Below are 115,343 nucleotides of genomic sequence, written 5' to 3'. Positions count from 1 at the left end.
CCAGTGTGGAAATCAATGAAGATCGATGGGTGGCGCACGTGGAACGTAGCGAAGATCAACAACAAACGTGGAAAGCCTATCCTATAGCCCATGATTCCAAGATGAATGTGATTCAACCTAGTATTGTGCAGCATGCCGATGGCCGCTTGCAGGTACTTTGCCGTAGTAAGGAAGGTGTGGTGGCAACGGCTTGGTCGAGCGATGGGGGCAAAGGCTGGTCGCCACTTGAAAAAACCGATTTAATCAATCCCAATTCTGGCACGGACGCTATCCGTGTGGGCAATCACTTCTATATTGTCTACAATCCGGCGCTGCCCGGTAAGGACTGGTGGGAGGGACGTGCAAAACTACGCTTGGCCAGATCAGCGGATGGTATGCACTGGACAGATGTGCTGCAGCTAGAGGACCAGGAAAAAGGAGAGTTCAGCTACCCTACGATCATGCAGGATTCGAGAGGACTGATACATATTGTATATACGCACGATCGCAAGAACATCAAGCATGTTGTGATGGAGGAATAGTGCGCAATGTGGGCTAGGTTTTGGGGCCAGTGGCTTTCAGCTTGTATCTAAGAATTGGATCATACAGTCGCGGTTGGTTGCGCGATCTTTTCGGGATTTGCCAAGATTTTATTTTTTAATTTTTATTTTTGACTTTTTAATCCCTACCTTTGCAGGCAATTCATTAAATTTTTAACGCTTTAATATTATTCAAGAGATGTATTTAAGTAAAGAGTACAAAGCTGATATCTTCGCAGAATTTGCGGGAGCAGCAGCAAACACGGGTTCTGCAGAAGGCCAAGTCGCTTTATTCACTAAAAGAATCGCTCACTTAACGGAGCATTTGAAAAAAAACAGAAAAGATTTTAATACGCAACGTTCCCTACAAATGTTGGTCGGTAAACGTCGTTCATTATTAGCTTACCTGTACAAAAAAGATATCAACCGTTACCGTGCTATTATCAAGGCATTAGGTTTACGTGATATCATCAAATAAGCTTTTAACAGTGCACAAGGAAAACCACTTACCCAACGTAGGTGGTTTTTTTGTGCGAAGTGCGGTAGCTTGATATCCGGAACCTACTTCTTGGTACACTGGGGCGCAGCAGCTTTCCTGTCCTACAGTTTTTTCACATGCTACGGTGATAAGTGTAAATTTTATTTAACTTTGTATGATTTTTAAAGGTCTATAAATAAGAGGATATACGTAAAAGATGTAACGTATGTCGAAATGAATTACAAATGAGTTATAACGAAAAAAAAGTTTCGATCGACTTGGGCAACGGACTAGCCCCGATCGAGTTATCTACCGGTAAGTTGGCTAAGCAAGCGGATGGATCAGTGGTGTTAAAACAAGGCAACACCATGCTATTGGCTACCGTAGTCTCTGCACGTGAAGCAAAGCCAGGGGTTGATTTTCTCCCACTATCTGTCGACTACCAAGAGAAGTATGCTTCTACAGGACGTATCCCAGGTGGTTTCTTACGTAGAGAGGCACGTTTATCAGATTATGAAGTCTTAATTTCCCGTTTGGTAGATAGGGCGTTACGTCCATTATTTCCGGAAACCTATCACGCAGATACACAGGTGATGATTTCCTTGATCTCTGCTGACAAAGATATTATGCCTGATGCTTTGGCTGGTTTGGCGGCATCGGCTGCATTGGCTGTTTCGGATATCCCTTTCAATGGGCCGATCTCTGAGGTGCGTGTTGCGAAGATCGATGGTCAATTGGTCATCAACCCAACATTGTCCCAATTGGAACAAGCTAGTCTAGAGTATATCGTTGCAGGTTCGTCGCAGGACATTGTGATGGTAGAAGGCGAGTCGAAAGAGATTTCTGAAGCAGAAATGGTCGAAGCAATTGCCTTTGCCCACGATGCGATTAAGAAACAAGTAGCGGCCCAGGTAGAGCTTGCAAACTTGGTAGGCGCCGGCGAAAAGCGTGAGTTTAACCATGAACCGTCGAATTTGGAACTGCGAGATGCTGTTTTTGCCGCAACCTACGATCAAGTTTATGCGATAGCAAAATCAGGATCTACAAAACACGAACGTACGGAGAAATTTGCGGAAATCGGCAAAGCATTCTTCGAAACACTAGGCGAGGAGATCGATGAAGAGACGGCTTTCTTGGCAAAAAAATATTACCATGATGTACAGTACGATGCTGTTCGTAATTTGGTGTTGGATGAAGGTATCCGTCTGGATGGTCGTGATGTCCGTACCGTACGTCCGATTTGGTCTGAGGTAGATTATTTGCCTGCAGCGCACGGTTCGGCTGTGTTCACCCGTGGAGAAACACAATCGTTGACTTCGGTGACCTTAGGTGCAAAAGACGATGAGCAGATGATCGACGGTGCTTTTATACACGGTTACAACAAATTTATTTTGCACTACAATTTTCCGGCGTTCTCTACAGGTGAGGTAAGACCTAACCGTGGTCCTGGTCGTCGTGAAGTTGGTCACGGTAACTTGGCTATGCGCTCTTTGAAGCAAGTGCTTCCCGAAGGAACGGACAATCCGTACACCATCCGCGTGGTCTCTGATATTTTGGAGTCTAATGGCTCTTCGTCTATGGCAACCGTATGTGCGGGTACATTGGCTTTGTTGGATGCCGGTGTAAAATTGAAAGCCCCCGTTTCTGGTATCGCAATGGGCTTGATCACGGACGAGAAAAGTGGCAAGTACTCCATTTTATCGGATATATTAGGTGATGAAGATCACTTGGGCGATATGGACTTTAAAGTTACTGGTACAGAGAAAGGTATCGTTGCTTGTCAAATGGACTTGAAGATCAATGGCTTGAAGTGGGAAGTGTTGACACAAGCATTGGACCAAGCGAAGGAAGCCCGTTTACACATCTTGAACGAGATGAAGAAAACAATTGATGCACCTCGTGAAGATTATAAACCACATGCGCCGCGTATCATCTCGATGACTATCGATAAAGAATTTATCGGAGCGGTAATCGGGCCAGGTGGTAAGATCATTCAAGAAATGCAGCGTGAGACCGGTTCGACCATTTCGATCGAAGAAATCGATGGCAAAGGTATTGTTCAGGTGTTTGCTGACAACAAAGCTGCTATCGACGCGGCAGTTTCCCGTATACGGGCGATTGTAGCTAAGCCAGAGATCGGTGAGATCTACGAAGGTAAAGTCAAATCGATTATGCCATTTGGTGCTTTCGTTGAGATCATGCCGGGCAAAGACGGTCTATTGCATATTTCGGAAATCGATTGGTCGCGTTTAGAAACCATGGACGGGGTTTTCAAAGAAGGAGATATGGTTAGCGTAAAATTGTTGGATATCGATAAGCAAGGTAAAATGAAGCTTTCTCGTAAGGTTTTGTTGCCTCGCCCTCCACGTGAAGACAAACCAAAACAAGAAAAACCTGCAAACGACGCACCGAAAGTGTAGGTTAGCTAGATATAACTTAAAAGCTGCATCTATGGTGTAGCTTTTTTTGTGGAAAATAGCTTCGTATACATCATATTTGTATGAGACTATATTTTTTCTTTTTGCTTTTCGTGCTGTCGTCGCCCGTGTTTTCACAAAAAGTCGAAGATATACAATCATTGACTGTTCTTCTTGCGAAGGGTTTGCCGGATACATTGCAGCTAAATCATCATGAGCAGACCCAGTTTACTCTTTCCGCAGAGGGCGTGCCGATGTTCAAATTTGAACATGCGTTGAACAATTACGTTATCGCCTCGTTGTTAGCCAATAATCATTTGTTCACTCATGGGAAATGTTACGGGCTTTACTTATTTGTTGACCCAATAACATCGCGGCGAATGTTAAATCTTAGCGAAGAGTCTTGTGAAAAATTGTTTGTTACGTCTTTTGTAAATGTGACGGTAGAGCGAGGGTTTCATGCTTTCGGCGATTCTTTACTTAAAGATTGGAGTGCTGTTATCCATAATACGGATCTATTCAGCAACGGACAGCCCAAGCAGGTCGATATCTTTGTAAATAAATCGGGTGTGGCGACTTTCGTCGGTGACAGTCTGTTGGTTCAGCATTTACATGCCGCGCTTAAGCCCTCTTGGAGACCAGGGATCTATTACGGGGCGCCGGTAAATAATGTCCAGACGTTGCATGTCTTTTCGTTGAATTCCTTAGAAAAAGATTTTATTCAGTATGGGAAATTAGCATTCGTTTTAAGCGAGCGGTTTGATGACAAATTTTTAAAATTCGATTGGAATTGGTTAGGTGAGATAGATCAAAATAAACATACCGCCGTGTCATTTTTATATGACCCAGCTCGCGGACGGATTACTGAACCCGTAATACATACAGATAAATATGGAAACGCTAAGCGGATGATAAACTGGATTAATGCCAATTATGAACTGATAGCAGGTGATTTTTTTTCAAAGTTTAGTTGGCCAAGTCGCTATCTATTTTATACGGACTAAAAGTTTGAAAAGGTGATGAAATAAAAAACGCTGTCAATCTGACAGCGCTTTTTATTTTACAGGCTTTGTTGTTACAACATAATCACCGATTCTATCTTCGAGACACTTTTGTAATGATCAATCACGTCTTCTGCGGTGTTGACAAAAGTTTCGACAGTAATGGATTTGTATTTTCCTCCTGAAGATTCCTTCTCGGCAAACTTTGTACTGGGGTGTATGAAAATTGACTTCACCTCATCAAGCTTTTCCGCATCCGCTTTGACGATAAACTTAAACGTATACATACTGGGAAATTGCTCCACCGTGTTCAACTTTACACGAAAGTTATCGTAAAAGTCCGTTTGGTTGCTGCCTTCATTATCCGGCATGTCTTGGATGTTCAATTTGCTAAAATCACTCATTTATAGTTCTCCTTCGCCCATTATGCTTCAATAATTGTACCTAATATAGCATCTGCCTTTTTGTCGGACTGCGTTTAGTTTTCCATGGATGTCGGCCAGCTAGATCGCTTTTTCCCGAATTTCTTGTTGGGTTTATCCGTCATCTCAAATACCAGTTCCCCACCAAGCAACATGTCTTGATGGCTGATGTACACTTTGTTGTAGGCTTTTCCGTTTAACTTTGCAGATTTGATGTATACATTCTTCGCGCTATTGTTTCGCGCTACGATGGTAAACGTTTTTCCGCTCGGCATAGCAATGCTGGCCTTGTCCAAGCTTGGGCTTCCAAATACATATTCACCGCCAACGGGTGATGCCGGATATAAGCCCATCATCGACCAAACGGCCCAAGCACTCATTTGCCCGGCGTCTTCATTCCCGGCATAGCCGTCGGGGCGGTCGTGGTACATAGAATCTACAATGTGCCGAATTTTTTCTTGGGTTTTCCAAGCCTCGCCGATGTAAGCATACATGTATGCAATATGATGGCTTGGTTCGTTGCCGTGCGCATACTGTCCGATAAAACCGCTGGCATCTGGCGATTGATTTTCTCCTGTCATGTGTGATGGCGCTTTGAACAGCGTGTCCAACATCATACTTAAACCATTTTTCTTGGGAAACAATTTTGCTAAACCTCGGACATCGTGGGGTACAAAGAAGGAATGCTGCCAAGCGTTGCCCTCGATGTATTGACTTTTATCGAAGTCGTGTTCGGAATAAAAAGGATCGAATGGTTCGACAAATTTTCCATTTTTATATTTGGCCCGCATAAATCCAGTTTGCGGATCGAAATGGTTGATATAGCTCTTCGCTCGTTTGCTGAATAACTTGTAATCTTCTTCTTTGCCCAGTTTCTTTGCGACCAGCGCAATGCAGTAATCGTCAAAAGCATATTCTAACGTTTTGGTGACGCTTCCGCCATTGACATCCTGTGGCACGTAGCCGTACTCGATGTAAGCTGGCACTTCGCGTATTTCTTGGAATGCGCTGTTCCGCATGGCTTGGTAAGCCCGCTCGGGGTCTACTCCCGGCCAATTTTTCAATACCGCATCTGCCAATACCGGTACGGAATGGTATCCAGTCATCGTGTTTGTTTCAAAAGTGCTGAGATCCCAAACCGGAAGAAGCCCGTTCTCGTCGTGAAAGGCCAACAGGCTGTTAAGGATGTCCGTGTACCGTTCCGGTTGGGTAATCGTGAATAGCGGTTTAAGGGCGCGGAAGGTATCCCACATGGAAAAAAATGTATAACGCTGTCCACCGTTAGGCATACGGTGCAAATCGCCTTTTGCATTTTTGTACATGCCGTCCTCATCGGAATACAAGGTAGGCGCAACAGCCGTGTGGTACAATGCAGAATAGAAAATGGTTTTCAGGCGCTCGTCATCGCTTTCGACCCTGATTTTTCCCAATTCTTTTTCCCATTTCGCCCCGGCTTGCGCCTTTATCCCATCAAAGTCCCAATGAGGGATCTCATTCAGCGCAGTCAAAGCGTTGGCCTCACTGGTCATAGAAAGTGCCACCTTTAGCTGTATACTGCGGCTCTCTGCGAAGGTCAACTGGGCGCTTACGGCCTTTTTGGAACCTTTTGTTCCGTCATTTACGATTGTCGTGTTTTGTTGATTTGCTCCTTTCGGTTCGCCATTAAAAAGGCATTCCTTTATAGGTTTTGCAGTGCGCATGGCAAAGTATACCCGTTGTCTGTTGGCCCAGCCTTGCGAGTAACGTTTTCCAACAAGTGTACTATCGTTGATTATACGGATCTCGGTTTCCAGTGGCTTGTCCCAATTATATGTATGATCCAAATCAAGCCGTATGGTGGGCGTTTTTGTTCCCTCGGGAAAGCCATATTGATGGAAACCTACACGTTCCGTGCTTGTAAGCTCGGCGCGAATCCCATTTTCGAGCTTCACCTTGTAATATCCAGGCTGCGCCTTCTCATCCGTCCGCGAAAACTTGACCCGTGTATCTATATTCGAGGACCTTACCGGTGCTGGCATCGGCATAACTGCGATATCAAGCCAATCGCCAATGCCTGTGCCGCTCAAATGCATATGACTAAATGCCGCGATGCTGTCCGACGAGATGTGGTAACCGCTTACCCAATCCCATCCGCCCTTACCATTGTCGGGGCTTAGCTGTACCATCGAAAAGGGTACAGTAGCGCCTGGGTAGGTATGGCCGTGTCCTCCCGTGCCAATCCATAAGTTGACATGTTCGCTGAATTTCGTTGTCTGTGCTTCTAGACTGCCGGGGAGTAGTGCAAGCGCTAGCAGTCCAAGTGATATGTTCTTTTTTTGTATCATGCAATATTGTTTGCTAAATTTTAACCTCCGGTATGTTTTGCGCAATTCTGACAAGAATAAGTCAAAAAATATACATTACACCAGCCTGGTTTTAGAGGGTATAATAATACAAAAAAACTGTTAAGGAAAATAAAACCTTTTAGCAAAATATTTCTTTAGCAGATTCCGGCTTTTGCTAAATATATTTAGTAGTTTGGTAAACAGAAATAGAAACACATAAACCGATCTATGAAAAAAAGAGTGTTGATTAGCGATATCGCGAAAGCTTTGGGTATTTCTGTAACGACAGTTTCCTTTATATTGAATGATAAGGCGAAGGAAAAACGTATTAGCGAGGCTTTGACCAAGAGGGTATTGGACTATGTGAATAAAGTGGGCTATAAACCCAATCAACTTGCAAAAAGTTTGCGCACAGGGCAAACAAAGATTCTAGGGCTTTTGGTGGAAGACATTGCCAATCCTTTTTTTTCTAACGTCGCCAAGCATATCGAAAGACGCGCTTACGAAAGCGGTTACCATATTATCTATTGTAGTATGGACAATGACGAGCATAAAGCAAAAGAATTGATACAACTTTTTATCGATCGGCAGGTGGACGGATTTATCATTACGCCTTCAGAAGGGCTGGAAGATACGATATCCCATATCAAGCAGAGCAACATCCCTTTGGTGCTGTTCGACCGTTTTGTACCGTCTGTAGAAACGAATTATGTGGTTTCTGACAATCGCCGTGGTTCTTATGAAGCGACCAAACATTTGTTGGAAGCCGATAATAGGCGAATAGGTCTTGTATCCCTCTACTCTAACCAGACGCAAATGCGCGACCGCTTGGATGGCTATATGGAAGCTATGGACGAATTTCGGATGCAGTCCTTTATCAAAAAGTTGAATTTGGAAACTACAGAGGAGGAGTCGCATGAACAGATTATCGAATTTGTGGTGGATAATAAATTGGATGCAGTGCTCTTTGCAACAAATTATCTAGCTGTAAACGGCTTGAAAGCATTGAAAGCACATCATGCTAAACTGCCTAAGATGGTAGCGTTTGATGAGCACACGCTCTTCAAGTTGCATGATCCGTCCATTACCGTGGTGTCTCAAAATATCGAAGAATTAACCCGCGCACTTATTCAGACGCTTATAGCGGAAATAGAGGGCAAGCTAAAAGAAGTACGGCAGCTGACCATTCCCTGTCAACTGCTCATACGGGAGTCTTCTACTGCTTCGCAGGAATAAACTTCATGGAAAGCGAATTCACGCAATGGCGCGTGTTTTTTGCAGTAAAGCGCTCTCCTTCAAAAACGTGTCCTAGATGTGCGCCGCATTTCGCGCATAATATTTCCACACGTCTGCCGTCCGCATCTGTCTCGTGCTTCACAGCACCTTTGATTTCATCGTCAAAGCTTGGCCATCCGCAATGTGATTCAAATTTGTCTTTGGAAAGGTATAGCGGTGCGTCACAGCGTTTGCATACATAGGTGCCTTCTGCCTTGTTGTCCAATAATTCGCCGGTAAAAGGACGTTCCGTACCTTTATGCACGATAATATATTCCTCCTCTGCTGTTAATTTGTTGTATTTCGTGGTATCAGCCATGTCTGTAAAAATATTTGTTTCTTTTTCAGCGGGTGAAGAGCCTATTGTTTGCCCGCAAGACAAACAAATGACGGCTACAACGACCAAGTAAAATGTGGATCTGTACATACCTACTAAGTTCGTGAAAAACCGGAACATCTTTGTTACCTGTGTGTCAAGAATTCTCGCTGGCGAATTCCCTTATTTTCGTATACGCTCGCCGCAGACAATACCCCCAAAAACACCCTTTAAGGAGCGTTTTAGCTATTTATTTAGAATGGTTTTAAATTGATAATTTGCGTCATTAAATTGTCAGTGATTGCTTAAATAGTTATACTTTTGTGCATTGTTTGGAGGGTTTAGACCATTTAGACGACGTGTTTTAAAAGTTTTATATCATAAATAAATAGTATAAGGTGCTAAATATGAGAAATATCTCATCCGTATTGGGAAAACTTGCGAAGACGATGTCAATTAGTTTGATGTTGTTATTCGCCGTTACAATGTCGCATGCGCAAGACGTTAAAGAGGGTCAGACGCTTTTCAAGTCTAAATGTACAACTTGTCACAGCGTGACGAAAAAAGTGGTTGGTCCTGCTTTGGCTGGTATGACCCAACGACATGATGAAGAGTGGTTGGTGAAGTGGATTCGTAACTCGCAAGCTATGGTAGCTGCTGGCGATCCGACGGCGGTAAAGCTTTTTGAAGAGAATAATAATTTGGTGATGACTGCCTTCACCGATTTATCTGACGATCAAATCAAAAACATTATCGCGTACGTAGAGGATGAAGAAGCAAAAGCTGCCCAAGCTCCTGCTGGGGGTTCTGCTGAGGCTGGTGCTGCGCAATCAGACGATGCCAATACTTTCATGATTGTTGGTTTAATAGCGATTGTCGTATTGGCTGTTGTGATCATTATTGTTTTGAACCGTGTTATTCGCACCTTAGAGAAGGTGATTGCGAACAACCAAGCAGCTATTGAGGCGGCTCAAGCGCGGAACGAAATGATAACCGAGAGTCGTTTCGCAAAGTTTGCGCAGGCATTTGTAAAAAATAAAAAATTGGTAGGTTTCACCGTGTTGATGCTTGTTGCGTTCTTGGCGGTTGCTGGATGGAATACTTTGTGGAACGTTGGTGTTCACCAAGGGTACGAGCCGGTGCAGCCCATCAAGTTCTCGCACCAGATTCATGCGGGTGTAAACCAAATTGAGTGTCAATATTGTCACGGAGGTGCTTTTAAATCAAAAAATGCGTCGATACCGTCGGCAAACGTTTGTATGAACTGCCACAATACGGTGACCGCATCCGATCATTATGACGGAGAGCTTTCGCCAGAGATTGCTAAGATCTACAGAGCGGTGGATTACAACCCTGATACACGCGAATACGGAAACAATCCCAAGCCGATCCAATGGGTTAGGGTACACAACCTGCCTGACTTCGCTTATTTCAATCACTCGCAGCACGTCGTTGTGGCTGGTGTTGAATGTCAAACTTGTCATGGTCCAGTAGAAACAATGGAAGAGATTTACCAATACTCTCCTTTAACGATGAAATGGTGTATTGACTGTCACAGGACGACAGAGGTTAATACCGATAACGCTTATTACGATCAGTTGATCGAAGCACATGAGAAGTTGAAGAAAGGTGAGAAAATGACGGCCGCGATGATTGGCGGACTGGAATGCGGTAAGTGCCACTATTAATAATTAGAAAGAAAATACGCAATCTTTAATATAAAGCTTAAATGGATAGCAACAAAAAATATTGGAAAGGTTTGGAAGAATTGCAGCAAACACCCGCTTTTGTCAACAACAGCAAAGGTGAATTTGCCGAGCCTATTCCTGTAGAAGATGTATTGAACGAAGCTGGATTGAGCACAAAGACACCACGTCGCGACTTCTTGAAAGCTTTGGGATTTGGTTTGGGCGCGGTAACATTGGCTGCGTGTAACCGTACACCGGTTCATAAAGCGGTGCCTTATGTGATCAAACCAGAAGAAATAACCCCGGGTATACCGAATTTTTATGCTTCATCATTCAACGGACAAAGTGTGTTGATACGGACACGTGAAGGGCGTCCTATTTTGGTAGAAGCAAATCCGAATGCTGTTGGCTTGGTGCAGGGTACCGAATCCGGAACCGTCTCATCGGTCTTGGATCTGTATGACATGACCAACAAATTGCAAAATCCACAGATTGGCGGAAAAGACGTTGACTGGAGCAAGCTGGATACTACCGTTAAACAAGCCTTGGTAAAAGCCAATAATGCTAACAAACAAATCGCGCTTGTTTCCAGAACGATTAACAGTCCTTCGACGTTGCAAGCTATCGCTAAGTTTAAGGAATCGTTTCCCACAACCAATCTCATTCAGTTCGATCCTATTTCTTATAGTGGCATTCGCAAAGCCAACGAACAAAGTTTTGGCCGTGCGGTTGTTCCTGCGTATAACTTTGAGAATGCGTTGGTCGTTTTATCCGTAGGTGCCGACTTTTTAGGTACGTGGTTGGATGGCGAAGAGCATACGCAGGATTATATCAAGAACAGGAATTACAAATCGTTAGAAGGTGGCAAAATGTCTCGGCATATCCAATTCGAAGCGGGTATGAGCATGACTGGTACGAATGCTGATGTGCGGATTGCTGTAAAGCCGTCTGAAGAAGGTGCGGTATTGATTTCCTTATATAACGAAGTTACGGGCTCGTCGTTGCCAGGTGCATTGACCGGTAACCCACGTGCTGCTACTGCCGTTAAATTGGCTGCGCAGGAATTGTTGAAAAACAAAGGACAAGCGGTTGTGGTGGCTGGGGCCAACAATGTGGATATCCAACTTTTGACCAATGCCATCAACGCGGCCATCGGAGCCTACGGTTCGGTAATCGACTTGGATAATTTCTCGAAAAAGTACCAAGGCTCGGAAGAGTCATTTGGGACGTTTTTGGCTGACGCATCAGCAGGTAGAGTAGGCGCGGTCATGTTCCTCAACTCGAACCCTTTATATGATTATGCGAATGCGCAAGTGGTGAAAGATGCCCTCGCAAAGATTGATTTCACCTTATCTTTTGCAGACCGTGCTGATGAAACTGCTTCCGAACTGGACGCTATCGCGCCGACAAGCAATTATCTAGAATCTTGGGGGGACGAATCCTCGCGGGAAGGATACTATACGATTGTACAGCCAACGATCAATCCTGTTTTTAATACCCGTCAGGCAGAGCAAAGCTTGTTGGTTTGGTCAGGAAATATCATCAATATCTTTGATTTTGTGAAAAATGTGTGGGAAACACAGATTTTAGCAGGTGGCACAAAGAAATGGAAGGATGTCTTGCAAACAGGTTTCGAATACAAAGGTAAGTTGGGTGCAAAGGCTTACGCCTTTACAGGCAACGTGCAAGGTGCGGCATCGAACATTCAGGCGTATGCGCAATCACTAGCTGGGGAGGGCTTTGAATTAGCACTTTATGAATCCCCTGCTATCCGTGACGGACGTTTTGCCAACAATGCGTTTTTGCAAGAGTTGCCCGATCCGGTATCTAAAGTGACATGGGATAACTATGTAGCTTTAAATCCGAAAGATATGGAAGCGTTGGGATTGGGTGAAAATAGTGTTGTAGCGGTAGAGGGAAATAACTATTCGGTAGAGCTTCCTGTGCTGGCACAGCCGGGCCAGGCTTTGGGTACAGCTTCTATAGCTGTGGGCTATGGCCGAACCAAAGTAGGTAAAGCTGGTAACAACGTGGGTGCAAATGCTTATCCATTTGCGACCGTGAAAAATGGCGCAATACAAACAACGGCTAAGGTGAAACTGTCGAAAGTATCCCGTACCTACGAACTTGCGCAAACACAGACTCACCATACGATCGAAGGCAGAAATATCATCCGCGAAACTACATTCGCTAAATACTTGAAAAACCCGGCTTCAGAGTCCGGTCGTTTTGCGGATTCTCATAAATCCTACGATTTATGGAATAAGTTCGAATCGCCAGGACACAAATGGGTTATGGCGGTAGACCTAAACGCTTGTACAGGTTGTGGTGCTTGTATTGTGGCCTGTAACATCGAGAATAATATTCCGGTGGTAGGGCGTGATGAGGTTCGTCGCCGTCGCGAGATGCATTGGTTACGTATCGATCGTTATTACACGATAGAAGAAGATGGCGTAGATTATACGAAGGAAGACGACATTGCAAAGTTGAATGATTTCCAAAATGTGAAGGTCGTTCACCAACCGATGATGTGCCAGCACTGTGACCATGCGCCATGCGAAACCGTATGTCCTGTATTGGCAACCGTACACTCTTCGGAAGGATTGAACCATATGGCTTACAACCGTTGTTTCGGTACGCGTTACTGCGCGAATAACTGTCCATATAAAGTGCGTCGTTTTAACTGGTTCAACTATTGGAATGATTCACGTTTTGATAACTATCTGAACAATGAGTTTACACAATTGGTATTGAATCCAGATGTCACCACCCGTTCACGGGGGGTAATGGAGAAATGTTCGATGTGTATCCAACGTATCCAAGCGGGTAAACTTCAAGCTAAGATCGAAAGTCGTCCATTGAAAGATGGCGAAATTAAACTCGCTTGTGCCGCAGTTTGTAGTGCAAATGCGCTGATCTTTGGAGACGCGAACGATCCGAACTCGGAAGTATCCAAAGCTTTACGCAGCGAGCGTATCTACTACGTTTTGGAGGAGATCAATGTTCAACCGAACATTGGCTACATGACGAAAGTTAGAAACACATTTGAAGCGTAATTTTATTTAATCTGAAATAAAGCAATTATGTCATCGCATAACGAATCAATATTAAGAGAACCATTAGTAACCGGCAAGAACATCACTTATGCAAAAGTGACTGATGACATCTTGTTACCGGTTGAAAATAAACCGAATAAAGCATGGTGGATTGGTTTCACTGTTGCTGTCCTAGGTGCCATGTTATGGGTCGTGAGTGTTGGATATACATTTTGGACAGGTATCGGCGCTTGGGGTCTGAATAAGACGGTAGGCTGGGCATGGGATATCACCGACTTTGTTTGGTGGGTAGGTATTGGTCACGCCGGAACGTTAATTTCTGCCGTACTGTTATTATTCCGCCAAAACTGGCGAAATTCCATCAACCGCTCTGCCGAGGCGATGACAATCTTCGCCGTCATCTGTGCGGCGACATATGTGGTTGCGCACATGGGACGCCCTTGGTTAGCTTACTGGATTTTCCCGCTGCCAAACCAATTTGGTTCCCTTTGGGTAAACTTCAACTCGCCACTGGTGTGGGATGCCTTCGCGATCTCGACGTACTTTACCGTATCCTTGGTATTTTGGTACTGTGGTCTTTTACCCGATATCGCTTCGGTACGTGACCGAGCTACGGGTTTGAAACAGAAAATATACGGAGCGTTGTCTTTCGGGTGGAATGGTTCTGTAAAAACATGGCAACGGTTTGAGATCGTATCGTTGATCTTGGCTGGTATCTCCACGCCGCTTGTACTTTCCGTGCACACGATTGTATCCATGGACTTTGCAACATCTGTCATTCCAGGTTGGCACACCACGATCTTTCCTCCGTATTTTGTTGCGGGTGCGATCTTTTCTGGGTTTGCTATGGTGCAGACCCTGCTGTTGATCCTTCGTAAGGTCATGAATTTTGAAGATTACATCACGATGTTCCACATCGAGTCCATGAATAAAATTATTATGACGACAGGCTCGATAGTTGGTATCGCGTACCTAACAGAGCTTTTTGTTGCTTGGTATTCGGGCTCTGAATATGAGATGTATGCTTTTGCTAATCGTGTTGCAGGGCCTTATGCTTGGGCCTACTGGGCCATGATGACCTGTAACGTGATCTCACCGCAATTGTTTTGGTTCAAGAAAATCCGTACCAGTATTCCTATATCATGGATTTTATCAATCGTGGTGAATATTGGAATGTGGTTTGAGCGTTTCGTGATCATCGTGACATCGTTGCACCGTGATTATCTACCATCCTCATGGGCGATGTTTTATCCAACATGGACAGACGTGGGTATCTTCGTAGGATCGATTGGCTTATTCTTTACCTTGTTCCTGTTGTTCTTACGTTTCTTACCAGGTATAGCCATAGCGGAGGTGAAATTATTGTTGAAATCTGCTTCCCTGCAACAAAAAACTAAGTTGGCGCAGGAAGGGGCTTTCCCTGCCGAGCAGGTTGAACATTTCGCCAACTCGCTGGATAAATACGATTCCGTAACACAAGAGGATATTAACGCATTAAAACAAAAATAACAGCAATGAGCAATACAAAATATATATTAGGTAGTTTTGCTGATCCCGATGATATGATGCACGGTATTGATAAATTGCAAACCAACAATATCAGCATATACGATTGTTTCACGCCTATGCCTATCCACGGAATAGAAGCTAAATTGGGTGTAAAGCCATCTCGTTTACCTATTGCAGCGTTTTGTTTCGGTGCATTGGGTACCTGCTTGGGTTTTAGCTTATTGTATTATACAATGGCGCACGATTGGCCAATGAACATAGGCGGAAAGCCGTCGTTACCATTGCCAAACTTTGTCCCGGTTACATTTGAAGTGACGATTTTGCTATGTGCCCTTGGTATGGTGGCTACATTCTTTTTCCGCAACCATTTGTTTCCTGGTCGTGCACCTCGTGTGATGGACTTGAGAGCTTCGGATGATCGTTTTATTATTGCGGTGGATGCTCGTGAAAATACAGATCACGCTTTGGTTGAATCATTATTGAAAGATGCTGGCGCGGTTGAGGTTAAATACAATGACAGAAAATATGTTAGCTATGAATAAGAAGAGTTTTCTTGGATCTGTATGTGCTGCATTAGCTTTGGCTGCAGTAATTTCCAGCTGCGGCGATGGAAAGACACGTAGTACGGGATGGGAATTCTCCAGAAATATGTACGATCCGATTGCATTCAATCCGGATCAGCCAAACGAAAATTTTAAGAACGGGATTACGGCGCAGTTGCCGCCCACGGGTACCAACCCTATTGGTTTTGAACGCTTCGAGTTTGCAAATTCGCTGGAAGAGTATGAACGTGCAGGCCGCGAACTACAAAGTCCGTTAGCCGTAACAAAAGAGAACCTTGCGAAAGGGGATGCTTTGTTTCATACATATTGCGCGGTATGTCATGGCAAGGAAGGTAAAGGAGATGGACCAATCACGAAGGAGAGATCTGTGACGGATTCGCGTGGAACACGTTCTTTAGAGACGTTTCCGCCTCCGCCCTCTTATCAGCAGTCGGATGCAGCATCATCATCCCGCGGAGGTTTGATGAGCGAGCTGAGCGACGGAAAAATCTATCATACGATTTATTATGGTCATAACTCGATGGGGTCTCATGCCTCCCAATTGTCGCCAGAAGAGCGTTGGCAGGTGGTCATGTATGTACACGAATTACAAAAAAAATAATCTAACATCAATATAGTAAATGGGAACTCACAATCATCATCACGATTATAATTTCAGCGAAAGATTTCAATTTGCTGGTATCGCTAAGATAACCAGTATTGTTGGCGTCGCTGTCGGTGTTATAGCCATTGTTATCGGCCTCATGTCAAGTGACCATATTATGGTTGAACGTACGTACGCAAACCTATTATTGATGGGTTATTATTTTACATGTGTATGTGCCGCTGGTGCATTTTTTGTCGCACTTCAGATGGTCACACAATCTGGTTGGTCTGCAGGTTTGCTCCGTATCCCTCAAGCAATGGCAGGTGTGCTACCGATAGCAGCCATTATATTATTGGTCATCGTTGGCTTGGGGTTAACATCACATAATCTTTATCATCACTGGAACGCTGAAGGTCTTACTGATCCTAACAGCCCAGCTTACGATAAGTTGGTCGCTGGAAAATCTGCGTTTTTGAATGTCCCTGGCTTTCTGATCCGTCAGATCCTGTTTATGGGGTCATATAGTATTTTTGCTTTTATATTGACGAAGCTATCCTATAAGGAGGATTTGGAGGGTGGTTTGAACTCGTATAAAAAGAGCTTCAAGCTGTCTGCCATCTTTTTGGTGATCTTTGGATTCACCACACCAATTTGGTCGTTCGACACGATCATGTCTTTAGAAGCACATTGGTTTTCTACGATGTTTGGATGGTACAATTTCGCAGCAATGTGGGTTAGCGGTATCGCAGCAATCGTAGTCATCATTATTTTGGTGAAAAAAGCCGGCTATTTGGCATGGGTTAATGAAAACCACTTGCATGATCTGGGTAAATTGATGTTCGGATTTTCGATATTCTGGACGTATGTTTGGTTTGCGCAATTTATGTTGATTTGGTATTCGAATATGCCAGAAGAGACGGTTTATTTCTACAAGAGATGGGAGCCGGAATATAAACCTTGGTTTTGGTTAAGCATTATCATTAACTTTGTAGCTCCTTTGTTGCTGTTGGTTGACAGGGATGCAAAACGTAAGAATGGAATGATGTTGTTTGTCGCGATCCTACTTTTATGTGGCCACTGGTTGGATTACTACATCATGATTATGCCAGGCACCGTGGAGTCGCACCGTGGATTTGGGTTCATTGAAATTGGAACGGCTATTGGCTTCGTTGGGTTATTTACTTTCTTGGTGATGAGCAAATTAAGCAAGCATCCTTTGGCTCCAAAAAATCATCCATTTATGGAGGAAAGTTTACATCATCAAATATAGGTTCTGGTTCGAGCATAAAACGTTTAAACGTCTTAATAAGAAATGAAATTCAAAATTAATAACAGATTCAAAGCCGTGTTGGGATGCTTACTAGCCGTAGGATTATTGTTCTCTACACCTAGTTTTGCGCTTCAGCAAGATTCAACGGCACAAGATACTACGGTTTCGGCAACGGTTGATACAGCTGCCGCTGCTGACACGGCTGCTGCTAGTACGCCAATGGCAACGGACTCGGTCGAGGCAAGCTCCGCGACAGGTTCAACAGCATCTGCTGCTGCAGCGGCTCCAGCACCGGAGAAGCAGATTGATCCGCAGGTTTATAAAAACATGACCTACTACATCCTGCTGTTTTTATTTATATGTACGGTAGTTGCCGCTCTAGGTAAGGTGTTGTCCATCTATGAACTGACAACAAAGATGAACGGCAAATATAATCCATTTGCGAACAATACCTTTCAATCCGTTTTGTTCATTGTGTTCTTGGTAGCTTTTTTGGCCATGGTATACTACGGTTACGCGGTATGGGGAAGTTGGGCTTGGCGTGATGCCGTTACTGAGCACGGTGCTAAAATCGATACGATGTTCATCATCACGACGGTGATCATTACGGTGGTGTTGGTCCTTGTCCACTTGTTGTTATTGACTTTCCCGTACATCTATCGGATGCGGGCGAAAACCAAAGCATATTACTACCCGCATAACGATACCATCGAAAAAATATGGACCATTGTACCAGCTATCGTATTGACTGTATTGGTGCTGTTCGGTTTTTTCACTTGGCGTTCTATTACGAATGTTCCCGAAGACTTACAGAAATCTGCGTTGCAGGTAGAGGTATTGGGTGAGCAGTTTCAATGGCAGGTACGTTACCCAGGTGCAGACGGCATTATCGGCAAGCGTAACTACAAAATGACGACTCCGACCAATTCGTATGGTATAGATTTCAACGATAAAAACGCGTGGGACGATATACAGGCTTCGGATATCGTACTTCCAGTTAATAAATCCGTGCGTTTTCATATCATCTCTAAAGATATTATCCACTCGTTCTACATTCCAGATTTTCGCGTGCAGATTAACGCTGTACCGGGGATGACAAACTACTTCCAGTTTACACCGACCGTAACTACGGAAGAAATGCGTGAACGCATGAATGATCCAAAATACGATTATGTCATGTTATGTAACAAGATCTGTGGTTCTGGTCACTTCAATATGCAAAAGAAAGTAGTTGTGGTAACAGAAGATGAGTACAGAGCGTGGTTAAGTACGCAAAACAAATACTTTACTGAAGATTTGCAAAAGGAGTTTGCCACAGTAGAATCCAAAGATTCTGAGGGACTTACCACAGCTTCACTAAATTAACGGAAATAAGAAATTATTAAAAGAATATGTCAAGTACAGTTATATCGCACGGCGCAGCTCATCATGATGCACATGATCATCATCATGAAACATTCTTAACTAAATACATATTTAGTCAAGATCATAAGATGATCGCGAAGCAGTTTTTGATTACCGGTATCGTGATGGCGGTTTTCGCTATGGTGCTTTCAATTTTATTCCGTATCCAGCTAGCATGGCCAGAGAAGGATTTCCCGATCTTAGAGGTGTTTCTAGGAAAATGGGCTGAAGGAGGAAGGATGAAACCGGAGTTTTTCTTATCATTGGTTACTATTCATGGTACAATGATGGTTTTCTTTGTATTGACAGCTGGTCTATCCGGTACGTTCAGTAACCTATTGATTCCCTATCAGTTGGGCGCACGAGATATGGCCTCGCCGCTGATGAATATGTTGTCCTACTGGTTTTTCTTTGTAGCCTGTGTGGTCATGGTCGCTTCTTTCTTTGTTGAGAGTGGACCGGCTGCGGCAGGTTGGACGATCTACCCACCATTATCGGCCGTGCCGACGTCTATACCGGGATCCGGGCTGGGCATGACGCTTTGGTTGGTGAGCATGACCTTATTCATCGCCTCGCAGGTATTGGGTGGTGTTAACTATGTGAGTACCGTACTAAACATGCGTACAAAGGGTATGGATCTTTGGAAGATGCCGTTGACAATTTGGGCATTTTTCTTGACGGCAATTGTGGGACTATTATCGTTCCCTGTTCTTGTCTCGGCAGTTGTTCTGCTGTTTTTCGATCGTTCGGTCGGTACGTCGTTCTATCTTTCGGACTTAGTGGTTCAAGGACAAATTCTGCCGAATGAAGGTGGCTCGCCAATTTTATTCCAACACTTGTTCTGGTTCTTGGGGCACCCTGAGGTCTACATTGTCGTTATGCCAGCGTTAGGCCTTACGTCAGAGGTTATTTCCACCAACTCGCGTAAACCAATCTTTGGTTACCATGCGATGGTTTATTCATTGGTCGGTATTACTGTACTTTCGTTTATCGTTTGGGGACACCACATGTTCGTAACGGGTATGAACCCATTCTTGGGCGGTGTGTTTATGATTACGACGTTGATCATTGCGGTTCCTTCGGCGGTAAAAGCATTCAATTATATTGCTACATTATGGCGAGGAAATATACGTTTTACGCCAGCGATGATGTTCGCAATCGGTATGGTTTCTTTCTTTGTGTCTGGTGGTTTAACCGGCCTTTACCTCGGTAATGCTGCCTTGGACATCAACCTACACGATACGTATTTTGTCGTTGCCCACTTCCACTTGGTCATGGGTTCTGCATCAATCTTTGGTATGCTTTGTGGGGTTTACCACTGGTATCCTAAGATGTTCGGTCGTATGATGGACACCAAATTGGGTTACTTCCATTTTTGGTTGACGTTTATTGGCGCATACTTGGTATTCTTCCCGATGCACTTTATGGGGATTGATGGCGTGCCTCGTCGTTACTACGCATTTACCGCATTCCCTTTTATGGAGAAATGGGTATCCGTTAATATGTTGATCACATGGGCCGCTATTATCGCAGGTCTAGCGCAGGTGGCATTCTTGTGGAACTTTTTTAGCTCAATTTGGAGAGGCAAGAAAGCTACACAAAACCCTTGGAACGCCAATACATTAGAGTGGACGACACCAGTAGAACATATTCACGGAAACTGGCCGGGAGAAATCCCTACCGTGCACCGTTGGCCTTATGATTACAGCAAGCCGGGCCACGATACGGATTTTATTCCGCAAGACGTTCCGTTTTCTGAAACGATGAGCTCGAACCTTCCGCATGATTTTGAAGGTAACGAGGAAGCTGTTCGCATTCAGAATGAATGGAACAGAGCTAATAATAGAGAAATCATAGAAGGGTAGGTTTTACCTACCTCTTCTTTGGCATAGATAAAGTAGAAGAAAGAGGGTTTCATGTATCCGCGTGCAGAAAGACGATTTATCAGGACAAATAAGATAACGATTATCGTCTTGTTTTTGGTGATCGCGGCGGGAGGGATTGTCAGAAGTACGGGTTCTGGAATGGGATGTCCGGATTGGCCCAAATGTTTTAATCGCATTGTTCCGCCGACGGATGTTACCCAGCTCCCGCAGGGATATGAACAGCAATATATCGATGGACGTGCTAAGAAAAATCAACGATTTGCGAAGATTGTCGAATTTTTTGGATATGCGGAGATGGCAGATAAAATCCGTCACGATGAGTCGATATTGAAGCATGAGTCGTTCAACGCCGCGAAGACCTGGACCGAATACGTGAATCGATTGGTAGGGGTAGCTGCTGGCTTTTGCCTGCTGTTCACAGCTGTTTTTTCTTTTACCTACCTGAAAACAAAGCCATCTATTGTAGGATGGAGCGTTCTGAATGTTTTTGTCGTCGTCGTGCAGGCTTGGCTAGGTTCCATCGTGGTATCCACCAATTTAATGCCTTGGATTATTACCGTTCATATGTTATTAGCCCTGCTGATCGTGGCTATTAGTATATATACGTTTTATCAGGCGACAACCTTTAGAAACAAAGCGATCTTGAGTGGCCAATCTGTTGGTTTTATTAAAGGCATCGCTGTATTAACCTTGGTGTTAACGGTGGTGCAGGTGGTTTTTGGAACGGAAGTTCGTGAGACCATCGATCACCTAAACGATCAAGGGGTGGATCGCAAAAGTTGGGTCGCCGAATTGGGAAAACCTTACTTCGTTCACCGCGTGTTGGCTTACACGTCGCTGGGACTAACAGTTTTTTTGTTTTTCTTAGTTAAGAATAAGTTTAGTTCATTGACATTGCAAAGTAAGTATGCTTGGATAGTGCTCATTTTGGTAGCTATACAGATGGCATCCGGGATTACATTGGCAAGGTTCGCCGTTCCGGCATTCGCACAAACGACACATTTAGTGGTGGCGAGTTTGTTTTTTGGAGCGCAGTATTATTTGATGCTATTAATGACAAAATTAAAACGATAGTTTGTGCAAAGTTGCAGACATTTGGTGCACCGAATCAAACGGTTTACATCTATTAGCATAACGTATTCATGAAGGAGTTCATTTCTGATTTCAATAAATTAATTAAACTTCGGCTAACGTTGACCGTTGTTTTTTCGGCATCTATCTCTTTTCTAATAGGCGCGAAACAACAGGGCGATATCATATGGCTGAACTGGTTGATTCTGACCATCGGAGGCTTTTTGGTAACAGGATCCGCTAATGGCTTTAATGAAATTATCGAGCGCGATTTGGATAAATTGATGAAGAGAACAGCAGATAGGCCATTGCCTGCTGGGAGGATGACTACAGGACAAGCATTGGTATTAAGCGTTTTTATGGGCATATTTGGTACATTGTTGCTTGTTCGCTTAAACTTTTTGGCGGGTCTCTTGTCTGTATTTTCTATTATCCTTTATGCGTTTGTGTATACGCCACTGAAGCAGAAATCGCCTATTGCAGTCTTCGTTGGAGCTTTCCCTGGTGCATTACCGCCTTTGATTGGCTACTATGCCGCGTTTCAAGCCGCTGGTTTCGGCTTTGCGTATGCTGCAGTAAGTGAGGCCGCAATTGTGATCACGCCGTGGATTTTATTCCTGATTCAGTTTTTCTGGCAATTTCCCCATTTTTGGGCTATTGCTTGGGTTGCCGATGAAGATTATAAAAATGCGGGATTCAGACTTTTGCCAACCAAGCAAAAAGATGCAACGACAGCTTGGATGATCTTTATCTCGGCTGTTCTGATGATTCCGGTTGGTTTTTTGCCTCTTTACTACGGTTTCGGTGGATGGATATTCACGACCGTTGCGTTGCTGGGCGCGCTGCTGTTTGCCTACTATGGTTATCAACATGCCCTGCAAAAAACGGATAAAACCGCAAAGAAGGTAATGTTCACGTCGTTTTTTTATTTGCCATTGACCCAATTAGTCTTATTGTTTGATTTTATTCCTTTTCAGTAATGGATACTACAGAATATAATACGGAAGAACTGCTTCAATCTCGAAAAGCCAAAAAGTTCAATCTTTGGCTCGGTATGATTGGTATGTTCATGATGTTTGCAGCCTTGTCTAGTGGATTTATCGTGTATACAGCGAGCGGGGTAGATAAAGGGATCAAAACAATATTGCCGGTTGCATTCACCTACAGTACGGTTGTGCTACTTGTGAGTAGTTTGACCTTGCACTTTGCCTACCAAGCGGTGAAAGCCGAGAAGTTCGCCAAGCAGCGTCTGTTTTTATTGCTGACCATGGTATTGGGATTGGTGTTCTTCGCCATCCAACTACACGCCTGGCATGTTTTTGCTGGACGAGGTATTTACTTTGTTAATAATAATGCTTCGCAATCTTTTATTTATGTTTTTACTGGATTGCACTTGGCACATATTATCGCGGGCTTGATCGTATTGGTTCGTTGTTATTTGGGAGCGCTAAAGCCGATCCCTTTTCCCGACAACCAATTCCGCATGAATTTAGCCATTATATTTTGGCATTTTCTCGATCTTTTATGGATTTATATTTATGTTTTCTTACTTTTGAATCAATAATAGTAAAAAATGAGTACAACAACTGTATCGCAATTAGATAAGGTAAAAGACGGCCCTTGGAGCGGTGGTAAGTCGCCTTGGAACTTAGAGTATGGAAAAATCATGATGTGGTTTTTCTTGGTATCGGATGCTTTTACATTTTCGGCCTTTCTACTCTACTACGGCGCGCAAAAGTTCGCACAACCGACATGGATTGACGCGGATAAGATTTTTCAATCGGTACCGGGAATAGTTGAACATGGTCAACCGTTAGTGTTTGTTGGTATCATGACATTTATCCTGATCATGTCATCGGTGACGATGGTGTTGGCGGTAGATGCCGGACATAGAAACCAAAAGCATGAAGTCGTTAAATGGATGCTTTGGACGATATTAGGTGGTCTTTGTTTCGTCGGCTGTCAGGCAATTGAATGGACACACTTGCACCACGAAGGTTTTTGGTTCGGTAGAAACCCAGCAACAGGTCTAGAAGGAGAAGCCGTAGCGCAGGCCTTGGCCCCTTATTTTTCGAAAGAAATTTCCTATACAGCGGCTTTACAGTTCTCTAACCTCTTTTTTACCATCACCGGTTTTCACGGATTTCACGTATCGATAGGTATTCTGTTGAACATCATTATCCTCTCTATGACATTGAACAATACGTTTGAAAAGCGCGGTACGTATTTGATGGTAGAGAAAGTCGGTCTATATTGGCACTTTGTAGATTTGGTTTGGGTATTTGTCTTCACCTTCTTCTACTTAATCTAATTGGTTTCCTTATAATAATTTATTCTATAGCAAATGTCAAATCATCACGAAAATATAGCAGCACATGATCATCACGATCATGGCGGAATGGACAAAAAGGGAATTTGGAAAGTGTTTTTCATACTTCTGGCCCTTACTGCACTGGAGTTTTTAATTGCCTTGGGTTTTGTTCACCATTGGGGCATTATCCAAAAGGGCATGCTGTTGAACGCAGTCTATATAGTGCTAACCTTAGTAAAAGCATATTATATTGTGGCTTACTTCATGCACTTGAAATTTGAGAAATCAGGATTTATTGTATGCTGTAGCATCGGATTTATATTCATTGTTTATTTTATAGTTCTGTTGTTGATCGAAGGCGATTATTTACTGCATCATTTTCAATCGCACCCCTTGTTTCCTAACAACTAAATAGAAGGAACTCGATGAGTAAACGTACTCAAAAAAGTAAATCCAAAATAATTCTCCTGGCATTAATCTTACTAGTGCCAGGATTTTTATATATAGCCGTTAATAGATTAGGGTCGAATCATTACGTTTCTTTACCGGTGTTCGGAGAGAAGAAGTTGAGCGGTGAAATGAAGCGAAATTGGGGTAGGGAGTACCCTGATACTATTTTTCATACGCTAAGTACGCTTACTTTCACCAATTTTGATGGACATGCAGTGACTTTCCCTGCATCGGATACGACGATAAATATCGTGCATTTATGTTACTCTAAAGACGGTTCGTTTTCTAAATTGATGATGGAAAACGTTCAGGGTCTATCCGAGCGATTTCAAGAAAATCCGCTTATTAATTTTTTCTCCATCTCGGTCGATCCATCGGAAAACCAAGAGCGTCTAACTGCATTTTTGAAGCCTTTTAAGGGCTTGCAGCGCGGGCACTGGAAAGTTGTGTTCGGCGCCTCATCGGATATTTTTTCGTATGCCAAAGAGCAACTTTTGATTGATGCGATGGTGGATCCGGCTGATTCTACACGCTTTCTCATTAGCAATCAGCTCGTTTTGGTAGACTCCAAGCGAAGAATACGTGGGTTTTATGATGTGAGCCAAAAGGGAGAGGTCGATCGGCTGGAAGACGAAACTAAATTACTCGTGGTAGAGGAAATTCGTAATAGGCCTGCAAAAATAGCACAGAAATAGTTTTATGATAACGGAAGAAGAAAAGAAATATAAGAAATGGATTGTGACCCTATCCGTAGTTATTCCATTGTTGGTCGCCCTATTATTTGGTGTTAAGTTGAAAGACTTGGGTATCGACGTAAAACCTTTGCATTTTTTACCTCCAATATACGCCACAGTTAATGGTTTGACAGCAATCATGCTATTTGCTGCAGTAGCGGCAATAAAGAAGGGTAATGTTAAATTGCATGAAAACTTGGTGAAGGTCTGCATGGCTTGCTCATTGGCATTTCTTGTCATGTACGTGGCCTATCACATGACTTCGGATTCTACAGCATATGGTGGGGAAGGAGTAATGCGGTCTGTATACTTTTTTATTTTAATTACGCATATCCTCTTATCGATTATCATCATCCCCTTTGTACTCTTTACATTTGTCAGAGGTATTGCAGGAGCCTACGAAAGACACAAAAAATTGGCAAGAATCACTTACCCGATGTGGATGTATGTTGCTATTACCGGTGTTATTGTTTACGTGATGATTTCGCCGTATTACGCACATTAAATTTACAAGCTATGAAGAGAGTATGGGTTTATCAATGCAACCGTTTTTTGCACGACGAGGAGATTGCTCGCATAGAGGATATTTTATCGGAGTTTGTTTTACAATGGACTGCACATGGTAATCAATTGGCCGGTAGTTTTAGCATCCGATATGGCCTGTTCTTAATGCTGATGGTTGACGAAGAAAAAGCCATGGTGACAGGCTGCTCTATAGATAAATCTGTACATCTGCTTAAAAAGATCGAGCAGGAATTGGGTATATCTTTGTTTGATCGTATGCAAATCGCCTATCGCGATCCTAGCAGTGGTAATATCCTTATAGTAGGCCGAGACACTTTTTCCAGTTTGGTGAGGGACGGTGGAGTTCATGCGGAAACTATTGTGTTCAATAACATGCTGACGCAGGTAGACGAACTGGACAAGAAATGGGAAGTCCCGCTGAAAGATAGTTGGCACGCACGCGTGTTCTTATAACAATAAACAAAGGCAGCCCACTATAGACTGCCTTTGTTTATTTATTGAACTGCTTGAAGGACTTGTGGCGATGCCTTTCGTATTGCTTCATCGGCCTGTTGCCGATAAGCTTCGAAATTTTGAATGAAGAGGCTGGCTAATTTATTGGCCTGTAGATCATACGCATTTTTGTCCTGCCACGTGTCGCGGGGGTTTAATATTGCCGAAGGAACGTTAGCGCAAGATTGTGGCACGAGGATCCCAAACGAAGGATGTGGCATGAAGGAAGTATGCTGCAGTTGCCCATGTATAGCTGCGGCAACTAACGCTCGTGTATGGCGTAAGCTGATCCTTTTCCCCTCTCCATAAGCTCCACCCGTCCAACCTGTATTCACAAGCCAAACATTTACGTCAGGATGCTGTTCGAGCTTTTTCCCCAATAAGGCGGCATACGTTGTGGGGGACGCGGGTAGGAATACACGACCAAAACAGGCCGAGAAGGTCGTTTGTGGCTCCGTTACGCCGATTTCCGTGCCAGCTACTTTAGCCGTGTAGCCGGAAAGAAAATGGTACATCGCCTGTGCAATGGTCAATTTTGAAATAGGAGGCAGCACGCCAAAGGCGTCACAAGTCAAGAAAAAGATATTGGATGGTGTCTTGCCTACGGATGGCTGCTTGGCCAAAGCGATGTGCGTTATGGGGTATGCTGCTCGGGTATTTTCTGTAATACGGCTATCACTGTAGTCGACCATATTGGTGTTGGGAACAAAGCAGACATTCTCCAGCAGGCTTCCCGAACGTATGGCGCCATATATTTGCGGTTCCTTATCCGCTTGCAGATCGATACATTTTGCGTAGCAGCCGCCTTCGAAATTAAAGATACTGTCTTTTGCCCAGCCGTGCTCGTCGTCGCCGATGAGTTTTCGCAAGGGATCGGCAGATAGGGTCGTTTTTCCCGTGCCACTGAGACCAAAGAAAAGCGCAACATCCCCATCAGGGCCCTCATTGGCGGAACAGTGCATGGGCAATACGTTGTGCCGAGGTAAAAGGAAATTAAGTACCGAGAAAATACCCTTTTTCATCTCACCTGTGTAGGCAGTACCGCCAATTAAGATCATCTTTCTGCTGAAATTGATTATAGCGAAGTTTTCCTGTCGCGTGCCATCGACAATTGGGTTGGCTAGGAATTCAGGAACTTGCAGAATGACCCATTCCTGTTGGAAGTTCTGAAGATCCCCTTCTTCAGGCCGGATGAATAGATGCTGGCAAAAGAGATTGGCCCATGGTGTCGTATTGATTACCGTCACGTGTATGCGATAGTTCGGATCTGCGCCTGCGTAGCATGCACGTACCCACAATTCCTTATCCGCGATAAAACTAGTCATTTTCGCTAGCAAGCCATCGAATACAGTCGTTGATATAGGTATATTTACGCTACCCCAGTCTACCGAGGCTGCCGTGGTTTCGTCGTTGACGATAAAACGATCGTTTGGCGATCGACCTGTAAACTTTCCGGTGTTGATGCATAGGGCTCCGCTATCGCTCAGCCGCCCTTGTCCGCGTTCAAGCGTCTGTTCCACCAAGGTTTCCGTGGTACATTGAAAATAGACCTTATTGGATAAACTCGTCATCGGCTTATCCGTATCGAGCGGGTTTGGATATTCCATTTCCATAACCATATCATAATTTGTTTTATGGAGCTAAGTTAGCTAGAATATTTCTCCTTTAAACCGAAAAGATATTTTTGGTAAATATTTGGCTATAAAAGGTTAATTAATGAAAATTTTTTATTTATATGCTGTTTCTGTTGTGTCTCATGCGCGCAGTTTTAGTATTCGTTGTTATTATTGAAAGTGCTGTTGCCGAATAAACATGACAACTACTGGTATTCTATCGAAGTTTCTTCGTTTTTCACCTGTATTCGAATGGTTTTTCCTAACACTAAACTGTGGTTGTTTTCAATATGCCCCGCGGGGAAACCGAAACATACAGGAAAATTGTATTCTTTAACCTTATCCAAGATGATCTCCTCGAAGCGTTGTCCGAAAGATGGGTCGCTATCTTTCAAGCTACTAAAGCCTCCCACAATCAATCCCTGCAGTTTCGCTAGTTTTCCTGCTCGCTTCAAAGTCCATAGCATACGATCGATGTTGTAGTACGATTCGCCCACATCCTCGATAAATAAAATTTTGTTTTCGTAGGAACCGTCGGAAACAGAAGCGAGAATGCTATGCAGAATGGCGAGATTCCCGCCAATCAGTTGTCCAAGACCTACACCAGACCGGTTGGGAAATCCGGATTGCTGATAGCGATAGTCCATGGGCTTTCCGAAGATAGCCCTCCGTAAAGATGTTAGGGCTTCCGCGGTGCTGTCGTCAAAAGACTTTGGCATTTGTCCATGGATACTCGCTATGCCCAGCTTATGCTGTAGATGACTGTGCAGTACGGTTATATCGCTAAAACCAATGATCCATTTCGGCTTATGCACGAAGTTGCTGAAGTCCAAGCGGTCGATAATCCGGACGGTACCATAGCCACCCCGAGCGGCAAAGATAGCTTTGATACTCTGGTCGTCCAACGTGCGTTGCAGATCCGCAGCGCGCAGCTCGTCGCTGCCAGCGAATTGATGGTACTGCGTAGTGACTGTTTCGCCAATATCCACCCTTAAACCCCAATCTTGCAGCGCGTTCACGGCTATATCAATGGAGCCTTTGATGTAGCTTGCTGGACACACGATGGCGACTTTATCGCCGGGTTGGAGAAATTCGGGTATTTTCATGCTATGCGCGTATTTTAAGCGCAAATTGAGTTATCTTTGTCAAAGAAACAAGTCTTTTGTTCACTTTTTTAGTCGTTATTGTTATTTTAAAAATCGTTATACCTTGAGTATTTTATTCAAAAATCGCTATACTATTACTGCGGCTCTCCCTTACGCAAATGGGCCTTTACATATTGGGCACTTGGCAGGGGCTTATATTCCTGCTGACATATTTGTGCGCTTCCTTCGTTTAAATAAAAAGGAGGTCGTGTTTGTCTGCGGTTCTGATGAACACGGTGCGGCAATCACGATTAAAGCCAAAAAGGAAGGCGTTACACCGCGCGAAATTATCGATAAGTACAACAAGCAGATCAAAGACAGCTTTGAGTCCTTCGGAATTGATTTTGATATCTATCACCGCACTTCGGAGAAGGTGCATCATGAGCTTTCGCAAGAGTTTTTCCTAAATCTTTATGAAAAAGGTGAATTTATCGAGAAGTTTTCCGAGCAATATTACGATGAAGAATTTCATCAGTTTTTAGCCGATCGGTACATTGTAGGAACCTGTCCGCATTGCCATAATGAAGGTGCTTACGGGGATCAATGCGAGAAATGTGGTACATCCCTAAATCCAACAGATCTTATTAACCCGAAATCTACCCTCAGTGGCAAAACGCCCATTTTAAAGGAAACTAAACATTGGTATTTGCCCTTGGATAAATACCAACCTTGGTTGGAAAAATGGCTGATTGAAGGTAAGAGGCAGGAATTGAAATCCAACGTGTTCGGGCAATGCCAGTCTTGGTTGAAATCGGGACTGCACCCCCGATCCATGACGAGGGATTTGGATTGGGGAGTTGATGTGCCGTTGGAGGAAGCCGCCGGAAAGAAATTGTACGTGTGGCTGGATGCACCGATAGGCTATATATCTGCCACCAAGCAGTGGGCATTAAATAACGGGAAAGATTGGGAAGTTTACTGGAAAAAACAAGCCAATCCGGCAGAAGAATCGACATTGATCCACTTTATAGGGAAAGATAACATCGTTTTCCACTGCATTATCTTTCCAGCGATCTTGCATGCGCATGGCGAATATATTCTGCCGGAAAATGTACCGGCCAATGAATTTTTGAATTTGGAAGGCGATAAGCTTTCTACATCCAGGAACCATGCAGTATGGCTACACGACTATCTCGTTGAATTTCCTTCGAAACAGGATGAGCTGCGTTATGTATTAAGCTCCATCCTTCCCGAGACATCGGATAGTGAATTTACTTGGAAAGATTTTCAATCCCGCGTCAACAACGAGCTGGTTGCTATCCTAGGTAATTTCGTGAATCGCGTTATGGTGCTTTCGCATAAATATTTCGCGGGAGCAGTTTCTTTAGGATCGGCATTGACAGAACAAGATCAAGCTGTGCTCTCCGAGTTGGCCAACTTCCCGAAAGATATCGAGCAATCTATCGGACAATACCGTTTCCGTGAAGCACTGAGCCACTTTATGAATGCGGCGCGCTTGGGTAACAAGTATTTGGCCGATGAAGAGCCTTGGAAAGTGTATAAAGAGGATCAGGAGCGCGTAAAAACAGTACTTTACGTAGCCACACAGATTGTAGCCAATTTGGCGGTGCTTGCACAACCTTTCTTACCGCGCACGGCAGCGAAGCTATTTGCGATGTTGAATATTGCCGAACAAGATTGGGATCAGGCAGGTGCGAGGACGATCGTTCCTGAGGGACATACATTAGGCGAAGCCGTTCTCCTTTTCGAAAAAATAACGGATGAGCAAGTAGCGTTCCAATTGCAGAAATTAGCTGATGCGAAGGCACAGAATGCTGCAACCGCCATGAAAGCGGAACCAGCGAAAGCGAATATCACGTACGACGATTTTCTGAAAATGGATATCCGCATAGGAACGATTATCGAAGCCGAGAAAGTCGCGAAGACCAAGAAGCTGTTGAAGCTAAAAATTGACACGGGCATCGATCAACGCACAGTAGTATCTGGTATTGCGGAGTACTTTGCACCTGAAGATATTGTAGGGAAACAAGTGTCTATCTTGGTCAATCTAGAACCTAGAGAAATAAAGGGTATCACTTCCCAAGGGATGATCTTGATGGCAGAGGATGCTGACGGGAGGCTTGATTTCGTTAATCCAACATCGGCAATTCGACCAGGCTGTAGTGTCCGCTAGGGTCGATGCTCTCAGCGAAAAGAGCGGATAGAACGATCTATCCGCTCTTTTTTTGCCTGCAACGAAATACGGTGTGCTTAGGCACGCGCAGGTTTATTTCGTATCCATCCAACTCCCCAAGTAATGCAAAAAGCTAGTAAGGAAGGGATAACCCAGCCCAGTTCGTAAGAGAAGAACGGGATTTTATTCAACACGGCTACTTGCTTTGGAGCAAGTAGACCAAGAATATGCAGCACATTACATGTAGCAACTATAGTGGACGCTATCAATGCCGCGATATAAGGCGACTTCCAGGTTACTAGCCGACCAAAAAACACAACGTATAGTACCAACGTGATGACTATCGGATAAACAAAAGCGAGCGGCGGATAGGCAAACTGAATGATATTGTCTACTCCCGTGATGGATAGGACGGCAGATATTAGGCAAGTCAGGGTAACAAGTAACTTATAGCCGAGTTTACCACGGGTAAGCCTGCTAAAAAATGTACCCACTGCAGCTGCAAGTGCGATGGCTGTCGTCAGGCAAGCCAGCGCTATGCTCAATGCAATAGCCAAGCTACCGTATTTTCCTAATACGCTATTTGATATATGGATCAGCAGTTCAGAACGTTTGACGGATGTATCCTGTATCCCAGCCGTAGCGCCGAGGTAGATAAGCCCACCGTAGATGAAAAGCAGGCAGGTAGCTGCCAGCACGCCAGCAGCGATCACCACCGCGTTCTTTTCGGGGATGGAGTGATACCCCTTGGCCCTCGTGGCCGCGATAATGATACTAGCGAATATCACCGAGGCTAATACATCCAGCGTTTGATATCCTTCTGTAAAGCCCAGCAAAAAGGATTCCGTGCTTGATAAGGCCGCGGCGCTTGGTGAACCCGTCGGATGCACGATGCCTGCCACGACTAATATTGTGAGGATGATGAGCAAAAAAGGGGTGAGCACATTACCTACCAAATCGACAACTTTCGATGGAACAATAGCAAATAGCCAAACGACGATAAAGAAGACCAAGGATGTCCACAATGGATTGCTGGTAGGGAACGATGGCAATATCCCTACTTCATAAGTGGTGGCTGCAGTTCTTGGAAGTGCAATGAGCGGACCTATGCAGATCATAATGATTGCGCCTAGTAGGGAGGCTAAATTTTTGTTCACCCGATTTCCGAGATCGTTAAATGTTTCTCCGGATCGCGTAACGGCAAGAATCCCTAGAAAGGGCAAGAGGATGCCGGTTAGGCCAAAGGCCAGTATTGTTATCCAAACGTGGCTGCCTACCTGTATTCCGATGAATGGTGGCAGCAGTAAATTGCCGGCACCGAAAAACATCGCAAACAACGCGAATCCAATAGTAGCGATATCTCCAATTTTTTTCATGATGTCTTCTAAAAGAGTAAATCCACAACTTGTTTGGTTTCTTTAACATCATGTACGCGCAAAATTTGTACACCTTTGGATAGCAGCAGGGTATGGAGCGCTATCGTTCCCGGAAGCGATTCTTCCGGCGTAATACCCAATTTTTTGTAAATCATCGATTTTCTAGATATACCTCCCAAGATGGGCAATCCGAAATAATGTAACGCATCGACACGTCTCAAAAGGTCATGGCTTTGTTCGATGGTCTTGGCAAAACCAAACCCGGGATCCAAAATAATATCTTTGACACCCAGCGCCCGCAACTCACTTATTTTTTCGCCCAAGAAAGTAGCCACATCGACAACGATATCGTCATACTCGGTTAATTCTTGCATATTTTCTGGCAAACCTCGCATATGCATCAGGATGTAAGGGACTTTTAAACGGCTGACGGTTGCAAACATGTTTGCATCGATTGTGCCGCCAGACACATCGTTGATGATATGTACGCCCGCTTTTACAGCTTCTTCCGCAACGTCGGCACGAAAGGTGTCAATAGAAAGTTTTGCGTGGGGATATTTCGTGTGCAGCATTTGGATAATGGGCAGGGCTCTATCCATTTCTTCCTGTGAGCTGATCAGTGGCGCTCCGGGGCGGGATGAATAGGCGCCAATATCCACGATGTCTGCGCCATCTTGCAGCAGCTGCTCCGCTTTCACGACCGCCAAATCAACGCGATGATGTAGCCCCCCATCAAAAAAGGAGTCGGGTGTTACATTTAAGATCCCCATAATCAATGGACGCTCGAGACTGACAAGCTGCCCACCAATATTCAGCGACTGTGCCGCCGTAGTTTGTAAATGCGTCATGTAACGCGAAGATAAACAAAAAGCGGAAAAGAGTTAACAGGTGAAAGTGATGTGGTTTCTTTAGCTGGCTGCAAAAATGAAATAAAAAGAGGCTACGTAATTCGCGGTAGCCTCGGAAATTTTCTGCATAGCGTTTCTTAGTTCAATACGACCACGCCATCTGCTACAATGCTGATGTCCGTTTTTGGTTTTGTGATTTTAGCGATCTCCGCTTTAGACGCTCCTTTGTCCTCGGCATAATGTTGAAGCCACTCTACTGATGTTTCTTTCATTTTCGCTCGACCTTCAACGGCAATTTTCTTGCCCACGATATCTGCTGGGACAAAATACCCATAGTCCGTAAAGCGAACCATGACCGTCTCTCCACCTGCACGTTTCAATGTTAAAAAGCAACCCTTCTTTTTGCACACTTCCACGACTTCGCCCATTATTTTTCCGCTGAAGTTTTCGCTTTTTTGCAGGCTCTTCTCCAGATCGGCTACGGAGATAGCATGCTGCGCATCAATTTTTTTGCCATACTGCGTCCCTTTTTTTGCCGGTGCTATCTGTTGTTGCGCGAAGCCTACGTTCAAGGCAACAATGGTGCAGATGAGCATGGACATGATTTTTTTCATAGTTGTATCTATTTACGTAAAAACTCAAATTTTCCACTTGGATCAATCTTCATAACGGTTGACGACTTGCCATCTCCTTTTTCTCGCTGACCATATGTTACCACGTAGTCTACGCCGCTTAAAATCTCTTCCGAAATATCGTCAAAACATGTTGGAGAACTTGCACCGCTAATATTCGCACTCGTTGAAATAATAGGCTTGCGAAAACGCTGCAACAATTGTTCGCAAAAAGGGTGACGTACAATACGGATGCCTATGCTTCCATCTTCCGCAAGCGCGTTCTCCGCTAAGTTCTTTGCTTTCGAATAAACGATAGTTAGGGGCTTTTCTGTATATTCAATCAGTTCGTAGGCTACCTCTGGAATATCCTGAACGTAGCTAGCCAGCTGATTGTCGTTGTGTAACAGTACGATCAAGCTTTTGCTTTTGTCGCGGCCTTTCAAGGCGAAAACCTTTTCAACGGCTTCTTTATTGGTAGCATCGCAACCAATACCCCAGATCGTATCCGTTGGATATAGAATCAGCCCTCCGTTTTTCAACGTTTCGAGGGCTTTATTCACATCATCTCTATCAATGAATGCACGATGCATTAAACGGCAACGTTATGTTCGCGTAAAGCGTCGTTTAACGACGTCTTTTTGTCGGTAGACTCTTTACGTTGACCGATAATCAACGCACAAGGAACTTGGTACTCGCCGGCTTCAAATTTTTTGGTGTATGATCCCGGGATAACGACAGAACGCGCCGGTACATATCCTTTATATTCTATAGGCTCTGGTCCGGAAACATCTATAATCTTTGTGGATGCTGTCAATACCACATTAGCTCCTAAAACGGCTTCAGTCTCTACGCGAATACCTTCCACGACAATGGCGCGTGAACCGACAAAAACGTTGTCTTCGATGATCACTGGTGCAGCCTGTACAGGTTCAAGAACCCCCCCGATACCAACACCACCACTCAAGTGTACATGTTTACCGATCTGTGCGCAGGATCCTACGGTTGCCCAAGTATCGACCATTGTACCTTCATCCACATATGCACCAATATTCACGTAGGAAGGCATCATGATTACCCCTTTGGAAAGGTATGCACCGTAGCGAGCGCTGGCACCAGGAACAACACGTACGCCCAATTCTTTATAGTTCGTTTTCAATTTCATTTTATCGAAATACACAAACGGACCATTGTCAATTTCTTTCATTTCTCGGATAGGGAAATACAAGATAACGGCCTTTTTTATCCAGTCGTTTACATGCCAGCGGCTGCCGAGGGGTTCAGCAACACGAAGCTCGCCCTCATCCAATTTCTGAATAACAACGGTGATGGCTTCAAAGTATTCTTTATATTCCAATAATTGTCTGTCTTCCCAAGCGTCTTCAACAAGCTTCTGTAGTTTCTGTAGTTCCAATTCCATTTTGCAAAGTAAAAAGTAAAAAGTAAAAGAGTAAAATAAGAACCCCATACAAGTCTACACAAGAGGAGATTCCTTTTACTGCAAAGATTATAATTTTTTGGCGAATCAAGATGCTCACCTTTCTAAAATTACCTTATTTTCCTTTAATTTTGCAGCTATGGGAGCAGCAATCGAGAAAGATAAATTGAGGATAGACAAATACCTGTGGTCCATTCGGATCTTCAAAACTAGAAGTTTGGCGACCGAGGCTTGTAAAGCGGGCCGTGTAAAGTTGAACGGCCACAACACAAAAGCATCGGCCGTGGTCAAGATTGGCGATTTGTATACTATCCAAAAGGGACCCGAACGGAAAGTGATTTTAGTGACAGCTTTATTGGAGCGCCGGGTCGACGCCAAGACCGCTGTGCAATTTTACCAAGATCAAACACCGGTTGAGGATACCCAAGCTTTTAAATCCGTTTTTCATGCTCCGGTATTAAAGCGTGATCGCGGTACCGGCCGGCCTACCAAGAAAGATCGTCGAGAAATTGATGACCTAAAGACCGATTGGTGGGACGATGAAGAGAAAAAATAGTTAAGGAGTCAAAACCTATGCGTTTTTATTGGAGCTTAATTTATATTGTTTTTCTGGTCTCGCCATGTCTCTGCAAGTCCGGGACAGACAGCACCGCGCAAACACTTGCGCAGGTCTTTCTTGCTAAAGATAAGTTTGAAAAGCAAAAATTAGCACGCATAAATGTGCTGAAAACGCGATTGATGCAAGAAAGTTCTTTGCCCGCCAAACAAGAGCTAGCCAAGGAATTGATCCATGCCTACCGTAAGTATCAGGTGGATTCCGCGATAACCTACACGCAGCTTTACAGACAGCTAGGTGAACAGCGGAAAGATGCCATGGCTGTTCGTGAAGCTTCGTTTTACTTGGCTAGCCTTTATTCCTCTACAGGAAAGTTTATCGAAGCCGAAAAGTTGCTACGAGCTGTCGATCGTCCGAACTTGCCGAGAGCGCTCTTGCCTGCCTATTTCGAAGCATACACCGCATTTGGTAGCCACTATGGACAGAGTAGCAATAATGAGCAATATTTTAAATTGAGTGAACGTTACCGCGATTCCATGCTGATGCTGTTGCCTGCCACATCGCTAAGACAGCGCGTTGCCTTGGCAACCAAGTATGTGTATCGCAATAGAGAAGCGGAAGCAGAGCAGATTTTGCAGCAGCTGCTCATCAGCACGGACGATCAGTTTCCCGAACGGGGATTGATTGCCTATCTGCTGGGCTTGATGTACATGAATAAGGATGATATGGATAAAGCGATGTACTATTTCTCGCTATCGGCCATATCAGATATCAAACACGTTGTTAAAGATAATGCCTCCCTACAGAGCTTAGCGCAATGTTATAATAACAGGGGCGATATCGATAAAGCTTATCAATTTATCCAGGCAGCCATAAACGATGCAGCCTTCTGTAATATACGCTATCGCTCGCTCGAGAACTCCTCTTTCTATGGTATTATCAATACCGCCTTTCAAGAAAAGGAGCTGGCGCAAAAGCGCGCACTGCGTCAAAATTTGATCGTTATCAGTTTGCTATCCCTGTTCTTGGTTGTCGCTCTCTTTTTTCTATATACCCAAATCAAGAAACTACGGCGAGCACGAGTGGATCTGCATCATGCAAACGCAGAACTTAAAATGCTGAACGATCAGCTGCTAAACATTAACAATAGCCTTTCGGAATCGAACCATATCAAAGAGGAGTACATCGCTCAATTTTTTGACATTTGTTCGTCTTACATCGATAAAATCGACGAACAGCGTAAGCTGCTGTTGAAACGCTTTGCGCAAAAGCAATATGACGACATCAATAAGATATTGAAGTCGCAGGATGTGGTGAAGAATGAGCTCGATGAACTGTACCACAATTTTGATGTGATCTTTCTGAATTTGTACCCTTCTTTCATTGATGATTTTAACCAACTGCTCCGTAGCGATGAGCGCATCAGCCTGAAGGAAGGTGAATTGCTGAATACCGAGCTACGCATCTTTGCCTTGATCCGTTTGGGTATTACCGATTCCACTAAAATCGCTTCTTTTCTGCGATATTCCCTCCGAACAGTATACAATTATCGGGTTAAGGTTCGCAGTAAGGTGGCTGGATCTAAAGACGAATTTGAAGATAGGATTCGGGATATTGGCGATATTCGATCCTTTTAACAGCTGAATCGAGTTACTTTTTGTCTTTCGAGCGTATGCTTTAATTGCTTGTTTTTCAAATTTTTAATCTGTTTTTGCATTTACTTTTCCTGTTCGTGACCATTTCAATCCAATCTTTTTCCCATCTACCATACTAACTTTGCCATAACCCTTCGGGGTGAACAATTATAATCCACAAAAAGATCAAATTATAAGACCTATGGCATTTTCTACAAGAATGACGCGTCCTATTTTTCTCTTCGTTTTTTTGCTGCTGGAAGTCGTTTCCTTGCGGGCACAAACAATCGTTTCCTTACGAGGGACGGTGAAAGATGGACAAACCAATGCGCCTATCGTCGGGGCAACAGTTTCCTGGAAGGGAACGAGCAACGTAACGTCCACCGATGTGGATGGTCATTTTACACTGGCAAATGTTGCCCGTGGAGCTGAACTGTCGATATCCTATATTGGCTACGAAACAGCTACGGCAACGGTGCAAAGCGAAAGCATAGCCATCGTAATGCAATCGAATAGCTCTGCCCTAGAGGATGTTGTCGTGATTGGATATGGATCGGTGAAACGCAAAGATGTCACCACCGCGATCTCCAGTGTGTCACTGGAAGATCTTAACCAACGTCCCATTGTTTCCGCAGGGCAAGCTTTGCAGGGAAGGGCTGCTGGTGTATCTGTGATCCAGCCGAATGGGGCGCCGGGTGGTGAAACCTCCATCCGCATCCGCGGAACAACCTCATTCAACGCCAGCAACAACCCACTTTATGTGGTTGACGGCGTACCGGTGGATAATATCAACTTCCTGTCGCCGAATGACATGGCAGATATCCAAGTCTTGAAAGATGCTTCCTCGGCCGCGATCTACGGCTCCCGTGCAGCCAATGGCGTAGTTCTAATTACGACAAAGCAAGGTAAAGCCGGCGATGCAAAGATCGCGCTCAATGGACAGCTGACGCAAAATAGTGTCGTCAACAAAATGGAGTCGCTCAATGCGGCACAGTACAAAGAACTGCAAGATGAAATCGGCTTGGTAAGCCTTCCCGAAGGACTACCTGACCGTACAAATTGGTTCGATGAAACCTTTACCAAGGGGCTGATGCAAAACTATCAATTGTCCATCTCCGATGGAACAGAAAAGCTACGTTATTTTCTTTCAGGTGGTTATCTCGATGAGTCGGGGGTTATCAATTCTTCGTTTTACCGTCGCTACAACTTCCGCGCAAACGTCGAGAACGACGTGCGCAAATGGTTGAAGGTAACCGCTAATATTGCGTATACCGATGATATCCGCAATGGCATCAATACGGGAAATGGAGCCAATCGTGGTGGCGTAGTCCTGTCCGCGATAAACACACCGACCTATGGCGCCATTTGGGATCCTGATTTTCCGGGACAGTATTATACGGACTTCTACGGAGTCAATATCAGCAGCCCATTGGAGAATATCGCAAGGACGAAAAATAACAAAGGACGCGAGAATCGTTTGATCGCTTCAGGAAGCGCAATGTTAACCTTTACGCCTGATTTGACATTTAAGAGCATGCTGGCGCTCGATCGCCGGAACGGTTTGGCAACTACATTCTTGGATCCACTTTCTACAGCTTGGGGGAGGACGCAATATGGCGAAGCTTCTGATAACCGTAATATGAATACGGTGTTGACCTTCGACAATGTGCTGAACTATAAAAAGCAATGGGGGCGCCACGGTATCGACCTTATGGGGGGAACATCGTGGACTGCGTCCGATTATACCAATAGCTGGATCAATGGCTCGCATTTTAGGAATGACTTAATTGAAACCTTAAACGTGGCCAATAAAATTTCGTGGACAGGTACCGGTAGCGGTGCATCTGATTGGGCAATTATGTCTTTGTTTGGGCGAGCATCTTACAACTTCGATGGAAAGTATTTAGTGACTGCCAATTTGCGCGGGGATGGCTCTTCGAAGCTTCATCCAGATTATCGTTGGGGTGTTTTCCCCTCGGTTTCTGCCGCTTGGCGCCTTTCTTCGGAAGACTTCTTGTCAGACGTATCATGGATAAATGATTTGAAAATTCGTGGTGGATGGGGACAAACAGGAAACCAATCGGGGTTGTCAGACTATGCTTACCTGCAGATGTACAATGCTACACGGGTTGCTTGGTTTGTAACAGGACAGGAAAACGCATTGCCTGTGACCTCAATTAGTGGTAATCTCCGCACACGTGATCTACGTTGGGAAACAACAACGCAGAGCAATATCGGTCTTGACTTTACGGCATTTGCCAGCCGATTGACCGTCAACTTGGACTACTACCACAAAAAAACAACGGACATGCTCATGAACGCAAGTGTACCTACCGGTGGCGGAGCGTCGGGAAGTATTATGCGTAACGAGGGAGTTATGACGAATAAGGGATTTGAGGCAAATGTGAGCAGTAAAAATCTAGTGCGGGGATTCCTTTGGTCTACGGACTTTAATATATCCTTTAACCGAAATCGGCTGACGAATTTAGAGCTGCAAAGGATCTACAGCACCGCCCGGACATCTGATTTTGTGGATGATAATGTGGTCCGAAATGAGCCAGGCAGATCCCTCGGTGGATTCTTCGGTTACATCAGCGATGGCGTGGATCCCGAGACGGGCGAGCTTCGCTACCGCGATGTCAATGGCGATGGACGCGTTTCCTCGTCCGACAGGACCTATATCGGCGACCCTAATCCTGACTTTATATTCGGCCTCACGAATAACTTGTCCTACAAGGGCTTTAATCTTAGTGTTTTCTTGCAAGGATCTTATGGTAATGATATCTACAATGCCTCACGGATGGAAACTGAAGGAATGTATGATGGTAAAAATCAATCGATACGCGTACTCGATCGATGGCGTGTACCAGGCCAGCAGACGAGTATCCCGAAAGCAGGTTTTGACCTGAAAAACTCTAGCTACTTTGTGGAAGACGGTAGCTTCCTGCGGGTAAAGAATATTTCCTTGTCGTACGATGTCAAGACGGCACGGTTGTCCAATGTGGGTATTCGCCGTTTGCAGCCTTTTGTATCGGCCAGCAACTTGTTGACCTTTACGAAATATACAGGTTTTGATCCTGAAGTTAACCAATGGGGTAGTAGTGGTAGTGTGCAGGGCATCGATTGGGGCACATACCCGCAGAACCGCTCTTTCGTAGTAGGATTAAATCTGGAGTTTTAACCGTAATATGATGAACATGAAAAGATATTTTAATTATTGCATAGTATGGGTAGGCATAATTTCTTGCCTACAGAGTTGTTCACTTGTCCGCGATCCCTTGGATTCATTCTCTGATGTGACGGAAGGGGTCAATGAGGCCGGTGAATATGTAGCTTTTAAAGATAAAGCATCCGTGCTCAGTCATCGCCAAGCGATGTATGACCAGATACGGAATAGACAGGAGCATTGGTATCTTGATCTGTTGCTGGTGGGCGATGCACATGCCGATAATGCCTATGCCGGTACAACGGGCGCTGAGGTGTTGCCTTTCGAAAACAATTCTATTGAAGGATCCAATTCCGTGCTTGCGCGCGACTGGAGCCGCTATATGGAAGATGTAGCGCTGGCCAACAAAATGGTGCAATATGTCGATTCCGTCAATGACAACAGCTTGACGACAAATGAGCGTCGCCAATATAAAGCGGAAGCGAAAATATTTCGTGCACTGGTGTATTTCGATATGGTTCGGCTTTGGGGCGATGTGCCTTTGGTCACCACCGTAGCAAAGGATATCACCTCGGAGAATATCGAGGAGGTCTATCCATCTTACTTTCCAAAGCAAAGTAGCGAAAAGGAGGTGTATGAACAGATACAGAAAGATTTGTTGGAATCGATTCCCGATGCTCCAGCAAACAACGCCACCAACAAGACGATCTTCAGCAAGTCGGTGGCGCGCGCGGTATTGGCAAAGGTGTATGCGGAGAAGCCATTGCGTGACTACGGAAAGGTCATCCAATATGCGGATGAACTTGCTGCCGATGGCTTTGCTTTGGAAGAAGATTTCAGTAATCTCTTCGGCATGAACGACAACAACACAGACGCAAAAAAACGAAATACCCAGGAGTCGATCTTGGAAGGTCAGTTTTTTGCCGGAAATGGCAATTGGGTGACCTGGATGTTTGGCCGTGATCTCACCAACTATAATTCAAACTTCACATGGGCCAAGTGGGTGACACCATCCCGCGATCTGATCAATGCCTTTCAACAGGAAGGGGATGAAGTGCGGTTTGCGCAGTCGGTGGTATATTACCAAACAAGTTGGAGCAACTATTACCCGGCAAGCAACTACCCGTTTATGTATAAAATTCGCTCAGCGGTTAACAGCATCATCAAATACCGTTACGCGGATATTCTGCTATTGAAAGCGGAGGCTTTGATACAGCGGGAAGGAGGCGATCTTAATGCGGCAGCAGATATCATCGATCAGGTACGCGTCAGAGCGAAATTAGCGAGATTGTCATCCGCCACCCGCGGCAGCCGCACGGCCTTGTTGGAGGCGCTTCTTAAAGAGCGACGCCTAGAACTGGCCTTTGAAGGGCAACGCTGGTTTGATCTTGTGCGATTGGATAGGGTAGAACCTGTCATGAACGCAGTTTATGCAAAAGATAGCGGTCGCCGTACACAAGTGTATCCATTTACAAATTATTCGTACCGGATGCCGATACCGCAAAGTATTCTTGACCAAAATCCAAACTTGAAGCAAAATTTGGGCTATTAGTCCGCTTAACAACCTATTTTATTAACATGGAAAATTTAAAGAAAACGATACTCTTCAGTAGTTTATTCAGTCTAATGGTGATGGCCTGCGGTTCTAGCGGCCAGTCAGAAGCTGTGCCGGAACCGCCACCGGGCAAACAAACAGGTGATGTAACCATCTACACCACTACCGCCGCACGTACGCAGCAGTTTAAAAAGTCGTTTGTTGACTTTGGTAGCGGGGCAAATATGTCTCCGCGGACTATTCGCTTGAATGAACAGCAACGCTACCAGACAATGGATGGTTTTGGTTCCGCGATTACGGGATCTACCGCTTACAATTTGTTAAAGATGACACCCGTAGATCGTGCACAGTTTCTAAAGGAAACATTTAGCGTAGCCGATGGAATGGGGCAAAGCTATATCCGGATTGCTATCGGTTGTTCTGATTTCTCGCTAAGCGAATACACGCTCAATGATCAAGAAGGCATCGCTAATTTTGCATTACAGGAGGAAGAAACAAAATACGTGATTCCTATTTTGAAGGAGATCTTGGCTATAAATCCGAATATTAAGGTGTTAGGATCACCATGGACAGCACCCAAATGGATGAAAGTGGTCGACTTGACTAATTTAACAGCCTACGATTCCTGGACGGGTGGGCACCTAAATCCGAAATATTACCAGGATTACGCCACTTACTTTGTGAAATGGATTCAAGCGATGCAAGCGGCGGGAATTGCTATTCACGCTGTTACACCACAGAATGAACCGCTCAATGCGGGAAATTCCGCATCCATGTTGATGTACTGGAATGAGCAGCGTGATTTCGTGCGTGATGCACTTGGCCCGAAGTTGCAGCAAGCAGGATTGCGTACAAAAATATACGCCTTCGATCATAATTACAACTACGACAACATCAGCAGTCAAGACGACTACCCAGTGAAGATATATGAAGATGCAAAAGCTGCCTCTTACTTTGCGGGCGCTGCATACCACAATTACGGCGGCGATAAGGCGGAATTATTAGATATTCACGGAAAAGCACCCGAGAAAGAGCTGATTTTTACGGAAACCTCTATCGGAACATGGAATACCGGTCAAAATCTAGGCAGACGCCTGTTGGAGGATATGAAAGAGGTGGCTTTAGGAACGGTAAATAATTGGAGCCGGGCGGTGATCGTATGGAACCTGATGCTAGATTCAGAGCGTGGCCCCAATCGCGAAGGTGGATGTCAAACCTGTTTTGGTGCCGTGGATATCAATATGTCGGACTATAAAACCATCACGAAAAACTCTCATTACTTTATCATTGGCCACCTTTCTTCTGTGGTGAAGCCGGGGGCGGTACGCATCGGTACCGAAGGTTTTACGGAGCAGGGCGTAGTACTATCCGCATTCAAGAATCCTGATAATAGCTATGCTGTAGTGTTGGCCAATGAGCAAACGAAAAATACACGGATTACATTTACGGACGGTAGTAAATACTTTAGTTATGATATTCCTGCACAATCTGTCGTCTCTTATACCTGGAAATAATGAAAAAGTTAATACACTATATCATGCTGTTTCTAGGCATGACGTCTGTTTGGTCCTGTAAAGAAGAATACCGCTATCCATTGGGCGGAGGCAGCCCGAGCCTAACGGTGGACGAGGTTGCGGATAATGCATATTTCGGCGATAGCCTAAGCTTTCGCGTGGCCCTGGCGGACGATGGGACGGAGCTATCTACACTGAAAGTTCAGCTGTATTTCAGCGGAGACAAAGTTTCCGAAAAAATTATCCGAACTAAAAGCTACGGCAATTACAATGCGAAAATTTTTATTCCTTTCTACAAAGATATCCCGAATGGAACGGCAGAACTGCGCTTTGTGCTCGAAAATGTGGGTATGGTTAAAGTGCAAGAAATGAAAGAACTTGCCCTATCGAGACCTGATTTCCCTTACCTGAATTTGATTACGGATTCGGAAACTATTCGCTTAGATCGTGTAGGGAACAACCAGTATAGCATCACCAAAGAGCTGCCACAAAAGGTGAGGGGCTACATTCAGGCGCCAGCATTTGGCGCGAATGGCAATGTCCTGAATTTCGGTTGGGAGAATGAAGCGGTTACGCAAGGTAGCACCCAGCAGATTCCGTTTTCTTACCTTTCACCTGGCGAGTACAGTATTTCGTTCAACACGTTGACTTACCAAGCAGATCCTTTTCAAAGTTATATGCTGAATGGTGTAGAGATGCGTATGCTTGATGATAACCATTATACAGCGGATCTCACACTTACGGCAAATCAGGAGATGATATTTACCGATTTTCCGGCATTGGACGACTGGTGGCTAGATACGGATTTCATAATCCGTGAAAATGGACAGATCCGTTTTAATGCGGCTCCGGGTAAATACCGTGTCACCGCAGATTTTGATCGTCACTACTTTATTGTGGAAGCGATGACAGGAGACAATTTAGCTACACTAAACGCCGACGGCACCGGTGCCATATGGATTATTGGAGAAGGTGTGGGGAAACCTAACTTGGGTAACCAGGTGGGATGGACCACCGAGAAGGCTTTATGTTTGGCACCTATAGGTGGCAAGAAGTATCGTATAACCTTGGTTGCTGGCCAACAGATTGCGACAAACAGCATCAACTTTAAGTTTTTCCATCAGAAGGGCTGGGGCGGCGAGTTTAAAAACGACGGGCTATCAACGAGCAGCGACCTTATTTTGGTCGGAAACGGATCTAACGGTCGAGACCCCGGTAACTTGGGTATTGTAACGGGCAGACAGTTGGTTGATGGCGCTACTTATGTGTTAACGGTTGACCTCTCCGCGGGCAATGATCAAGCTGTACTCAACGTAGAACGTAAGTAATAGTTTAAAAAACCTAATCAACAAACACTAGGAGCCGGGCTATCGCAGCCCGGCTTTTTTGTTCCCCGATAAATCTGTACCTTGAGGCGCACTGAACAAAATTTTCCATGATGAACATGAGCCTTACTTTACACATCTGTATGTTGTTTATGAGCCTATCGCTATCTAGCTTCGCCCAGCAATCTAGTCCTAAACGTTATGTCCTAGCCATACATGGCGGTGCGGGCACAATCTTGAAAAAGAATATGACTGATTCCTTAGAACGCGCTTATATTGCCGAATTAACCAAATCCCTAAAAGAAGGCTATCGCGTACTGCAAACAGGAGGGACAAGCGTGGAGGCGGTAAGCGCGGCCATCCAAATTATGGAAGATTCTCCTTTGTTTAACGCTGGCAAGGGTGCGGTTTTTAACCACCATGGTGAAAACGAAATGGATGCATCGATTATGGATGGTAAAACCCTGCAAGCAGGGGCCGTAGCAGGCGTGCACAGCATTAGAAATCCCATCACCGCGGCAAAAGCCGTAATGGAGCAGTCGGAGCATGTAATGATGGTGGGAAAAGGTGCCGAAGAGTTTGCTTCATCGAAAGGGATCGTATTGGTTGATCCTTCATATTTTTGGACAAAGCCCCGCTGGGATGCACTACAGAAAATCTTAGAAAGAGACAAAGAATCGACAGCCTTGGATCATGATGATAAACAGAGCAACAACAAGAAATATGTGGATGAGAAGTTCGGTACGGTGGGCTGCGTAGCCTTGGATCAACAAGGTAGTTTGGCAGCCGGTACATCAACAGGCGGAATGACCAATAAGAAATATGGGCGTGTAGGTGATTCGCCGATCGTCGGCGCCGGTAACTACGCTAACAGCCAAGTGGCTATATCTTGTACCGGTTGGGGCGAGTATTTTATTCGATCGGTTGCCGCTTATGATGTGGCTGCCATGGTCGCCTATGCAAAGCTTCCACTCGTGCAAGCAACAAAAACCGTTATGGATAAGATTGCTGCTTTAGGTGGCGATGGCGGCATGATTGCCTTGAACAAGGATGGACAAGTCGCTATGCCCTTCAATACTGCTGGAATGTACCGCGGTACGATCACTGCCGATGGGCAAGTAGAGGTTGCTATCTACAAAAATTAGCTTTCTTCCTATTCCGGAATACGGTAATAATGCATATACCGAACAATACTGTTTGCGCGTCGGTTTATGTAAGCGGAGGGACGTCGCGCATCCCATTTCTGCGGACTAGGAAGAATGGCGATTATAAGCGCTGCTTCCTTTTTGCTAAGGCTTTTGGCGGATTTATGGAAATAGTATTGTGCCGCGGCCTCTGCGCCATATACCCCCTGACCCATTTCAATGACGTTTAGGTATACTTCTAGTATACGTTTTTTGCTCCAAAAGATTTCGATCAATACCGTAAAATAGGTTTCCAATCCCTTCCGGAACCACGAACGATCTGGCCACAAAAATACATTTTTGGCTACCTGTTGACTAATTGTACTACCTCCTCGTAGCTTCTTACCTGCTTGATTTTTTTCAAAAGCTTCACGAATCGCTTTGGTATCAAACCCATTATGTGTCATGAAATGGGCATCTTCCCCCGCGATCGCTGCTCTCTTTAGGTTGTCCGACAGCTGCCCATAATTTAGCCAGTCTTTTTCGATTTTCCACTGCTTGCCAGCAGCCTTACGCTCCATCCCACGTTGTAGCTGTAAAAAGGTAACCGGCGGATTCATAATCGTCAAAAGCAGTACCCAAAAAATCGTGAAACCCAAAAACAACAATACTATGCGAATTGCCCAAATACCAATCTTCTGCTTCCAAGATGCCTTACCGCTTTTTTTTCTTATGTTTTTGCTTTTTGTTGTAGAGCGCTTAATTGCCATGACCACGAATTGTGTTGCAAAGCTAGGCGAATTTTTGATATTCTCCTAGTGGCGTGGTCAGGAGATGTATTTTCTTCCGCTATGCAAAGAAAAAGATCAATCAACAGACCGGTGTTGCCACTCGGACAGGATGTCCTAAAACCGAATTGCTAGCCACAAAACTCTTGTCAAATCGGGCCATTTACCTTATTTTTACAGCTTACTAAAAATCCAGTACCCGTGGCAAAAGAGAAAAAGCAAACCCCTTTAATGCAACAATATAATACCATCAAGGCCAAATATCCAGGCGCTTTGTTGCTATTTCGAGTGGGTGACTTTTATGAAACCTTTGGCGAAGATGCCATCAAAGCTGCCGGTATTTTGGGCATTGTTTTAACGAAAAGAGGTAACGGATCAGAATCCGAGACCGCGTTGGCTGGTTTTCCGCATCATTCGTTGGAAACCTACTTGCCAAAACTGGTGCGAGCAGGGCAAAGGGTTGCTATATGTGATCAGTTGGAAGATCCGAAGCAAACTAAAACAATTGTGAAACGAGGGGTCACAGAGCTTGTTACACCAGGCGTTTCCTACAGCGACAACATTGTTCAGCAGAAGTCCAACAACTATCTAGCTTCTTTTTTTGAAGATAAAGGGCTGTGTGGTATTTCGTTTTTGGATATCTCCACAGGGGAATTTCTAGTGGCACAAGGTAACCCAAGTTATATTGACAAACTTTTACAAGGTTTAAAGCCTACGGAGGTGATACTTGCCAAAAAGCAGTACAAGATGTTTTTAGAGCGTTTTGGTAGCCAGTATTATACCTTTACGCTAGACGAATGGCCTTACACTGGCGATTATGCGTCGGATCTTTTACATAAGCACTTCGAAGTGAAATCGATGAAAGGTTTTGGTATTGAGCGCATGCCGTTAGGTATTCTAGCTGCAGGAGTTGCCTTGCACTACTTGAATGAAACCGAACACCGTAATCTGCAGCATGTTTCCCATATCGCACGCATGGAGGAAGATCGCTTTATGTGGCTGGATCGGTTTACGGTTCGGAACCTGGAACTGATTGGCTCTGTCAACGAAAATGCAAAAACGCTTTCCGATGTGTTAGATCAGACGGCTTCGCCCATGGGCGCACGGTTGCTGAAGAGATGGATGGTAATGCCGCTTAAGGACCTGAAGTCCATCAATGAGCGCTTGGAGGTGGTCTCCTATTTTTCAGAAAGCCGAGATCTACGCGACGAGCTTATCCAAGAAATTAAACAGGTTGGCGATTTGGAACGTCTTATTTCCAAGATCGGGCTGCAGAAAGCGAATCCACGGGAAATCATGCAACTTAAGCGTTCGCTTTATGCTGTGGAGAAATTGAAAAACTTGACTGATATAGCGTCTTCGGAAAGTTTGCGCGTTATTGCTGAGCAGCTGAATGTGTGTCAAATCATTCGGGATAAGTTGGAACGTATGTTGCAGGCAGAACCACCTGTGTCCATCTTGAAGGGAAATGTTATTGCAGACGGTGTCGATGCTGATTTGGACAAGCTCCGTAAAGTGGCCTTTGGCGGAAAGGACTACTTGTTGGAAATACAGCGCCGAGAATCCGAAGCTACCGGGATTCCTTCCTTGAAAATTGCTTTCAATAACGTCTTCGGCTATTACTTGGAAGTTACCAATACCCATAAAGATAAAGTACCTGCAGAATGGATACGGAAGCAAACTTTAGTGAATGCCGAACGGTATATCACAGAGGAATTGAAGGAATATGAAGAACAAATTCTAGGGGCCGAGGAAAAGATCCAAGCGATAGAGAATCGCATATATACCGAGCTACTGCTGGATATTGCAAGCTACATCAAGCCGATACAACTCAATGCACAATTGATTGCCAAATTGGATGTGCTGTTGAACTTCGCTTGGATTGCAGAGAAGAACTTCTACGTCAGGCCATTGGTCACCGAAGATAGATCGTTGGACATCAAGGGCGGCCGACATCCTGTCATAGAAAAGAATTTGCCTTTGGGCGAGGATTATATCACGAACGACACCTACCTCGATCCAGAGACACAACAAATTATCATCATTACCGGGCCAAATATGGCCGGTAAATCGGCGCTACTACGCCAAACAGGTTTGATTGTGCTGATGGCGCAGATAGGCTGTTTTGTACCTGCAAAAGAAGCAACGATTGGTTTGGTCGACAAGATTTTTACACGGGTTGGCGCGTCGGATAACTTATCATCCGGGGAATCGACTTTTATGGTGGAAATGAACGAGACGGCTAGCATCATGAATAACCTCTCCGATCGGTCATTGATCCTGCTGGATGAGATCGGTCGGGGTACTAGTACTTACGATGGAATTTCTATTGCTTGGGCTATTGCCGAGTTTCTACATAATCATCCGACAGCAAGGGCGAAGACGCTTTTTGCAACGCACTACCACGAACTGAACGAATTGACCAATTCTATGCCTCGCATTAAGAATTTCAACGTGACGGTAAAAGAACTTCATAACAAGGTGATATTCCTGCGAAAGTTGGTACCGGGTGGGTCAGAGCATAGCTTTGGTATTCACGTGGCAAAGTTGGCAGGAATGCCGGCTAAATTAATTGTCCGCGCAGGCGAGATCTTAAAGCGGCTGGAACAGGAACGGACGGGAGGGGAGCAGATCAAAGATAGCATGCGTAAAATACAAAAACAGGCCTATCAATTGCAAATGTTTGCGATCGACGATCCTGTTTTGGAGAAGATTCGAGATATGCTTAATAACTTAGATGTCAACACACTAACGCCTGTAGAAGCGTTGATGAAGTTAGATGAAATACAGCGATTATTGAAAAATTAGTGTTCTTAGAACCGGAAAAAAAGCTGTAAACTGGCATAATTGGGTTGGATCGTGGTCAGCAAGTTTCGTTCCCAGTCGTAGGGGACATAATGGTAAGCAGCTTCTAGACCGATGTACTTTTTCCCAACGATATGTCGCATCAGGCTCAGTGCTAAGGTCGTTCGCATGGTGTGTATATTGTGGTAACGTACACTGCTGGTACTCTCGCCATATTCGTTGTCGAAGTAGTCCACCTCACTCAAACCGGTATTGGTCACATCATAGTATAATCCTACTTTCGGTGCTATGATGTATTTGTCGTTGTCGAACAATTTAACACCTACATTACCTCCTATACTGAAACTGGCACTGGAATTAACATGTTCAATTTCATCGTAAAGCATATAATCGAAAGAGCGGTCATTCGAATTAATCCGGATTTTAATCCCTCCTTCAAAAAGTATAAGTGATGCCATGCTGGATGAATAAAATAGCCCGAACGTAGGATTTGTTTTGAATAAGGGATCAGATCCCGTGATCGGAAATTCCGCTCCTGCGGAAATGATCATCCCCGAACGTAACTTGGAATCTTCACGATACCGTGCGGTTTCTGTTGCGCTAGGTATGGGGGCGGTATCTTCATACGACTGATAGAATTCATCCAGATGATCGGCAAAGAGTAGTGCAATATCCTCTTCTTGCTCGGTGAGGTTGTAGGAGGGCGAGTTCAACAGAGCGTTGGCTTTCAGTTTAATTAGCGAATCGATAGGGTGATTGAGCGGTACGTAGTTAAAGTCTGCTTTATTTTCTTGGTATATACGGCGATGCTCCTTCTCGACCGTGTAGTCCCAACGCATGGTTAGAATTTCATGGTAATTTTTTGAAAGGTAATCGGCAATTAGCGCACCAGTCGTTTTCCTTTCAATAAGTGCTTGGATAATGCGCATGCGTTGCGTGAATTCGTTTTCACCACAAGCACTTTGTATCGTGCCCAGTATGCTTTCTAGCTGCTGATAGTTGTTTTGCTGTAGCGCAGGAACCAGTTTCTCCAAGGCAATGGCGGTAATCTGTTCACAGTTTTGCAAATTGTCTTCGGTATTTGCTTGCAAATAAATTGGATGTGCAAAAAACGATAGTGAAAGTAGAAATGTGAAAAATTTAGCCATGATATGATTCTTGTACCAATAATAGTAAAATTAATCCGCTTATAAAAGGCATGATCAGTAGGAGACCGAAAATATAAGTTTTACTTTTGTATATGGGTTCGATTTTTAGGTTTAAGCAATTTGAGGTTGATCAAGGGGATTGTGCGATGAAGATCAATACCGACGGGGTGATACTGGGCGCTGTGGCCTGCAGGCCTAATGCACATCGGATCTTAGATGTCGGGACCGGTACCGGCGTTATTGCGCTGATGCTGGCTCAACGCCACCCAAAAGCACACATAGATGCCTTGGATATTGATGGTGAAGCCAGTGAACGGGCCGCTTACAACTTTCGGCAATCTATGTTTTCTGATCGTTTGTTGTCCATCCATAGCGATTTTAGAGACCATCGTGTTAGTGATTGCTATGACTTGATTGTCTCCAATCCGCCTTTCTATACCAACTCATTGCATAACCCTGACCCACGTAAGCAATTAGCGAAGCATACAGATAGCTCTTTTTTTGAAAATTTATTTGATTTTGTGAAGCAATATCTTTCAATCGAGGGGCAGTTTTACTGTATTCTTCCGGTTGCTTTAGCACAAGAACTACTCGAAGAAACGATGCCCTCGCGGGCTCTTTTTCTACAACAGAAGACTATGATAGCTTCATACCCTGGTCAAGATCCCATCCGAACCTTGCTGGTGATCGGAAAGACAGCGGGTGTACCGGTTTACGACACCTTGGTTATCTACGAGCGGCAAGGCGAACATACCGACGCCTACAAGGCGCTATTGAATCCTTACTTTTTAGCATTTTAGCTCATGAGAAAAATTGGTTTATTATCCGATACCCATGGATATTTAGACGATGCGGTGTTCCAATATTTTGAATCTTGCGATGAAATTTGGCATGCAGGCGATTTTGGATCTATAGACATTTTGGACAGCTTGGTTGCATTCAAGCCTTTTCGAGGTGTTTGGGGCAATATTGATGGAAAGGACCTCCGCTCCGCCTGTCGCGAGCATGAACGTTTTTCCTGCGAAAATGTGGACGTATGGATGACACATATAGGCGGCTACCCAGGGCGGTATGCTCCGCAGGTAAAACCCGAGATTGTATTGAACCCGCCGAAATTGTTTATCTGCGGTCATTCCCATATCTTGAAGGTTCAATATGATCCGGCATTGAATCTATTGCATCTGAACCCGGGAGCGGCGGGGAAACAGGGCTGGCATAACGTCCGAACCTTGATGCGGTTTCAAATTACTGAAGACCGTGTGGAAAATCTAGAGGTGATTGAATTGGGAAACCGTTAGCATTATAAGCTATCGCGCACTTCGAGCAAGAATTTCTTTAAGCGTTCCAAGGAATCCACAACACGTTGATTTTCCTTCACTTCATTTTTATTGGCTCGAAGATAATCCCGTGCACCCTGAAGTGTATAACCTTTGTCCTTCACTAGATTGAAAATAATCTTCAGGTTTGAAATATCTTCCTGGGTGAAAAGACGATTCCCCTTTTTGTTCTTTTTGGGTTGTAGAATATCGAATTCCCGTTCGTAAAACCGAATCTGAGAGGCGTTCACGCTGAACATCGTGGTTACTTCCCCCATGGTATAATATAATTTGTTTATTTCGCGGTCTTTGTACGGCATCGTTCACTTTCTACTTTAACAAATATACGACCTCTGTTCCATATTCAAAACTTTTTACACGGCGAATATATGCGGAAAAATTTCTAATTTCACGAGATGAGGGGAGTCATTGTCGTCAGCAAGTTTTGGACTAATTTTTTTTCGGCAGGCCGTGCTTTAGCCGTGACAATCTTTCCTTTTATTTTTGTGCGCTCTCTAGAAGCGCGTAAAGATACGAGGCTTTTAAACCATGAACGGATTCATATTTGTCAGGTTCTTGAGTTATGTATTGTCCCTTTCTACCTGTGGTATGCACTGGAATTTTTGTTTTTCTACCTGCGATACCGTGATGTTCAAAAAGCCTACATGTCCATATCCTTCGAACGGGAAGCTTATGCTCACGAAAAAGATTTGACTTACTTGGCGAGACGTCAATATTGGGCATTTGTAGCCCATTACAGGAAACCATAAAAAAGAGCGGTTTCCGTTTCGAGAAACCGCTCTTTTTTATGGTTTTTGTTGAACGACTATGTGTAAATTAAGCGCAGATAAGCCGCTACCTTCGCTTTGAGATGTCTTCTGTCGACAATAAAGTCCAAGAAACCATGTTCCAGAACGAATTCAGAAGTTTGGAAACCTTTCGGTAAATCTTTCTTGATGGTTTCCTTGATCACGCGTGGTCCAGCAAAACCGATAAGCGCGCCGGGTTCTGCAATGTTGATGTCGCCTAGCATCGCGTAAGAAGCAGTTACTCCGCCTGTCGTAGGATCTGTTAATAAACACACGTAAGGGATTTTTGCTTTTGCCAATAGAGCTAGTTTTGCCGATGTCTTGGCCATTTGCATCAATGAAAATGCTGCTTCCATCATGCGCGCACCCCCAGATTTAGATATCAACATGAATGGTGTCTTATGCGCTAGGCAGTAGTCGATAGCGCGCGCAATCTTTTCGCCAACCACCGAACCCATGGATCCGCCAATAAAATTAAAATCCATACAGGCAATCACAATGTCCTTTCCCTGCATCTTGCCATGTCCGCAACGTATGGCATCTTTCAAACCTGTCTTTGCCTGGCTGTCGGATAAACGAACGGGATAGGGTTTTGTATCAGCAAATGTCAAGGGATCGCCTGAACTGAGGTTCTCGAAAAGCTCCGTGAAACGATTGTCGTCAAATAAAATAGAAAAATAGGCCGCGGACCCAATGCGGATATGATAATCGCAATACTGACAAACGTATTTATTCTCAATCTGTTCACTATTTAATAAAGGCTTCTTACAGTTCGGACATTTATTCCACATGCCGTCAGGCGCCTCCTTTTTATTTTCGGTTGCAGTACTGATACCTGCCTTGTTTCTTTTAAACCAACTCATAAGTTCTCGATAATTCGGACTACAAATAAACAAAAAATATCCTAAAAAAGAGTATCGGTGCAGGGAATGGCTTTCTCCCAAAACTAAAAACGGCAGAAAATTGCCTGTAGAAATAATTTACATGAACAAATTTGTGCGGAGAAAAAAGGTCGATTATTGTCGGCGCTTCGTTTTGATTTTGCGCCCAAATTAGAAAGAAATAAAAAAGGGCAAGCTACTCTTATCGCACCGCTCAACCAAATACCCTTGCTTTGTTCCCAATCTGGGGGAGTCATTGGGAGCTGGTCGTAAGAGACTTGCCCGTCACAAAAGTAGGAAAAAAATAGACTTGTCGAAAATTTTTTCTAAACGAAGATGTAGACTATTGATAGTCAGTAAACAAAAATTACATTTTGTCGTTTGCATATTCGCCTTTGAGCGCAAAATAGCCGAATATGGCCAACCCAACGCTAACTATAGGGGTGAGAATAAACAAGATGATGAGACCAAAGACCAAGTCTTCCTGTTGTCCCGTCCTTAATTTGGGGAGGCCAAAGTAAAAAATACTGAAATAAGCCGTGAGCAAAGCGAGGATGATCCACACCATGCCCAATATTTTTTTTATATTTCCCATAACATTACTTTATTTGGTTTGCAGTCATTGTTTTCGTAATATAGATGGAACCGATAACAAAGCAAATCGATGCGACGATGATCGGATACCAAAGCCCAGATAGATAAAAATCGGACTGCCCTTTTGTTTGCGCATTGCTAGCCAGATAGGTGGATACGGCCGGCAAGAGGCCCCCGAAAATACCATTTCCAATATGATAGGGCAGCGACATGGAGGTATACCGGATTTTAACCGGGAATATTTCTACCAAGAAGGCCGCTATAGGACCATAGACCAAGGTAATGTAGATAATCTGTATAAATATCAATCCAACCAAGAGGGCATAGTTCGATCCTTTTAGGAAAACCGTAGTTCGGGAACTTTCCTGCGGCATCCCATCTTTTAAAATAGGATTATTCGCTTCTGTGATCTGGGTAGTGACAGCTTGTGTCACCTCGGTACCGTCTGTAAAGGTTTTGCTGGTTCTTGTTACACGATTATGCGAATCACCGTGTTTGACGAAGCTTGTTTCAACGGCACGCAAATCCAGTCGCTCTGTTTTTGTTTGGATATTGGTTAATTGATACATACATGCATAGATCGGCCGATAGGTGCATATGGCGAGCAACATGCCAGCAAGCATAACCCACTTGCGGCCTACCTTATCGCTTAGTCTACCAAACACCACAAAAAACGGCGTCCCCAGGAGAAGGGCTATACCCAAAATGAGATCGGCTTGATCGGTGTGAAGAAACATCACTGTTTTCATAAAGCTCATCGAATAAAACTGACCGGTGTACCAAACCACGCCTTGTCCCATGGCCGCCCCAAACAAAGCCAGCAATACATATTTTAAATTATAGATGTTGCCGAAGCTCTCTTTCAACGGATTCTTTGCCGTTTTTCCTTCTGCCTTTGCTTTTGTGAATTCCGGGGATTCATCCATATTCTTGCGGATCAGGTAAGAAACGAAAACCATAAAGATCGATAATACAAACGGTATCCGCCAACCCCACTCGTCAAATTGGGATTCACTGAGGAATAAACGTGTGAGAAGGATAACCACAAGCGATATGAAGAGGCCAAAGGTTGCCGTGGTTTGTATCCAAGATGTCCAATAACCGCGCTCGCCTTCTGGGCTATGTTCAGCGACATAGGTCGCAGCACCGCCGTACTCGCCACCCAGGGCTAAGCCCTGCAACAAACGCAACACAAGCACGATAAGTGGAGCTAGGAAACCGATGCTTTCATAACTCGGTGTGCAACCGATAAGAAAGGTCGCTCCCCCCATCAACATGAGCGTAACCATAAAGGTATATTTTCGTCCAATAAGGTCGCCTAATCTTCCAAAGAAAAGTGCACCGAAAGGGCGGACAACGAAGCCTGCCGCAAAAGTGGCGAGCGTGGAGAGAAAAGCTGCAGTCGGATTGTCGGCGGGAAAAAATTTAGTTGATAGCACCACGGAAAGACTACCGAAAATAAAGAAATCGTACCACTCAATCAATGTGCCCAAGGAGGATGCGCCAATCACCTTCCATAACGTTTTGTTTTTATTTTGCATAGGTTGTTTAGGTTTTCAGGTTCAGATTACAATAGTTTATATGTTTTACCAGGCAAAGCGACAATGTGGTTGTTCATCTCCATTTCCAAAAGCACCATGGCGAGCTTGCTCATTGGCCATGCTAGCTGTTGTGCTATATCATCGATATTAGATGTTTCGTTCTCCTGAATCAGCCGATAAACCCTTTGTTGATCCGTGGACATGTCCGTCGGAAGTAGTTGCAGCTGTTTCGCACACCCCTGTTTCGCACTGTCCTTCCAATCCATCAGATAAAATAAGTCTTGGGCATGGCGGATAAGGTGTGCTCGATTAGTTTTGATAAGGTAGTTACATCCGGCTGAATATTCCTGATCTATTCTTCCGGGGAATGCACAAACATCGCGATGGTAGCTATTGGCAATTTCAGCGGTGATTAAAGCACCGCCTTTCCGGGCTGCTTCGACTACGATTGTCACGTCGCTAAGCCCAGCAATAATCCGATTGCGTGCCGGGAAGTTGTTTCGCTCGGGTATCGTGCCCGACGGAAATTCGGTGATTAGGCCGCCGTCCGCCAGCATGCGGGAGGCCACGTCGCGATGTGCCGCTGGATAGATCATATCTAAACCATGCCCGAGTACAGCAACGGTAGAAACACCATGCTTCAGCGACTGTCTGTGCGCATGGACGTCGATGCCATATGCCAAGCCGCTAACAACCAATATGTTTTGTTCTTGAAAGGCCGCTAGCAGCTCTTCACACAGTTGCTTTCCATAGGATGTCGCGTTTCTCGTCCCAACAATGCTCACACATCGTTGCGGGTTGAGCGTTGCACTTCCCTTGTAATATAGTAGAAGCGGCGCATCGTCGCAGTACAATAGGCGTTTAGGATAGTTCTCGTCCTCAATCCATAAGAGATCTATGCCATGCTTTTCGACAAATTGCAGTTCTTTTTCTGCGTCGGATAGATAGTTTTTTGATAAAATGGCCTCGACAGTAGTCTGCCCGATCTGAGGAATACGCAGCAATTCTTTCTTCTTCGACCGGAAAATACCGTCCACAGATCCACAATGAGCCAGTAGATTACGGGCGGTCTTCGGTCCAACACCTTTAATTTTAGTCAGTGCTATCTGTTGCAGTTTGTTCATAATTGGAACCTAAAAATAAGAATTTTGTTTAAAAATCCTACCTTTGGTTAAAAATTAGTATATGAAACTAGAAGGCGCACAAGAACCATTCGATATTGAAATTGGTGAAGTTGTTTACGCAGTCTTTCCCGAAGAGGATGGTACCTACCTCATCTTCAAAGACGGTCAGGAATACGTGAAGATTATGAAGGATACGGAGACAACTTGGCTCAAATTGAATCCGGAAACAGAGCTCCCTATGTTTGGGATGGATGAAGAGGTCAATCTTCTCGGAGAGGAAATAAATGCTTTTCTAGGGGGCACCCATCAAGGAGATGTTAACTAAATCAGCGTGAGCTGGCTAGCTACCGTATAGCGAGTTAAAATCAGTTAAACTTAACCCGCTGTCGGATTCCTTTTTTATATTTATGCTATGCCGCGTAACCAAATAAATATAGTGCTGACAACAATTTGCTTGTCAATCGCCTATAGCGTTTCGCAACGGCCGCCTATCTTACGCACAGAACCTCTGTTACGTGATACCGTGAATAACGACAGCATAACCCGTGATACCTTGTCGATTGAGGAAGTTGTAGTTAATAAAAAGAGCGATGCTTTGGCCAATTTTGAAGCCAAAAAGGCCTACCATAAAGAAATATACTATTTGGGGGATGATAGCAACATGATTATGTTCGGCCTCGGAATAGGGGTCAATATCCAAAAAGTATACAATCATTTTAGTCGTAGAGGAAAAGGTTCTCGACGATTGCAACGTCAATTTGAACGTGAATATGAGGATGATCTCGTTAACGAAATTTGGAATCCTTTGATTGCTGAATATACGACATTGCAGGGGGATTCGCTTGCAAAATTTAATCTTTACAGTAAACCTACACTAGATTTTCTATCGCAATGTTCCTACTACGAGCGTGTGGCTTATGTCCTAGAGCGATTGAAAAACTATCGGGATTCTGCTGCTATCATACACGAGCGATTTGACCTTTCCTATCCGCCGCAGACAGCGCCGCTTTCTTCTTTAAAAGACTAATAATATACCGTTTTTGATTACATCGGGACGTACACGACATATTTCGTGTCAAAAAAATCCTCATTAAAGTAGCTGGATAGGGGATGCAGTTCGGCCTTTAATTTCGCCTCTTTTATCTCTTCTTTTAAATCGCCGCCTTTTAAATACAAAATGCCATTAGGAATGCCGTTTTTATCTTTCTTTTCAAACTTATTCCGTATCCATGGTGCAAAATCAGCCAGCCGGGTCACCGCTCGTGATACGACGAAGTCGTATTTGTAGTCCAGTTGTTCTGCTCGGATATGGTCTGCCTCGATATTCTTCAAATCCAAGGCGGCAGCAACTTCCCGTACAACCTTTATTTTTTTACCAATAGAATCGACCAGGTGAAACTGGACATCAGAGAACAGGATGGCCAGTGGAACGCCAGGGAACCCCCCGCCGGTACCTACGTCCAAGATGCGGGTGCCAGGCGTGAATTCGCTGACAAATTTTGCGATCCCCAAAGAGTGTAGCACATGGTGTAAATAGAGGCTTTCGATGTCTTTCCGCGAAACCACGTTGATCTGATTATTCCAAAAAGGATAAACTTCTGCGAGTTGTGCAAACTGTGCTTTCTGTTTTTCGGAAAGTTTAGGGAAATAGCGATAGATGATGTCGACAGTTGGGTTCATAGTTAATCGTTTGTCTTGACGTTCGTTTGCTTCATGTTTTCTGTTGATCCGTAGTTGAGCTTATTTCCACGAACCTTGTTTCCTGTTGCGGTTGAAAGCGCCGTTTATACAGATGTAAAAATAATAGAAAAAGTCAAGGAATGGCAACCACCATAGCAATCCCTGAACATCCAGCTTTTTGTAAATATTGCTGAAAACCAGGAGTTGGCTTAATAAACGGATTAGATAGACCGCTAATGGAGCCAGCCATAGGGAGGGGCAAAAAGCGATACACAGCGGCAGCGAGAGGTAAAACAATATGGCTGATACCAGTTGCGTGGCAAGCATACGTTTGTGCTTGGCTTTATACAATACCGAAGCGCCGGAATGTCTTGCCTTTTGTTTGTAGTAACTTTTCCAAGTTGTTTTAGGTACGGAAGCGACGTGTGCATCTGGATGGATAGCGATCTGTACGTTGCTGGAAGTTGCGTTATGGTTGACAAAAAGATCGTCATCGCCCGACTTGATATGCATATGTCTGTTGAACCCCTTGCCCTTGAAAAAAAGCGTTTTGCTGTACGCGAGATTACGACCGACCCCCATGTATGCGTTTCCAACGAGTGCATAGGCTAAATAACTCATCGCAGTATGAGCGGTTTCGAAACGGATGAGCTTATTTAAAAAACCAGCTTCTTTAAAATAAGGGGAATAGCCGAGTATGATTTCCTTTCCCGCGCTAAATGCCCCGCCGATCTCTGCCAGCCATTTTTCGCTATATGGCTGGCAATCTGCGTCCGTGAAGACCAGGTGCTCGTGCTTTGCTGCCTTGATCCCCATGGTAACAGCAAATTTTTTCGTGTTTTTTAATCGGATATGCTCTTTGATCTCCACAACTTTCAGTTTGCCGGGGTAGCTTTGTGCAAAATCCTTCAAGATCCATGGCGTGTCATCATCGGAACAGTCGTCCACAACCACGACCTCGAAATCTGTGTAATCTTGCGTCAATACCGTCGGCAAAAATGCTTTAAGGTTTTCCTGTTCATTGTGCGCACAGATAACAACGCTCAATCCGGGCTTTTCGACGCTCCCTTGGTAGGACTCGACTTTATATGTCGCCAATTTACCATACACCGCATAGATATAATATAGCTGGATAAAAAGTAGGATAAGTAGGATCCCCAGCGGAATATACGGTAAGAATGGTAGGAGTTGTTCGAGTTGTAGCATAACAGAAAAGCAAAGATAAGGTCTTCTTGTAAGATACAACGGAGAATTCGTTAAGTTTTATTAAGATTTTGTTTGGCACTCGTTTCCTGCCATTTTTTATCCTATTTTTGCAGGGATTTTATCACAGGGTAAAGGGGAAAAGAGGATATGAGATTTACGCTTCAGGCACAAGATAAAGATTCCAGAGCACGTGCTGGGGTGCTAGAAACCGCGCACGGAACTATTCAGACACCTATTTTTATGCCGGTCGGTACAGCCGGTACGGTGAAAGCTGTACATCAGCATGAACTGGTACAGGATATACAGGCGCAGATTATCTTGGGAAACACCTATCACCTGTATCTACGTCCAGGCTTGGACGTGTTGCATAAAGCAGGGGGCTTGCACAAATTTAACAACTGGCATGGCCCGATCCTGACTGACTCAGGCGGTTATCAAGTGTATTCGCTGACAGAGGTGCGTAAGATTCGTGAGGAAGGTGTAACGTTCCGATCGCATATTGACGGATCAAAGCATCTCTTTACACCAGAAAATGTGATGGATACACAGCGCGTGATTGGAGCCGATATTATTATGGCTTTCGACGAATGTACGCCCTATCCCTGCGAGTACAGTTATGCCCGCAAGTCGCTTGATATGACCCATCGCTGGCTAAAACGTTGTGTCGATCGTTTTGATAGTACAGCACCCCTATATGGTTATGAGCAAACATTGTTTCCTATTGTACAAGGCTCCGTATATAAAGATCTGCGTGAAAAATCCGCCGAAGTGATCGCTTCCTTCAATCGGGATGGTAATGCGATAGGTGGATTGTCTGTGGGCGAGCCTGCGGAGGAAATGTACGCGATGACCGAGGTGGTGACAAATATTTTGCCGAAGGATAAACCGCGTTATCTTATGGGGGTTGGTACACCAATCAATCTGCTGGAGAATATAGCGCTTGGTATTGATATGTTTGATTGTGTCATGCCTACCCGAAATGCCCGTAATGGTATGCTGTTTACGCAAAACGGCATTATCAATATTAAAAACGAGAAATGGAAAGACGATTTTTCACCCATTGAAGCAGCAAGCGATCTTCTCGTGGATCAGGTGCACACGAAGGCTTATCTTCGACACTTAATCCGCTCGCAAGAAATTTTGGGAGCACAGATAGCCTCGCTACATAATCTTCATTTTTACCTTTGGTTGGTCAAGCAGGCGCGTGAAAAAATTATAGATGGCACATTTTACGATTGGAAGGCAAAAATGGTTAATGTGCTGGGGCAAAGGCTGTAAGGTTCCATGTGCATACATACAGCGTATGCGGTATGTATGCGAGGTTTGGCTTTTTAGCAGGTGTCCCTTTGGTAACGAAGTATGCGCCCGTGCAGTATCCAAGGTTTTGATTTTTTAATTTTGACTTTTTAAGTTTAAAAATGAACATTATAGATCGCTATATTATTAAGAAATACCTAAGCACCTTCGTGTTTACGGTGGGTATCTTTATTGTGGTGATCGTGGTGTTTGATGTGTCTGAAAAGCTAGATGATTTCCTGAAGAATAAGGCACCCATGTCGAAGGTTTTTTTGGAATACTATGCATTGGGAAGTATTCCATTTTTTCTGAACATGCTAACACCGCTTATAAATTTTATTGCCGTGATCTTTTTCACGTCTAAGATGGCGGACCAAACAGAGGTTGTTCCTATATTAAGCGGCGGGATGAGCTTCAATCGTTTCCTCCGTCCCTATATGATTTCCGCAGGTCTAATCTTTAGTTTCACCTTGGTTTCTAATATTTGGATTATCCCCTATACCAATAAAATAAAGGTGAATTTCGAGAATGTTTACGTCAAACCGCAAAAGGTTAGTGGGTCAACGATGTCTACCCACATGCAAATCGACTCGAACACCTACGTTTATATCGATAATTTTGATACCCGGCGTAACATCGGCTATAAATTCTCTTTGGAAAAGTTTAACGGCGACCAGCTGACAGAGAAGTTAATAGCAGAACGTATTACTTGGGACTCGGTTGCCACAAAATGGAAAATAGAAGATTATACTGTGCGTACCATCAATGGTCTGCAGGAGAAAATGGATAAAGGTACCAGTAGGGATACGACGTTGGATATGCTTCCGCGCGATTTTGAGGTTTACGACAATGTATTTACCGCAATGGACACCGATGAGTTAAACGACCGGATCAGCAAGGAGGAGACGCGCGGTACGGGTATGATGACCGACCTATTACTGGAGAAATATAAGCGGTATATCGGTCCATTTTCTGCGTTTATTTTAACGCTTATGGGAGTTTCGCTTTCCTCCAAGAAAGTTCGAGGTGGTATTGGTTTGAGCCTAGGTATTGGTATTGCCTTGAGCTTTACTTTCTTGGTACTCGTTCAGTTTTCCACCATGTTCTCCTTAAAAGGTGGTTTGCCTCCCTTGATCGCTATTCTGATTCCCAATGTGATATTTCTTACCTTGGCATTTTGGTTGAAATACAAGGCCCCCAAATAACATGAGACAATTTCCTATTAATAAAAACGTCCTTATCTTACATTTTACAGTTTTGATATGGGGATTTACTGGTGTTTTGGGTGAACTCATCTCTATATCCGCCCTGCATTTGGTATGGTATCGCGTGTTGATTGCAGCCTTATCTTTATTTGTGTATTTCATTATGATGGGCAAATCTGTTTATGTATGCAAGGAACGTCTCGTCCAGTTTTTAATGGTAGGCGGCCTGGTGGGATTACATTGGGTGCTATTCTTTCATGCCATAAAGATCGCCAACGTATCCGTCACATTGGTTACGCTTTCTTCCGTAACACTCTTCACATCCATTTTAGAGCCTATCATCAATCGTAAGAAGATAGCCTTGTCGGATGTAGGTGTCGGATTGGTCATCGTATTCGGTATCTATCTCATTTTTAAGTTTGAATTTCAATATGTTTGGGGCATTTTATGTGGTCTTTCCTGTGCAGTTTGTGCTAGCATATTTTCCATCTTGAATGCCCGCATGGTTAAACATACGAGTCCGACGATCATCACCTTTTACGAAATGCTAGGTGCAGGTTTTTGGGTCTCGGTGATCATGCTGTTGGCGGGCGACTTTAATGTGCGCATGTGGCCGCAGGGTTCTGATTGGGCATATCTGCTTCTGCTAGGTGTGTTATGCACCGCGGTAGCTTACGTCTTGGGTGTGGCGGTGATGAAGGAGCTAACTGCCTTTACCGTCGCCTTAACCACCAATATGGAACCTGTATACGGTATTATCTTGGCGGTCTTGATTTTTGGACATAAAGAAACGATGAGCGTCGGATTTTACGTAGGTGCCGTCATCGTATTGGGCGCCGTGTTTATCTATCCTTACATCAAGACCTATATCGAGAAGAAGGAACGTCGGTTAATCAATCGAAAATTGCATTGAAAGCAGGATTAAGGAGAAAAGATTGTCAACTATAGGGCGACAGGATGTGTTGCCATCCCCGCATCCGTATCCTGCGGTACAAATAATCGCCTAGCAATGATTTTCAGCTTGTTTTTATCGAGCGAAAGCTACCCATCAAAAACAAAAAAACCGGACCTAGTCCGGTTTCTCACTTTTTACTAAAGTATATGAAATTAAGCGTATGAGACAGCTTTATCTTTGCGCTCCAGTTCCGAATATCCCATGAGGAACTCGTCTACTTTGCGCGCACATTCGCGACCTTCGGAGATCGCCCATACTACGAGGGATTGTCCGCGACGCATATCGCCTGCCACAAATACCTTATCGGCAGATGCCTTGTAGTCTGTTTCCGTCGCATCCACATTGCCACGACCGTTCAACTTTACGCCGAGCTGCTGCAGTAGACCCTCGTGTTGGGGGTGTAAAAAGCCCATAGCTAACGTGACTAGCTCGCAAGGCAGTTCGCGCTCGGATCCTTCTACCTCTTTGAATTTGGTTGGTCTACCGAGTGCATCTGTTTCCCATTCCAAATCTACTACAAGGGCGGCGCGTACATGACCATGATCATCGCCTAAAAAGGCTTTTGTGCTGACGCTCCAGTGACGTTGGCATCCCTCCTCGTGAGAAGTCGTTGTCTTTAGCAGCATAGGATAGGTAGGCCAAGGCATGGCGACCGTACGATCTTTAGGCGGTTGTGGCATCAACTCGAATTGCGTAACACTTTTTGCGCCGTGACGGTTCGATGTGCCTACACAATCAGAGCCGGTATCTCCACCACCAATCACTAATACGTTCTTGCCCGCTGCATGTATTTCCTCTACCTCAATAGGCGAGTTGCCCACTCGTTTGTTTTGTTGTTTCAAGAACTCCATGGCGTAATGTACGCCTTTAAGTTCCCTGCCTGGAATGGGAAGATTGCGTGGTACCGTTGATCCTCCGGCCAGCACGATTGCATCATATGCTTGTAGTTCACTGACTGGCACATTCACACCCACTTCGGCATTGGTGCGAAATACGACACCTGACTGCTCCATAACGGCTATGCGACGATCGATGATCGATTTGTCCAGTTTGAAATCTGGGATGCCATAGCGTAACAGCCCGCCGACCTTATCATCACGTTCGTATAGGACGACATCGTGACCCGCCTTATTCAATTGTGCTGCGGCAGCCAAGCCGGCCGGCCCTCCACCAATCACGGCAATGCTCTTACCCGTTTTGATGAAATTTTTATTCGGTTTCACGAAGTTGTTTTTGAAGGCAATCTCAATGATATGCTTTTCGATTTCTTCAATCGCTACGGGCGATTTGTTGATGCCAAGCACACAAGCGGCTTCGCATGGTGCAGGGCATATTCTTCCGGTAAACTCCGGGAAATTGTTGGTTGATACCAAAATGTTGTAGGCCTCTTCCCAACGGGCGTCGTAAACGGCGTCGTTGAATTCCGGGATCACGTTGCCGAGCGGACAGCCTGAATGACAGAATGGTATGCCGCAGTTCATACATCGCGCGGCCTGGTTGTTTAATTGATCATCGGAATAGCTATGTACAAATTCCTGGTAATTTTGCTTTCTGCTTTCTACAGTATCTTTCTGCGGAAGCGCTCTTTCATATTCTAAAAATCCTGTTGGTTTTCCCATGTCTGTTTCCTCCGCTAAATTAAGCTTCCACTAATTTTTTACGTAACACATTCTTGTATTCCCTTGGGAATACCTTGATAAATTTACCTTTTTCATTTGCCCAATCTTGCAAGATGAAGCTGGCACGCTCGCTACTTGTCAGGTTAATATGCCGTTTCAGTAATGCAATAATGGCATTTTCATCTTCGGTATCCAGTGGGTCAAGATCGACCATCTCTTGGTTGCAGTTGTCGCGGAAGGTGCCCGAGATGTCATATATCCATGCGATACCTCCACTCATGCCGGCGGCGAAGTTCCTGCCCGTTGGGCCTAAGATCAACGCACGTCCGCCCGTCATGTATTCGCAACCATGGTCGCCTATACCTTCTACGACGGCTGTCGCGCCCGAGTTGCGGACAGCAAAGCGTTCTCCGGCCATACCATTGATAAAGAGGTGCCCTGAGGTAGCGCCATACAGGGCCACGTTGCCAATGATGATGTTGTCATGTGCCGTCAATGGGCTGTCAGCTGTCGGGTAAATGGCTAACTGCGCCCCAGATAGGCCCTTGCCAACATAGTCGTTTGCCTCGCCTTCCAGCTCAAAAGAAAGACCTTTTGCGCCAAAGGCACCAAAAGACTGCCCTGCAGAGCCTTCAAACTTGAAGTTAATGGTGTTATCAGGTAAACCATCTGCCCCATAAATTTTAGAGATTTCGTTGGATAGCATGGTGCCTATCGTGCGATCCGTGTTTTTCACCTTAAATGTGCCGAAGGCAGGGGTCTTTGTATCTAGCGCTGATTTGGCTTGCTTTAACAAACCCCAATCTAAGATCATGCTCATGCCGTGATCCTGCTCTTGCGTATTGTATAGGCTTTCCGACGGTTCGTTACGAGCCACGTAAAGCACTTTGGAGAAGTCGATTTTTGAAGCTTTCCAATGGTCGATATTTTCTCGTTTCTTAAGGAACTGTGCACGTCCCACCATTTCGTTGATGCTGCGGAAGCCAAGCTCTGCCATAATTTCGCGGATCTCTTCGGCCAAAAAGCGGAATAGGTTCACGATATCTTCCGGCTTTCCGGAGAATAGTTTCTGCAATTCCGGATCTTGCGTGGCTACGCCGACAGGGCAAGTGTTCAAATGGCATTTGCGCATCATGATACATCCACCTGCCACCAGCGCCGCGGTCGCCACACCCCACTCCTCGGCACCTAGTAAGGTTGCGATAACAATGTCGCGCCCTGTTTTCATTTGGCCATCAGCTTGCAATACGACACGGCTACGCAATCTGTTTTGTACGAGGGTTTGATGAGCTTCAGCTAAGCCGAGTTCCCAAGGTAAGCCTGCATGTTTGATCGAGCTTATCGGCGATGCTCCTGTACCGCCATCATAACCAGCGATCAGAATAACGTCGGCGTGCGCTTTCGCGACACCCGCTGCAATCGTACCTACACCGGCTTTCGATACCAGCTTAACGTTGATACGGGCCGCGCGGTTGGCATTTTTCAAGTCGAAGATGAGCTGAGCCAAATCTTCGATGGAGTAGATGTCGTGGTGCGGTGGTGGCGATATTAGGCCCACGCCCGGTGTTGCATGGCGCAAGCGCGCGATAAAGTCATTCACCTTGTGGCCCGGAAGCTGCCCACCTTCACCAGGTTTAGCACCTTGCGCCATTTTAATCTGGATCTCGTCGGCTTCGGTAAGGTAGTGTGACGTTACACCAAAACGCGCCGATGCAACTTGTTTGATAGCCGAGCGCATCGAATCACCGTTGGCCAAGCGCTCGAAACGCGCCGGATCTTCTCCTCCTTCGCCGGTATTGCTCTTCGCTCCGATACGGTTCATTGCGATCGCTAATGTACTATGTGCTTCTGTAGAGATAGATCCCATGGACATGGCGCCTGTCGCGAAACGCTTCATGATGTTTTCGATAGGTTCTACCTCATCGATGGATACCGGAGTTCTATGTTTTGCAAAATCCAATAAACCACGCAGCGTAAACATACGCTCCTTCTGGTTGTTGATAATAGATGCGTATTGTTTGTAGGAGTTGTAGTCTGTCGTACGGCAGGCCTTTTGTAAAAGGTGTACGGTTTCAGGACTCCAAAGGTGTCCCTCGCCACGTCGTTTCCACTGGTACAGACCACCTTCTGGTAATAATTTTTTCTCCACGCGGGATTCTCCGAACGCTCGCCAGTGTTTGGAAAGCGCTTCTTTCGCAATATCGTCTAACTTTAACCCGCCAATGCGGGATACAGAACCGCAGAAGTAATCGTCTACGACAGATTTGTCAATACCCAACACTTCGAAGATCTGCGCTCCATGGTAAGACTGCAAAGTTGAAATCCCCATTTTAGAAAATATCTTCAGTAGACCCGCACAAATCGCCTTCACATAGTTTTTCTTCAGGTCTTCCCAAACCAAATCTGTTTCGATCTGTCCAAGCTCCTTCATCGTCCGGATGGAAGCCAAGGCCATATATGGATTGATGGCGGTAGCACCGAATGCCAATAGGCAGGCGAAGTGGTGCACTTCCCATACGTCCCCAGCTTCGACCACAAGACCTACCGCTCCGCGGTTACCTGTTTTTATCAGGTGGTGATGTACGGCGGATACCGCAAGAATGGATGGAATCGCCGCATGTTGCGAGTCGATTGCACGATCCGAAAGGATAATTACCTCAAATCCATCGCGTACGGCATCATCGGCGTAGCGACAAAGTCTTTCTAAACCGGCTTCAAGAGATCCTGATTTTCCGTCTGCTTGGAAATAAAGCTGCAAAGTTTTCGCTTGAAAAATACCGGTATCTATCGATCGTAATTTTTCCAATTCACTTGATGTCAAAATTGGATGCTCCAACGTGACGCAATGACAGAATTTTTTGTCTTCAATTAAAATGTTTCCGGCATTTCCAATAAAGGTCGCCAAACTCATGACCAAGCGCTCACGGATTGGATCGATCGGAGGATTAGTGACCTGCGCAAAAAATTGCTTGAAATAGCTTGATAGATGTTGCGGTTGGTCAGATAAGATAGCCAACGGCACATCGGTACCCATCGAGCCGATCGGTTCGTAACCCGTGAGGGCCATAGGTGTTAAGATCGTTTCCAGGTCTTCGCGTGAATAACCGAAAGCTTGTTGGTATTTAAATACCGATTCTTTTTTCAGGTAGGTATAGCTTACGCGCGGCTCTTCTAGCTCGTCCATGCGGATCTTGTAGTTGTCTAACCATTCGCTGTACGGTTGCTGACGGATCAATTCCCCTTTCACCTCTTCGTCGGAACGAATTTGGCCTTTCTCCATATCGACCACAAAAATTTTACCCGGTTGTTGGCGTCCTTTTTTGATGATCAAACTTTCTGGGATAGGTAATGCCCCTGCTTCCGATGCCACGATAACGCGGTCGTCTGAAGTAATAGCAAAGCGTAATGGGCGCAGACCGTTACGATCCAGTGTAGCGCCTATGGTTTTGCCGTCCGTGAAGCAAAGCGCGGCAGGGCCGTCCCAAGGTTCCATTAAGGTCGCATGGTACTCATAGAAAGCTTTTTTCAAGGGATCCATTTGGGTGTTGCCATCCCAGGCTTCAGGTACGAGCATCAACATCACATGCGGAAGGCTTCTTCCGCTATGCAATAGCAGTTCCACGACATTGTCTAAACATGCAGAATCGGATTGTCCGCGATCTACCACGGGCAAAAGGATCTGCATTTCTTCTTCGGTAAAGTATGGTGAAGAAAGTGCGCGTGCACCGGCATAGAACCAATTTAGGTTTCCGGTCAGCGTATTGATTTCGCCGTTATGCGCAATATTGCGGAATGGCTGCGCCAACGACCAAGATGGAAACGTGTTTGTGGAGAAACGGGAGTGCACCAGGCCGAACGCTGAAACAACACGTGAATCTTTCAGGTCGTCGTAATATGTGCCTACTTGGTAGGTCGTTAACTGACCTTTGTATATGATCGTTTTACAAGAAAGCGATGCGATGTATAAGGGTAATGGATATTCTTGGTGTTGCTTGACGAGCTGGATGATCAGACGTCTTAGGACGAAAAGCTTACGTTCAAAGTCCTCGGTGGTGGAGACGCCATCAGGACGGGAAACAAAAAACTGTACAATTTCTGGCTCAGCACTTAAAGCAGTGGGGCCTATACCCTCACGGCTAACAGGAACATCACGAAAGCCTAGGAACTTCATGCCCCGGCTTGCCGTCGCTTCCATAATGGCTTCACGACAGATCGTATTGAGGTCTGCTTCTTTTGGTAAGAATACCATCCCCGTACCGTAATATCCAGGCTCTTCCAATTGAATACCTAAGTTGATGCACTCTTCCCATAGGAACTCATGTGGCAACTGGATCATGATACCAGCACCATCTCCACTCTCCGGATCACAGCCACAAGCACCTCTATGCTCCATGTTTTCCAACATGGTTAATGCATCTCTCACTTGCTGGTGCGACTTTTGACCTTTGATGTGCGCTACAAAACCTACCCCACAGGCATCGTGCTCAAAGTCGGGGTTATACAACCCTTGTTCTGGTAATCTTTCGTTTATCATCTTCTCCTCAAAATATTAGGTTGCTAATATACGAATAAAAAACTTATTTTCTTAATGATTTTATAAAAAATACAGATCGTTATTAGTTTATTTATAAATAACAGGCATTTTTTTGTTGATATTGTATTCCTGTTTGAAATCGTTCTAGGCTGGGAAACTTCGTTCTGTCATGATGGTTAATGGGCGAATAATCGTTGATGTGCTGGTTGAACGAGAAAACTATCGATGTATTTGTTGAATGGACATCGGTGCAGGCAGCGATTTTTCGCAGGACGTTGTCGTCGCAAAATGCGATCGTAAAAGTAAAGCAAGGACAGGAGGTATTGATCGAAGTGTAAAGCTATCCATACAAAGGGTATGGTCTAATCTTACGCAGTCGATTAAGGTGTAAATGCGAATAATGACAAAGATTGCCTACCTGGTGTAAGCCGTTTTATTTGGACAATGTTCGTGATTTCTCGTGGCGTGAAGATGTCATTTCCTCGAACATCAGGTTGGTTTCGTCACGTGAAGATGCAAACCATTCACATGAAGATGCAAACCATTCACATGAAGATGCGGACCATTCACATGAAGATGCGGACCATTCACATGAAGATGCTGTCCATTCACGTGAAGATGCTGTCCATTCACGTGAAGATGCGAACCATTCACGTGAAGATGCGGACCATTCACATGAAGATGCGGACCATTCACATGAAGATGTGAAGCAATCACATGGAGATGTGAAGCAATTATATGAAGAAGCGAATTATTCACATGAAGATGTGAACCATTTACATGAAGGTGCGACACAGTAACATGCTGTTATAACGTTTTTACATGACGAAATAAGGGGATTGTGCCTTTATGCTACTTGGAACCTCGAGTTTGAAAAGCTGTACGGTCGAAACCATGCAGGATACCGCCAATACGGCCAGCAGTAGTACAGTTGGCGAAGGAGCATGCTCCTCGAATCTCCTGTAAAGGGGCTACATTTATAAATAATATATATATCCAGCCATACAATGGTGCCGAGTATGGCTGGAAGATATTAATCTATAGAAGAAACCTCAAAAGCCCTATCCTCCAAGTGTTTCGGAAGTGCCATAAAATCAATGCCTTTGGACCACCAATCTGGGGCTTCTTTACCTTTTAGGTAATGGTCAAAGTACTCCATCATGCGCACGGCATAATCCTTTTGGTTCACTTCTTTGGCGAGGCCGTGGTTTTCGCCGTTGTAGGTCAACAAGACTACTGGTTTGTTGAGACGGCGCAGACCATTGAAATACTCAATTCCTTGTGTGTAGTCTACCGCGCCATCCTTATCGTTGTGCATAATGATCAACGGCGTTTGTACGTTTTTGATATGGAAAATAGGCGAGTTACGGGCATAGGCATCCCAATTGTCCCAATAACCGGTGGTGAGTCGGCCTTGACTGGACTCGAAGATGCTCTGATTAGACGATCCCGAATTCCAATAAATTAAGGAATACATGGAAATCATATTGGTTAATGGTGCACCGGCTACCGCCGCTTTAAAGATGTTAGTTTGCGTGATCAAAAAGGAGGTTTGATATCCGCCCCAGGAATGCCCGTGGATCGCTACATTCTTTTCATCGACTATACCTGTTGCCACTGCGGCCTTTACAGCCGGCACCACACAAGCCACTGCAGACATGCCGGGGTCGTTTAACTTGTACTTGATGTCGGGCATCAGCACGGCGTAACCATTGCTGGTGTACATAGCGCGGTTAAAGCCGCCACCGGGATAGGCTGGGAGCGAATAGCTATTCTTGCCGTTCGTCAGGCGCTCGTAGATGTACGTGATGGTCGGGTAGGTTTGTCCCTCGACATAGTTGGCCGGTAAATATAGAACCGCCTGTAAAGTGTCGCCATGATCGCTGATATAAGAAATCAGTTTGCTACCCGCAGAAAGGAGCTGTTTGGCACTGTCTGCAACGAGCTTGACCGGCGATGTTAACATCTTGTCGGTAGACATATAAAGCTCCGGTGATACAGTAGGTGTTTGACGGCTATAAAAGAAAGCGGAGGCATGTTTCACCTTGTTTACCGGACCAATGTAGGCGTCCTCTAGGGTGAGTACCTGCATTTTGTCGCTTTTCGCTGGCAGCAAAGCAATGCCTGTTTGCTTATTGTTATCATCCATTACGCCAAAATATTGGTCTTTCGAGAGGTCGATATCTTCATCGTCGGGATAAATGTTGTTGTACGATGTGGCAAACAGTTTTTTACTTTTCCAATTATCGGTTAATTGTTGATGTGATTTCCCATCTAAAGATACCTTCCAGAGATCGTAGTTGTCTTTCAATAGCACAAAGCGGCCATCGTGCGTCCAACCAAAAGTTCCCGTCGCTGGTTTGGAAACATTATGGTCGTCGGTAACGCTGATAAACGATGTTGGGATGTTTTTGGTAATATTGGTTTTTGCTAACGTCTTTACATCCAATACATAATAATCCCCTTCATTGTAGTACAGGATATGCGATGAGGTGGGCGAGAAGCTGGTGCTGAAGCTGGCGTTGAGATACAGCTTTTCGATAGCGAGCCTACGTTCACTGGTCGCGATATCGACAATGTAAACATCCGCGAAGCGTTGTCCATCCAAATTGGAGGTAAATTCATAAGGCGAGAAATCCAGTCCGTAACCTATCTTTTGGTTTGGAGCGAGGCTGATGGAGCGGAGGTTGCTGTCGGCAAGCGATACGAATTTGTCTGAGGCAATTTCCCAAGCGCTCATGATGTTAAATTTTTTGTCACGCTCCAATTGCGTGCGTTGCGAAGACTGTAATCGCTTATCCTGCCAGTTCCAGATCGTCATATCAGGCTTTTCCAGTTCCTTTTTATTGGTAGCCGGCTTTTGCGGAGATTTGGTTGCTAAGGCGGCCGCTGTAGAATCGGTGCTGCGTTGTGTGCTGTCGACCAATCCGGCGGACTTCACGTTTTGCGCAAGGCTATCCACCTTCGCGTCCTGCGTTTTTTCCGGTTGTACGTTTGTTTTTTCGATTTTTGCAATACCAAAGAAAATACGGCTCAGATCTTTGCTCCAATAAGGAACGCTATTCTCGCTGATACCATATCCGGCGGTAATCTGCTGTTCCTTTAAACCGGTGTAGCTGTGGGTCTCGGGATTTTTCGCGAGAACATTTCTCACGCCGATTAAACTGTATACAGGGGTTTTGTAATCTTTGTTTTTCTTGGACTTCAATAGCGAAAATGCGGTGCCCTCTTTATTCCAGTTGATCTTGCTGAATGTAGCCTCATCGTTTTGAATCACGGTGGTCAGTCCGGTGTTGAGGTTCAGCAGGAAAATGCCATTGCCATTTTGGCCGTCAGCATCCACGCTGTAGGCTAACAGCGTTCCGTTTTTATTGAAAGCATAGTCGTGTACGCTTCCGATGTTGAACTTCTTTTTGTTGTTCAGGTTATACAGCAGCAAATTAGCGCCTTTTCCGGCCGTTTCATTCTTTTGAGCGGGCGTGGGCGAGTCGAAGCGTAAGGCAAGCCAATTGCCGTCTTCGTTAGAAAAATCAAATTTCTGCACATTTTCGAAAACAACCGACGCGGTATCTTTTAGCGATACCAAGCGTAGTTTCTTTAGATTGGGCTTTTTTGCTTTTTCGTTGCTCTTGATGGTTTTGTAGTCAGGCGACTGGTAGAAAGCGACAAAATTACTATGCTCGGAGAACGTGATACCACTATTTTGTCCGCCAATCGGATAGTGGTACTGCTGGCTGCTGTTTGCCGTGGTTTTTAGGTTTAGCGTCAGGTCGCCTTGCGTCGGGCCAGCGATGTAGCCGATCCATTTTCCATCGGGGCTGGGTACAGCCATTCCTGTACGGTTATAGGTCCAGCTCGGAATGTCTTGCCAGGTCAATGGTGTGTTCTTTTCTTGCGCGTGTGTTAGCCCCAGGACGAGCTGGCTAATACATAGCAGGATAAATTTATATGTCATACATGTGGTAAGTTAATCAATAAGCTAATGTATCGTTTTTTATTGGAATTTCCGGCTGGCTTGCACGCATAAAAGGCATAATGGCTCGGTCTTTCTCGTGCCGCGTTGTGGAACTTAAAATACTCTAGGGTAATAGGCAAAGGATACCATAAAATAGCGCTTTAGGTTGTTGGTTGTTTGCGTGGCTACGCCGATGCTATTTTGATAGTTGGTGATGCTCAGGTTATTGTTAAATAGATCGAAAATGGAAAATTTGACTTCTCCTAGTTTATTTTTTAAGGCTTTGTAGGTGATGTCTACATTGCAGATATAAGCGTGGGCATCCACATTGTTATTGTATCTTCTCGTCATACTGCTTGTTAAATTCCATCTGCTCTTTAACCTTATGGAATAACCGAGATAATAATTGATGTTTTGGGATAGATAGCGCTCCTCGTCTCGCTCCAGTCTATATCCATCGTATAAGACCTCAAAATTCAGGTCAGAAGCAGGATTGACCTGATAAAAGATCCGCGCTGCGGCGTTCAGAAATGTGTTGTCACTGCGTTGTTTTGCGCTGTTTATATACCGCTCGATCTGCGACTGTCTCAGGTTTACCTCCCCACTTGTCTTTATCGCTCGCTCGAACAAGTTAAATGTATTGTTTACTTTTAGCGATAGGCCAATGGCGTATGAATCATCGAGGTTTATGGCCTTGAACAAAGTAGCTTCCTCCTCGATATAGGTGCTGTCCGATAGGGTATTGCCTATTTTTTCATAATCTATCGCCGCCGTAATGGCATTCCCATATTTCTTTATATTGGTGTAGTTGTATGTTGCCTTATATTTTCTGCTCAATTCGGGTTTGAGCCCTAGATTGGGCAAGGCTCGATAAAATAGGTTTGTCGTGTCTATCAGTGGGGCCATCACTAAAAAGCTGGGTTCTCGCGTTTCGGAGAGCATTTCGATCGTAAATTTTCTGCTGTATGATTTGGGGATTTCTTTGTTCCATTCTACACTAGCAGAAGGGATGAAGTTAGCGTAATCCAGATCGAAGTTATGATAAAAATAACTGGACGAATTTTTGGAATCGACGATGATCGCGCGAAGCGTGGTCAGAAACTGCCAACTGTTGGAGTAGCGGTTCGTTTGCGACCGTAAAAATGTTTTGCTGAATGTGATTCCCGGCTTAAATTCTGCCCTATGCCTTGTCGTGGCGTAGGAAAGGGGCGTGTTATAAAGCGTATAGCCCGCATCGGGCGTCGTCTGGTTTCTGTCGAAAACATCTTGTGATAGATTTCCACGATCGATTGTCCAATCTCCCGATAAATTCATGTTAACGACTGCTGGATTCAGTATATACGCCCCTACGCCATTTAATGAGGTAGTGATGCGGTGTGTGTTTTTGGTGTTTTCACTATTCTGCAAGCGGTCAAAGCTTATGTCGTCCGTCCGACCGTTGGCGAGCTGCGCTGTGGTGTTCGACTCGCTTTTACTTTCGCTATTGGCATCGGTGTAATCCAGCATATATTGCAGGTTAAAAAGAACACGCCGGCGAAGTTTGGTTTTAAAATCAGCTTGGTAAGCCATTTGCCCGATAATGGATTGGATACGGTCCGACTGGTCTATGTCCGAGGTTCCGATATAGCTGTTGCCGGAAAAAATATTGTTATTATTGCTTGTTATTGCATTGGTACTGTTTTCGGTTGCAAATTTTATATTGGCATTTATCGATTTTTTATTCCCGATGCGTTTGTCAAATCGCTGCTCTACCTGGTGTTTGTTATTTCTTCTGTCGGTATGGCTCAGGTTGTTCGTTTGGTTATTTATGCCGTAAAGCGCATAGGTGCTGACGATATCGTTGTTGATGTTGTTTGTCAGGTAATTGAGGGTATAGTTGTAGCCTTTGTTTACATTTACTTCGGCGGCGTGCGTCCGCGATCCGAACACGCCCTGAACGTCGATATTGGAGCTGGAGGAAAGTGACGAAGCCGCATTGTACGACAAGTCGGACAGGAGGTTTTCCATTCGGAGGTTGATGCGATTGATATTATTGACGTTGCTTACTGCGGCTACCCGCCAAATAGGCGTATATCGAGCCAGCATCGCCTCGGCATTATACCGTTTATCAGATCCACCGCCTAGCGCTCCTTTTCCAAACATCCCTGTCTTCTTATCCGCTTTGAGTTCAATATCCAAAACCGTGGATTTCCCGCCAGCAGGTGTTTTCGGATTTATATCGTAGACTTTGACTCGGTCAACCACGTAGTTCGGTAGGTTTTGTATAGCAAATTGTTGGTCGCCGAAAAAAAAAGGTTTTCCGTCAACATACACCTTGTTGATCTCTTTGCCGTTCAGTGTGATCTTTTTGTCCGACCAAATAATTAACCCCGGTAGTTTCCGTAGCAGGTCTTCGACAACCGTGCTGGAGTCCATCTTAAAGGCATCTACGCTGAATATCACCGTGTCGCCCGAGAATGAAACGGGTTCTTTGAATCGCGTGATCTCCACTTCTTCTATCTCGTGTGTCTTTTGTTCTAGCTGTGTAGTCAGGCTACTTAAGGTGTCCCGATTAAAGGAGGATATATGCTCAACTTTTGTTTGGTAATTGAGGTGCTTAAAGACCAAATAGACACGATCATGCTGTTTTAAGTTAATTGCAAACTGGCCTTTTAAATCGGAGTACGTAAAATCGATGACGGTGGAATCGCTTGCCGCATAGGCGGATACCGTTACATCTGCAATAGGCTGATTGGATGATGCATTTACGACCAATCCTGCCAGCCTTCCTTTTTTTTCTTGCGCCATGCCCAGCAAGCTAAAGCAGGTTAGGTAGAGCAACGATAAGAATAGGCTGGGGTCTAGGATTTTGCAACGCATCCTGTTCATCGGGTTAAAACTTGGGTTTTAGCTTGATTCGTACCAGTACATAGTTATCCGTATAGCGCTCGTTTTTAAGAATCTTCTCTAGTGAGGCCGGGAATTTGTCCGTAATGTTGTTGGCCTTATTGTTCCGGTAGGCCTCGATCAGTGTGGCCGGCGCTACCAAGGTGTAAATGTTCGTGCCGTCGGAGGCCACAATATTCGTGTTGTTAAAAAAGTAGTCCTTCTCAAAGAAAGGTAGAAAATCGTTGGTCTGATCCGGCTGTAGAAATTCCAGGTTAACCAGTGTGCCGGTTATTGTATTGTAGATGACATCCGTAACGCCGTGACCATAGAAGTCATGATGGTCCAGCTTAAATACCAAGTTATTAGGTGTGTGGTAATGATTCTGGAAGGAAGCAATCTTGGCCGGGTTGTCTTTGAAAAATTCATACTTTTTTCCTATATATAGTTTGTTGTCGAGAAAGTCATCGGGAACGGATAGGTTTTTGGGCAGCACAAAGCGATAGACCGAGTCTATACCAGCTTCGCCTAGAAAATGTAGCTTGTAGTCGTAGGAGGTGGAAAGTATCGGAAGTTTTTCGGAAAACAGGATATGATAGTCATATTCGTCCAATAGTTCCGAGGTGTCTCTTTTGTAGTGCATCCATCTATCGGATATTTCCATTCCGTTGTAGTAAAGTAAGTCGTAGGGAGTGTTCTTATCAATACGGTAGCGGTGCATTTTATAGGAGATATAGCTATCGCCAATTTTTCCATATGTTTTATATGGCAGGATCTGATCGTCACGTAGCAGTGCTCCGTTATAGTTGTACACCAGTGTTTTGGTCTTGTAATCTAGATCGGAAATATAAATCTCCTGTTTTACTCTGTCTAGAAAAAGCTTTTTTGTGTTCAGCCAATCTTTCGGGATATCAACCCGCCTGATTAGTTTTCCTGTTGTGTCGAATATGAGCAAATGATTGTCGTAGTCAAAAAAATGGTACACCAGGATCCTGTCTTTATCGACCAAAACAGCGGAGTTTATGCTAAACTCGCTTTTTTTGGAAGATTCCAAGGGAATGTACTCGATTTCTTCCACTACCTCCTGCATGGTTTTGTGCTGAGCATGTGCGGGGGATATGCGGAACTCCCGGGTAAGCACGCTGTCTGTATGGTTGTTTTCCTTATTTTGCGCCATACCCAACAAGCTAAAACTGGTACAGCAGAGCAGGGGTAGTAATAGGCTGGGGTTTATGATTTTGCAACGCATCCTGTTCATCGGGTTAAAACTTGGGTTTTAGCTTGATTCGTACCAGTACATAGTTATCCGTGTAGCGCTCGTTTTTAAGAATCTTCTCTAGTGAGGCCGGGAATTTGTCCGTAATGTTGTTGGCCTTATTGTTCCGGTAGGCCTCGATCAGTGTGGCCGGCGCTACCAAGGTGTAAATATTTGTGCCGTCCGAGGCGACAATATTTATGTTGTGAAAAAAGTAGTCCTTCTCAAAGAAAGGTAAAAAATCGTTGGTCTGGTCCGGCTGTAGAAATTCCAGATTGACCAGTGTGCCGCTAACCGTATTGTAGATGACATCTGTAACCCTGTGTCCATAGAAGTCAAGGTGATCTAGCTTAAATGCCAGGTTGTTGGGGGTGTGGTAATGATTCTGGAAGGAGACGATCTTTGCCGGATCATTTTTGAAAAATTCAGATTTCTTTCCCCAAAACACTTCGTTTTCCAGAAAGTCTGCGGGTACGGATAGATTTTGGGGCAGCACAAAGCGATAGACCGAGTCTATACCAGCTTCGCTCAGAAAGTGCAGCTTATAGTCGTAGATGGTGGAAAGAATGGGTAGCTTACCTGAAAACCGCAGCTGCATATCGCTTTGACCAGACAATTGCTCTGAAGTATCTCTTTTGTAGTACATCCATTTATTTGCCACTTCCATTCCTTTGTAGTAGAGGAGGTCATAGGGGTTATCTTTATCGATTCGGTAACGGTGCATTCTGTAGGAAATATAGCTATCGCCAATTTTTCCATATATTCCGTATGGAAGGGTCTGAGCGTCACGTAGCAGGGTGCCATCATAGTTGTATACTAGAGCTTTAGATGTGTTGTGTGCGTCGGAAATATAGATTTCTTGTTTATCCCTGTCTAGGAACAGTTGTTTGCCGTTTAGGCGGTCTTTCGGAATATCTATCCGTTTGATTAGTTTTCCTTTTGTATCGAATATGAGCAAATAATTCTTGTAGTCAAAAAAGTGATACACGATAATCCTATCCCGATCTACCACGATATTGGAGCCAAAGGCGAACTCACTGTTTTTGGAGGATGCCAAGGGTATGTACTCAATCTCTTCCATTACCTCCTGCATTGTTTTGTGCTGGGCATGTGCCGGCGATATGCGGAACTCCCAGGTAAGCACACTGTCCGTATGGTTGTTTTCCTTATTTTGCGCCATACCCAGCAAGCTAAAATTGGTACAGCAGAGCAAGGGTAGTAGTAGGCTGGAGATTATGATTTTGCAACGCATCCTGTTCATCGGGTTAAAACTTGGGTTTTAGCTTGATTCGTACCAGTACATAGTTATCAGTATAGCGCTCGTTTTTAAGAATCTTCTCTAGTGAGGCCGGGAATTTGTCCGTAATGTTGTTGGCCTTATTGTTCCGGTAGGCCTCGATCAGTGTGGCCGGCGCTACCAAGGTGTAAATGTTCGTGCCGTCGGAGGCCACAATATTCGTGTTGTTAAAAAAGTAGTCCTTCTCAAAGAATGGTAGAAAATCGTTGGTCTGATCCGGCTGTAGAAATTCCAGGTTAACCAGTGTGCCGGTTATTGTATTGTAGATGACATCCGTAACGCCGTGACCATAGAAGTCATGATGGTCCAGCTTAAATACCAAGTTATTAGGTGTGTGGTAATGATTCTGGAAGGAAGCAATCTTGGCCGGGTTGTCTTTGAAAAATTCATACTTTTTTCCTATATATAGTTTGTTGTCGAGAAAGTCATCGGGAACGGATAGGTTTTTGGGCAGCACAAAACGATAAACCGAATCCACGCCAGCCTCGCCCAAAAAATGCAGCTTATAGTTGTAGATGGTGGAAAGTATGGGCAGCTTGCCAGAAAAACGCACCTGCATGTCATTTTCGCCGCGTAATAGCTCTGAAGTATCCCTTTTGTAGTGCATCCATTTACCGCTTACTTCCTTTCCTTTGTAATAGAGTAGGTCGTAAGGGGTATCTTTATCGTAGCGGTATCGGTGCACTTGGTAGGAAATGTAGCTGTCGCCGAGCTTTCCACAAGTGCCGGCGGGCAGGGTATGGTCATCAAGGAGCAGTTCGCCATCATAGTTGTACACCCGTGCGCTGGGTTTGTGGTCTGCTATGGAGATATAGATCTCCCGTTTCTCTCTGTTTAAAAAGATATGACGGTTGTTCTTAAGTTCTTTCGGCATGTCTACGCGCTTGGTTAGCTTGCCATTGCTATCGAATAGCAACAAATATCTACCGTTGGTAAAAAAATGGTACACCATGATCCGGTCATTATCCACCACTACGTGCGAGTTTATACTGAACTCACTTTTTTTGGAAGATTCCAAAGGAATGTACTCGATTTCTTCCACTACCTCTTGCATGGTTTTGTGCTGAGCATGTGCGGGGGATATGCGGAACTCCCGGGTAAGCACGCTGTCTTCGGACTGGGCAGCCGCACTCAAGGATGATGCTAACCAAAAGAGCATCGACAAGAAGATTGCTGCGCATTGCTGTTTTTTCATGTAGGGACATTTACGGTAAACGGTCCTCGAATATTGTAGGCCGGTTAGAGGAGTGTTTTCTTTTCAGTATAGATCGCCATCGCAATTTCTCTTGCTGTTTTTGAATTTCTAATTCTTCGTGTGATCATAAGGTTATTTTTAAGTTTATAGATGTGTGTATTATTGTCTGTCTTTATTTCTACTCAGTAATCCCGCTAAAATATTTCTGCATAATGTCTATCCTGCTAAGGTGTTGTTTTGCGTTTCCTATATTTATTATCGCATCTTTTCAATAAGATATTGGTATTCAGTCAGCTATTTTCTGTTATAAAGATAGATACCATTTTTTCTAAATAAAAATAAAAATGAAAATAATTATCTATTTTAATTATAAAATTAATGCTAAAACGTTTTTTATAAATTTAATTTTCAAAAAAAATGTTTTTAGGTTAATATTTGTCATTTTGACCTTTTATTTTTAAAGGATGATATTTTAAGGAAATTTTGGGCAACTACAGGGCATGGTATATTTAGGCTATGGTGTATACCCTTCTTTCGGCGTCCGAGTAATTCCACAATGTTTTCCTGTCGGGTTTCCGGCAGATAGGGTATGGTTCGGCAGCCGACATCCAAAGGGCGGCAGTCAGTTGCTTCGCACGAAGATTTATGGCATCAGGAGCGGGCATTTGTGTGCTTGACGGCTGGCAAAAAGGCTTCTTTGACATGAGATATTACTTTTTAGTAGTAACTTTATTCCCGACATCTAACTTTTAACGCCAAATGATTATTACTTCTATAGCTATCTATCGACTGAGCATCCCTATGGAACCCTTTGCTATCGCCACAGGGGTTATGGACTATGCGCAAAACACGTTTATCCGTATTCATACAGACGCCGGTTTCTACGGTGTCGGAGAATGTTCTGCTTTCCCGATGATTGTTGGAGAGACACAGGACACCTGTTTGGTGCTTGCGCGCGAATTTGCACGACTCTGGAAAGGCAAAGATCCTTTGGCTATAAACGAACGGATGGCGGAGCTGGATCTCTTTGTCGCGGGAAATACCACCATAAAATCGGCCTTCGACATGGCTTTGCATGATCTTGCCGCAAAAGATGCTGGCTTGCCTTTGTATAAATTTTTAGGGGGGCAACGCAAGGAGATCATAACGGATATCACTATCGGTCTGGGGGAGCCCGAAGTAATGGCGCAGAAGGCCGAGCAATTCAAGTCTGCGGGAGCGGCTGTACTCAAAGTCAAATTGGGTAAGAAGCCAAAAGACGATGTAGAAAGGGTACGTGCGATACGTCGTGCCGTAGGTTTCGATATCCCCTTGCGGGTGGATGCCAACCAAGGGTGGTCTTTTGAGGAGGCTATAGAGGCCCTGCATGGCATGGAATCCTTTAAGATTCAATTTTGCGAACAGCCCATGCGAAGCTACAATGACCATATGCTATCAGCATTGCGTACCCAAACAATCATACCCATTATGGCGGATGAGTCTGTCTACAGCCCGCGCGACGCCGATCGCCTCTGCCGCAACGATGCTTGCGATTATATCAATATCAAATTTTCTAAATCTGCTGGTATTGTGGGGGCGCTGCAGATTCAACAAGTGGCGGCAGAATATGAGGTGCCCTGCATGATTGGCGGTATGCTGGAATCCCGATTGGCTTTGGCGGCAAAGATCCATTTCGCCTATGCGACGAACAATGTGAAATTCTATGATTTGGACACCTGCATGTTAGGCCATTTGGAAGACCCCGTGGTGGGTGGAGCCCAATTTACCGGTTATCACGTTGCTGTGACCGATGATATCGGTATAGGCGCGGATATAGAGCCAGGATTCTTGTCTCGCTGTGAAAGCTGGTCGGTTTAGCGATAGACACTTTTTATTTATGGATATATTACCCGCGGGGAAACTGGCAAGTATGGAATGTTATTTTGTCATATTGATCAGTAATTTTGTGTTTTCTTGGGCTGGCGTTAAGCGTTCTGCATAGGCTCAAGTAAAATAAAAACAACTTCAGGCAAGTCCTTCAGTTTATGTACCTTTGTGGAAGAATAGAAAATAAAAAATTATGGGTACACAAAAAGGTCCTATTTCTCAATTTTTAGAGAAAAATTATTTGCATTTCAATGCTGCAGCATTGGTTGACGCTGCGAAAGGTTACGAGGCTCACCTCTTGGAGGGAGGAAAGATGTTGATCTCGTTGGGCGGGGCAATGAGTACGGCAGAACTGGGTATTTCTTTGGCGGAGATGATACGCCAAGACAAAGTGCAGTTTATATCCTGTACCGGTGCTAACTTGGAAGAAGATGTCATGAATTTGGTCGCTCATTCTCACTACAAGCGCGTGCCCAACTATAGAGATCTTACACCGGAGCAAGAGCGGGAATTGCTTGACGAACACTATAACCGGGTAACCGACACCTGTATACCAGAAGAAGAGGCTTTCCGCCGTTTGCAGAAGCATTTGGAGGATGTTTGGCACGCAGCTGAGCAGAAAGGGGAGCGTTATTTTCCACACGAGTTTTTGTACCAAGTTGTAAATTCCGGTATACTGGAACAATATTATGAAATTGATCCAAAGGATTCCTGGATCGTGGCGGCTGCGGAAAAGAATTTGCCTATTGTTTGTCCAGGATGGGAAGATTCTACGACTGGAAATATTTTCGCTGCTAATGTAATCAAAGGCAAGCTACAGGCCAGCACGGTAAAATCAGGTATCGAATATATGATCTATCTTAGCGAGTGGTATCGGGAGAACTCGGGAGGTAAAGGTGTTGGGTTCTTCCAGATTGCTGGCGGTATTTCGGGCGATTTCCCAATTTGTGTCGTACCTATGATGTACCAGGATTTGGAATGGGAAGATGTTCCGTTTTGGGCCTATTTCTGTCAGATCTCGGATTCGACAACCTCTTACGGTTCGTATTCGGGGGCTGTGCCTAATGAAAAAATTACTTGGGGTAAATTAGATATTGACACACCTAAATTTGTTGTGGAGTCGGATGCGACGATTGTTGCACCGTTAATTTTCTCGTACGTTTTAGGTCATTAAATCTTTCGTAAACAATACTAATACAGAAGGAGCAGGGCTGCGGTCGATAGACCCCAAATGCTCCTTTTTTTAAGTTGATCAGGATGAGTAATTTGGTAACATGCAATCCTGCTGCATTGCAGGCTTTGATGTCCGAAGCGATCTTCACGCACGGCGCGGCGGCACAGCAATTTCTGCCAGCGGATGGAGGCGGGTCCCTAGGCTCGCCAATCACCGAATCGGTTGGCGAGGAATTTATTTACCAAGGCGATAAGTCCACGGGAATATTGTTCATTCTCCGTTATCCGGCCTATCCTTATTTTTCGCCGCAGGCAGAGGAAGCCTTTGTGAAAACTATCGGAGCCTTGAACCTGACGCTTTCCAACGTAGCGGTCGTCAACTTAGCCAATGCGCATAATCCCAACGATTTTAAGCGCATTATGACTTTCTTCGAGCCCAAGAAAATTACCTTGCTCGGCGTCGAGCCTGCTTCGCTGAAGTTACCTGACATTGGCCATAATTCCTATATGAAAGGGCGCGTGGCGACCGTGTTCAACACCTTTAGCTTCGAGGAGATGTTTGCGGACGTCGAGAAGAAGAAACTCTTTTGGGGTGAGTTCAAAACGTTTATTGGTAGTTAGTACGAAGTACTTAGATTGTAGATCTTTTGTATCTACTACTTTTCTAATGTTTGGCTTTCTACTTTTGCCTTTTTAATTTTTACTTTTAAATTTTCAAGATGCTCGAAATTGTATTTGCCACGAATAACGCCCATAAACTAGTCGAAGTACAGGCTATTGTTGACGAAAAATTTATCATTAAATCCTTGGCGGATATCGATTGCCATGATGATATTCCCGAGACGGGAGTGACCTTCGAAGAGAATGCACAACAGAAGACCGATTATTTGGTGAACAAATATGGGCTTTATTGTTTTGGCGATGATTCCGGGTTGGAAATCGACGCGCTTAACAACGAACCTGGCGTATATTCTGCCCGCTATTCGGGAAGCCGTGACATGGAACAGAATATTGATTTGGTTTTGGAACGCTTAGGAACGGAAGAAAATCGGTCCGCTCGTTTCAGGACAGTCATTTCGCTGTACCTGAATGAACAGCAACATTTTTTCGATGGTACCATCGAAGGAACGATTGTGCCGCAACGTCGGGGTGTCGAAGGGTTTGGTTACGACCCGATTTTTATTCCCAGCGGTCACGGTAAAACCTTTGCAGAAATGACCGCGGAAGAAAAAAATGCGATCAGCCATCGTGCCATCGCGGTCAGGAAACTTACTGATTTTTTATTGAATAAATAAATAGGTAGGTTTTTGTTTTGAACTATGCAGACAAGCGTGTAAACGATGCATTTCGGCTAACGCTTGGGAGCTGCCGCTTTTTCAGGCACAATAGCAGCCGGCTTTGCAGCTGCCGCGCCGGGTTTGACATCCGTACTCGGTTTGGCCTCGTTTGGCCCTGTGGGCTCAGACAGTGCATTGTTCCCGTCTTGTTCGCCCTGCTCTTGGTCAGGTGCTTTGCTACTTTCTTCTCCATCATTCGCAGCGCCACCTTTCGGCAGTTCGCGTTTCCGATCCATCATGTCCTGTTTGGATTTCGGCCGGTCTTCCGGTCGCCAAATGAAACCGGGTAATGTCTCATTTTCTGCGGTGACCAACCGGAAGGGGTACACTTTCTGATCGACCTTACGAATAGTGGTGTAATCGATGATCTTTTTACCTTCCATCTTGATTTTGATCCTTGCTCCGCGATCGTGGAACATCTCTGTGATCTTATTGGTCTTGTCGTTCGCCGAAAACACCAAATTTTCGGCATTGCCGTCGACGTAAAGCCTATCCATAGCATTATTCGCAAAAAAGGCCGTGATCTTACGCCCTTTCAACTGATTATATTTGATGGAATCGAGCACCGCATTGACCATAAAAGCATTGTTCACCAGCAATGCATTATCCATTTTCTGTTGTTTTATTTGCATGAAAATGGTATCTGAAGAAATTTGCGATCCGTCAGACCAAATCATGGGTCTGCCCATGAATCGAAACATCGAATCTGCCATGCCATAATACACGGAATCTGCTACCGCCTGAAGGTCTGATTTGAACATACGAACATTGTAATAGGCCTTCACAATACGTGTTCTAGCGGTGTCAAGGTAAGCCGTATTGCTGGTGTCCTTAAAGACCGTATCCGTTTCTTGCGCGACCTGTAGCGCCTTATTTATTAAGCTATCTGCTTCGGCTTCACGCGGAACGACGGCTCGTTGACGAATAATGGAGTCTTGTTGCAAAGTTTTCGCAATTTCTGTCGTTCCATTTTTCTGCAAGATCACTGCTTTGCTTGCTTCCTTAATTGTTGGCTTTTTGATTTCGGCCGGCTTTTGCACGCGTGCTGTAACATCTTTCTCTAGCACCTTTTTCCCAACGCTGTCTAGGCCAATGCTGTCCACACCTAGCGAGTCTGGCAAGCCCAGCACTTTTCCTTCGGTTTCTTCCCCTATGTCGGTTTCGTCATCGCCGTAATCCACATCTTCTTCCACGTCGAGTTCACCACCACTCCGATCCAATTTAAAGTCTAATGCCTTGTAATCTTTCAGTAAGATCATCTTGGAAAAAAGTGTGTCGGCTGTCATGTATACCGAATCCACCTTGGGCACCTGCTTTTCGGGTGGCTCGACAAAGGTGGAATCGTCCTGCAGCGTAAGGTTCTCCTGTTCCGTGTCAACTTCTTCTGTGGCAGCCGCTTTTTTATCAATCTTACGCCTATTCTTTTTCTTGGAATCCCCCTCATTTATCACGGCGGTGCTATCTGCTGGCGCTGTCTTTGTTGTGTCGTTGTTCACGACCATCGTGATCAAGGGCTTTTCCGTCATGGTGATGGATTCGTCTGATTGATTGTAGAGGCCGTAGCCTCCATGCGCGTAGAATTTGTCCGATGTATCAACGAAGACTACGTTTCGGAAAGCTTTCCCGTAGCCGGAGTTTCTGTCATAGTGTAAGCTGTCGCCTTTGAGAAATCTACTTCCTTCGGTGTAGAGATTGTTTTTAGAAAAGTTGGCGACCCCAGTTGCCGTATTGTAATTACCTTTCTCGGTATACAAGTTTTCATTTTTGTTTCCCTTGATGTTCGTGGGACCAAAAAAATAGGTCATGCGCTGTGCCGAGTTATAGCGCATCGTGTCCGTATATATTTTCACATTGGGTGTTCGTACAACCACCTTGTTTCGAAAATAGGCATCTTGCGTAGTCTCAAAGTAATAGGCATTTTTAGAAGTGATGGTATCTCCTTTCGAGATAATTCGTCCACCACCCGTATACGTACCGATTTTGCTACGCATTTTATATACCAAGAAATTAGTAGTCAACACCGAGTTTGCATCCACCATCCGCACATTGTTCGTTAAGGTCGCAACTTGTGGGGTGGCATCATAGTGTAGCTTATCCGCATAGATTACCGTTCCCGACGGCTGGGTAATCACGACGTTTCCAAAGGCCTCGAAGAACTGTTGCTTCAGCTCGTCTTCGTACATAATGCTGCTGTCGGCAGACAAGGTGCTTCCCTTATGTTCAAAGACACCATTGTAGTAGGTAGAATACCCAGTTTTTGCGTTAAAGACAGCATTTCGTGAACTTACTAAATTTAAGCGATCTTCCCCCGGTTGATTCATGCCGGGGGTTACCTGTTGTGCGTAGATAGCCAGTACACAACATAGGTTGAAGATGAAAATTAAGTAATGTCTCACGACGGCAAAAATAGCTAATAAAAAAGCAAAAAAATGTTAAAGGACAATTTTTCCTGTTAAATACTTTAGGATAGAATAATGTCTTAACTTTGGACAATGGATCTGCTTCTCCGATTTCAGAAATACCTCCGGGATAGCCTGTCAGTTGCGAAAAACGACCGGATTATCCTAGCCGTTAGCGGTGGGCGAGACTCCATGCTTATGGCTTATATGTTTGTACGGTTGGGCTACGATTGTCGGCTAGCGCACTGCAATTTCGGTTTACGTGGAGCTGATTCCGATGAAGATCAGAAACTGGTGGAACGCTTTGCGACGCGATATGCTGTACCCTTTTTCGCTAAGCGGTTCGATACAGAGCGGTACGCCGCAAATAGCAAGACATCCACTCAAATGGCCGCTCGCGAGCTACGTTATGCTTGGTTCGAAGAGCTACGACAGCAGGAGGGAGCGCAATGGATCGCCATTGCTCAGCATCAAAATGATCATGTTGAAACGGCATTGCTCAATCTTACACGTGGAACCGGATTGCGTGGCATGCGCGGAATCATGCCAAAACAAGGATTTCTCATCCGGCCGCTACTGTTTTTGAATAGGGACGAAGTAAGCGAGCACGTCACTGAATGGGCTGTTCATTTTCGCGATGATCAATCAAATTTTTCCACGAAATATGCGCGGAACAAGATGCGGCTGGAGGTAATTCCAAAGCTCCAGGAAATCAGTCCCGACTTCGAAGAGATTATGCTTACGAATATTGCGAATTTTCAAGAAAGCTACGCTTTGCTGCAATCTTTCGTCGAACCAATTCGCGCAGCGATTTTCCTAACAACGGAAGATGGTATTGTGCGGATAGAAAAAGAAAAGTTAGCACGCTATAAAGATAATTTGCCCTTACTGTACGAGCTTTTCAAACCCTTTGGTTTTGCAAAGGAGATCCTGAGCGATCTGCAGCGCGCTTGGGCTAGCGAATCGGGCAAACTTTTCCGATCGGGAAAACACGAATTGCTCATTGATCGGACACATCTGCTGTTGCAGCCACTATGTTATACCGAAGGCAACAATTCCCTTCTACATATTGAAGAGGGGGCGAAAGAGTTTGATTTTGAGGCTTATTCCTTCCAGATGTGGACGCAATTTGATGGTGCAATAGACAAGCATCACGCTAGGGCTAGCATAGATTATTCAAAGCTATATTTTCCCTTAACCTTGCGTTTTTGGATGCATGGAGATAAATTTCATCCTCTCGGGATGCGTGGGCAGCAGAAAATAAGCGACTTTTTTATTCAGAAAAAAATTCCCCTCTCCGAGAAGGTGCGTATCCCTATTTTGGTCAACGGAAATGGAGACATTATTTGGGTGGTGGGATACCGGTTGGATAATCGATATCGGATAACCGAAAGTACAAAAAAAGTGCTTACTTTAGTTTATAAATAATGGCTATGGCTGAACAATATCTATTTCAAGAAAAGCAGTATCTTGGGCGTGATGCTACATGGCTAAGCGTGCGCATGATTCTAGTGCTATTTTGTTTTATTGCTTATTACCTGAATTTGCAACATTTGGCATCGCGACAACTTTTCTTCATCGTTGGGGTAAGTATCATTATCGTATCGATTATCATGATCTATATGGTGCATTACAAAACGGTAGTTGGGTCAAAGTTTTTAATGATCAGTGGTTTATGGTCGTCACGTTTGGTCAAGATCGATCTATATAACATCGTGAAGGTGGAACGTAAGCCCTATAGTTTGTTCATTTTTAATAACCCGGTTTATAATTTACATAAAAATGGTAAAATACGTTTTTATTCCGGTGGAAAAGATGCGGTTTGGCTGACGGATAAGGAAGGTTTAATTTACATTATTGGATCCCACAAGGCGGAAGAATTTGCACGGGCAATAGAGGAGGCCAGACAAGCATTGAAGGATGGGAAGGGGAAGTCGTCGTGAGCTGTTCCATAACGCCTCATCAATGGTTGAGCCCTATAGCGTTAAAATCTGTTAACAGGCTTCATGCTGACATTTTGTTGACGGAAGCATGTTCATATTTTTAGTAGATTTGATGAAAAAGTTTGTCACATGGAATTTTTATTGAAATTTATTCTTATATTTTTTCTGGTTTTTTACGGTGTAAAATTTCTTTTCCGCCTCTTGATGCCAATTGCATTGCGCAAGCTTTCTGAGCGCTTAATGGGGAAGGCCGCCGAGCAGGCGCAGCAAGGAGCAGGACAGGGAAATTATCAGTACCAGCAGCGTAATCCGTTTGATCAGTTTAAACAAGCTCAGGGACACGCTCGCCGTGGGCAAGAGGGCAAGATTACGGTGGATTATGTTCCTTCGGAAGACGCAAAACAACGGAGGGGCCCACAAACAGCTGGTGAGTTTGTGGATTTTGAAGAAATAAAAAAATAGGAGCATGTGGGGTATGAAGGTGCACCCCTTCTTTTATTAATTTTTATTTTTGATTTTTCCTTAATACATGTGGCTAAAGCAACTCTCTGTCTTAAATTTCAAGAATTACACAGAAACTTCCTTAGAATTTTTGGCGCAAGTTAATGCGTTTGCGGGTCCTAACGGTGCGGGTAAAACAAACCTTTTGGATGCCATACACTACCTAGCGCTTTGTAAATCATATTTCAACCCTATTGATTCACAGCATATCAAGAAGGGAGAAGATTGGTTTATGGTGCAGGGAGAGTTTGATAAGGAGTACGTTTCCGATACCATATCCTGTAGTCTCAAAAGAAACCAAAAGAAACAGTTCAGAAAGAACAAGAAAGATTACCCCCGTTTGGCCGACCATATTGGCCAATTTCCGTTAGTGATGATCTCGCCCAGCGATACAAGTATCGTGACTGAAGGCAGTGAGGAGCGTCGGAAATTTATGGATAATGTCATCTCGCAAACAGATAACCAATATTTGGATATACTGATCCAATACAACAAAATTCTGTTGCAACGCAACATCATGCTGAAACAAATTCGGGAAAAAGGAATCTTTGATACTGGACTTTTGGAGGTACTGAATCTGCAGCTCGTCGATGCCGGAGACCGTATTTTTGAGCGACGGAAGCAATTTATGGAGCGTTTTCTGCCAGAGTTTGAACGTTATTATGCGTTTCTAAGCACGGATGCTGAGCAGGTAGCATTGGTGTACGAGTCTCCGTTGATGGGACAAAACTTCGAGAACCTGTTGAAGCGATCCATAGATAAGGATCGCCTGCTAGAACGCACTACGCAAGGCATACATAAAGACGATCTGCTATTCACGATCCACGAAGGCATGCTCTTGAAAAAATTTGGTTCGCAAGGTCAGCAGAAATCATTTCTGATCGCCCTTAAGCTCGCACAGTACAGTTACTTGCGTACATGCAAACATTTTAAGCCATTATTGCTGCTGGATGATATTTTCGATAAATTGGACGAACACCGGACACGTAAGCTGATGCAATTGGTTTCTGAAGATGAATTTGGACAGATATTTTTGACAGATACGGATGGGGAAAGAATAAAGCAAATTTTCGACGAAATAGGAAAGCCAATTCGTATTTTTGACGTACAAGGAGGCATAGTCGATGTATAAGAAGAAATTTGATGAAATTCCGACAAAAGATGATGTTGGCATAAAAGAAGCTGTTGAAAAATGGATCGAAGTATATCGTCTACGTGCGAAGTTTGATGAGTCGTCGATCGTCACCGCATGGCCCAAAATCATCGGAAGTGCGATTGCGAATCGCACGCAAAAAATCTATATACACAACAAGAAACTTTTCGTGCGTGTCGAATCGGCGGTGATTAAAAACGAATTAGCAATGATGCGTAGACAGATCATTGGGCGCGTGAACGAGTATGTAGGTCATGTGGTGGTGGAAGAATTCATTATCTTGTGATGATGCCCTTAACCCGTGCTTTTTGCGCGATGTTTGATATCAGCGAAGCGCAAGCACAAAAGTTTTCCAAAAAATTTTCCCCTGAGTTCCTGCCAAAAAATTCCTACTACCTTCATACTGGTGAGCGCTGCAACAAGTTTAGTTTTATCGCATCGGGTCTCGTACGTGTTTTCGCGGAAACTGCTAGCAAAGAAGTCACGCAGTGGATTGGCGATGCAGGACACTTTCTAACTGATCTCCCTTCCTTTATGTTTAGAGAGCCGGCGCGCTGGAATATTCAGGCGCTATCGGATACCACACTGTGGACATTGTCCTATACAGAATATGCCGCGTTTGAAAGGGAATTTCCGGATTGGAACTTGTTCGAAAAGAGGTTTGTGGCCAAATGTTTCGCGATGATGGAAAGCCGCATCTTCGATTTTATTGCGCTGTCTGCCGAGGAACGCTATGCGCGTTATTTTGCCTCTTTTCCGAATCATTTTAATGAAGTACCGCTACAATATATCGCTTCAGTCCTCGGCATGACGCCCGAAACGCTGAGCCGTATACGGGCCAAGAAAACTTCTTGATATTTGTCAACTGAAATCGTTTTTGACGGTGCTATTTTTGTGGCATGGGAAAGATACATATAGAACAGCAGATTGAAATCCAGGCGACAATAGATCAGGTTTGGTCGGTTTTTACAGATTTTCAGGCGTATGAAGCGTGGAGCCCTACCATTCATTTTTTATCCGATCCACCAAAAGAGGGTAGGTCTGTAAAAGTACGATTGCTGCAACCGGATGGTAAGCAGATTACGATGCAACCGCAAGTGCTTCGCCTTTCGCCAGCCAAGGAGCTGCGTTGGAGAGGACGACTATTTTTGCCGGGTGTTTTTGATGGGGAACATTATTTTATACTCAAGTCCCTACCAGATGGTTCTACGCAATTTATTCAAGGGGAGCACTTCAGTGGGGTATTGGTTCCTCTTTTGAAAAAAATGATTCTAGGGCCGACTGTAGCGGGCTTTATAGCTTTCAATAAGTCGTTGAAAGAAAGGGTCGAGGCAAAAAGATAATGACTTAGAGGTATTCTTCTAAGTCTCCTTTTCCTTCACGCACCACTTCAAATTCACCGGTGGTAAGGTCGACCACTGTCGAAGCTACATTTCCGCCATATCCACCATCGATGACCATATCCACCAATTCCTGATACTTTTCGTAGATCAATTCCGGATCCGTAGCGTATTCGATAATTTCATCTTCATCATGTATAGACGACGTGACAATGGGATGCCCCAGTTCGCGAACAATTTCTCTTACAATGTTGTTGTCTGGAACACGTATACCTACCGTTTTCTTTTTGGAGCTGAGTAGCTTAGGAACTTGCCCACTCGCGTTAAAAATGAAGGTGAAAGGACCCGGGAGGGCTTTCTTTAACACGCGGAAAACTGCTGTATCAAACGGCTTGGTATAATTGGAAATGTCGGTCAAATCGTAGCAGATGAAGGACAAATTAGATTTGTCTGGACGTAGCCCACGAATTTGGCATACGCGCTCGATCGCCTTTTGGTTCGTAATATCACAGCCTATACCATAGACCGTATCGGTAGGATAAATAATGACTCCACCTTTTCGCAATACATCTATTGCTTGCTGTATAGCCTTAGGATTGGGATTGTCCTCGTATATTTTTATCAACATAATCGTAAATTTTGACGGCATTGTCGAATGCTCAATACCTCTTTCTCCTGCGACAGGGTATATTCGAGCCCGACCTTCCTAACTATCTTTAAAAGAGAACCGCCAAACATAAAAAATGTTCGGCGGTTGTATATCTACGCTTATTAGAATGCAGCGCTTTTTGGCGTTCGCGGAAATGGAATCACGTCACGAATGTTGGTCATTCCGGTTACAAAAAGCACTAAACGCTCAAAGCCTACACCAAATCCGGCATGCGGTGCCGAACCAAATCGGCGGGTATCCAAGAACCAATCCATCTCCTCTTCCGGAATCCCGACCTCTGCCATTCTCGTCAGCAACTTCTCCAGGTTTTCCTCTCGCTGTGATCCGCCGACCATTTCGCCGATCCCCGGGAAAAGAATGTCCATCGCACGAACGGTTTGACGACCTTGCGCATCAGGCTCATTCTGCTTCATGTAAAACGATTTGATCTCGCGCGGATAATCGGTTAGGATGACCGGCTTTTTGAAGTGTTTCTCCACCAAGAAACGCTCGTGCTCGGATTGCAAGTCTGCGCCCCACGCTTCGATGAGATACTTAAATTGTTTTTTTTGATTCGGCTTACTGCGTTTTAAGATCTCTATGGCATCTGTATAGCTCACTCGCTCAAAACGGTTTTCAATCACAAAATGCAGCTTTTCGACGAGGTCCAATTCGGAACGTTCTGCCTGCGGTTTGGATTTCTCTTCATCCAATAGGCGATTGCGTAAGAACTCAATTTCATCTGGACAAGTCTTCAACGCATAATTGATGACATATTTCAACAGTTCTTCGGCCAGATCCATATTGTCTTCCAAGTCGTAAAAAGCCATTTCCGGCTCAATCATCCAAAATTCAGCCAAATGGCGGGTTGTGTTGGAATTTTCGGCACGAAAAGTAGGGCCAAATGTATAAATATTGCCGAATGCCATAGCGGCCAGTTCCCCCTCCAGTTGTCCAGAGACGGTTAGATTAGTAGATTTCCCAAAGAAATCTTCCTTAAAATCGATGTCGCCAGACTCCGTGCGAGGAAGATTATTCAGATCCAATGTGGTTACGCGGAACATTTCGCCCGCCCCTTCTGCATCCGAACCGGTGATGATTGGCGTGTGCATATAAACGAAATCGCGATCATTGAAGAATTTGTTCACCGCGAAGGCAAGTGCATTGCGTACCTTGAAAATGGCATTGAATGTGCCTGTACGGAAGCGTAAATGCGCTATTTCGCGCAGAAATTCCAAACTGTGTTTCTTGGGCTGCAATGGGTATTTTTCTGGATCTGAATCGCCTAGAATGGTTATTTCTGCGACCTTAATCTCTACGCGCTGACCTTTGCCCAGTGAGGCTACAAGCTCGCCTTTGACACGAATTGCAGCCCCCGTTGTGATTCGCTTCAATACAGCTTCGTCAGTATGCTCGAAATCAACTACAGCTTGTATATTGTGTAGAGTCGAGCCATCATTTATCGCAATAAACTGATTGTTGCGGAATGTCCTTACCCAACCTTTGACAATAACTTCTTTGCCAGTTTCTTCTGACAATAATAGTTGCTTTATACGTGTGTGTTCCATGAGTAAACTAAAATGAGCGTGTTTTGCTATTACATGTAAGCTTACAAAAATAGTTTATTATTTCCGAAATACGTGGGGAAGGTTGATAAAGTTGAGGGATGAAAAATGTGCGAAAACAAGGAAGGCCTTTGAGCGTTATGCAAAGGCCTTCCGATATCTCTAGGAAAAGAGGGATTATCCCTTCAATACCTTGGTTACTAATTCTGCGGCTTCTTTTAATAAAATTGCCGAGTAGACTTTTAATCCAGAATCATCGATCAATTTCTTCGCTTCAGCAGCATTTGTGCCTTGCAAACGAACGATGATTGGCACAGGAATGTCGCCGATTTCGTTGTATGCATCAATCACCCCTTGTGCTACACGATCACAACGAACGATACCGCCGAAAATATTGATCAAGATAGCCTTCACGTTAGGGTCTTTCAAGATGATATTAAAGCCTGCTTTAACGGTTTCTGCGTTGGCAGTACCACCGACATCCAAGAAATTAGCAGGTTCACCACCAGCGATCTTGATGATGTCCATCGTCGCCATCGCTAAACCGGCACCATTCACCATACAACCTACGTTACCGTCTAATTTAACATAGTTCAAATTTGATGCACCAGCTTCAACTTCCGTAGGATCTTCTTCCAAAACATCTCGAAGGGCAGCGTAATCTGCATGGCGATACAACGCATTCTCATCAAAGTTAACTTTCGCATCTACGGCCAAAATTTTATCGTCCGATGTCTTTAATACCGGGTTGATTTCAAAAAGAGAAGCGTCGATGCTATCGTAGGCTTTATAAAGCGCCGTGATGAATTTGACCATCTCCTTGTGTGAGGGGCCCGAAAGACCGAGGTTGAAAGCGATTTTGCGCGCTTGGAAACCTTGGAGGCCAGCTTTAGGATCGATCTCTTCTTTGAAGATCAAATGAGGTGTTTTTTCTGCAACTTCTTCGATGTCCATACCACCTTCTGTAGAATACATAATGATGTTACGACCTTTAGCACGATCGAGCAATACGGAAACATAGAACTCCTTCGTGTCATTTTCACCAGGGTAATAAACATCCTGGGCAACCAAGATCTTATGAACTTTCTTTCCTTCAGGTCCGGTTTGTGGAGTAACCAGTTGCATGCCGATAATATCCGTTGCGCGCTGTAGCACTTCGTCATGGTTTTTAGCCAATTTAACACCACCGCCTTTGCCACGGCCACCAGCGTGAATTTGTGCTTTAACTACTACCCAGTCGGAATTAAAATCTTGTTTTAATTTTTGCGCAGCCTGCACAGCTTGCTCTGGAGTTTCCGCAAGAATTCCTTCTTGAACCCTTACACCAAAACCTTTAAGTATTTCTTTTGCTTGATATTCGTGAATATTCATCTTAAAAAATTTGTGGTAAAAATATGGTTTTTAAATGGAAGGGTCAAGTAAATATTTGGTAAAAAGCGATATATTGATGCCTACATTCGGGGCATACTTCCCAACCGGAAATGATTCCCTTATTTTGTCTCATTTTCCTTACCTTCGCAATATGATATTGAAGGCAAGTCAAATACACAAATCTTACGGACAGCTTCCAATCCTCCGCGGTGTTGATCTTTCCGTGGAGAAGGGGGAGATTGTCTCGATCGTGGGGGCTTCCGGTGCAGGAAAGAGCACATTGCTCCACATCATCGGCACGTTGGACAAGCCTGATCGCGGCCGGTTAGTGATCAATAATGTGGACATCGGAGAGCTCAGCCAAAAGAAGATCAGCCTGTTCAGAAATGAGCATATTGGTTTTGTGTTCCAGTTTCACCATCTCTTGCCCGAGTTTACCGCGCTGGAGAATGTTTGCATCCCAGCGTTTATTCGCGGGCAAGGTCGTAAACAAGCCGAAATGCGCGGGATGGAGCTGTTGGATAGATTAGGGGTGAAACATCGTGCAGAACATAAACCGTCCGAAATGTCGGGCGGTGAACAGCAGCGTGTATCGGTCGCACGAGCGCTGATGAATAGCCCTGCCCTGCTTTTGGCGGATGAGCCATCTGGCAATTTGGATTCTGAAAACGCAGCGTCTTTGCATCAGTTATTCTTTGAGCTACGGGAATCCTTGAAGCAGACATTTATTATTGTTACGCACAATGAAGAACTTGCGAGTATTTCGGACCGCACGGTACATATGCGTGACGGACAAATACTTTAACCCCATGCAAAAATTACTGATTACATATGGTACCCGTCCCTTTGCACAGCGCCTAGGGCGGATGCTGTCTACTCGTTTTTCATGCCACTACGCCAGTAGCGAACCCTTTCCCGAACTATTGCTAAAGGGGGACTATCGAAAAATTCCGACTGGTGCGAATCCTACTTTTGCGCACGAATTGCTGAAACTTTCTTTGGACGAAGGGTATAGCTATGTGCTTCCTTTAGGTAAGATGGAATTGCAGGTACTGCATGAAACGCGGATGCTATTTGAAGAATATGGAGTCGCTGTTCTCCTTCCCGATCAGTTAACGACACGTCTTTTAGTGGAGAATCCGCCTAGTGCTGTCGAAGTCAGGATCATCCACCAAGGTTTTGATCTGTTGGGCGAGGGAAGGATCGCTGATCCGTCCTTCTCGGGCGTTGCCATGCTTTCTGATGAGGAAGACGAACCACTATTATGTTTGGCATGATGCAGCAGGAACAATACAAGGTAGCGATGGAAGCAGCAGTGTATATGGTAGAGGTTGACGATTTGTTGTTTCCAAAGCGGGACTACTTATTGCAGGTGTATTACCTGTTTGCAAATTTCGTGGAGTTTACTGAAGGTCGTACCCTTGCTAAACCGCTGGTCGATTTTATGAAGCTGTGCTACGAGGAGCAGGGAGAAGAGGCGGTACTGCCCAAAACGTTGAAACATTTCGGGCTGCCGGACAGTTATCTGGAGAATTTTGAACGCCTGCGGGCGAATGCTCATCTTCCGCTAAAGCTCTTTCTGCCCGATAAAACGAAACACTTCTTGAAAGCGCTTTTTGCATCCAAAAAGCAAGTGGGCATCCTAACGGATGGGAATCCCGTCGAGCAACTAAACAAATTGAAGCACATCGACTGGGAAGAGCTGAGTCCGTTTTTGTCGCTTTTGAAAATTTTTTTTCTGAAGGAGCTGGCGTTCAGAAATCTGGAACCCCTAGATTTTTTGCAAGAGACCTATGCGGTTGATAAAGCCGATATATGCATCGTAAAACAACTATAGGGTGCAGCAAACGTCCCAAGTGTCTGATTTTTATTTTGGGATTATAGGGTAAAAAATTGTAAGTTTAAGTCCAACCAGCTTAAGCAAGTGAATAAGCTATATAATTGTTGTATTCAATAAACCATAAGGTATGAAGAAGAAGCCTGCTACGATAAAGGAAATTGCGCGGAAGTTGAAGATTTCGGCATCTACTGTTTCGCGTGCATTAAATGACCATCCCAGTATTGGTTTGATCACGACAATGCGTGTTAAAAAAATGGCGGAGGAATTGCATTACGAACCGAATCAAACAGCCATTTTTTTTAAGCAACGCCGTACCTTCACGATTGGCGTTATTCTACCGAGTCTTTCAGAACCATTTTTTTCTTCCGCTATCAGTGAGATCGAGAATGTTGCTGCCGAGCAGCATTATACCGTTTTGATGGGCCAATCTCGCGATGATGCGAATCGGGAGTTGCAGATTATCCAAACGTTTAAAAAACATCGCGTAGATGGCATTCTGATGTCATTGGGCAAAAACACGGAAGACCTTGGCTTTATTGCGATGTTGAAAGAGTCTGAAATTCCCATTGTGTTCTTCGATTGTGTCCCACGAATTAAGGGAGTAAACAAGGTGTTCAGCGATCTATCCTCGGGCATGCGCGAAGCAATACAGTCTTTCGCATCCATCGGGCATAAAAACATTGCGCTGATAAACGGGCCAGAAAACCTGTTGGCTTCGCAGGAGCGTATTGAAGCCTATAAGGATGCTTTGCGACGCGAGAAGTTGTCATTCGATAGGAAATACGTGGTGCACACAGATCTGACAGAACAGGGTAATATCGAGGCGATCGAGAAATTACTTTTGCTTCCCGATCGGCCATCGGCCATCGTCTCCTTTAATGACTTTGTGACACTGGATGTAATGAAGTACGTGCGACAAAAAGGATTGGTGCAAAAAAAGGATATATTTTTTATTAGTTATGCTAATTATCCACTGTGGAAATACATGGAAAATCCACCTATGGGAAGTATTGAACAATATCCAGATAAGCAAGCCCGACGTGCTGCGGAGATACTGTTTCAGCAAATCGGTGCCAAAGATGATAGAGAGGCCCTAGCAGAAGTTTTTCCATCGAAACTCGTCTTGAAATAGGGTTTGCCAACCCCATTCGGAAACTTTCTTATTTATGGATTAAGTTAAAAACAGAAGAGGCGCCTTTTGGCGCCTCTCCTGTTTTTTATAAGTGGATGACTTCTCCGTAGGCATCAGCAGCTGCCTCCATGATTGCTTCGCTCATGGTCGGGTGCGGATGAATAGTCTTAATCATTTCATGGCCGGTCGTTTCCAGTTTCCTGGCAACTACGATTTCAGCGATCATTTCTGTCACATTGGCACCGATCATATGCGCCCCCAACAGTTCGCCATATTTCGCATCGAATACCAATTTCACAAAACCATCTTTCGCACCTGCTGCGGAAGCTTTACCCGAAGCAGAAAATGGAAATTTACCTACTTTGACTTCGTAACCAGCGTCTTTTGCCGCTTTCTCGGTATAACCGACAGAAGCAATCTCTGGTGAACAATACGTACATCCTGGGATGTTGTTATAGTCGATCGCTTCTACGTGTAGTCCTTTAATCTTCTCTACACAAGTAATCCCTTCTGCAGAAGCTACGTGTGCCAACGCTTGACCCTTCACAATATCGCCGATTGCATAAATACCATCGACATTTGTTTTGTAGTAATCGTCTACCAAAACACGTCCTTTGTCTGTTTTGACGCCAGCTTCTTCCAAGCCCAAATTTTCAATGTTTGGTGTGATGCCGACTGCGGACAAAACAACTTCTGCTTCGATTGTTTCTGTTCCCTTAGCCGTTTTAATAGATACTTTGCTTAAGTCGCCCGATGTATCTACAGCCTGCACTTCAGATTTCGTCAGGATATTGATACCGGCTTTTTTCAGCGATTTTTCCAACTGTTTCGAAACTTCTTCGTCTTCTACAGGGACGATACGATCCATAAATTCCACAATCGTTACCTGTGTGCCAATTGCATTATAGAAGTAGGCAAATTCAACACCTATTGCACCCGATCCTACGACAACGAGTGATTTAGGTTGCTTTGCCAGATTCATCGCTTGGCGGTAACCGATGATTTTTTTGCCATCCTGCGGTAAGTTGGGCAATTCGCGTGACCGAGCGCCAGTTGCCAAAATGGTGTGTTTTGCAGCATACTCTTTAACAGCGCCATCAGCACCCTTCACTTCAATCTTACCACCCTTTTTTACTTTCGCCGCGCCCATGATCACATCGATCTTGTTCTTTTTCATCAAGAACTGTATCCCTTTGCTCATGCCATCTGCAACACCGCGACTTCTTTTTACGATCGCTGAAAAGTCAGCTTCTCCACCCTGAACTTTAATGCCATACTCTTCCGCATGGTTTAAATATTCAAATACCTGAGCACTTTTCAACAAGGCTTTGGTCGGGATGCATCCCCAGTTTAAGCAGATTCCACCTAACGCTTCACGTTCAATAATTGCTGTCTTGAAGCCTAATTGGGATGCTCGGATAGCAGCTACATATCCTCCAGGACCACTACCGATTACTACGATGTCGTAATTCATATGTATGTTATTTTTAACGTCATAAACAATATATGCTGCAGCTTCTCGGTGCAAACGTTATATTGTCTATTAATATTTTGTAGTTAAGACTTTGTTCTTCTTCCGAACCCTCAAAAATACATAATTTTTCGGGTATCGAGCAACGGTTTTTCAGGTTTCTTGCACAGCAAAGGGGCGCTACGGCTGGCACGTGTCAGGAGAGCGTCAATACTGAAGTAATTTTTAGGTACTGTGGCATTTTGCTGTAAGTTTGCGAAAACATTTTTTGGATCAACTATGCTACGAATCTTTCAACAGATCGCCTTATGGGAAGCCATTTCTACGGTTATCCTTTTTTTTGTCGCTATGCCCTTGAAGTACATCGCTAACATTCCTGAAGCAGTAAAAGTCGCTGGGTCGATCCATGGCTTTTTGGTGGTGCTTTTTGTCGTGTTACTGATTATGTGTTGGTCGGAATATAAATGGTCACTAAAACGTGTTGCCACTTATTTTCTGCTGTCTCTTATTCCTATTGTATCATTTTGGGTAGAGCGTGACCTGAAAAAACAAATCATTTCGGGGAAGTCGTAGCTATTCAGTCATCAATCACGATAGGCATAAGTAATTTCCGTCTTGTTATGAGCGGTGGGATTTCCTTCTGGATCTAGGTTGACAAACACTAGCCTGTCAATAGAAAGAATAATCTTCCTGGTGATTTTGTTGCGCACGACACATCGCATGGTTAATGAGGTGCGGCCGAAATTCACCGCTTCAATACCCATTTCGATGATATCTCCCTTTTTCGCCGAACTGACAAAATTGATCTCCGAGATGTACTTCGTTACCACGTGTGGGTTTCCAAGTTGTACGATGGCGTAAATGACAGCTTCTTCGTCAATCCAACGCAACAATGTTCCGCCAAAAAGAGAACCGTTCGGATTCAAATCCTCCGGTTTAATCCATTTCCTTGTATAAAAATTCATTTGATATGGTGCATAAAAAAGGCAAGATATTGCTGTCTTGCCTTTTTATTTCGTTTAAGCGTGAATAGCTCGGTTTGCGGTTGCAGCAAGCGCTGCTTCTTTTAACGCTTCGGTATATGTCGGGTGCGCATGGCAAATTCTCGCAATATCTTCTGCTGATGCCCTGTATTCCATGGCAACAACAGCTTCGGCAATCATGTCTGCAGCACGAGGGCCGATCATGTGGACGCCGAGTACCTCATCGGTTTCGCTGTCAGCTAATACTTTTACGAAACCATCGGTATCACCAGAAGCTTTGGCACGACCGGAAGCCTTAAATGAAAAAGATCCCGATTTGTATTTCACCCCCGCCTCTTTCAATTGTTCTTCCGTCTTACCGACAGACGCGACTTCTGGCCAAGTATAGACGACGCCTGGGATCAAGTTATAGTCGATGTGGGGCTTTTGCCCAACGATGCGCTCTGCCACATAGATACCTTCGTCTTCCGCTTTGTGTGCCAACATAGCACCTTTAACCACGTCGCCGATGGCATAAATGCCTCCAACGGATGTTTCCAAATGCTCGTTAACCGGTATTTTGTTGCCGCGTTCCTCGGTTTTGATACCGATATTTTCTAATCCTAGACCTTCTGTATAAGCTGTTCTGCCAACCGAGACGATGCAGTAGTCTCCGGATAGTTCGACCGGTTGTCCTTTTGGATCTTCAGCGGTCACCGTTACATTTTTTCCTTTCGCTGTAGCACCAGTTACTTTATGCCCAAGGAAAAACTCCATGCCGAGGTTTTTCTTCAACACACGTTGCAATTCTTTTCCAAGTCCACCATCCATCGTGCCGATAATCGATTTTGCAAACTCTACCACAGAAACCTTAGCGCCCAAACGCGCGTATACAGAACCTAATTCCAGGCCGATCACGCCTCCGCCAATGACGATAAGATGTTTTGGAACTTCTTGCAAGTTCAATGCTTCGGTGGAAGTAATGATGCGTTTTTTATCCACGGGAAGGAAAGGAAGAGAGGTGGGTTTGGAACCCGTAGCGATTATGATGTTTTTTGCCTTCAGTTCTTCTGTACTTCCGTCGCTCTTTGTTATCTTAATGGTGTTCTTGTCCACGAATGAACCTACTCCTTCGTAAGCATCTATTTTGTTTTTCTTGAATAAAAACGTGATACCTGCGGTATTTTGTGCGATCACATCATTTTTGCGATCGATCATTTTTTTTACATCAATTTTTAAATTGCTCAGTCCGATACCGTGTGTTTCGAAGTTGTGCGCGGCATTGTGGTAGTGTTCGGACGTATCCAATAATGCTTTTGATGGAATACAGCCCACATTGAGACAGGTACCTCCAAAGGTGCTGTATTTTTCTATTACAGCAGTTTTTAGTCCAAGTTGTGCACAGCGAATAGCGCCAACATATCCACCGGGGCCACTTCCTATAACGATTACGTCGTATTGCATAAAAAATAGTATATAGTTACAGCCTCAAAGTTAGCTAATTAAATAAACTTAATTGTATTTAAGTTGTAAAAAACCAAGCTTATATAGCCAAAAAAGCACTTATCGACCGACAAGTGCTTTTCACGTTCCCGTTTTGCAACGAGCTTATTCCGCAACTATTTTACCTTGCATAACGCCGTAGTGCCCAGGGAAACTACAGATAAATGTGTATACCCCTTTTTCCAATGTAAAAGAGATCTTGTCCTCTTCACCAGGGCCAAGCAATTTGGTGTGCGCGGCAATAGAAGATAGTGACGTCTTAGGGATGTAGTCGGCATCTGCTGCTCCTGTTGCTTCGCCCGCGAAGGTAGCAACATCTACGCCTGGTTTCAAGACAATCAGATTATGCCCCATAGACTCTTTGGGCAAAGTACCGACGTTTTTCAAAGTCAATGTCACCGTTTCACCAGCTTTCACGCGGAGCAATTCCTTGTCAAATTTCATCTGATCGTTGGATTCTACTACGATCGTGTTTGATACCTCCACGTTTTCGATGCCTGGCACTGTTTCGGTAGCTGGCGTCTCTGTAGCAGAAGTTTCTTCCGTATCCGTTGACGTGTTTTTATTTTCAGAACCTCCACATGCCGCTAGTGATAGCGCAATCGCAACCGCAGGAAAAATAAATAGTCTTTTCATTTTAATGAATTAATATATGTGCTTTCAACAAAGCTAGCAATTATTTTTTTAATCCGTGTTCTACCGATTTTTTGTTGATCAACTTGCTTATCTTCTGATGTAAGTCCAAGGGATCGAAAGGCTTTCCGATAACACTATCTGCTCCGGCCTCATAGGCCGCAGCCTGTTCATGCTCCAATACCGAAGCTGATATGGTGATGATCGGGATAAACGCTTTCTGCGGATTCGTATTTTTTTTGATTTCTTTAATCGCTTCGAACCCAGACATAATGGGCATATGCGTATCCATCATGATCAGATCGTAGTCGCTTTGGTTTACTTTCTCTACGGCAAGTCGGCCATTTTTGACATTGTCGACCTTGCATCCCCAGGATTCTAACATATGGGCGAGCATGAAACTGTTCAGGTCGTTATCTTCTGCGATCAATATATGTAGGTTTTCAAATTTGTCTAAGGTAGACAATACCTTTTTATCCATCTTTTCTTCACGAGGGAAATCTTCGGCATGCTCGAAGGTCGCCTGAAATGAAAATGCTGAGCCCTTACCATAAACGCTTTTCGCTTCAACCGTTCCGTGCAGTAGATCGGCAAGGCGCTTCACGATCGCTAGGCCTAAGCCTGTACCGCCAAACTTTTTGGTGATCCCGTCGTCCGCCTGCTCAAAGGCTAAGAATATTTTGTCGATAGCATCAGGCTTGACGCCGATACCGGTATCGGTTACGGTCAGCCGGACCGTCGATTGCAGGTCGGTCTGTTCCAATACTTCGGCTTTTAGTGTGATTTTTCCGCTTTCCGTGAACTTTAAACTGTTGGAAATAAAGTTGTTGATAATTTGTTGGATACGTAGGGGGTCGCTTTTAACATAATTCGGAAGCTTGGAATCGATATCCATCTCGAAATCAAGTTGTTTATCCAAAGCTTTTACTTTAAAGATGTTCCGAATGTCTTCCAGCTTCTGCCGGATAGAAAAACTTTCATTTTCGACTTTCATCATTCCAGAATCTATCTTCGATATATCGAGGATGTCATTGATGATCAAAAGCAGTGAATTGGAGGCAATATCCAATCGATGTATCCAGTCGCGCTGCTCCTTATTGAGTTGCGAATTGCGCAACATATGGATTATGCCAATAATCCCATTGATCGGTGTTCGGATCTCGTGGCTCATATTCGCCAAAAAGCCCTCTTTTGATTTCCGGGCTTCCTCAGCTTCTTCCTTGGCCAATATTAATTGCCTTTTCGATTCTTCGAGAGCAATGTTTTTTTGCTTTATTTCCTCTTGGATATGGATTTGATTGACAAATGATACAACTTTTGCCACTGTGATTTCTGGATTAAGCGGCTTGTACAGATAATCTATGGCTCCGCTTTCCAATCCTTTAAGTAGGTAACGATCCTCTTTGGATATTGCTGTCACCATAATGGCCATAATATGGTTGGTTTTAGGATTGGATTTTAATAAGGAGACAAATTCGAAACCATTAATATCGGGCATTTGTACATCTACCAGTGCAATCGCGATATCATTTTTCCAACAGATTTTCAATGCCTCATTGGGATCGGTGGAGCGAATGATATTGATGTGCTGAACATCGGCCAGCAGGGCAGATAAACTTATGATGTTTTCCTCTTTGTCATCTAAAATCAGAAGATTAACATTTTTCATGGGCATCTATTTTAAATTCCTGAAGTAGGAAATAATCTGTTGATCGCTAATGATATCTATGCCGTCATTTACCCGAATAGCGTTTTCGGGCATGGTGGAGATCTGTGCATCTTCCGGGCATTGTACCATGGCTTTGCCGCCCATTTCTCGGATGGCGGTCATTCCATCTGTACCATCCCTGTTCGCTCCGGACAACAGCAAAGCCGTACATCGGGAGCCGTAAACCTCTGCTGCCGATTCAAAGAGCACGTCGATCGAGGGCCGGGAGAACTGGATGGGATCGGATATATCCAGCGAAAATGTACGGTCGGGCTCGATTAATAGATGATAACCTGGCATGGCAAAATAAATCATGTTTGGGGAGATGGCTGTTTTGTCGCCGGCTTGGATAATGGGACGGTGCAGGCGAGTCGATAGGGTGTCTTCAAGGCGGGTTTTGAATTTTGGATTACGGTGGATCACGACAACAAGTGCAGAAGAAAAAAAAGGAGGTAGGGACTCGATAATATCGACAATAAGATGGTAAGACCCTGCGCTCCCCCCAACCAATACAATATCCGCTGCTTTACTCATCACCTAATCTTTTGATAAATATTGAATTCTTTGTTGATCACTTTGAAATTGGACATGATATCCCTGTTCAGTAATGTTTCCTTTGAGCCTAAGCATAAAAAGCCAAATTCGCACAAGGAATCGTAGAAAAGCCGAAAAACTCTGTTCTGCAGATCCATGTCGAAGTAAATGAGTACATTCCGGCAAGATATGAATTGAAATTCATTAAAAATGTAGTCTGTCGCTAAATTATGCTGGGAAAAAAGAATATTTTTCCGAATCTCATTGTTGATGATGGCAGCATCATACATCGCTGTATAATAGTTTGATAGGCTATCTTGTGCGCTTGATGCATTATAGTTTTCGCTGTATAACTTGAATTTTTTTAAGGGATATATGGCTTTCCTAGCTGTTTCCAATACGTTGCCATTAATATCTGTTCCGTAAATAAAACTTCTGTCGTATAGCCCGACCTCTTTAAGCAAAATCGCCAAAGAGTAGACCTCTTCTCCCGTGGAGCAGCCTGCACTCCAAAATTTTAGGCTGGGATAGGTCTCCAAATACGGAACGACCTCGCTGCGTAATGTTGCATAATAGTGCGGATCCCGAAACATTTCCGTCACGTTTACCGTCAGCTCATTGACCAGATAACCCCGGAAACTTTCTATGTTGGTGATGGCGTTTTTCAAATCGAACAAATCCATCCGTTCGAGGTCCAGCACACGTTGTACCCTACGTTTTAAAGAGGATTTGCTATATCCGGAGAGATCATAGCCGGATACTTTTCTTAAAAGGTCTACCACCTCTTGTAGTTCGATGAAACTAATATGCGATACACTTAGCTTAGCCATACACGCATCAAGGAAAGTAATTTGTCAATATCGATCGGTTTGCTGATATAGTCGCTAGCCCCGATCTGTAGCGACTTCTCGCGGTCGCCTTTCATCGCTTTCGCCGTGACGGCAATAATAGGAAGATTAGCGTTGCCTTTTTCCTTCCTGATCTGCGCTATTGCTTCGTATCCATCCATCTCCGGCATCATAATGTCCATCAGGACAATATCTATTTTTCCTGCATTTTTTTGCATGATCTCTACCGCTTCCAAGCCGTTGTTGGCAATTTCTATCTCCATGTTGTACTCCTGCAATGTCGTTGTCAAGGCAAATACATTGCGCATGTCATCATCGGCAATAAGTACCTTCTTATTTTGTAAGCTATCGCTTTGTGCGGACAGCTGATCAAGTTTGGCAATGTTCTTCACCGGCGAATAGTCATCGGAACTAATCTTGTTCAGAAACAGCTTCACTTCGTCGATTAAGCGGTTGTTGCTTTTTCCAGATTTGAGAACCATGGCTTTCGTGTGTTGACGAATATGGTCAATTTGTTTTTTGGACAGATCGTACGCGGTATTGATAATAATCGGTGTCTCAGCATAGGCCGGCATGGATTTTATTTGATCCAGCACATCCAGTCCATCTGCATCAGGCAACTTAATATCCAAGATGATGCAGTCTATATTTGTTTCCTGCTCCAACTTGGTTAAACCCATGGTTGCTGAAAAAGCTTGTATCACATTGATATGCTGCTCCGCGAAAGCCGACTTAATGATTTCGCTTTGAAATTCCTGATCCTCAATCAGCAAGACCTTTTTGATCCCTTGATTGATGTTCAGGTTGATGTTTTCGAAAACTTTTTTCAATGACTCTTCGGATACTGGTTTCGAAAGGAAGCCAATCGCCCCATTTTCAAGAAATTCGCGTTGGTTGAAGCTCGCGGCAGACATCATATGTATGGGAATGTGTTTGGTGTCGGGGATTTCTTTCAACGTCTTGAGTACTTCCCAACCGTCAGAAAGTGGAAGCATGACATCCAAGATGATAGCATGCGGTTTGAATTGCTTCGCCTTTTGTACGGCGTCAACTCCATCATGCGATAGCATGACTTGATACCCATAACTGTGCGCAAAATCACGCAGGATGTCCGCGAAATTGATATCGTCTTCCACAATCAGTAGATTCTTTGTCCACGCCATCTCGCCAGGCGCAGCAGCCTCTTCTTCGGAGGGTTCTGCATACTTGCTTTTCTCTGTTGATAAGGCTTTGGAGTGTGTGCCAACCACTTTATCTATACCGGTTGTTGCGTCCGAAATATGTTCTGCACTCGTCGTATATGGAATAATAAGGGTGAACGTGCTTCCCTGATCGAGCTCGCTGCTTAGGGTAATTCGGCCGCCAAGCAGCGAAGCAATTTCTCGACTGATGGAAAGCCCCAAGCCGGTACCGCCATATTTCCGGCTTGTGGATCCGTCTTCTTGACGAAAAGCCTCAAAGATAAGTTGCTGTTTTTCTTCCGATATGCCCTTGCCATTGTCGGAAACAATAAACTTGAGATGGTCGTTGTTCGCCTGTACGTCAAGTTGTACCAATCCCTTTTTGGCTGTAAATTTGAAGGCGTTGGAGAGGAAGTTTTTTATGACCTGCTCCAGTCGGTATTCATCGCTAATAAATTCTGCGGGTATATGGTCGCCGACCGACACGCGGAAGGCGATATCCTTTTCTTCCGCAATGTTGCTGAAGAGATTTTCCATGTTCTGCAGGAAGTCGGCGGTTACGATACGCTCGTGGTTTAACTCTACTTTTCCAGATTCAATTTTTGCGAGATCCAACAACTCGTTGATCAATTGCAGGAGGTCGCTTCCCGCACTGTGGATCACCGAAGCATATTTCACTTGATCGCTGTTCAGATTTTTGTTTTTGTTGTCCTGTAGCAACTTGGCCAGAATCAGGATACTGTTTAAGGGTGTCCGCAACTCATGGCTCATATTGGCCATAAATTCAGATTTATATTTGCTGGCAAGTTCCACCTCTTGGATTTTTTCCTCCACAATGTGGTGGGCTTCGTTAAGATCCTGGTTGCGAACGGCAAGTTGTTTGGCTTTTTCTTCAAGTTCTAGATTGGTCTGCTGGAGCTCTTCTTGCTGTACGCGCAGTTCCTCTTCAGACGCTTCCAACAAATTGGTCTTGTAGATAAGCTCTTCATTCGTAATGCGCAATTCCTCTTGCTGTGCTTCTAGCTCTTCCGTCTGTTGCTGCGTTTGCTCCAGCAGATGCTCTACAATTGTGTGGCTCTGCCCGAATTTGATCGACATGGCCAACATCCGCGACACGCGTTCAAGGTAGGAAAGTGTCTTCGCGAGCTCTTCGTCCGCAAATGTGCCACCTATCTCCAATATACCTAATGTCTGCTGTTCAAACACCAGAGGCGCCAAAACAATGGTGCTAATCTGGTTGCCTTGAATGGCCGAAGAAGAGGTCATGATCTCATCAACCGCAGTCTTGATAACTTTTATTTCCTGATAATGGGTGACGTTCCCGAGCAAGCCTTCGCCATGCACAAAAGATTTCAGCACATCCCGGCTTTTATCTATGCCTATTTTTTCCTTCAACAAATACTCACAAGAATCCATGCGCCGAATGTATAAGGCGCCTGCATGGAAGCCTATTGACGAAGCAATGGCTTTAAAGGCAACTTCTGCAATCTGGTTTTCACTATCTATGCCTGTTATTTTTTCATTCAATAGGCTCGACTCTGCCAACACCCAGTTAAAATCCTCGATGTTCCGTTTTGCGGCTTGGATTTCTTTGTTTAATTTCTGAGCTTCCTTCGATCGTCTGCTAAGTTCACGGACGATTTTAATCACGCGATTTATGATGAACAGAATAAATATAAGGGGGAGTCCAATCAGGAAATAAGCTGTTTTCTTGAGCGAAAGCATGGATCCGTGAAATTCATTGGACATGGCTTGCCGTTCTTGTAAAATGAGCGTGCGCATGGTGAGTACAATTTCATTGATGGTAGATTGATCGTGCAGCTGCAGCTCCTTATTTTCTTCGTTGCTATATTGTTTTTGTTCCTGAATGGTCTGTATGTCGAAGACAGCACGAAAGGTGTTCTCGAGAGACTTTACTTCCGCCTCGAATTTGTTGTCATTTTGAAAACCGTTCTTCAGGTGCGACAAGGCACGTTCGACACGTTGTTGCAGTGTTGCGATCTCCCGCAGATCTTGTTCGTTTAGCTTTGAAAGATAATGTGTCTTCGCTTCGATGGCATCAAAAATCAGCTGGTCAACCTCATTGACGACATTGGTTTTTTGCTGGAGACGATCCGTTGTGATTTTTACCTCGTCAACTCGACTGCCCATTGCTGTAAAAAAATACACCGCGGTGCCAATAATGATAAGGTAAGCGAGGATTATTCCGATAAATAATTCCCATTTTAGGATAGCTTCTTTTTTGAATTTCATTTTTATACGGCCTTTTGATCCCCGATATTTCAAACAAAAATAGCTATTAATTGCAATGCTTTTCAGGGGAATATAAAAAATTCGACTGGGTGTTTGGGTTCGGGAGTTCGTTAGGATCCATTCTTGCGATGCTCAGCCTGTGGGGAAGGGCGATATATAAAGGGTTTGCTTGGTATGATTTGAGGATAAATGATGGAATATTTTAAATAAAATAATACCTTTAAGGTATCACTTGAAAATTAGAAATCTATGGATCCTGGAATTAGCTTGATTTTAATTATTGTAGGAGGCGTTGTCGCCCTATTTCTTTTACTGTATTTGTTGCCGGTAAACCTTTGGTTTACGGCCCAGCTTTCGAATGTAAAAATCAGCCTGTTAAATCTCGTGCTGATGCGTTTACGTAAGGTTCCGCCGTCGCTCGTCACCAATGCGATGATCACGTCGACGAAAGCTGGCCTACGCATCACTTCCAACGAAATAGAAACACATTATTTAGCTGGGGGCAATGTAAATAAAGTGATTAAAGCATTGATATCGGCAGATAAAGCAAATATCCCATTAGATTTCAAGTTGGCCACGGCAATTGATCTCGCTGGGCGTGATGTGTTTGATGCTGTTCAGCTTTCTGTAAATCCGCAAGTTATTAATACACCGCCAGTAGCGGCTGTCGCCAAAGATGGAATACAACTGGTCGCAAAGGCGCGGGTTACCGTTCGTGCCAACATCAACCAATTGGTGGGCGGAGCCGGCGAAGAGACAATATTAGCGCGGGTCGGCGAGGGGATTGTGACCACCATTGGTTCCTCTACCAACCATAAGGAAGTGCTGGAAAACCCGGATCGTATATCGAAGACTGTTCTTTCCAAGGGTTTGGATTCGGGAACGGCATTTGAGATCCTCTCGATCGATATCGCAGATATTGATATCGGCGAGAATGTGGGTGCGAAATTACAGACTGATCAAGCAGAGGCCGACCTAAAAGTTGCTAACGCACGCGCAGAGGAACGCCGTGCCATGGCTGTTGCCAATGAGCAAGAAATGCGCGCAAAAGCACAAGAAGCAAAAGCGAAGGTGATCGAAGCTGAGGCGCAAGTTCCAATGGCGATGGCAGAAGCTTTTCGGAACGGAAATTTAGGTATAATGGATTATTACAAAATGCAAAACATTCAAGCAGACACCGATATGCGTACTTCCATTGCTAAACCAAATTCGGGAGATAAGGGAAAAAATTAAGTTCCGATCATTCTTAGAGATTGAAGCCAAGGGTTTGTTACTTACACTTGGCTTTTTTTGGTTGTTGTGTACACAAAACCCTGACGATGGGCGTCAGGGTTTGCTACTAACCAATTATAAACCTAAATTATGAAAAGACAATGTTACCTATGCGCTGCTACGCATGAATTACAGAACAAATGTACGATGAATAACAACAAACAGCAATGATATCTATTTTTTAGTTGTGAAAACAACTAAATTCTGACATACATTTGATCAAGCGACTTTTTTGGATAAATAATTGGCTGTTGTTGTGCGGAGCTATTTCCATATCGATGATGTGTATAACATATAAATCGTTATTTTTGAAACCATGATTTTGAAGGATTTTGCAAAGATAAAGGCGGTTTTTTTGGACGTAGACGGCGTCCTGACAGACGGCTCGGTACTCGTTACGGAAGACGGCGAACAATTGCGGCGCTTTTCAATCAAGGATGGGTATGCCATCCAGCTGGCCGTAAAAGTCGGCCTAGCGATCGTCGTTATTAGTGGTGGGCAGTCGCAGGGTGTGTTCAAGCGACTTCAAGGTTTGGGGGTCCTCGACATCCATTTGGGCATATCCAATAAATTGGAATTGATGAAGGAGATCATTGCTCGCCGCGATTGGACAAAGGAGGAAGTAGCTTTTATGGGCGACGATGTGCCCGATTTAGCCTGCATGAAGCATGTAGGCTTGGCATTATGTCCGCAGGATGCGGTAGAAGAGGTCAAAGCAGTTGCCGGTTATGTGTCGCCAAAAAATGGGGGTGCGGGTTGCGTGCGGGACGTGCTGGAAAAGGTGCTGCGCTTGCAAGGCTTATGGAATATGGAAACGGGAATAAAGAGTATGTAATATGCTGATTGACAAATTAAAAGAAATTCGTGTTGTTTTAGGTTCGCAATCGCCCCGCAGAAAAGATCTGCTGGCGGCGCTCGGAGTAGATTTTCAGGTGTTGGTAAAGGATACGGCGGAAGATTTTAATCCGTTAGATACAGCCACTGAAATTGTGAAGAGCATTGCAAAGAAAAAGCTTGACGCATTCGATGCGCTGGAGTTTCAAGACAGCTTGGTCATTACTGCTGACACCGTTGTCGTGCATCAAGGACGGATCTTGGGAAAGCCTACCGATAAGCAGGAGGCCATCCGTACGCTACACGCCCTGCAAGGAAATCAGCATGATGTACTGACGGCGGTAGCCATATCTTACAGCGGCAAGTCATACACGTTTGTGGAGAAGACGGGCGTATCGTTTTATCCCATGACAGCTTCCGAGATTTCGTATTATGTCGAACAGTTTCTGCCTTTGGATAAAGCCGGATCTTATGGTATACAAGAATGGATCGGTTTGATGGCTATCCAAGGACTCCAAGGATCCTATGAGAATGTTGTGGGGCTTCCAACAGCAAGGTTGTATCAAGAGCTTAAGTTAATCGTCGAGGCAGAATAGCGTCTGAAAATAGCCACTATTGTATAATGGAAAAGTCTTGCATCCGAATAGGAGCAAGACTTTTTTCGACTCTTCGATATCTTCATATTTACCGTCGCATGCGCATAACAACGTCTATTTGATGTTGTAGCGCACGCCTGCATAAAATAAACGTCCCGCAACAGGCCCCCAGAGTAGGTTGGTGTCGAAATGTGGGCCGAAAGGTTCATCGAAAGCTAAAATGGGGTTTTTCTGAAAGAAATTAGTGAGGTTCTCTCCGCCTAGATATACGGTAAGATTTTTGTCTTTACCCAAGCTCTTGCTCACCTGTGCGTTCATGGTGGCGTAGGTTTTTGAAAATGCTTGCAGCCGGTAAGCTGGCGGATTTTCTAGCGTGGATGGAAGGCGTTTTCTGCCGACCACATTGAAGGTATAATCGAAACTCCAACCGCTATGTAAATTGTAAGCCATGTTCACGAACCCTCGGTGTTTGGCCGTCAAGGGCTTTTGTAGTCTCCCAGACTGGTAGTCTGTTTGCACATCGAGTAGACGGTAGGCAAATTTGGTTTCAAAATGTGGCAAAGGCATAAAGCGGAAGTCAGCCTGCACACTGTTCGAGAACGATTTCCCTTCCAAGTTGTAGAAAGATACCGCACTGGGATTTTCCCAATCAACCACCACCTGATTGCTGAAGTTGTTATGGAATAGCTCGACGGATGCACCGGCCTCTCGTCCGAAAAGTTGGAAATCTTGATCCAACGTTAGCCCGGTATTCCAAGAAACTTCCGGTTTCAGTCCATATGCTGTTCCTGGATTGCTCTGTAATTGCGCGTAGTCGATTGCTCGGCTAGAAGCAAACAGACCGATGTTTTCGGCGAAAATATTGGCAGTACGTTGTCCTCTTCCCGAGCTTAGCCGGATCGACGTATTGGCTGCTGGTGCGTAACGAAACACTGCACGAGGCGTGGTAAACCATCCATATATGCTGTTGTAATCTTGGCGCAGGCCCAATACAGCGTCGAATTTTTCGCTTGGTGCAAAGGTGTACTCTAAAAACGCTCCACTAACTGCTTCTGTCCGCCGAAAGAGATTTGTGAGAATGTCTTCATTGTATTTATCGTAAGAAAGGGATAAACCACCTCTATACTTATGCTTTACGCTACCAATTACATCTTGATAAAGTAGATTGGCATACCCACTGCTTTGGTCGCTGTTGTAAGTGGTTAATCCAAAGTAACTATCCTGGCTATAGTGCGAACCTGAAAGCTGTAAACCAATACTGCGTAATTTGTGGTTAGGAAAAACATACCCTATTTTGGCAAAACCTTCTAACCTGTTGATGTCAAAGCCGAGTCCATACCTGTTTGTCGTCAGTTTGTCTCGGTTCTCATCGAAGTCTATTTCACCACCGGTGCGGTCGTCGCGAAGGTATTTTATACCAAACTGCGCAATAAGCCCCTTTCCATTTTCGTAATGCCATCGATTTACTCCCGAAAACACATTCCCGACAGGCATATCGCGAAATCCGTTGTTACTGAAGTTCATGGACTTATTGTACATGAAATTGTCGTGCAAGAGCAATCCTACGGACCATTTGTCATTGATCTTTTGTGCCAAATTGAGGTTAACGTCTGTACGGCCCATATTATTCGCATAGGCATTGAAATACATGCGGTCGGTGTTATTTGGTTTTTTAAGTTCCACATTGATCTGCCCAGCCATGCTTTCAAATCCGTTGGCTACGGATCCCATTCCTTTGCTAATCTGTATGGATTCGATCCAAGGACCTGCCATGCTGTTGAGTCCTAAGGGTGAGGCAAATCCACGTGGGCCGGGCAAGTTTTCTACGGTAAGCTGTGTGTATACACCGCTTAAGCCCAATAGCTGGATTTGTTTTGCTCCTGTTACGGCATCACTACTAACGACATCTGCCGAGGCATTCGTTTCAAAACTTTCGCTGAGATCACAACAGGCAGCCTTGAACAATTCTTTTGCCGTGATCATTTCAACGCGGTTAGGAGATAATTTCGAAATGTAGTTCGAGCGTTGTTTTCGAGATACCACAACCTCGCCTAAAACATTGTCCTTCGCATGGATAACAAGTACTTCATGCAGATTCTTTACGTGAATAGTGTCGGATTTCATACCGACGAAGCTGACGATGAGCTTGGTATAACCTTGCTCGTGCGCCAAATCAAAAACACCATTCTCGTTTGTCTGGACTATTTTTTTTGGATTTTCCAGCCAATTGATATTGACTCCCGCTATCGGACTTAGCTCGCCCTTTCCATTTTCTTGCACCACTACGCCCCGGACGATATGGTCGTGATCGTGATGGTCGTCAGTGTGTGATTCTCCCTCTCCGGCGGCGCTACCATCCAACCTTTCGTATAGACAACATTCGTGGAGTTTCGCATAAACGTCGTCTTTTGCCCGAACCTCGTCGGTGTCGTGCCCAGCCTCTGCGATGGCCTGTTTGATGGATAGAGAAGATGTTTTTTTGGGGTCAAAAGTTACGGAGGCCTTATTCGTTGGCATGTCCCAAATGGCTTCGGAGACGCCCTTGATCTTCGCGGCTTTCTCGATTCGCTGCTTACAAAGGCCGCAATTACCAGCTACTTCGAACGTGACAGTGCTATCGCCCTGCGCAAAGGAAAGTATAGCTAAATGGATAAAAAATAGGATGGATATTCCTTTAGAAATATTATTCATGCTTTAAAATTTGATAAAAAAACGTGTAAAATGTTTGCTCATGGAATGTCTTAGACGACATGAGCTTTGTTTATTACCGCGCTAATATCAAATTCTGAAGTTGCAATGTACCAGATAGGGCGGGCTAGACGATGCCAGCTGCTGGGATGATTGAAGTTCTGGAGTTGAGGTTATTGCTGTGGTTT

General features: G+C 44.5%; 100 protein-coding genes and 1 other RNA gene (2 of these 101 cut by a window edge). 59 read left to right on the top strand and 42 right to left on the bottom strand.

Going from position 1 to position 115,343, the window contains the following annotated elements:
- The 4 genes from IE165_RS03830 to IE165_RS03815 all read left to right on the top strand — a co-directional run.
- Positions 1-521, top strand: partial view of a sialidase family protein gene (locus IE165_RS03830; protein ID WP_189625277.1) — the 3' portion only. 514 nt of this gene lie to the left of the window's left edge; the window shows 521 of its 1,035 coding nt (coding positions 515-1,035); its start codon lies beyond the left edge, outside the window; it ends in the stop codon at positions 519-521.
- 196 nt (positions 522-717) lie between these two features.
- Positions 718-996: a 30S ribosomal protein S15 gene (gene rpsO / locus IE165_RS03825; RefSeq protein ID WP_189625276.1), complete on the top strand. Its 279-nt coding sequence runs from the start codon at positions 718-720 to the stop codon at positions 994-996.
- Positions 997-1,241: 245 nt separating this feature from the next.
- A complete protein-coding gene (gene pnp / locus IE165_RS03820) occupies positions 1,242-3,416 on the top strand; it encodes a polyribonucleotide nucleotidyltransferase (RefSeq protein ID WP_189625275.1) in 2,175 nt (724 codons plus the stop codon).
- 80 nt (positions 3,417-3,496) lie between these two features.
- On the top strand, positions 3,497-4,417 hold the full coding sequence (locus tag IE165_RS03815; protein ID WP_189625274.1) for a hypothetical protein: 921 nt from the start codon (positions 3,497-3,499) through the stop codon (positions 4,415-4,417).
- Between the two features lie 71 nt (positions 4,418-4,488).
- Here the strand turns inward: IE165_RS03815 and IE165_RS03810 are convergent, their stop codons facing one another.
- Complete coding sequence (locus tag IE165_RS03810; protein WP_189625273.1) at positions 4,489-4,818, bottom strand: DUF493 domain-containing protein; 330 nt, start codon at positions 4,816-4,818, stop codon at positions 4,489-4,491.
- A gap of 74 nt (positions 4,819-4,892) precedes the next feature.
- Positions 4,893-7,160: a GH92 family glycosyl hydrolase gene (locus IE165_RS03805; RefSeq protein ID WP_189625272.1), complete on the bottom strand. Its 2,268-nt coding sequence runs from the start codon at positions 7,158-7,160 to the stop codon at positions 4,893-4,895.
- 228 nt (positions 7,161-7,388) lie between these two features.
- Between IE165_RS03805 and IE165_RS03800 the strand changes: the two genes are divergently transcribed.
- Positions 7,389-8,396, top strand: a complete 1,008-nt coding sequence (locus IE165_RS03800; protein WP_189625271.1) for a LacI family DNA-binding transcriptional regulator — start codon at positions 7,389-7,391, stop codon at positions 8,394-8,396.
- Here IE165_RS03800 and IE165_RS03795 read toward each other — a convergent pair.
- Positions 8,377-8,862 (bottom strand): methionine-R-sulfoxide reductase, encoded by a 486-nt coding sequence (locus IE165_RS03795; protein WP_189625270.1) that lies wholly within the window; start codon positions 8,860-8,862, stop codon positions 8,377-8,379. The two genes, IE165_RS03800 and IE165_RS03795, sit on opposite strands and share 20 nt — an antisense overlap.
- Before the next feature lie 296 nt (positions 8,863-9,158).
- Between IE165_RS03795 and IE165_RS03790 the strand changes: the two genes are divergently transcribed.
- From IE165_RS03790 to IE165_RS03715, 16 genes are all read left to right on the top strand, one after another.
- Positions 9,159-10,439 carry a cytochrome c3 family protein gene (locus IE165_RS03790; RefSeq protein ID WP_189625269.1) on the top strand — a complete coding sequence of 427 codons (1,281 nt, stop codon included), beginning with the start codon at positions 9,159-9,161 and terminating at the stop codon, positions 10,437-10,439.
- A 41-nt stretch (positions 10,440-10,480) separates the two neighbouring features.
- Entirely contained in the window at positions 10,481-13,495 is a 3,015-nt protein-coding gene (locus IE165_RS03785) for a TAT-variant-translocated molybdopterin oxidoreductase (protein WP_189625268.1), read from the top strand.
- 27 nt (positions 13,496-13,522) lie between these two features.
- The gene (gene nrfD, locus IE165_RS03780) at positions 13,523-15,004 is read left to right on the top strand and encodes an NrfD/PsrC family molybdoenzyme membrane anchor subunit (protein ID WP_189625267.1); all 1,482 of its coding nucleotides are present in this window, start codon (positions 13,523-13,525) and stop codon (positions 15,002-15,004) included.
- 5 nt (positions 15,005-15,009) lie between these two features.
- The gene (locus IE165_RS03775) at positions 15,010-15,546 is read left to right on the top strand and encodes a DUF3341 domain-containing protein (protein ID WP_189625266.1); all 537 of its coding nucleotides are present in this window, start codon (positions 15,010-15,012) and stop codon (positions 15,544-15,546) included.
- Positions 15,539-16,168 (top strand): c-type cytochrome, encoded by a 630-nt coding sequence (locus IE165_RS03770; protein WP_308434289.1) that lies wholly within the window; start codon positions 15,539-15,541, stop codon positions 16,166-16,168. Before IE165_RS03775 ends, IE165_RS03770 begins: the two co-directional genes overlap by 8 nt.
- A gap of 19 nt (positions 16,169-16,187) precedes the next feature.
- Positions 16,188-17,423 (top strand): quinol:cytochrome C oxidoreductase, encoded by a 1,236-nt coding sequence (locus IE165_RS03765; protein ID WP_189625264.1) that lies wholly within the window; start codon positions 16,188-16,190, stop codon positions 17,421-17,423.
- Between the two features lie 42 nt (positions 17,424-17,465).
- Positions 17,466-18,788 (top strand): cytochrome c oxidase subunit II, encoded by a 1,323-nt coding sequence (locus IE165_RS03760; protein ID WP_229826322.1) that lies wholly within the window; start codon positions 17,466-17,468, stop codon positions 18,786-18,788.
- Between the two features lie 26 nt (positions 18,789-18,814).
- A complete protein-coding gene (locus IE165_RS03755) occupies positions 18,815-20,692 on the top strand; it encodes a cytochrome c oxidase subunit I (protein WP_189625263.1) in 1,878 nt (625 codons plus the stop codon).
- Positions 20,693-20,743: 51 nt separating this feature from the next.
- Positions 20,744-21,787, top strand: coding sequence for a COX15/CtaA family protein (locus tag IE165_RS03750; RefSeq protein ID WP_189625262.1), 1,044 nt, complete (start codon positions 20,744-20,746; stop codon positions 21,785-21,787).
- Between the two features lie 68 nt (positions 21,788-21,855).
- Entirely contained in the window at positions 21,856-22,764 is a 909-nt protein-coding gene (gene cyoE / locus IE165_RS03745) for a heme o synthase (protein ID WP_189625261.1), read from the top strand.
- On the top strand, positions 22,764-23,348 hold the full coding sequence (locus IE165_RS03740) for a cytochrome c oxidase subunit 3 (RefSeq protein WP_189625260.1): 585 nt from the start codon (positions 22,764-22,766) through the stop codon (positions 23,346-23,348). Before cyoE ends, IE165_RS03740 begins: the two co-directional genes overlap by 1 nt.
- A gap of 9 nt (positions 23,349-23,357) precedes the next feature.
- Complete coding sequence (locus IE165_RS03735; RefSeq protein ID WP_189625259.1) at positions 23,358-24,095, top strand: cytochrome c oxidase subunit 3; 738 nt, start codon at positions 23,358-23,360, stop codon at positions 24,093-24,095.
- 33 nt (positions 24,096-24,128) lie between these two features.
- Positions 24,129-24,506, top strand: coding sequence for a cytochrome C oxidase subunit IV family protein (locus IE165_RS03730; RefSeq protein WP_189625258.1), 378 nt, complete (start codon positions 24,129-24,131; stop codon positions 24,504-24,506).
- A 14-nt stretch (positions 24,507-24,520) separates the two neighbouring features.
- Entirely contained in the window at positions 24,521-25,240 is a 720-nt protein-coding gene (locus tag IE165_RS03725; protein WP_189625257.1) for an SCO family protein, read from the top strand.
- A 4-nt stretch (positions 25,241-25,244) separates the two neighbouring features.
- Positions 25,245-25,784 carry a DUF420 domain-containing protein gene (locus tag IE165_RS03720; protein WP_189625256.1) on the top strand — a complete coding sequence of 180 codons (540 nt, stop codon included), beginning with the start codon at positions 25,245-25,247 and terminating at the stop codon, positions 25,782-25,784.
- 11 nt (positions 25,785-25,795) lie between these two features.
- The gene (locus IE165_RS03715) at positions 25,796-26,257 is read left to right on the top strand and encodes an ABC transporter ATPase (protein WP_189625255.1); all 462 of its coding nucleotides are present in this window, start codon (positions 25,796-25,798) and stop codon (positions 26,255-26,257) included.
- A 41-nt stretch (positions 26,258-26,298) separates the two neighbouring features.
- On the opposite strand, the gene pckA is transcribed toward IE165_RS03715, so the two are convergent.
- Positions 26,299-27,915: a phosphoenolpyruvate carboxykinase (ATP) gene (gene pckA, locus IE165_RS03710; protein ID WP_229826321.1), complete on the bottom strand. Its 1,617-nt coding sequence runs from the start codon at positions 27,913-27,915 to the stop codon at positions 26,299-26,301.
- Positions 27,916-28,115: 200 nt separating this feature from the next.
- A complete protein-coding gene (locus tag IE165_RS03705) occupies positions 28,116-29,015 on the bottom strand; it encodes a S66 peptidase family protein (RefSeq protein ID WP_189625254.1) in 900 nt (299 codons plus the stop codon).
- Between the two features lie 103 nt (positions 29,016-29,118).
- Between IE165_RS03705 and metG the strand changes: the two genes are divergently transcribed.
- Positions 29,119-31,188 carry a methionine--tRNA ligase gene (gene metG, locus IE165_RS03700; RefSeq protein WP_229826320.1) on the top strand — a complete coding sequence of 690 codons (2,070 nt, stop codon included), beginning with the start codon at positions 29,119-29,121 and terminating at the stop codon, positions 31,186-31,188.
- A gap of 77 nt (positions 31,189-31,265) precedes the next feature.
- Here the strand turns inward: metG and brnQ are convergent, their stop codons facing one another.
- The 5 genes from brnQ to IE165_RS03675 all read right to left on the bottom strand — a co-directional run bounded on the left by brnQ (position 31,266) and on the right by IE165_RS03675 (position 35,443).
- The gene (gene brnQ, locus IE165_RS03695) at positions 31,266-32,564 is read right to left on the bottom strand and encodes a branched-chain amino acid transport system II carrier protein (RefSeq protein WP_189625253.1); all 1,299 of its coding nucleotides are present in this window, start codon (positions 32,562-32,564) and stop codon (positions 31,266-31,268) included.
- Positions 32,565-32,572: 8 nt separating this feature from the next.
- Entirely contained in the window at positions 32,573-33,412 is an 840-nt protein-coding gene (gene folP / locus IE165_RS03690) for a dihydropteroate synthase (RefSeq protein WP_189625252.1), read from the bottom strand.
- A 137-nt stretch (positions 33,413-33,549) separates the two neighbouring features.
- Entirely contained in the window at positions 33,550-34,026 is a 477-nt protein-coding gene (locus IE165_RS03685) for a DUF4920 domain-containing protein (RefSeq protein ID WP_189625251.1), read from the bottom strand.
- An 8-nt stretch (positions 34,027-34,034) separates the two neighbouring features.
- Positions 34,035-34,616, bottom strand: coding sequence for an L-threonylcarbamoyladenylate synthase (locus IE165_RS03680; protein WP_189625250.1), 582 nt, complete (start codon positions 34,614-34,616; stop codon positions 34,035-34,037).
- Positions 34,616-35,443: a 2,3,4,5-tetrahydropyridine-2,6-dicarboxylate N-succinyltransferase gene (locus IE165_RS03675; RefSeq protein ID WP_189625249.1), complete on the bottom strand. Its 828-nt coding sequence runs from the start codon at positions 35,441-35,443 to the stop codon at positions 34,616-34,618. Before IE165_RS03675 ends, IE165_RS03680 begins: the two co-directional genes overlap by 1 nt.
- A 157-nt stretch (positions 35,444-35,600) precedes the next feature.
- Between IE165_RS03675 and IE165_RS03670 the strand changes: the two genes are divergently transcribed.
- The 7 genes from IE165_RS03670 (at position 35,601) to IE165_RS03640 (ending at position 46,356) form a co-directional block, all read left to right on the top strand.
- Positions 35,601-36,017, top strand: coding sequence for an RNA-binding S4 domain-containing protein (locus IE165_RS03670; RefSeq protein WP_189625248.1), 417 nt, complete (start codon positions 35,601-35,603; stop codon positions 36,015-36,017).
- A gap of 17 nt (positions 36,018-36,034) precedes the next feature.
- Positions 36,035-37,654: a SusR family glycan utilization regulator gene (gene susR / locus IE165_RS03665; protein ID WP_189625247.1), complete on the top strand. Its 1,620-nt coding sequence runs from the start codon at positions 36,035-36,037 to the stop codon at positions 37,652-37,654.
- Positions 37,655-37,853: 199 nt separating this feature from the next.
- Entirely contained in the window at positions 37,854-40,832 is a 2,979-nt protein-coding gene (locus IE165_RS03660) for a SusC/RagA family TonB-linked outer membrane protein (protein ID WP_189625246.1), read from the top strand.
- Between the two features lie 16 nt (positions 40,833-40,848).
- Positions 40,849-42,369 carry a RagB/SusD family nutrient uptake outer membrane protein gene (locus tag IE165_RS03655; protein ID WP_189625245.1) on the top strand — a complete coding sequence of 507 codons (1,521 nt, stop codon included), beginning with the start codon at positions 40,849-40,851 and terminating at the stop codon, positions 42,367-42,369.
- A 26-nt stretch (positions 42,370-42,395) separates the two neighbouring features.
- On the top strand, positions 42,396-43,886 hold the full coding sequence (locus IE165_RS03650) for an endo-1,6-beta-glucanase (protein ID WP_189625244.1): 1,491 nt from the start codon (positions 42,396-42,398) through the stop codon (positions 43,884-43,886).
- Entirely contained in the window at positions 43,886-45,214 is a 1,329-nt protein-coding gene (locus IE165_RS03645; protein WP_189625243.1) for a DUF5125 domain-containing protein, read from the top strand. Before IE165_RS03650 ends, IE165_RS03645 begins: the two co-directional genes overlap by 1 nt.
- Positions 45,215-45,330: 116 nt before the next feature.
- A complete protein-coding gene (locus tag IE165_RS03640) occupies positions 45,331-46,356 on the top strand; it encodes an isoaspartyl peptidase/L-asparaginase family protein (RefSeq protein WP_229826316.1) in 1,026 nt (341 codons plus the stop codon).
- Between the two features lie 8 nt (positions 46,357-46,364).
- Here the strand turns inward: IE165_RS03640 and mtgA are convergent, their stop codons facing one another.
- Positions 46,365-47,105, bottom strand: a complete 741-nt coding sequence (mtgA, locus tag IE165_RS03635) for a monofunctional biosynthetic peptidoglycan transglycosylase (protein WP_189625241.1) — start codon at positions 47,103-47,105, stop codon at positions 46,365-46,367.
- Positions 47,106-47,324: 219 nt separating this feature from the next.
- Between mtgA and mutS the strand changes: the two genes are divergently transcribed.
- The gene (mutS, locus tag IE165_RS03630) at positions 47,325-49,931 is read left to right on the top strand and encodes a DNA mismatch repair protein MutS (protein WP_229826314.1); all 2,607 of its coding nucleotides are present in this window, start codon (positions 47,325-47,327) and stop codon (positions 49,929-49,931) included.
- A 5-nt stretch (positions 49,932-49,936) separates the two neighbouring features.
- Here mutS and IE165_RS03625 read toward each other — a convergent pair whose 3' ends face one another.
- Complete coding sequence (locus tag IE165_RS03625; RefSeq protein WP_189625240.1) at positions 49,937-51,076, bottom strand: hypothetical protein; 1,140 nt, start codon at positions 51,074-51,076, stop codon at positions 49,937-49,939.
- Between the two features lie 92 nt (positions 51,077-51,168).
- Here IE165_RS03625 and IE165_RS03620 point away from each other — a divergent pair, with 92 nt between their 5' ends.
- On the top strand, positions 51,169-51,876 hold the full coding sequence (locus IE165_RS03620; protein ID WP_189625239.1) for a tRNA1(Val) (adenine(37)-N6)-methyltransferase: 708 nt from the start codon (positions 51,169-51,171) through the stop codon (positions 51,874-51,876).
- Between the two features lie 3 nt (positions 51,877-51,879).
- Positions 51,880-52,374 carry a metallophosphoesterase family protein gene (locus IE165_RS03615; protein ID WP_189625238.1) on the top strand — a complete coding sequence of 165 codons (495 nt, stop codon included), beginning with the start codon at positions 51,880-51,882 and terminating at the stop codon, positions 52,372-52,374.
- 2 nt (positions 52,375-52,376) lie between these two features.
- On the opposite strand, the gene IE165_RS03610 is transcribed toward IE165_RS03615, so the two are convergent.
- Positions 52,377-52,712, bottom strand: a complete 336-nt coding sequence (locus tag IE165_RS03610) for a MerR family transcriptional regulator (protein ID WP_189625237.1) — start codon at positions 52,710-52,712, stop codon at positions 52,377-52,379.
- A gap of 96 nt (positions 52,713-52,808) precedes the next feature.
- Between IE165_RS03610 and IE165_RS03605 the strand changes: the two genes are divergently transcribed.
- Positions 52,809-53,162, top strand: a complete 354-nt coding sequence (locus tag IE165_RS03605; protein ID WP_229826312.1) for a hypothetical protein — start codon at positions 52,809-52,811, stop codon at positions 53,160-53,162.
- A 56-nt stretch (positions 53,163-53,218) separates the two neighbouring features.
- Here IE165_RS03605 and accD read toward each other — a convergent pair whose 3' ends face one another.
- The 5 genes from accD to dprA form a co-directional block, all read right to left on the bottom strand.
- Positions 53,219-54,064 carry an acetyl-CoA carboxylase, carboxyltransferase subunit beta gene (gene accD, locus IE165_RS03600; protein WP_189625236.1) on the bottom strand — a complete coding sequence of 282 codons (846 nt, stop codon included), beginning with the start codon at positions 54,062-54,064 and terminating at the stop codon, positions 53,219-53,221.
- A 204-nt stretch (positions 54,065-54,268) separates the two neighbouring features.
- Positions 54,269-54,366, bottom strand: an RNA gene (gene ffs / locus IE165_RS03595) — signal recognition particle sRNA small type.
- An 83-nt stretch (positions 54,367-54,449) separates the two neighbouring features.
- Positions 54,450-54,677: a DUF6814 family protein gene (locus IE165_RS03590; RefSeq protein WP_189625235.1), complete on the bottom strand. Its 228-nt coding sequence runs from the start codon at positions 54,675-54,677 to the stop codon at positions 54,450-54,452.
- Between the two features lie 4 nt (positions 54,678-54,681).
- Complete coding sequence (locus tag IE165_RS03585) at positions 54,682-56,217, bottom strand: MFS transporter (RefSeq protein WP_189625234.1); 1,536 nt, start codon at positions 56,215-56,217, stop codon at positions 54,682-54,684.
- Positions 56,218-56,243: 26 nt separating this feature from the next.
- Positions 56,244-57,341 (bottom strand): DNA-processing protein DprA, encoded by a 1,098-nt coding sequence (gene dprA / locus IE165_RS03580; RefSeq protein ID WP_189625233.1) that lies wholly within the window; start codon positions 57,339-57,341, stop codon positions 56,244-56,246.
- A 61-nt stretch (positions 57,342-57,402) separates the two neighbouring features.
- On the opposite strand from dprA, the gene IE165_RS03575 reads away from it, so the two are divergent.
- On the top strand, positions 57,403-57,666 hold the full coding sequence (locus IE165_RS03575) for a hypothetical protein (RefSeq protein WP_189625232.1): 264 nt from the start codon (positions 57,403-57,405) through the stop codon (positions 57,664-57,666).
- A 111-nt stretch (positions 57,667-57,777) separates the two neighbouring features.
- Positions 57,778-58,368 (top strand): hypothetical protein, encoded by a 591-nt coding sequence (locus tag IE165_RS03570; protein WP_189625231.1) that lies wholly within the window; start codon positions 57,778-57,780, stop codon positions 58,366-58,368.
- Between the two features lie 17 nt (positions 58,369-58,385).
- On the opposite strand, the gene rsmG is transcribed toward IE165_RS03570, so the two are convergent.
- Positions 58,386-59,021 carry a 16S rRNA (guanine(527)-N(7))-methyltransferase RsmG gene (rsmG, locus tag IE165_RS03565; RefSeq protein ID WP_189625230.1) on the bottom strand — a complete coding sequence of 212 codons (636 nt, stop codon included), beginning with the start codon at positions 59,019-59,021 and terminating at the stop codon, positions 58,386-58,388.
- A gap of 60 nt (positions 59,022-59,081) precedes the next feature.
- Entirely contained in the window at positions 59,082-60,227 is a 1,146-nt protein-coding gene (locus IE165_RS03560; RefSeq protein WP_189625229.1) for a glycosyltransferase, read from the bottom strand.
- Positions 60,228-60,374: 147 nt separating this feature from the next.
- Here IE165_RS03560 and tgt point away from each other — a divergent pair, with 147 nt between their 5' ends.
- The 3 genes from tgt (at position 60,375) to IE165_RS03545 (ending at position 63,641) form a co-directional block, all read left to right on the top strand.
- Positions 60,375-61,505, top strand: a complete 1,131-nt coding sequence (gene tgt, locus IE165_RS03555) for a tRNA guanosine(34) transglycosylase Tgt (RefSeq protein ID WP_189625228.1) — start codon at positions 60,375-60,377, stop codon at positions 61,503-61,505.
- Between the two features lie 140 nt (positions 61,506-61,645).
- A complete protein-coding gene (locus tag IE165_RS03550) occupies positions 61,646-62,728 on the top strand; it encodes an LptF/LptG family permease (protein WP_189625227.1) in 1,083 nt (360 codons plus the stop codon).
- Position 62,729: 1 nt separating this feature from the next.
- Positions 62,730-63,641, top strand: a complete 912-nt coding sequence (locus tag IE165_RS03545; protein WP_189625226.1) for a DMT family transporter — start codon at positions 62,730-62,732, stop codon at positions 63,639-63,641.
- Between the two features lie 194 nt (positions 63,642-63,835).
- On the opposite strand, the gene IE165_RS03540 is transcribed toward IE165_RS03545, so the two are convergent.
- Together IE165_RS03540 and gltB are read right to left on the bottom strand one after the other, a co-directional pair.
- On the bottom strand, positions 63,836-65,302 hold the full coding sequence (locus IE165_RS03540; RefSeq protein ID WP_189625225.1) for a glutamate synthase subunit beta: 1,467 nt from the start codon (positions 65,300-65,302) through the stop codon (positions 63,836-63,838).
- Positions 65,303-65,321: 19 nt separating this feature from the next.
- Positions 65,322-69,836: a glutamate synthase large subunit gene (gltB, locus tag IE165_RS03535; protein WP_189625224.1), complete on the bottom strand. Its 4,515-nt coding sequence runs from the start codon at positions 69,834-69,836 to the stop codon at positions 65,322-65,324.
- A gap of 206 nt (positions 69,837-70,042) precedes the next feature.
- Between gltB and IE165_RS18560 the strand changes: the two genes are divergently transcribed.
- Entirely contained in the window at positions 70,043-70,174 is a 132-nt protein-coding gene (locus tag IE165_RS18560) for a hypothetical protein (protein WP_262891168.1), read from the top strand.
- Positions 70,175-70,246: 72 nt separating this feature from the next.
- Positions 70,247-70,636: a hypothetical protein gene (locus tag IE165_RS03530; RefSeq protein WP_189625223.1), complete on the top strand. Its 390-nt coding sequence runs from the start codon at positions 70,247-70,249 to the stop codon at positions 70,634-70,636.
- A 233-nt stretch (positions 70,637-70,869) separates the two neighbouring features.
- On the opposite strand, the gene IE165_RS03525 is transcribed toward IE165_RS03530, so the two are convergent.
- From IE165_RS03525 to IE165_RS03500, 6 genes are all read right to left on the bottom strand, one after another.
- Complete coding sequence (locus tag IE165_RS03525; protein ID WP_189625222.1) at positions 70,870-73,791, bottom strand: alpha/beta hydrolase family protein; 2,922 nt, start codon at positions 73,789-73,791, stop codon at positions 70,870-70,872.
- A 114-nt stretch (positions 73,792-73,905) separates the two neighbouring features.
- Positions 73,906-76,650 (bottom strand): carboxypeptidase-like regulatory domain-containing protein, encoded by a 2,745-nt coding sequence (locus IE165_RS03520; protein ID WP_189625221.1) that lies wholly within the window; start codon positions 76,648-76,650, stop codon positions 73,906-73,908.
- 13 nt (positions 76,651-76,663) lie between these two features.
- Complete coding sequence (locus IE165_RS03515) at positions 76,664-77,833, bottom strand: 6-bladed beta-propeller (protein ID WP_189625220.1); 1,170 nt, start codon at positions 77,831-77,833, stop codon at positions 76,664-76,666.
- A gap of 85 nt (positions 77,834-77,918) precedes the next feature.
- Positions 77,919-79,091, bottom strand: a complete 1,173-nt coding sequence (locus tag IE165_RS03510) for a 6-bladed beta-propeller (RefSeq protein ID WP_189625219.1) — start codon at positions 79,089-79,091, stop codon at positions 77,919-77,921.
- A gap of 85 nt (positions 79,092-79,176) precedes the next feature.
- A complete protein-coding gene (locus IE165_RS03505) occupies positions 79,177-80,403 on the bottom strand; it encodes a 6-bladed beta-propeller (protein ID WP_189625218.1) in 1,227 nt (408 codons plus the stop codon).
- Between the two features lie 509 nt (positions 80,404-80,912).
- Positions 80,913-81,107, bottom strand: a complete 195-nt coding sequence (locus IE165_RS03500) for a hypothetical protein (protein ID WP_189625217.1) — start codon at positions 81,105-81,107, stop codon at positions 80,913-80,915.
- Between the two features lie 55 nt (positions 81,108-81,162).
- Here IE165_RS03500 and IE165_RS03495 point away from each other — a divergent pair, with 55 nt between their 5' ends.
- From IE165_RS03495 to rdgB, 4 genes are all read left to right on the top strand, one after another.
- Positions 81,163-82,260, top strand: a complete 1,098-nt coding sequence (locus IE165_RS03495) for a mandelate racemase/muconate lactonizing enzyme family protein (protein ID WP_189625216.1) — start codon at positions 81,163-81,165, stop codon at positions 82,258-82,260.
- A gap of 202 nt (positions 82,261-82,462) precedes the next feature.
- Positions 82,463-83,443, top strand: a complete 981-nt coding sequence (locus IE165_RS03490) for a deoxyhypusine synthase family protein (RefSeq protein ID WP_189625215.1) — start codon at positions 82,463-82,465, stop codon at positions 83,441-83,443.
- 83 nt (positions 83,444-83,526) lie between these two features.
- On the top strand, positions 83,527-84,063 hold the full coding sequence (locus IE165_RS03485; RefSeq protein WP_189625214.1) for a hypothetical protein: 537 nt from the start codon (positions 83,527-83,529) through the stop codon (positions 84,061-84,063).
- 98 nt (positions 84,064-84,161) lie between these two features.
- Positions 84,162-84,737 (top strand): RdgB/HAM1 family non-canonical purine NTP pyrophosphatase, encoded by a 576-nt coding sequence (rdgB, locus tag IE165_RS03480; protein WP_189625213.1) that lies wholly within the window; start codon positions 84,162-84,164, stop codon positions 84,735-84,737.
- Positions 84,738-84,793: 56 nt separating this feature from the next.
- On the opposite strand, the gene IE165_RS03475 is transcribed toward rdgB, so the two are convergent.
- Positions 84,794-87,175 (bottom strand): OstA-like protein, encoded by a 2,382-nt coding sequence (locus IE165_RS03475; RefSeq protein WP_229826310.1) that lies wholly within the window; start codon positions 87,173-87,175, stop codon positions 84,794-84,796.
- A gap of 96 nt (positions 87,176-87,271) precedes the next feature.
- Between IE165_RS03475 and tilS the strand changes: the two genes are divergently transcribed.
- The 7 genes from tilS (at position 87,272) to IE165_RS03440 (ending at position 92,118) form a co-directional block, all read left to right on the top strand.
- Positions 87,272-88,606: a tRNA lysidine(34) synthetase TilS gene (gene tilS / locus IE165_RS03470; RefSeq protein ID WP_189625212.1), complete on the top strand. Its 1,335-nt coding sequence runs from the start codon at positions 87,272-87,274 to the stop codon at positions 88,604-88,606.
- A 5-nt stretch (positions 88,607-88,611) separates the two neighbouring features.
- Positions 88,612-89,121, top strand: coding sequence for a hypothetical protein (locus tag IE165_RS03465; protein WP_189625211.1), 510 nt, complete (start codon positions 88,612-88,614; stop codon positions 89,119-89,121).
- A 129-nt stretch (positions 89,122-89,250) separates the two neighbouring features.
- Positions 89,251-89,583 carry a DUF4834 family protein gene (locus tag IE165_RS03460; protein ID WP_189625210.1) on the top strand — a complete coding sequence of 111 codons (333 nt, stop codon included), beginning with the start codon at positions 89,251-89,253 and terminating at the stop codon, positions 89,581-89,583.
- A 67-nt stretch (positions 89,584-89,650) separates the two neighbouring features.
- Positions 89,651-90,754, top strand: coding sequence for a DNA replication/repair protein RecF (recF, locus tag IE165_RS03455; RefSeq protein ID WP_189625209.1), 1,104 nt, complete (start codon positions 89,651-89,653; stop codon positions 90,752-90,754).
- Entirely contained in the window at positions 90,747-91,061 is a 315-nt protein-coding gene (locus IE165_RS03450) for a DciA family protein (protein WP_189625208.1), read from the top strand. Before recF ends, IE165_RS03450 begins: the two co-directional genes overlap by 8 nt.
- Entirely contained in the window at positions 91,061-91,630 is a 570-nt protein-coding gene (locus IE165_RS03445) for a Crp/Fnr family transcriptional regulator (RefSeq protein WP_189625207.1), read from the top strand. The genes IE165_RS03450 and IE165_RS03445 overlap by 1 nt, the downstream gene beginning before the upstream one ends.
- Before the next feature lie 44 nt (positions 91,631-91,674).
- Positions 91,675-92,118, top strand: a complete 444-nt coding sequence (locus IE165_RS03440; RefSeq protein WP_189625206.1) for an SRPBCC domain-containing protein — start codon at positions 91,675-91,677, stop codon at positions 92,116-92,118.
- 4 nt (positions 92,119-92,122) lie between these two features.
- Here IE165_RS03440 and IE165_RS03435 read toward each other — a convergent pair whose 3' ends face one another.
- The 3 genes from IE165_RS03435 to sucC all read right to left on the bottom strand — a co-directional run bounded on the left by IE165_RS03435 (position 92,123) and on the right by sucC (position 95,700).
- Complete coding sequence (locus IE165_RS03435; protein ID WP_189625205.1) at positions 92,123-92,743, bottom strand: L-threonylcarbamoyladenylate synthase; 621 nt, start codon at positions 92,741-92,743, stop codon at positions 92,123-92,125.
- A 143-nt stretch (positions 92,744-92,886) separates the two neighbouring features.
- Positions 92,887-94,332: an asparagine--tRNA ligase gene (asnS, locus tag IE165_RS03430; protein ID WP_189625204.1), complete on the bottom strand. Its 1,446-nt coding sequence runs from the start codon at positions 94,330-94,332 to the stop codon at positions 92,887-92,889.
- 174 nt (positions 94,333-94,506) lie between these two features.
- Entirely contained in the window at positions 94,507-95,700 is a 1,194-nt protein-coding gene (sucC, locus tag IE165_RS03425) for an ADP-forming succinate--CoA ligase subunit beta (RefSeq protein WP_189625203.1), read from the bottom strand.
- A 154-nt stretch (positions 95,701-95,854) separates the two neighbouring features.
- On the opposite strand from sucC, the gene IE165_RS03420 reads away from it, so the two are divergent.
- The 4 genes from IE165_RS03420 to IE165_RS03405 all read left to right on the top strand — a co-directional run bounded on the left by IE165_RS03420 (position 95,855) and on the right by IE165_RS03405 (position 98,672).
- Entirely contained in the window at positions 95,855-96,505 is a 651-nt protein-coding gene (locus tag IE165_RS03420) for an ABC transporter ATP-binding protein (protein WP_189625341.1), read from the top strand.
- 4 nt (positions 96,506-96,509) lie between these two features.
- Positions 96,510-96,977: a hypothetical protein gene (locus IE165_RS03415; protein WP_189625202.1), complete on the top strand. Its 468-nt coding sequence runs from the start codon at positions 96,510-96,512 to the stop codon at positions 96,975-96,977.
- On the top strand, positions 96,974-97,537 hold the full coding sequence (locus IE165_RS03410; RefSeq protein ID WP_189625201.1) for an HAD family hydrolase: 564 nt from the start codon (positions 96,974-96,976) through the stop codon (positions 97,535-97,537). The genes IE165_RS03415 and IE165_RS03410 overlap by 4 nt, the downstream gene beginning before the upstream one ends.
- Positions 97,538-97,667: 130 nt before the next feature.
- Positions 97,668-98,672 carry a LacI family DNA-binding transcriptional regulator gene (locus IE165_RS03405; RefSeq protein WP_189625200.1) on the top strand — a complete coding sequence of 335 codons (1,005 nt, stop codon included), beginning with the start codon at positions 97,668-97,670 and terminating at the stop codon, positions 98,670-98,672.
- An 85-nt stretch (positions 98,673-98,757) separates the two neighbouring features.
- Here IE165_RS03405 and lpdA (IE165_RS03400) read toward each other — a convergent pair whose 3' ends face one another.
- Positions 98,758-100,146: a dihydrolipoyl dehydrogenase gene (lpdA, locus tag IE165_RS03400; RefSeq protein ID WP_189625199.1), complete on the bottom strand. Its 1,389-nt coding sequence runs from the start codon at positions 100,144-100,146 to the stop codon at positions 98,758-98,760.
- Between the two features lie 276 nt (positions 100,147-100,422).
- On the opposite strand from lpdA (IE165_RS03400), the gene IE165_RS03395 reads away from it, so the two are divergent.
- Entirely contained in the window at positions 100,423-100,716 is a 294-nt protein-coding gene (locus IE165_RS03395) for a DUF3817 domain-containing protein (protein WP_189625198.1), read from the top strand.
- Positions 100,717-100,727: 11 nt separating this feature from the next.
- Here the strand turns inward: IE165_RS03395 and IE165_RS03390 are convergent, their stop codons facing one another.
- From IE165_RS03390 to IE165_RS03360, 7 genes are all read right to left on the bottom strand, one after another.
- A complete protein-coding gene (locus IE165_RS03390) occupies positions 100,728-101,108 on the bottom strand; it encodes an acyl-CoA thioesterase (RefSeq protein ID WP_189625197.1) in 381 nt (126 codons plus the stop codon).
- Positions 101,109-101,162: 54 nt separating this feature from the next.
- On the bottom strand, positions 101,163-102,569 hold the full coding sequence (lpdA, locus tag IE165_RS03385) for a dihydrolipoyl dehydrogenase (protein WP_189625196.1): 1,407 nt from the start codon (positions 102,567-102,569) through the stop codon (positions 101,163-101,165).
- 144 nt (positions 102,570-102,713) lie between these two features.
- Entirely contained in the window at positions 102,714-103,244 is a 531-nt protein-coding gene (locus IE165_RS03380; RefSeq protein WP_189625195.1) for a plastocyanin/azurin family copper-binding protein, read from the bottom strand.
- 40 nt (positions 103,245-103,284) lie between these two features.
- Positions 103,285-104,910, bottom strand: coding sequence for a hybrid sensor histidine kinase/response regulator (locus IE165_RS03375; RefSeq protein ID WP_189625194.1), 1,626 nt, complete (start codon positions 104,908-104,910; stop codon positions 103,285-103,287).
- A 6-nt stretch (positions 104,911-104,916) separates the two neighbouring features.
- On the bottom strand, positions 104,917-105,483 hold the full coding sequence (locus IE165_RS03370; protein WP_189625193.1) for a chemotaxis protein CheB: 567 nt from the start codon (positions 105,481-105,483) through the stop codon (positions 104,917-104,919).
- Positions 105,483-106,313, bottom strand: a complete 831-nt coding sequence (locus IE165_RS03365; RefSeq protein ID WP_189625192.1) for a CheR family methyltransferase — start codon at positions 106,311-106,313, stop codon at positions 105,483-105,485. The genes IE165_RS03370 and IE165_RS03365 overlap by 1 nt, the downstream gene beginning before the upstream one ends.
- Entirely contained in the window at positions 106,301-109,765 is a 3,465-nt protein-coding gene (locus IE165_RS03360) for a GAF domain-containing hybrid sensor histidine kinase/response regulator (protein WP_189625191.1), read from the bottom strand. The genes IE165_RS03365 and IE165_RS03360 overlap by 13 nt, the downstream gene beginning before the upstream one ends.
- A 249-nt stretch (positions 109,766-110,014) precedes the next feature.
- Here IE165_RS03360 and floA point away from each other — a divergent pair, with 249 nt between their 5' ends.
- The 3 genes from floA (at position 110,015) to IE165_RS03345 (ending at position 112,467) form a co-directional block, all read left to right on the top strand.
- On the top strand, positions 110,015-110,998 hold the full coding sequence (floA, locus tag IE165_RS03355) for a flotillin-like protein FloA (RefSeq protein WP_189625190.1): 984 nt from the start codon (positions 110,015-110,017) through the stop codon (positions 110,996-110,998).
- A 355-nt stretch (positions 110,999-111,353) separates the two neighbouring features.
- A complete protein-coding gene (locus IE165_RS03350) occupies positions 111,354-111,872 on the top strand; it encodes a KdsC family phosphatase (RefSeq protein ID WP_189625189.1) in 519 nt (172 codons plus the stop codon).
- Position 111,873: 1 nt separating this feature from the next.
- Positions 111,874-112,467: a Maf family nucleotide pyrophosphatase gene (locus IE165_RS03345; RefSeq protein ID WP_229826308.1), complete on the top strand. Its 594-nt coding sequence runs from the start codon at positions 111,874-111,876 to the stop codon at positions 112,465-112,467.
- Positions 112,468-112,581: 114 nt separating this feature from the next.
- Here the strand turns inward: IE165_RS03345 and IE165_RS03340 are convergent, their stop codons facing one another.
- Both IE165_RS03340 and IE165_RS03335 read right to left on the bottom strand, forming a co-directional pair.
- Complete coding sequence (locus IE165_RS03340) at positions 112,582-115,158, bottom strand: TonB-dependent receptor domain-containing protein (RefSeq protein ID WP_189625188.1); 2,577 nt, start codon at positions 115,156-115,158, stop codon at positions 112,582-112,584.
- An 87-nt stretch (positions 115,159-115,245) separates the two neighbouring features.
- A protein-coding gene (locus tag IE165_RS03335; protein ID WP_189625187.1) for an HYC_CC_PP family protein crosses the window boundary here: on the bottom strand, positions 115,246-115,343 show its final stretch. Its footprint extends 343 nt past the window's final position; only the last 98 of its 441 coding nucleotides appear in the window; the start codon falls outside the window, past its right edge; it ends in the stop codon at positions 115,246-115,248.

It is taken from the genome of Sphingobacterium griseoflavum (assembly GCF_014653155.1).
In the GTDB taxonomy this organism is placed as follows: Bacteria; Bacteroidota; Bacteroidia; order Sphingobacteriales; family Sphingobacteriaceae; genus Sphingobacterium; species Sphingobacterium griseoflavum.
The sequence above is the reverse complement of the archived record's forward strand: the minus strand, read 5'-3'. Positions and strand labels throughout refer to the sequence as shown.

Bases quoted from the DNA above. Each gene is read 5' to 3' on its own strand.
- IE165_RS03625 (WP_189625240.1), bottom strand. From the start codon at position 51,076: ATGGCTAAATTTTTCACATTTCTACTTTCACTATCGTTTTTTGCACAT.
- tilS (WP_189625212.1), top strand. From the start codon at position 87,272: ATGGATCTGCTTCTCCGATTTCAGAAATACCTCCGGGATAGCCTGTCA.
- IE165_RS03620 (WP_189625239.1), top strand. From the start codon at position 51,169: ATGGGTTCGATTTTTAGGTTTAAGCAATTTGAGGTTGATCAAGGGGAT.
- lpdA (WP_189625199.1), bottom strand. From the start codon at position 100,146: ATGAATTACGACATCGTAGTAATCGGTAGTGGTCCTGGAGGATATGTA.
- IE165_RS03715 (WP_189625255.1), top strand. From the start codon at position 25,796: ATGAAGAGAGTATGGGTTTATCAATGCAACCGTTTTTTGCACGACGAG.
- pckA (WP_229826321.1), bottom strand. From the start codon at position 27,915: ATGGTTATGGAAATGGAATATCCAAACCCGCTCGATACGGATAAGCCG.
- IE165_RS03660 (WP_189625246.1), top strand. From the start codon at position 37,854: ATGGCATTTTCTACAAGAATGACGCGTCCTATTTTTCTCTTCGTTTTT.
- IE165_RS03650 (WP_189625244.1), top strand. From the start codon at position 42,396: ATGGAAAATTTAAAGAAAACGATACTCTTCAGTAGTTTATTCAGTCTA.
- nrfD (WP_189625267.1), top strand. From the start codon at position 13,523: ATGTCATCGCATAACGAATCAATATTAAGAGAACCATTAGTAACCGGC.
- IE165_RS03755 (WP_189625263.1), top strand. From the start codon at position 18,815: ATGTCAAGTACAGTTATATCGCACGGCGCAGCTCATCATGATGCACAT.
- IE165_RS03500 (WP_189625217.1), bottom strand. From the start codon at position 81,107: ATGTCAAAGAAGCCTTTTTGCCAGCCGTCAAGCACACAAATGCCCGCT.
- accD (WP_189625236.1), bottom strand. From the start codon at position 54,064: ATGAGTTGGTTTAAAAGAAACAAGGCAGGTATCAGTACTGCAACCGAA.
- IE165_RS03390 (WP_189625197.1), bottom strand. From the start codon at position 101,108: ATGAATTTTTATACAAGGAAATGGATTAAACCGGAGGATTTGAATCCG.
- IE165_RS03670 (WP_189625248.1), top strand. From the start codon at position 35,601: ATGGGAGCAGCAATCGAGAAAGATAAATTGAGGATAGACAAATACCTG.
- IE165_RS03510 (WP_189625219.1), bottom strand. From the start codon at position 79,091: ATGGCGCAAAATAAGGAAAACAACCATACGGACAGTGTGCTTACCTGG.
- IE165_RS03815 (WP_189625274.1), top strand. From the start codon at position 3,497: ATGAGACTATATTTTTTCTTTTTGCTTTTCGTGCTGTCGTCGCCCGTG.
- IE165_RS03395 (WP_189625198.1), top strand. From the start codon at position 100,423: ATGCTACGAATCTTTCAACAGATCGCCTTATGGGAAGCCATTTCTACG.
- IE165_RS03350 (WP_189625189.1), top strand. From the start codon at position 111,354: ATGATTTTGAAGGATTTTGCAAAGATAAAGGCGGTTTTTTTGGACGTA.
- IE165_RS03490 (WP_189625215.1), top strand. From the start codon at position 82,463: ATGGGTACACAAAAAGGTCCTATTTCTCAATTTTTAGAGAAAAATTAT.
- IE165_RS03405 (WP_189625200.1), top strand. From the start codon at position 97,668: ATGAAGAAGAAGCCTGCTACGATAAAGGAAATTGCGCGGAAGTTGAAG.
- IE165_RS03360 (WP_189625191.1), bottom strand. From the start codon at position 109,765: ATGAAATTCAAAAAAGAAGCTATCCTAAAATGGGAATTATTTATCGGA.
- mtgA (WP_189625241.1), bottom strand. From the start codon at position 47,105: ATGGCAATTAAGCGCTCTACAACAAAAAGCAAAAACATAAGAAAAAAA.
- IE165_RS03605 (WP_229826312.1), top strand. From the start codon at position 52,809: ATGAGGGGAGTCATTGTCGTCAGCAAGTTTTGGACTAATTTTTTTTCG.
- IE165_RS03790 (WP_189625269.1), top strand. From the start codon at position 9,159: ATGAGAAATATCTCATCCGTATTGGGAAAACTTGCGAAGACGATGTCA.
- IE165_RS03640 (WP_229826316.1), top strand. From the start codon at position 45,331: ATGAGCCTTACTTTACACATCTGTATGTTGTTTATGAGCCTATCGCTA.
- IE165_RS03445 (WP_189625207.1), top strand. From the start codon at position 91,061: ATGATGCCCTTAACCCGTGCTTTTTGCGCGATGTTTGATATCAGCGAA.
- IE165_RS03810 (WP_189625273.1), bottom strand. From the start codon at position 4,818: ATGAGTGATTTTAGCAAATTGAACATCCAAGACATGCCGGATAATGAA.
- IE165_RS03540 (WP_189625225.1), bottom strand. From the start codon at position 65,302: ATGGGAAAACCAACAGGATTTTTAGAATATGAAAGAGCGCTTCCGCAG.
- IE165_RS03505 (WP_189625218.1), bottom strand. From the start codon at position 80,403: ATGAAAAAACAGCAATGCGCAGCAATCTTCTTGTCGATGCTCTTTTGG.
- IE165_RS03415 (WP_189625202.1), top strand. From the start codon at position 96,510: ATGCAAAAATTACTGATTACATATGGTACCCGTCCCTTTGCACAGCGC.
- IE165_RS03550 (WP_189625227.1), top strand. From the start codon at position 61,646: ATGAACATTATAGATCGCTATATTATTAAGAAATACCTAAGCACCTTC.
- IE165_RS03740 (WP_189625260.1), top strand. From the start codon at position 22,764: ATGGATACTACAGAATATAATACGGAAGAACTGCTTCAATCTCGAAAA.
- IE165_RS03370 (WP_189625193.1), bottom strand. From the start codon at position 105,483: ATGAGTAAAGCAGCGGATATTGTATTGGTTGGGGGGAGCGCAGGGTCT.
- dprA (WP_189625233.1), bottom strand. From the start codon at position 57,341: ATGAACAAACTGCAACAGATAGCACTGACTAAAATTAAAGGTGTTGGA.
- IE165_RS03365 (WP_189625192.1), bottom strand. From the start codon at position 106,313: ATGGCTAAGCTAAGTGTATCGCATATTAGTTTCATCGAACTACAAGAG.
- IE165_RS03800 (WP_189625271.1), top strand. From the start codon at position 7,389: ATGAAAAAAAGAGTGTTGATTAGCGATATCGCGAAAGCTTTGGGTATT.
- IE165_RS03615 (WP_189625238.1), top strand. From the start codon at position 51,880: ATGAGAAAAATTGGTTTATTATCCGATACCCATGGATATTTAGACGAT.
- IE165_RS03750 (WP_189625262.1), top strand. From the start codon at position 20,744: ATGTATCCGCGTGCAGAAAGACGATTTATCAGGACAAATAAGATAACG.
- IE165_RS03435 (WP_189625205.1), bottom strand. From the start codon at position 92,743: ATGTTGATAAAAATATACGAGGACAATCCCAATCCTAAGGCTATACAG.
- sucC (WP_189625203.1), bottom strand. From the start codon at position 95,700: ATGAATATTCACGAATATCAAGCAAAAGAAATACTTAAAGGTTTTGGT.
- IE165_RS03645 (WP_189625243.1), top strand. From the start codon at position 43,886: ATGAAAAAGTTAATACACTATATCATGCTGTTTCTAGGCATGACGTCT.
- IE165_RS03805 (WP_189625272.1), bottom strand. From the start codon at position 7,160: ATGATACAAAAAAAGAACATATCACTTGGACTGCTAGCGCTTGCACTA.
- rdgB (WP_189625213.1), top strand. From the start codon at position 84,162: ATGCTCGAAATTGTATTTGCCACGAATAACGCCCATAAACTAGTCGAA.
- rsmG (WP_189625230.1), bottom strand. From the start codon at position 59,021: ATGAACCCAACTGTCGACATCATCTATCGCTATTTCCCTAAACTTTCC.
- rpsO (WP_189625276.1), top strand. From the start codon at position 718: ATGTATTTAAGTAAAGAGTACAAAGCTGATATCTTCGCAGAATTTGCG.
- lpdA (WP_189625196.1), bottom strand. From the start codon at position 102,569: ATGCAATACGACGTAATCGTTATAGGAAGTGGCCCCGGTGGATATGTT.
- IE165_RS03465 (WP_189625211.1), top strand. From the start codon at position 88,612: ATGGCTGAACAATATCTATTTCAAGAAAAGCAGTATCTTGGGCGTGAT.
- IE165_RS03545 (WP_189625226.1), top strand. From the start codon at position 62,730: ATGAGACAATTTCCTATTAATAAAAACGTCCTTATCTTACATTTTACA.
- recF (WP_189625209.1), top strand. From the start codon at position 89,651: ATGTGGCTAAAGCAACTCTCTGTCTTAAATTTCAAGAATTACACAGAA.
- IE165_RS03775 (WP_189625266.1), top strand. From the start codon at position 15,010: ATGAGCAATACAAAATATATATTAGGTAGTTTTGCTGATCCCGATGAT.
- IE165_RS03375 (WP_189625194.1), bottom strand. From the start codon at position 104,910: ATGAAAAATGTTAATCTTCTGATTTTAGATGACAAAGAGGAAAACATC.
- IE165_RS03380 (WP_189625195.1), bottom strand. From the start codon at position 103,244: ATGAAAAGACTATTTATTTTTCCTGCGGTTGCGATTGCGCTATCACTA.
- IE165_RS03515 (WP_189625220.1), bottom strand. From the start codon at position 77,833: ATGGCGCAAAATAAGGAAAACAACCATACAGACAGCGTGCTTACCCGG.
- cyoE (WP_189625261.1), top strand. From the start codon at position 21,856: ATGAAGGAGTTCATTTCTGATTTCAATAAATTAATTAAACTTCGGCTA.
- IE165_RS03720 (WP_189625256.1), top strand. From the start codon at position 25,245: ATGATAACGGAAGAAGAAAAGAAATATAAGAAATGGATTGTGACCCTA.
- IE165_RS03460 (WP_189625210.1), top strand. From the start codon at position 89,251: ATGGAATTTTTATTGAAATTTATTCTTATATTTTTTCTGGTTTTTTAC.
- IE165_RS03590 (WP_189625235.1), bottom strand. From the start codon at position 54,677: ATGGGAAATATAAAAAAAATATTGGGCATGGTGTGGATCATCCTCGCT.
- IE165_RS03730 (WP_189625258.1), top strand. From the start codon at position 24,129: ATGTCAAATCATCACGAAAATATAGCAGCACATGATCATCACGATCAT.
- IE165_RS03685 (WP_189625251.1), bottom strand. From the start codon at position 34,026: ATGAAAAAAATCATGTCCATGCTCATCTGCACCATTGTTGCCTTGAAC.
- IE165_RS03680 (WP_189625250.1), bottom strand. From the start codon at position 34,616: ATGCATCGTGCATTCATTGATAGAGATGATGTGAATAAAGCCCTCGAA.
- pnp (WP_189625275.1), top strand. From the start codon at position 1,242: ATGAGTTATAACGAAAAAAAAGTTTCGATCGACTTGGGCAACGGACTA.
- gltB (WP_189625224.1), bottom strand. From the start codon at position 69,836: ATGATAAACGAAAGATTACCAGAACAAGGGTTGTATAACCCCGACTTT.
- IE165_RS03485 (WP_189625214.1), top strand. From the start codon at position 83,527: ATGAGTAATTTGGTAACATGCAATCCTGCTGCATTGCAGGCTTTGATG.
- IE165_RS03770 (WP_308434289.1), top strand. From the start codon at position 15,539: ATGAATAAGAAGAGTTTTCTTGGATCTGTATGTGCTGCATTAGCTTTG.
- IE165_RS03795 (WP_189625270.1), bottom strand. From the start codon at position 8,862: ATGTACAGATCCACATTTTACTTGGTCGTTGTAGCCGTCATTTGTTTG.
- IE165_RS03450 (WP_189625208.1), top strand. From the start codon at position 90,747: ATGTATAAGAAGAAATTTGATGAAATTCCGACAAAAGATGATGTTGGC.
- IE165_RS03495 (WP_189625216.1), top strand. From the start codon at position 81,163: ATGATTATTACTTCTATAGCTATCTATCGACTGAGCATCCCTATGGAA.
- folP (WP_189625252.1), bottom strand. From the start codon at position 33,412: ATGACGCATTTACAAACTACGGCGGCACAGTCGCTGAATATTGGTGGG.
- susR (WP_189625247.1), top strand. From the start codon at position 36,035: ATGCGTTTTTATTGGAGCTTAATTTATATTGTTTTTCTGGTCTCGCCA.
- brnQ (WP_189625253.1), bottom strand. From the start codon at position 32,564: ATGAAAAAAATTGGAGATATCGCTACTATTGGATTCGCGTTGTTTGCG.
- IE165_RS03585 (WP_189625234.1), bottom strand. From the start codon at position 56,217: ATGCAAAATAAAAACAAAACGTTATGGAAGGTGATTGGCGCATCCTCC.
- asnS (WP_189625204.1), bottom strand. From the start codon at position 94,332: ATGGAACACACACGTATAAAGCAACTATTATTGTCAGAAGAAACTGGC.
- IE165_RS03440 (WP_189625206.1), top strand. From the start codon at position 91,675: ATGGGAAAGATACATATAGAACAGCAGATTGAAATCCAGGCGACAATA.
- IE165_RS03340 (WP_189625188.1), bottom strand. From the start codon at position 115,158: ATGAATAATATTTCTAAAGGAATATCCATCCTATTTTTTATCCATTTA.
- IE165_RS03765 (WP_189625264.1), top strand. From the start codon at position 16,188: ATGGGAACTCACAATCATCATCACGATTATAATTTCAGCGAAAGATTT.
- floA (WP_189625190.1), top strand. From the start codon at position 110,015: ATGGATCCTGGAATTAGCTTGATTTTAATTATTGTAGGAGGCGTTGTC.
- IE165_RS03610 (WP_189625237.1), bottom strand. From the start codon at position 52,712: ATGCCGTACAAAGACCGCGAAATAAACAAATTATATTATACCATGGGG.
- IE165_RS03345 (WP_229826308.1), top strand. From the start codon at position 111,874: ATGCTGATTGACAAATTAAAAGAAATTCGTGTTGTTTTAGGTTCGCAA.
- IE165_RS03575 (WP_189625232.1), top strand. From the start codon at position 57,403: ATGAAACTAGAAGGCGCACAAGAACCATTCGATATTGAAATTGGTGAA.
- IE165_RS03520 (WP_189625221.1), bottom strand. From the start codon at position 76,650: ATGCGTTGCAAAATCCTAGACCCCAGCCTATTCTTATCGTTGCTCTAC.
- IE165_RS03725 (WP_189625257.1), top strand. From the start codon at position 24,521: ATGAGTAAACGTACTCAAAAAAGTAAATCCAAAATAATTCTCCTGGCA.
- IE165_RS03410 (WP_189625201.1), top strand. From the start codon at position 96,974: ATGATGCAGCAGGAACAATACAAGGTAGCGATGGAAGCAGCAGTGTAT.
- tgt (WP_189625228.1), top strand. From the start codon at position 60,375: ATGAGATTTACGCTTCAGGCACAAGATAAAGATTCCAGAGCACGTGCT.
- IE165_RS03705 (WP_189625254.1), bottom strand. From the start codon at position 29,015: ATGAAAATACCCGAATTTCTCCAACCCGGCGATAAAGTCGCCATCGTG.
- IE165_RS03785 (WP_189625268.1), top strand. From the start codon at position 10,481: ATGGATAGCAACAAAAAATATTGGAAAGGTTTGGAAGAATTGCAGCAA.
- IE165_RS03525 (WP_189625222.1), bottom strand. From the start codon at position 73,791: ATGACATATAAATTTATCCTGCTATGTATTAGCCAGCTCGTCCTGGGG.
- IE165_RS03560 (WP_189625229.1), bottom strand. From the start codon at position 60,227: ATGCTACAACTCGAACAACTCCTACCATTCTTACCGTATATTCCGCTG.
- IE165_RS03760 (WP_229826322.1), top strand. From the start codon at position 17,466: ATGAAATTCAAAATTAATAACAGATTCAAAGCCGTGTTGGGATGCTTA.
- IE165_RS03655 (WP_189625245.1), top strand. From the start codon at position 40,849: ATGAAAAGATATTTTAATTATTGCATAGTATGGGTAGGCATAATTTCT.
- IE165_RS03675 (WP_189625249.1), bottom strand. From the start codon at position 35,443: ATGGAATTGGAACTACAGAAACTACAGAAGCTTGTTGAAGACGCTTGG.
- IE165_RS03735 (WP_189625259.1), top strand. From the start codon at position 23,358: ATGAGTACAACAACTGTATCGCAATTAGATAAGGTAAAAGACGGCCCT.